Below are 115343 nucleotides of genomic sequence, written 5' to 3' on the forward strand. Positions count from 1 at the left end.
GGCCCGCATCCTGCGCCATGTGGTGGACAAGCACGCCGAGCTCTATGCGAGGCATGCGGGCACCGTGGCCATGGAGTTGCACCGCACCCAGGCGTACGACCGTTGGCTGCGCGCCGAGCTCGATGCCAAAGCGGAGGAGGCGGCGCGGTCGGCGGAGCGGGCCCACGCCGGAACGGCGGAGGCCCGGGCCGCACTGGACCAGATGCGCGCCGAGCTGCTGGACGTCCACCGTGCGCTGGCCGAAGCGAAGGAGGCCGGGCAGCAGCTGCGCGAGGAGGCCGAGCGCGACGCCGCGCGCCTCGCCGAACTGGAGGCCGACAAGGACATCCTGGCCGCCGAGGCCCATCGCCTGGTGGGCGAGGTGGACAAGGCCATGCAGGCGCTGTCCGCCCAGCGCGAGCACGGCCGGGCCCTGCAGGCGCTCATCGGCCAGTACGAGGCGCGCATCAAGGCCATCGAGGGCAGCCGGCTGTGGCGCATGCGCCTGGCCTACCACAAGATGCGCGCGCTGCTGCGCACCTCCAGCGACACCTCGGGCCGGGGCTTCAAGTGGCTGCGGCGCGGCATCTTCCTCGTCTCGGGCAAGGGTCGCCGCATCCTGCGGAAATTCCTGGCCAAGGTGTTCCGCGCGCTCTACCTGCTCACCGAGGAACGCCCTGTGCGCATCCTGGTGGGCGAGGAACAGCAGCAGCTCTTCGCCGTGCAGGGCGACCCCTACCACCAGTGGATGGCCCGCCACTTCGCGCGGCCCAGCGACCTGCGCGACCAGGCCGAGCTCATCGAGGGCTTCGCGCACCGGCCCCTCATCAGCGTGGTGATGCCGGTGTACGACCCGCCGGTGCACCTGCTCGATGCCGCCATCCGTTCGGTGGTGGACCAGGTATATCCGCACTGGGAGCTCTGCATCGCCGACGACCGCAGCCCCAACGCCGAGGTGCGCCGCTGCCTGGAGCGCTGGATGAAGGAGGACGACCGCATCCGCGTCGTGTTCCGCAAGGAGAACGGCCACATCGCCCGCGCGAGCAACAGCGCCCTGGAGCTGGCGCAGGGCACCTTCACGGCGTTGATGGACCACGACGACCTGCTGGCGCCCGACGCCCTGTTCCATGTGGTGAAGCGCCTGCAGCGGGCACCCGACCTGGACCTCCTCTACACGGACGAGGACAAGATCGACGAGCAGGGCCGGCACAGCGAGGCCCACTTCAAGCCGCAGTGGTGCCCGGACCACCTGCTCTCGCGCAACTACTTCGGCCACCTGGTGGTGCTGCGCACGGCCCTGCTGCGCGAGGTGGGCGGGTTCCGGCCCGGCTTCGAGGGCAGCCAGGACTACGACCTGCTCCTGCGCGTCACCGAACGCACCGACCGCATCGCCCACATCCCGCGGGTGCTCTACCACTGGCGGATCCATGCCGGCAGCGCGGCGCGCAGCGAGGAGGTGAAGCCCTACGCCTACGACGCCGCCAAGCGCGCCCTCACCGAAGCGCTCGACCGCCGCGGCGAACCGGCCGAGGTGGGCTTCCTGGAGGGCTTCCGCGGCTACGGCATCCGCTTCACCGCACCGCTGAAGGGGAAGGTGAGCGTGCTGATCCCCACCAAGGACAAGGCCGAGGTGCTGGGCACCTGCCTGCGCTCCCTCTTCGCGCTCACCGAACATCCCGATCTGGAGGTCATCGTCATCAGCAACAACAGCCGCGAGGGCGCGCTCTTCGAGCTGCTGGACGACATGGCCGCGCGCGAGCCCGAGCGCTTCCGCTGGTATCGCCACGACGTGCCGTTCAACTTCAGCGGGCTCATGAACTTCGGCGCGTCCAAGGCCACGGGCGACCACCTCTGCTACCTCAACAACGACACGGAGGTGATCCACGCGGACTGGCTGCGCACCATGCACAGCTGGAGCCAGCGGCCCTCCACCGGCGCGGTGGGCGTCAAGCTGCTGTACCCCAACGACACCATCCAGCATGCCGGCGTGGTGATCGGCCTGGGCGGAGTGGCCGGCCACACCTTCGTGGGCTACCACAAGGACGGGCCGGGCTACTTCAACTACATCAACACCATCAACAACTACAGCGCGGTGACGGCCGCGTGCATGATGGTGGAGCGGCGCAAGCTCGAGCGCATCGGCGGCTGGGAGGAGGCCTTCAGCGTGGAGTACAACGACGTGGACCTCTGCCTGCGCCTGCGCGAGGCCGGCTACCACAATGTGTACCTGCCGCACGTCTCGCTCTACCACTTCGAGTCGCTCACCCGCGGCCATCCGCACATGACCAAGGAGAGCTACGAACGGCACCTGCGCGAGGTGGCGCTGTTCCAGGAGCGCTGGCGCGGCTACGTGGACGACGACCCCTGCTACAACCCCAACCTGGGCCGCGGCGTGCACGACTGGCAGTTCGCGTTGTGAGCAGGCGAGCGTCAGCGAGCATCTGTGCCATCGGCGTTCATCATTGGACGTTGGCATTCGGCTGGAAGCTCGCGGCTTGAAGTTGGAAGCTGGTGGCCGCAAGCTGGAAGCCGTTGGTCAATAACCGTTCCTCAGATCGATTTGGTTATCGTTTTCCGGGCGAATAGCTTCACCGCATCAAACGACCGGACCATGTGCACACACACCTGTTGTGCGCGGCGTTCGGCGGACCGGATGGGGGGGGGTATTGGAGTTGGAAGTCCGCTGATCCTCGCGCTTCTTTTCGCGATCCCTGAAGGGATGAGCGCCCAAGTCCTCAGTGTACAGCTCGACCCCAGCGACCACAACGGCTTCACGATCTCCTGCTTCGGCGGGAAGGATGGGAGCATCGACCTCACGGTTTCCGGCGGCACACCGCCCTACACCTACGAGTGGAGCACGGGTGCCAATACCCAGGACATCTTCGGTGTGGCCGCAGGGTACTACCGCGTGGCGGTGTACGACAGCGACACGGGCTATGTGGTACGGGAGATCACCCTGAGCGAGCCGGAACTCTTGGTGGGGACAGCCACGGCCTTCGAATACCCGAACGACTTCAACGTGAGCTGCCACTCGTGCTACAACGGCAGCATCGATGCGGGGGCCATCGGTGGTGTGGCGCCGTACAGTTACGAATGGAGGGACGGCTCCACCGTGGAGGATCGCAGCGGACTGGGCGCGCGGGACTACACCGTGGTGGTGCGCGATGCCAACGGCTGCGAAGCGGCCGGCATCACCCTGATCCTGCGCGAACCGCAGCGCAACGACTGGACCATGAACGGGAATGCCGGTACCATCCCTGGGCCGCACTACTTCGGCACCAGCGACAACCAGGATGTGGTGTTCAAGAGCAATGGCATCGAGCGACTGCGCCTATTGGGGACTGGACAAGTGAAACTCAGTGGTCTCGGTGATGGAATACTCAAGTCCTCAGGTGGTGGCTTGGTCGAGGTTTTTCCGTTCTCGGAGTCATTGATGCCCCATGACGTTTATCCCTTTTGGCGAACTGATGGGAACTACTTGGTTACGTCAATAGGGACTCCGGCTTTTTTGGGCACTCGGGATAATTCGTCACTGTGGATCAAGACCAATAATCTGTTAAGAATGATTATTTCCGATGATGGACGCGCCGCACTGGGAGAGGAGATTGATCAACTCCCAATGGCGGGTGCGTTGACGATCAAGACAGGTTGGAATGATTGGTTGACATTACGACGTAGGACAAGCGATCCGAACGATGACGGTTTCTGGCATTTGCACAACCCCGGCCCGGATTTCAGCAGGTTGATTTTCTACTATACTGACCAGCATGGTGACTCACCCGAAGCGAGCAGCTTGACTCTTTGGAATGATGGCAATGTGAGTATTGGCGATAACCAACCTTCATCCTTGGACATGCGGGTGCGTGTGGGCGGCGGATTGCATGCGAGTAAGCTGACAGTTGGAGATGTGGGTGACCCTTCCTCCCTGTTGAATGTTGGCGACGATTTCGCAGTTTTAAGTGATGGGCGCGTGCGGATTGGAGACGACGTTACTACGCCGGACAACGGTTATAGACTCTATGTGCAGGGAGGTCTATTGACCGAAAAGGTGAAGGTTGCGATAAGGTCAACGACGCAATGGAGTGATCACATTTTTAAAGCTGATTATTGTTTACCTGACTTAGATGAGGTAGCCTCGTACATTGAGAAATATGGCCATCTACCTGGTGTACCATCGGCTTCGTCCATGGTGGATAACGGTTTGGACGTTGTACAAACAGACGCAATTCTCCTGGCTAAGATTGAAGAATTGACACTATACATTATTCAACTTGAAAAACGAATAAGCGAACTCGAATAATTTGCACGTCGGGCCTATAAGTTGCAATCCAGCATCTAAAGATGTACCATCACGGCTATTTTTTTAGGTTGGCGAGCATCTGTTGCTTGCATCTCATCCCAACGCGTGGGTTTGCGCAGGCACAAACCGTTACGTGCGGAAATGCGCACACCTTCATGTATAGTCAACTTCCTGATTGTAGCGTGCCTTATATGCAAGTGTTCAGTGACGAATTTGATGGTCTGGAACTTGACTATTCTAAATGGAATGTCAGAACTGGACGCATTAGAAACCACGATGTAGAGATTCAGTGTTATCAAGAAGATCAGGTTGTCGTGAACAACGGGTCTCTTCATATAATACATCAATACGAGCCTAATTCGTGTTACGATAGCGAGGATAACGCGAATGTTCAGTTGGAATTTACTTCTGGTGAGATAGATTCACATTTCAGATACAGCTATGGATACTACGATGCGAAGGTATGGCTACCGACTTTGTATGATGGGGTTTGGCCCGGGTGGTGGATATATGGGCAGGAACCGTGGGTGCCGAATGTACATGTAACTGAAGTGGATATTTTCGAATTTAACGTACCTGTTAATGATTTTGGTGGTACGCAAGGATGCAGCGCATGGTCCATGACAACCCATGTTGGAGATAGAGGGTGTGGATGCCTTAGCGATGAATGGGCTTGCGGCTATAGTGCTGCACTGCCGTCAAGCTGCGCCGATGGATGGTTGACATTCGGATTATTGTGGGATCGGTTCAATATAACTTGGTATTTAAACGGCAGTCCTTATCGGGTAACACCTAGAATTCTCCAATTAAATTCCCAACTCGTTGATTGCGAATCACTTACTCTGAATGCGGCGTACCTCAGAACGGTTGATCATAGATATCCCCTCCATCCAGGCGAAATTATTTTCAATATTGCACTAGGGCGTCTGCAGAATGGAAGCTTCCCATGGGGTCCGAATGAGATGAAAGTCGACTACATTCGTTATTTTAGACCTGTGTCATGCAAGGGGAATAGCATCATTAATGATCACGGTGATTTAGAGTTAACATCCGAGTACAACGTACAACACGGTACATCGTTCGAAACAGTTGGCAATATTACACTTGGCTATGGAGAGCAAATTGAGCTAGTGGCTGAGGATAGGATAACTTTGAATGCCGGTTTCGAAGCCGATGCCTATTCCTGGTGTTTGCTCCGGATTGGCGAAACTTCATGCGGGGGGGCAGGCATGGTTGTGGAATCGCCCACCGACGACGGCGAAAGTGCAACGATGAAGTTAGTACAGGATGACCTAGTGCGAACAATGCCAGTATCCTATGTGATTGAACCAAATCCAGCTACAACGAGCTTCTACATCGACATGATCAATTATAAACCCGTTGAGAGCGCGATTGAAGGGGAACTTGTGTACATAGTATCAGATAATTACGGACGTGAAGTGCAAGCTGGAACCTGGCCTGGGAATGGAATATCTATTGACATTTCCGCCCTGTCGAGTGGTGTCTATCAGGTTCAGTTGATTACACGTGATTCAAAAATTCCGGCAGCCAGTTTGCGGTTAGTTGTTACAAACTTAGGGTACTGAGAACATTTGTAAGCAGTGTAAGCTTCCCCTAAAGTCGGGCCAGCGATAACTGGAGGTCTCAGGGGCATTTGTTGTTAGGGTTGGATGAGCACAGGTGGCCGGTAACCGAGTGCTTTGTGAGGCCGAAGATGGTTGTAGTCGTACATCCACTCGGTGGTGCGCAAGCGCACTTCTTCGAGTGTGCGGAAGACGTAGGCGCCGAGGAGCTCACGGCGTATGCTGCCGTTGAGACGCTCCACGTAAGCGTTCTGGGTGGGCTTGCCGGGCTGGATGTAGGTGAGGGTGATCTTGTGCTCTCGGCACCAGTGGTCAAGCTTGGCACTGATGAACTCCGGCCCGTTGTCCACGCGGATCATGGCCGGCAGTGAGCGTTGTTCCTTCAGGCGTTCAAGCACGCGGATCACACGCAAGGCAGGCAAAGAAGTGTCCACTTCCATGGCCAGCACTTCGCGGTTGTAGTCGTCCAGGACGTTGAGCATGCGGTAGGTGCGGCCATCCCACAAGGTGTCGTGCATGAAGTCGATGCTCCATACCTGGTCGGGGGCCTGTGGCTGGAACAAGGCCTGTTTCACGCGTGCAGGCAGGCGCTTCTTGGTCCGCCGACGGATGTTGAGCCCCATGCCGGTGTACACCCGGTAGACACGTTTGAAGTTCCACACATGACCCATCAGGCGTATGCGGTGATGGCACTGCCACACCCCAATGGCCGGATGCTTGGTCACCAGGTCGTCCAATGCGCCGATCACCATCGTGTCGTCGGGCGGATGCTTGCGGTATTGCGCGGTACTGCGAGCAAGACCCACCATGCGGCACGCTTGCCGCTGGGTGTGTCCATGCTCGGTGATAAGGGCCTGCACGATCTCGCGCTTCTCGTCAGACCCCCACTTCTTTTCCACCACCTGCTTGAGGGAGTCGTGCATCATGCTCAGCTCCGCATACATGCGTTTCAGGCGGCTGTTCTCCTCTTGGAGTTCCTTCACCAGCTTGAGCTGGCTGGCATCCATGCCGCCATACTTCGCCTTCCACTGGTAGAACGTGGCGTTGCTGATGCCGTGTTCCCGACAGATGTCGGCCACCTTGGCACCAGCCTCATGCTGCTTGAGCATCGAGACGATCTGATGCTCGGTGAACTTGGTCTTTCTCATGGCTACGATCGGTTGAAGGTAGCCCCCGACCGGTCAGCCGGTTTTCCCCCAGGCCTTTGAAGGGGCCGGGGAAAACCGCCTGACCTCCACTATCACCTGGCCGAACCTTGGGGAAGCTTACACTAAGGACTAGGGTATTGAAATATCACGTTGTATTGTGTATTCGTCACGGGAAAGAACCGTAGACCAAGGAGCGGATTTTTCGCTTGCCCTGTCGACCAATATGCAGTATTCGGCACCAAGGGCTCGGAGTGAGTCGATTGTGCTCGCGGAATTTAAAGCGACATTACTAATTGTCCAACCACGGCGTGCCGAGAAATACATTGGTGTTGGTATGTTACCACTATTTATTATTACCAATGAATTTGCTGGAATTATTGTTTTGACATCTTGCTCGAGAGATAGCATGTATGCATTTGAAGGAGAGATTCGGAAGTCGTGATACTGGTTCATGATGCCCTCAATAATGACGATTGCCAATAGAAACGGTGCGAGGTATTTGCGTTTCAGTGCTGCCATTCCAGCCCCGGCCACAAGAGTCATTGCTGGGATGAATGGGAGTACATAGTAGGCGTGCATCCAGAACGTGTTCCCCGAGCGGAGCATCACGTACGAAAAAGCGCATGATATAAGACAGAAAGTGCCTATTAGTCCGGTTAACTTTCTACTAATCATGTGATAGAATCCGAACAAAAACACAATGAAGCCACTATAGCGCATGGCGTCGAAATAGAAGTTGTCGAATGTGCGATTTAGATTGCCCATTAGCTCACCTAGTCCTACACGCAGGGGTTTACCCATAAAGAAATGCCAATACCCGTAATCTTTTACTAGTCGGGGAACCCATTCAAAGTACCACCAGAGGGCCGGGGTGCAGGAAATCAAGACTAGAACAAGTAAGAAGAAAATGAATTTTACATTCTTAATAGTTCGATGGAGGAAAATGGGAAGGACTGCAAGCAGGCAACCTGATGTTATTTTGCTGAGAAGACCCAGTGCAATGAAAAGACAGCCGACGATAAGTTGACGGTACTGCCGTGGTCTATCGATATAGAAGTCAATTCGTTCAAGGCCGATGATAACAAGAGATATGGAAAACACATCCGGCATAATTTTTCTGCTATACATGAACCACAGAGAAACGGACAATAAAATAGTCGAATAGTATGCAGTGGTCTTGTTCATACGTCTCTCAATGAGCGAGTGATACGATATTAAACCAAATGTTGAGAAGAATAGAACTATCAATCGACCATACCAATGCGCTGGACCTGCAATAGTAATCATGAACGCTATCAGGAGGTTAAGGAGTGGGAACTCCATTCCTGTGATACCGCTGAGTTCACCTGCGGTGTCCATGCGTGGATGCAACACATCATAGTTGTCCGTAACAAGATTTCTCGCCACCATGGCTACTGTGGCCTGTCGCCAGTGGTGCGATGTTTCAAGCGGTGGGTTAGTGATGCCGTGGAGCCTGAAAATGAAGAGAAGGAACACCCAAACATGGGCGATATTGAATTCTTTCTTCATTGTTTAAATCATGTTATAGCTCCCATTGTCTGACATCATAGCGCGTACTCATCTGCACAGCGTGTTGGTTGCTGATTATGGGTGTAGAACTCGTCGCTTTTGAGAAGAGCGGACTGCGGCCGGATCGGATTCAGGTTTACGAATATGTCGGATTCCTTTCACAGATCCTCCCGCACCTTGTCGTGGCTCAGGTCGGTGATGAAGACCTCCAGCAGTTCCTGCACCACGATGTCGGGCTTCTCGCGGGTGACGATGTCGGGGATGAAGACCGGTGACCACACGTACACGCTGCGGCTGAAGTGCTCGCTGAGGTAGGGGATGAGGTACACGGCGAAGGAGTCGCGGAACATCAGCAGCTTGGGCGCCTCGGGGTCGGGTCCCTGCTTGAACACCGGGCGGTACTTGAAGAAGGCGGAGGCGGGCAGCTCCTCCTCGGCCAGATCGCGCGCCCGGAAGTCCTGCTTGGGTACCATCATGTAGGTGACGCGCGTGAGCTTGTCGTTGATGGCCAGCTGCAGGGCCAGGTCGCCCTGGTCGTTGGTGTCGGCCTCCACGATGTAGTCCTCGGGCAGGCAGGGGGCGCCCACCGCGGGGTGGTCCCGGGCGATGCGGTCCATCAGCGTGCGGTAGCCCACGAAGGCGCCCCAGGGGTTCCAGTGGATGTCGGTGGTGTAGTAGGGGTCGCGCACGGCGCGGGCCTCGCGCAGCGGTGCGCGCATGTCGATGAAGCTGACGCCGGTGCGTTCGCGCAGGGCGGTGATCAGCTGGTCGAGGCCGCTGGTGCGGCCGGGCAGCGGGGCGTACTTGTCCGGCAGCTTGTCCGGGTAGATGGTGCTGGCCATCGGCGCCACGGTGAGGTAGTAGCTGATGCCCTGTTCGGCCAGCCAACGCCGCCGCTTCTCCAGGCGCTCGCAGATCAACTGCAGCTCGTTCTCGCTGAAGATGGGCAGGTTGCGGTACTGGTCCACCACGCCCTTGCGCATCAGGAAGAGGTGGCCGTCCTTGCCGAAGACCACGTTGTCCGGCATGGGCGATGAGCGCAGCACGTAGGTGTGGAAGAGGGCGTTCCAGCGGAAGAGCAGCTTGCGGTAGCCGAAGTGGTCGCCGTAGTACCGGGTGTACTTCGCCGGGAACTGTTGCAGCGAGTGCATGCGGGCCAGCGGCTTCTCGGCCAGGGGCCGCTTCTCGGTGTCCTCCAGATAGGGTTCGATGGGCAGCCAGTCGGCGAGCAGGGGCAGCCAGAGCAGCAGCACGAAGGCGCCGGCCAGCGCGGCCTCCGTGGGGCGGGCGTTGCGGGCCGCGTGGTCCAGGGCGGGTGAGCGCCAGGCGCCCAGCAGGGCGAAGAGGCCGGTGACCAGGCCGATGCACAATGGCAGCGGCCCGTTGCCCGAGCGCTCCTGCAGGTCCTCCACCCGCGAGCGCAGGTCCGTGTCACAGTACAGGAAGGGGTCGTTGCCGCTGAAGACCAGGCGCAGGCCGCGTTCCGTCTTTTCTTTGATGCGCACCTGCTCGTTGGTGCCGAACAGGTCGAAGAGCTCCGCGCTGGTGAAGGTCGTGCGCTCGTCGTTGCAGCGCAGCGTCATGCCGCGGATCAGCAGGCTGTCCTGCATGTTGCCCGGGTCGAAGCGCAGGAAGCCGTATGAGGTGTCGGCCGGCATGCGGAAGCTCACCAGCTGGGGCCGGGGCGACCCGCTGAGCGAGGTGTTCACATAGAAGCCTTCCTTGAAGGCGCCGGGCTTGGCGGCGTGGAACACCTGGAAGTTGTCCCGGTGGGTGGCCACCAGGTCGAACTCCACATGCACCGCGCGGTCCTTGAAGTGGATGCCGTTGGCGAGCCCCATGGCGAGCGTGCCGGCGGCGGCGGCGATGAGCAGGGCGAGCACCTTGCGACGCGCGGGCACTGCGAGCCGTGGTGGTGGTGCGTCGGTCCAATGGATGCGCTCATTGCGCCGGGGCCGGAGCAGCAGCGTGAGCAGCAGGAAGGAGAGCACCCCAGCGACGGCGGCCAGCGCGAAGGGGCGGATCACCGGGCGCACGGGGTCCATGGCCTCGGCGGTGAGGTCGGCGATGTCGCGCGTGGTGCTCAGGTAGGGGTCATCGCCCGTGGCCACCAGGCGGATGGCATCGCGCACCGTGTCCACGCTGAAGGGCTTCAGCTGGTGTGTGGGGGCGAAGAGCTCGGCGATGCGGTCGGGCCCGAGGCGCACGGTGCGGTAGGGGCCGCGCAGCACCACGGCGTGCAGCAGCTGTTCGGTGGCGGCGGTGGCGGGGTCGATGCGCAGGCCCTGCACGCGCGTCACCTCCGGCGGCAGGGTGAAGCGGAGGTGCTGGCGGGCGGCGTCGGCGTGGGCTTCCGCCGTGCGCATGCGGCCGGCGTCGTAGACATAGGTGACATCGTCCCAGAACAGCGTGTAGGTGTCGGCGTAGGTGGTGGTCACCTCCAGGTCCACCCGCAGGCCGGGCTCGGCTGGCTCCACGCGCAGGGCCCACCAGGCGCCGAAGAACGCCAGGCAGGCGCCCAGCAGGGGCAGCCACAAGCGGCGAACGGCGGGGTCCATGGTCAGAAGCGGAAGTAGATGAACGGGCTGAAGGTGGTGCTGGCCACGGCCATGGCCACGCCCACGAAAAGCAGCAACAGGCCGATGGCCTCCACGGCACCGCGCAGACCGCCGGGCAGGTGGGGCTCGGTGCGGCGCAGGCCCGTCAAGCGGCCCACGAGCGCGTGGGCGTTGAGGGCGCCGAGCACGCCGATGGCCAGGGCCGTGAGCGTGGTGTGGTTGATGAAGAGCGCGGGCGGGTTCAGCTCAGCATCGCCGGGGATGGCGCCCACCATGGCCAGGATGGTGTGCCAGGCCTCGGTGAGGTCGGTGATGCGGAAGAAGACCCAGGCCATCAGCACCACCGCCAGGGTGTAGATGTGGCCCACGAGGCGGGGCGCACGTTCGAGCACCCGCCCCAGGCCGGCGCGTTCGATCACCAGGAAGAGGCCGTGCACCAGGCCCCACACCACGAAGTTCCAGCTGGCGCCGTGCCACAGGCCGGTGAGCAGGAAGACGATGAAGAGGTTGAGGTAGGTACGCCCCGTACCCAGGCGGCTGCCGCCCAGCGGGATGTAGAGGTAGTCGCGGAACCAGGTGCTGAGGCTGATGTGCCAGCGCCGCCAGAACTCGCGCACCGAGCGGGCGATGTACGGGCGGTCGAAGTTCTCCAGGAACTCGAAGCCCAGCATGCGGCCCAGGCCGATGGCCATGTCGCTGTAGCCGCTGAAGTCGAAGTAGATCTGCACGGCGTAGGCCACGGTGCCGAGCCAGGCGCTCGCCATCGGCAGTTCATCCGCCGGCACGGCGAAGACCCCGTCGGCGATGCGGGCGCAGTGGTCGGCGATGAGGACCTTCTTGGCCAGCCCCACGATGAAGCGGCGCACCCCGCTGGCGAAGCCGGGCAGGGTGGTGGTGCGGTCGACGATCTGCCGGGCCACGTCCTGGTAGCGCACGATGGGGCCGGCGATGAGCTGGGGGAAGAGGCTGATGTAGAGCGCGAGGGGGCCTGGGCGCTGCTGCACCTCGGCCGTGCCGCGGTACACGTCGATGGCGTAGCTCATCCCTTGGAAGATGAAGAACGAGATGCCGATGGGCAGGTGCACCGGGGCCAGTTCCACCGGGGCCAGGCCGAAGGTGGCCGTCACCGCGTTGAGGCTGTCCACCAGGAAGTTGGCGTACTTGAAGGCGACGAGCGTGGCCAGGTTGAGGGCGACGGCCACGCCCACCCACAGGCGGGGGCGCACACCGCGCTGGATCGCCAGGCCGCACAGATGGTTCACCAGCACGGTGGCCAGCATCAGCAGCACGTAGGCCCCTTCCCCCCAGGCGTAGAACAGCAGGCTGGCCAGCAGCAGCACCGTGTTCTGCCCCCGGCGGCCGAAAAGCCATACCGCCAGCAACGTCAGCGGAAGGAAGAGGAAGAGGAAGACCGGCGAACTGAAGACCATGGCCGCGGGCGGCTAAAGTAGACCGCGTCATCCACCGGTGCCGGTGGAATGTCATGTTAAGGCAATGTAAAGTTGTGGTGAAACGATCCTTACCTTTCGGACGTTCAACCGGTAAACGAACCCGCCATGCGCACCCTTCTGGTCCTCTTCGCCTTCGCAGCGTTCGCGCCGGTGACCGCACAGGAGTTGCTCAAGCAGGAACACCATGCGAATGGCCGGCTGAAGAGCACGCTGTACCGCGAGGGTGGTGCGGTGCACTTCATCACCTACTTCGAGAGCGGGCGCGTGAAGGAGATGGGCGCGTTCCGCGACGGACGTCGCGATGGTGTGTGGCAGCAGTTCGCCGCGAACGGTGTGGTGCTGACGCGGGCGGAGTTCGACCGGGGCGCTCGCACCGGTACCTGGGAGCTTCGCGACCCGTTCAATGGCAACTCGGGCCACCTGCGGTTCAGCGATGGGCGGCTGGTGGACGGGGCGCAGTACGACCCGGAGGGCCGCCTGCTGGCAGCGCGCACCTACTGATCAACAGCACCGAGGCGATCAGCCCCGCTGAAAGACCGCATCGGGGTCGGCGAAGGCCTTGAACTCGATGGCATGGCCGTCGGGATCCTCGATGAAGAGGCTCATCTGTTCGCCCACCTCGCCCTTCATCACGGTGCGGGGTTCGATGAAGAAGGGATGTCCCACCTTCTTGAGCTTGTCGCGGAGCTTCTTCCAGTCGCTCATGGACAGCACGATGCCCCAGTGGTCGCTGGGCACACCGGTGGGCGAGGCCGGGCTCTTCGGGTTGTAGATGCGGGCGGTCTTGATCAGCTTGGGCACCTCCTGGATCGTCAGTTGGTGGCCGAAGAAGTCATAGTCCACCCAGGTCGCTGCGCTGCGGCCTTCCTTGCAGCCGAGGAACTTGCCGTAGAAGGCCTTGATGCGCTTGAGGTCCGTGGTGGCGAAGGCGAGGTGGAAGATGCCTGTCATGGTGGGTGGGGCGAGGGTCGCCCGAAAGTACCGAGGGCCTGCGCGGATGCACAGGCCCTCGGGTGCGGGTTATGAGCAGCGCCCGGTTGGTGGGCCTGCTGCCGCCCGGTCAGTCCTCGTCGTCGTCGGCCCCGTCCTCGTCACCGCCGTCATCCTCGTCCGCATCGTCGTCCTCCCCCTCGTCGGCGTCCTCCTCCTCCCCGGCATCGTCCGCATCGTCCTTCTCCTCGTCGCCGCCCTCCAGGCCCTCGGCTTCAATGTCGTCGGATACGGCGGCGGCGCCGTCGTCCTGGTCGAGGAACTCCTCGATCTCGGCGCGGCTCTCGGGGTTGATCTTGATCAGGTAGATGGCCTCGGCCGTGCGCAGTTCGATCACGCGGAGCGTTTCGCCCTTGGCCGTGCTGATGGCACGGATGTGCGAATTGTCGATGCCGTCGGGATACTGCTCCTGCAGCTTCTCGCGCAGCTCGTCGGTGAGGGTGTTGAAGGAGCGGATCAGGCGTTGCATGGGGTGCTCACATGTCCAGGATGTAGGCGAAGATCAGCGGGGCCACAATAGTAGCATCGCTTTCGATGATGTACTTCGGGGTGTCGATGTCCAGTTTGCCCCAGGTGATCTTCTCGTTGGGCACGGCACCGCTGTAGCTGCCGTAGCTGGTGGTGCTGTCGCTGATCTGGCAGAAGTAGCTCCAGAAGGGCACCTCCTCGCGCTGAAGGTCCTGGTGCAGCATGGGCACCACGCAGATGGGGAAGTCGCCGGCGATGCCGCCGCCGATCTGGAAGAAGCCGATGCCCTCGCGGCCGGCCTCGCGGGTGTACCAGTCGGCCAGCCAGATCATGTACTCGATGCCGCTCTTCATCATCGAGGGCTTGCAGTCCCCGGTGATGCAGTGCCCGGCGAAGATGTTGCCCAGGGTGCTGTCCTCCCAGCCCGGGCAGATGATGGGCAGGTTGCGCTCGGCGGCGGCCACCATCCAGCTGTCCTTCGGGTCGATCTGGTAGTACTGTTTCAGCACGCCGGAATTGATCATGGCGTAGAAGTACTCATGCGGGAACCGGCGGTTGCCGCTCTTGTCGTCGGCGGTCCACAGGTCCAGCACATGCTTCTCGAGGCGTCGGAAGGCTTCGTGCTCGGGGATGCAGGTGTCGGTGACGCGGTTCATGCCGCGGTCCAGCAGGTCGCGCTCCTGCTGGGGGGTGAGGTCGCGGTAGTGGGGGATGCGCTCGTAGTGGTCGTGGGCCACCAGGTTCATCACGTCCTCCTCCAGATTGGCGCCGGTGCAGCTGATGATGTCGACCTGTCCCTGGCGGATCATCTCGGCCAGGATCTTGCCGAGCTCACCGGTGCTCATGGCGCCGGCAAGGGACACGAGCATCTTGCGGCCGGCGGCCTTGTGGGCCTTGTAGCCCTTGGCGGCATCCACGAGGGCGGCGGCGTTGAAGTGCAGGAAGTGCTTCTCCAGGAAGGCGGAGATGGGGCGTGCGCTCATCAGGGGGGTGTTGGGCGGGCTCCGGTGGGTGGGTGTGGAGCGACGGGGCGAAAGATAGAAGCGGAGCGTGGACGGTGCGGATGGCGACCGGCTACTTGCGGACCGGCTCCTCGACGGGCAGATAGCCCAGCAACTGCAGCATGCGTTCGGCGCTCTGCTCGGGGGCGAAGAGGCGGTCGGTGAGCGAACCGTCGGGCGCGCGGTCCAGCAGCACGTGCTTGGGTTTGGGGATCAGGCAGTGCTGGATGCCGCCGAAGCCGCCCAGCGTGTCCTGGTAGGCGCCGGTGTTGAAGAAGCCAATGTACTGGCGGCGGTCCTCGCGGAAGCGCGGCAGGTAGATGGCGTTGATGTGTTGCTCGCTGTTGTAGTAGTCGTCGCTGTCGCAGGTCATGCCGCCCAGGAACACGCGCTCATACTCGTCGGCCCAGTTGTTCACCGGCAGCATGATGAAGCGCTTGCTGATGGCCCAGGTGTCGGGCAGGGTGGTCATGAAGCTGCCGTCGATCATGTTCCAGCGCTCCTTCTCGTTCTGCTTCTTCTGGTGCACGATGCTGAAGAAGGTGGCGCCGCTGTCGCTGACGGTGAAGCTGCCGAACTCGCTGTAGATGTGGGGCTCCTTCACCTTGTTCTCCGCGCAGATGTCCTTGATGCGGCCGGTGATCTCGCCGATCATGTAGTCGAGGTCGAAGCTGAAGTTGAGGCTGTTCTTGATGGGCAGGCCGCCGCCGATGTCGAGCGTGTCCAGGGTGGGGCAGAGCTTCTTGAGGTCGCAGTACACGTTGACGCACTTGCTGAGCTCGTTCCAGTAGTAGGCGGTGTCGGTGATGCCGGTGTTGATGAAGAAGTGCATCAGCTTCAGGCGGAACTTGCGCTGCTTGCTCACGTTCCGCATGTAGAAGGGGATGATGTCCTTGTAGCCGATGCCCAGTCGGCTGGTGTAGAACTCGAACTTGGGGGCCTCCTCGGCGGCGATGCGGATGCCGATGTCGCAGGGGCCGGTGATCACCTCGTCCAGCTGGTAGATCTCGGCCATGTTGTCGATGATGGGCACCACGCGCAGGCCGGCGTTGGCCAGGCGGCCGATGTTGCGGATGTAGCGCTCGTCCTTGAAGCCGTTGCACAGGATGACGGCGTCCTTGGGCATGCGGCCGCGCTCCAGCAGCAGCTCGATCATCTCCAGGTCATAGGCGCTGCTGGTCTCCAGGGTCACGCCCTTGTCCAGCACCTTGTCGATGATGTAGCTGAAGTGGTTGCTCTTGGTGCAGTAGAAGTAGGTGTACTCGCCCTGGTAGTCGTGCTCCTTGAAGGCCTTGGCAAAGCTGTTCCGGGCGAGGTCGATCTTCTCGCCGATCTTGGGCAGGTAGGTCACCCGCACCGGTGTGCCGTACTTCTCCAGCAGCGGCACCAGGTCCACGCCGTTCCAGGTGAGGCGGTCGCCGTCCAGACCGAACTCGTCCTTCGGGAAGTCGAAGGTCTGCTCGATGAGGTCGATGTAGCGGGTCTTCATGCGTGGATGGAGCGGATGGGCGGGTCGGTGTGTGCGAAGGTGGCCGCATCCCCGGGGTGAGGACGGGTGCGGCGGGTGGTGGCCGGAACGGGCGGAAGAGCGTGCGCAAGGACGGCGGAGGAGGGCCGGAGGGGCACGCGCGCGTTCATCAGCGGAAGGCGGTGGCGGGCGTCCCGTGCGGCACAACCGCCGCACCGCCCACGGCGATGAGCAGGGCGGACCACGTCTGGTCGCAGAGGCCGGGGGCGCGCTTGGTCATGGACGGAATGGGGCAAAAGTAGCGGGCGATGGGAGCCTGTGGAACGACAGTTGAAAAAAGCGGTTCACAACCACCGCTTCCTCCGGAACCACGCCAGCATCAGCAGCGCGATCACCGCCATCACGCCCATCACGCCGAAGTAGCCATAGCGCCAGCGCAGCTCGGGCATGTGGTCGAAGTTCATGCCGTAGATGCCCACGATGAAGGTGAGGGGGATGAAGATGGTGCTGATGATGGTGAGCAGCTTGATCACCTGGCCCATGCGCAGGTTCACCCCGGCGTGGTAGGTGGCCTCCAGGCTGGCGAGCATGTCGCGGAAGGTGGCGATGGTCTCGGCGATGTACACCGTGTGGTCCTGCAGGTCGTTGATGTACCGGCGCGTGTTCTTGTCGATCAACGGGCTCTGCAGGGTGTTGAGGCGCCCGGCCAGTTCGCGCGTGGGGGTCACGTACCGGTTCACGGTGATGAGCAGTCCGCGCAGTTCCTGCAGGCTCAGCAGGTCCTCGTTGCCGGGGCGCACGGTCACCTTGCGCTCCAGGCGCTCGATGCGGCGGCCGAGCTCCTCCACCACCAGGAAGTAGTTGTCGACGATCACGTCCAGCAGGGCGTACAGCAGGTAGTCGGCGCCGCTCTTGCGCACGCGGCCGAGCTTGTGGCGGATGCGCTCACGGATGGGGTCGAGCACGTCGCCGGGCCGCTCCTGGAAGCTGATCACATGGCCGCGGCCCAGCACCAGGCTCACCTGCTCCACGTCAATGGACCCGGTGTCCTCGTCCATGGCCAGCATCTTCACCACCACGAACAGGTCGTCCTGGTATTCCTCGAGCTTGGGTCGTTGGTCCGTGTTGAGCACGTCCTCCAGCAGCAGGGGGTGCAGGCCGAAGCGTTCGCCCACCGCGTTCACCATCTGGCCGTCGTGCAGGCTGTCCACATCCACCCAGCACACCATCCCCGGCGGCGGCGGCAGTTGCAGCGCCATCAGGTCGGGCGCCATGGTCTCGGTATAGCTGTCGGCGTCGTAGACGAAGGCGCGGAGCGTACCGCGTTCGGCATCGTCGCCGGACACCTGCACCAGCGATCCCGGCGGCAGGCCCACCTTGCCGGCGCGGCTATGCACCCGCTTCATGCCCTGGTGCCGGGGGCGTGCCGCCCTCGTATTTGTGCACCACCGTGCGGTGCGGGAAGGGGATCTCGATGCCCTCGCGGTCGAAGCGCTCCTTGATCGCCAGGTTGAGGTCATAATGCATCATCCGCGCGGTGAGGGCGTCCTTGGCCCACACGTAGGCGCGCAGCAGCAGCCCCGAATCGCCCAACGCGATGAGCCGCACCTGGACGATGGGTTCGTTCTTGGCCTTCTCCTCGGGGGTGCGCCGGTCCAGGTGGTCCTTGTGGGCCATGCAGACCTCGCGCAGGACCTTCATCGCCTCCCGGGCATCGGTCGCATAGGCGATGCTCACCTCCACGTATTCGCAGATGGCCTGGTCCACCACGGTGCTGTTCACGATGGTCTCATCGCTGATCTTGGAGTTGGGGATGATCACCCGGCGGTTCTCCCCGGTCACGATCACCGTGTGGCGCAGGGTGATGTCCTCCACCACGCCCACATGCCCGGAGACCATCAACGCATCGCCCACACGGAACGGCTTGAAGCTGACGATGAAGACCCCGCTGATGATGTTGCTGAAGGCCCCCTGGGCCGCTAGGCCGATGATGGCCACCAGGATGCCGGCACCGGCGAACAGCGTCACCGCCACATGCCTGAAGCTGGGGATGGTGTAGATGATGGCGGCGGTGGCCACCAGGCCCACGATGAAGCGGGTGGCGTTGCGCAGGAAGCGATAGCGGGTGCGGTCCTCGTTGCCCTGGTCGCTGCGCAGATAGCCACGCTTGAGCAGGATGCGGATGATCCGCTCCAGGATGAAGGCCAGGGCCACGATGAGGGCCACCTTGGCGAACAGGAGCAGGTTCAGGCCGAGCTTGTCGAGCAGGCGGTCGAGGGCGGGATCCATGATGACCGCACAAACATAGCGGCACGGCGACCGTCAGTGGCCGGTGAGGTCAACGCGCAGGTCGGTGCCGTCGGCGAGCTCCACGGGCTCGGCCCCGGAACGGAACAGGCGGGCGGGACGGCCCACCAGCCGCATCCGCTCGTCGGTCACATGCAACAGGGAGCCCTCGCGCAGACCGATCACGCGCCGCTGCGGGTTCGCCACCAGGAACTCGGCCAGACGCTGGTCGCGGGTCTCTCCGCCATGCCCTTCGAGGCGTGCGTCGGTGTAGTGCGGATTGATCTGGAAGGGTACCAGGTCGAGCGCGCGGAAGCTGGGCGGCTCGGTGATGGGCATGTCGTTCGTGGTCATGATCGTGGGGCAGGCCACGTTGCTGCCGGCGCTCCAGCCGATGTAGGGCATGCCATCGCGCACCCGGCGCCGGATGGCGCGCAGCAGGTCATGTTTGTACAGCAGCCGCAGCAGCTGGAAGGTGTTGCCGCCGCCCACGGCCACGGCGTCGGCCCCGTCCACCAGGGCTACAGGGTCGTCAGCGCGATGTACGCTTTCCAGCGTGTGGCCCAGTTCGGCGAAGGGCCCGGCCACCGCATCGGCATAGGCGTCGAAGGTGAAGGTGACCGCGGCATAGGGCACGAAGGCGATGCGCGCGGGAGCGGGCAGGAAGGCGGCCAGGTGCGGGCGGGGCCATTGCAGAAAGGGTTCACCGGGAAGCGTGGAGTTGCTCAGCAACAGGAGTCGCATGGGTCAGTCGGGGATCATGGTGCCGGTGAGGGTGAGGAGGATCTCCGGGGGTTCGCCGTCGGTGACCACCTGGATGCGCCGCATCATCGAACCTTCCGGGGCCCTGCCGTTGAAGGTGACGTCGAGCGCGGTGCTGCCGCCCGGGGCGATCACGTTCGAGCCTGGTGTGGCAGTGGTGCAGCCGCAATCCGACCCGATGTCGAGCACACGCAGGGGCCGGGCACCGCGGTTGTGCAGGTGGAACCGGACCTTCTGCTCCTCGCCGATGGTGATCCGGCCCAAGTCCACCAGCGTGCGGTCCACCTGCACGGTGACACCTTCCTGGGGGACCTCGAGCACTTGCTCGATCTCGATGCGCCGCTCACGCGCGGCCTCCACGCTGTAGACGGACCGTTCCACATCGCCGAGGGCGTCGCTCACCCCGCTGGCGGCCTTCTCCTCGCCGAAGGGCGCCGGGGTGATGGTGAGCGATCCGCCGTTCGGGGCCGTGCCGTCGAGGTAGGGGATGAGGAAGCCGCCATCGATGGTGCGCAGGTGGTTCACCACGCTCTGGATGCGGCGCAGCGAGAGGTTCGCGTTGTAATCGCTCTTGGCCAGCGGGCTGGCGAAGCCGCGCACCACGAGCTCGATGCGCTGCCCCTGTTCCATGGCTTCGCGCAGCACCACCGCGGCGGCGTTCAGGTCGTCGAGGCCCTGGCGCACCTCCTCGATGAAGAAGCGCTCGAAGTCCGCCATCGCCGCAGGGTCGCGCAGCTCCGCGCGGTACTTCGGCAATAGCGCCTCGTAGTCGGTGAAGGTGGACGGATAGCTGCGATCCGTCGTCCGCTTCCAGCTGCGTGGGTCGGGTTCGTCGTTGTGGAAAAAGAGGCGGACAGGCAGCTTGCTGCGCAGGTCGGCCAGGCGCTGCTGCGCGGTGCGGATGGTGTCCGGCGCGGGTGGTGCCGGCTCCTGGGCCACCAGCGGTTCGGGAAGGCGCACCCGGTAGATGTCACTGCAGCAGGTCTCGCCCTTTTTCGCCAGTGAGCCCGCGCGATTGCTGGTGAGGTAGCCGATGCCCGTGCGTCCGTCCATCACCGGGTACAGGTCGTTCGCCGGGCTGTTCATCGGCACGCCCGCATGCACGGGTCCACTGAACACATCGTCCTTGAAGGCGCTGGTGAAGATGTCGTAGCCGCCGAGCCCGGGCAGGTGGTCGGAACTGAAGTACAGCGTGCCGCTGGCGGCGTCGAAATGCGGACAGGCCTCATTGCCCATCGTGTTCACCGCGCCCGGCAAGGGATACGGGTCGGCGACCGAGGTTCCGTTCAGGCGTGCCCACCAGAGGTCCGTTCCACCGGCACCACCGGACCGGTCGCTCGTAAGGAAGATCCGCTCCACGCCATCCACCAGGGCCACCATGGGCTGCGTGTGGTGGCCGTCGCCCAGGCCCTCCAGCGGGCGCACCAGGCCGGTGGCGAGGTCCTGCACGGCGATGCCGCACGTGCCGTCGATGCATCGGGTGAAGTAGAAGCTCCGGCCGTCCAGGCTCCAGGTCCCGTTCGCGCGGTCCTCGCCCGGCACACTGTCCGGATAGTGGATGGGACGGCCCCAGGCCTTGCCGGCGGGAACGCTGCGGTACACCGCGACATGGTAGGCGGTGGTGTCCACCACCGTATTGTCGTCGGCCAGCTCACCGCGGAGCGAGCTCAGGACCAGGGCCCCTGTGCTGTCGGGCCGTGCGGCGAACTCGCTGGCGAAGCTGTTGAGCGGCTCAGGGAGGTGCTCCACGACGATGGTGGGAGTGGCGCGCGCAAGGCTGTCGGCCAGGGCGCAGCCGCGGATGGCGTTGGCCGCCCGTTCCGCTGTGCGCGAGCCCTTGTCCTTCTCCTTCTGGAGCACCTTGCGCCAGGTGGCCAGAGCGGCCGTGTGGTCCCCGGCGCACAGCTGCATCTCGCCCAGCCACCGCAGGGCCTCAGGGTACTGCCGGCCCATGTCCTTCCGATGCACACGATCATACAGGGCGGCGGCCTCGGGGTATTGGTCGCTCAGGCGGCAGGCCTCGGCCTGTTTCCATTGCAGGACCATCCGGCCGGGTTCGCGCTTCAGCGCCTCGCCGTAGAAGCGTGAGGCTCCGTAATGGTCGCCACGGGCAAAGGCCGCATCGCCCCAGCCGATCCATTGCGCGAGCCCCTGACCATGGAGGATGGAGGGCAGCAGGAGGATCAGGAGGAGCGTGGGGCGCATCATCATAGCTGGTGCGGACAGGCTTTGAAGCGGGCCGGTACGGACGGCCGACGGCGGAACACACGGGTCACGGTCACCTCGAAGCCACCGCGGTTCCGGCTGGCGGGCACCAGATCGCTGGTGTTGATGTCGTAGCTGAGCCCCGCCGTCCAGTCGTCGTATTCCAATCCGGCGTAGATGGTCCCGGCATCGGCCGCGCGATAACTGCCGCCGATCCGCACGGCGCGCAGCGTGCCGAAGCGGTCGATCAGGATGTAGCGCAGCATCGCACCGAGCAGCAGTTCCCTGAATTTCCCCTGGGCCATGTACTGCACGGTGGGCAGCAGGTCGAAGGCGGTGCTCAACGGCAGCTGGCCGGTGAGGTGGAAGGTGGTGCGCAGGTCCAGTGGTTCGGGCGGGCTGCCCAGGAAGCCGATGCGCGGGCGGGTGAGGTTGAACAGGCCCAGGCCCGCCTGGAGCAGCTGGCGCGGGGCCGGACGGAAGCGGTAGGCCACGCCGGCATGCAGATCGGGATGCACGAGCGAGGCGCGTTGGAAGTCCTCGTTCGTCGCCAGGCTGGGATCGTGGTAGAAGCCGTTGTACTGGGCGTCGAAGCTCAGCTGGTCGTCGTTCAGGCTCAGCGCGGTGAAACCCAGCTGCAACCCGGCTGTGATGGCATGTGGACCATGGCCCGGAGCCAGTGTCCAACTGGGACCCACCCCCAGCTGGAAGGTGTTGAGCCGCGAGTCGCCCGCGTTGTCGTTGAAGAGCCAGAGCCCCACACCGAGGCCCTGCCTGCCAAAGGCGTTGGCCGCATCGTAGCCCACGCCGAAGGTGCGGTAGGGACGGGTGACGGCGCGCCATTGCTGACGGAAGATGGCGTGCACGCGATGGTCGCCGTCGAAGGAGCCGATCAGGCCCGGGCTGGTGGCCAGCGGAGTGTGGAAGAACTGGGTGAAGTGGATGTCCTGGGCACGCACCCCGAAAGCCATACCGATCGACAGGGCGGCGAGGAGCGGAAGGCGGGCGCGGTGCATCGGATCAGCGGATCACCGTGACATTGCCCTTCTTGAACAGCTCCTGCTCATCGGCGCAGCGCACGCGCAGGTGGTACACGAACACCGCCGGGTCCACCGCCTTGCCGTTGTAGGTCCCATCCCAGCCGATGGCCTGGTCGGTGGTCTCGAAGACCTTCTCGCCCCAGCGGTCGAAGACCTTGAACTCGAGGTCGGTGATGAAGCGGCCACGCACGAAGAGCACGTCGTTGTTGCCATCGCCGTTCGGGGTGAAGGCGTTCGGGACGAAGATGTCCGGTTCGTCGCAGTTCAGCTCATACACCGTCACCAGCACGGAGTCCTCCTTGGTGCAGATGCCATCGCTCACCGTCACCACGAACCAGGTGCTGGTGCCCACCACCGCCGTGGGGTTGGCGATGGCCGGATCGCTCACGGTGGTGGGCGTCCAGCTGTACGTGACCCCGGATCCGGGAGTGGCGTTGAGCTGCACCTGGGTGCCGGCGACCACGATGGGCTGGTCCACCGTGGCGTTCACGTCCGCGGCGTTCACCGGGCTCACCTGCACGGTCGTGGTGCCGTTCCACGAACAACCGCTGGGCGCGTTCACGGTGACACCGAAGACGGTGGTCTCCTGAGGTGCCACCGTGGCGATGGGGGTGCCCTGTCCGGCGAGGATCTCAGCAGCAGGGCTCCACACGATGGTCGATCCGGGATCCGCGCCGGAGACCACGAGCTGCGCCTGTTCATCCGCGCAGATCAACTGGTCCGGGGAGACCGCGATGGTCGCGAGGGATACGGTCACGGTCACGCTGTCCGTCACCTGGCAGCCGCCGGCGTCGGCCCGGACGAAATACGTGCCTCCGGTGGCGGGCTCGACCAGGGCCGTGCTGTCGGCGGGTGTGTCGTTCAGCATGTCGGTGAACTGGTCGTTCGTGCTCCACTGCCAGTCGGCGGCGGTGCCATTACTGGTGGCCGTCAGCACGAAAGAGGCCACAGGTCCACAGAGCGTGGTGTCGGGCATGGCGAACACGGTCGGGGCCGCCTCCACCACCACCACGGTGAAGCTGGTCTGGTCCTCGCCGTTGCAACTGGTCGGGTCGAAGGCCGTCAACGTCACGATGTAAGTGCCCGGACCGGGATAGGCATGCGTGGGTTGTACCTGTGTGGAGCTGTCGCCGTCGCCGAACTCCCAGAGGTAGGTGACCCCGTTGCTGAAGTTCGCGAAGTCCACCGGCGTGTTCGCGCAGACCGTGTCGGGGGCGTTGGCGGCGGCCACGACCAACGGTGCATCGAAGTCGAACTTGAACACCCCATTGTTGCAGTTGGGGCTGTTGTTCGTCGGGCTCCAGGCCCCGGGGTTCGGCTCGATCGGGAAGTCCGAATTGCCGCCGCATCCGGCGCACACGCTTTGGTACACGCGTCCGCGACGGTCGAACCGGCTCGTTCCACCATCCACATGCTCGCTGCTCGTTCCTCCGCCGAAATAGGTGGCGTAGGTCAACGCGCTCATGTCCACCTCGAACACGGCGAGGTAGAAATCGTTGCCGGTGGTGGTGCCCTGGTAGGCATCGGGGGTCACCGGCAGTCCCGTGGTGGTCATGGGCGGTCCGATGCCGATGTTGCTGCCCCATCCGCTCACATAGAGCTTGTCGCAGTAGTCCACCAGAAAGGCGGTGGGGCTGATGGACGGGGTGCCGTTGGCCAGTCCGAAGCGGGAGCCAAGAAGCCAGCTTTGCAGGTCGGGGCTCAGCTTGGCGATGAACTGGCCGCTGTTCGGCACGTTGTACGGCGCGTTCAGGATGAGCAACGCTCCGGGCGCCTGGGTCTGCCCGAAGAGGAACACGTTCTCCTGATCGTCCAGGTCGGCGAAGTAGGCCTGGTCGTAGGCGGGTGAACCATAGTACGTGCAGGCTTGCAGCGCCGAGCCGTCGGCGGACAGCCGCGCGGCAAAGCCATCGGCAAGGCCACCTTGGTAGCTGCCCTGGAAGGCGTTCGGGGTCACAGGCATGTCGGTGCTGTTGGTGCCGCCGCAGACCAGCAGGTCCCCGTTGGCGAACAGTTCACCACCGAAGGCGGCATCCGCATTGCTTCCGCCCAGGAAGGTGCTCCACACCAGGGAGCCGAGGTCGGGCGTCAGCTTGGTGACCACGCCGTCGTGCGTTCCGGCGCCGTAGAGGGGCTGTGCAGCGTTCGGTGTCACCGGATAGTCGGCGGACTGCGTGCAGCTCATCACGATCACGCGGCCGGCATCATCAAGCAGGATCTCGCCGCGCATCTCATCGGCGTAGTTGAACTTCAGGGCCGTGGAGCTGTTGTGGCCATCATTCTGGGTGCCGCCGAGGAAGGTGGAGGCGAGGAGCTGGCTGCCATCCGCGCTCAACCGGGCCACCACCATGTCGCTCCCGCTCGGATAGCTCACCCCGATCCCCTGAGGGGTGTACGGCGTGCCGCCGGCGAAGCCAGGCTGGACGGCGCCGCTCGTCACCGGATGGTCCGGAGATCCGGTGGTGCCGAGGATGAAGATCTCGTCGTTGGCGTTCACGATCATGCTGTGCGGCAGGTCATCGCCCTGTCCACCCAGCATGGTGCTCCACACCAGGAAGGTGCCCGAGGTGTCGTACTTGGTGATCGCCATGTCCGTGCCCACGATCGTGCCCTGCCCGTCGCCGCCGTTCCATGTGGTCTGGTAGGCGCCGGTGGTGGTGGGGTAGCCGCTGCCGAAGCTGGAGCTGCCGCTGTAGAGGAACCCCAGGTCGTCGAAGGTGGCCGTGTAGCCGAAGTTGTCCGTCGTGGCGCCCGAGTAGGTGCTGAACTCCAGCGTGGGGTCGATGACCAGCTCGTGCCGGGGATCGTACGGTCCCAGGTCATAGGCGATGTGGCCGTTCTTCAGCCGGTATCCGCAGTTCACCGGGACCTGCCGTCCATCGATCATCTGGTAGGCCAGCGGGATGCGCTCCACCACAGGGCCCAGCGAGGTTCCGATCACCAGCTGGCCGTCCTGCAGGCTCACGTGTTCCGCACCTTCATAGCGAAGGACCAGGGATGCGGGGTCGGCTCCCGGGGCCACGTGCAGGTCGTACTTCAGACCGTTGGCGGTGCTGGTGAGCCGCAGCGCGATCCCCGGAGCGATGGCGTTCCATTCCACGGTGGTGAAGGCACGGGCGTTGCGCCCCCAGCGCGCGGGGTCGTTGCCCAGGAAGAAGTGGTGAAGGCCGGGCTGCTGCCCATGCCCGATCGTCCGTGTGGTGGACCGGGCGTCGACGAAGTGCAGGCGGATGGCGTGGTGCGGGATCACGGGACGGCGGTCGGTCACCGGTGCCCCTCCTTCGTGGGCGTGGGCCGCATGCACCTCGCGCGCGTCGAACCGGTCGATGAGCAGGGCGTTGCCTTCGCACCACACCGTGGCCCCGGGCACATCCGCCTTGAAACGGACGGCCTCGGGCCACTGGTCCTTGTTCTCCACGAACCGGATCCGTTCCTGCGGACGCGCCTGGTGAGCCGCGAGGGCGAGCACGCTGAGCGCCAGTGCCCTGGTGCAGGGGAAAGGTGGAGGCATCGAGCGAAAGTAGCGATAGCAGGACGTGTCCTGCCTTCGCGATGTTGCTCGGAAGCCTATTTGCTGATGCGGGCCTGGTCCTCCTGGGGAACGTTCAGGCGGAACTCCACCCGTCGGTTCCTGGCCCTGCCGGACTCGCTGGCGTTGGAGGTGATGGGCCTGGCCTCGCCATGGCCCAAGGGCACGAGGCGTTCGGCGGCGATGCCCTGCCGGGTGAAGTGCTCCACAAGCGCCTGGGCGCGCTTGTCGCTCAGCTCACGGTTGTAGGCATCGCGGCCGCGGTCATCCGTGTGGGCCTCGATCACCAGGGTCACGCGCGGGTGCTTGTTCAACAGCTCGGTGATCTGGGCGAGCGAGGGTTCGAAGGCCTTGTCGAAGCTGGCCGAGTTGGTGGCGAAGTAGACGGTGGAGGCCCGCACCACGGTGTTGTTCAGGTCCTCCGCGGCCACAAGCCCCAGCATGCTCAGGTCCACCACCTTGTCCACGTTCAACGCCATCACTTCGGCGTCCAGGAAGGTGAGCTGCTTCACCTTCTGGTAGAGGTCGTAGACCTCGGCCAGCGTCTTGGCCTCACCCACCGAGTAGGTGTACACCCCACGGGCCGGGTCGAAGCGTTCGATCACCGGATAGTGCTTGCGGATCTCGGCGAACATCGGGTCGTCCAGGGAACGGCGGTCCTTGCTGGCGAACAGCTCCACGGAGAACCGCACGTCCTCGCCCTCCTTCACGGCCAGTTGGAACTGGTCGAAGGGCAGGGCCTGGTAGGCGAACTCGTGCGTCACACCCTTGGCGTCCTGGTAGCTGGCCAGCACGGGCGCGTCCTCGGAATCCACGAAGCGCTGGATCATGGTGATGGGCTTGGTGACGCAGCGGCTCATCAGACGGCCGGTGACGCGCTCGGTGCCCAGGATGTCGAGCTGTACGAGCTGTTCTCCGGCGCTGCCGAAGCGGTGCTGGGTCACGGCGCCCGAGGCCTCCTTGCCGTCGGGGAAGCGCCAGCGCACGTCCTCGATCACCCATTCGGGCAGGTAGGTGTGGGTGGCATCGAGCCGCACCGGCCTGTCGGTCCGTGCGGAATCGAGCGCGGTGACAAGCGGCTGGTGCACCTCGTCGATGATCAGTTGGTGCTTGGCGACCGTGAAGAACACGGTGTTCGTCGTGGTGTCCACCAGGTCCCGCTGAACGATGTAGATCCCCGGACGGGCATAGCAGTGCTCGGCCACATCGCCCATGATCCGCGTGCCGTCGCCCATGTCCCACGCATATCGCAGCGGCAATCCTTGCACGGCCGGGTCGATGGGTTCACTGAACTGATAGCAGAAGTTGTTCGCCTCCTGCGGCCGGCAGTCCGCGAAGCGGGGCACCGTGCGCATGAAGAGGAAGATCTCGTCGGTACCGTTGCGGTCGCTGCTGAACGCTCCGGATACGTCCGTGGCGAAGCTGGTGTAGCCCAGGTCATTGGCCGGCGAGTTCACCGGTTCGGGCAGGGCGACAGGAGGCGCCCAGCCCTTGCCATCGGGTTCCGCCGAAAGGATGTCCAATCGGCCCAGTCCGCCTTCGCGATCGCTGCTGAAGTAGAGCCTTCCGCTGGCATGCAGGAACGGGAAGACCTCATTGGCCGGACCATTGATGGCGCTCCCAAGGTTCATCGGCAGGCTCCACGACCCATCCTCGCGCACGCTCTCATAAAGGTCCATGCCGCCCATGCCTCCCGGCAGGTCGGCCGCGAAGATCAATCGCTGACCATCGGCGCTGAGGCTGGGATGCATGATCCGGTGTTCCGCATTGTTGAACGGGAACGCCTCGGGGGTCGACCACCCCTCAGCTTCAGCACGCGCGAAGAACAGACCGATGCCCCCGCGGGCGCGCTTGAGGTCCTTCAGACCGGACGGGCTGTCCAGGTTGCGGGTGAAACAGATGAGGGCACCGTCCGCCGTGAAGGTCGCCGGACCATCGTTCAGCAGGGTGTTGAGCGCAGGCCCCATGGATACGGCATGGCGGGCATCGGCGGGCGAGTAGGGGACGGAGAAGAGGTCGGCGAGCGGCTTCTCACTTTCGGCCTGCTGGATGCGGACGGCCTGGTCGCCCTCGCGCAGGGTGCAGAACACAAGGGTGCTGTCGCGCAGGGTCGGAGCGTAGTCCTCCCCTTGTGGCCGGATCTGTGCAGGGCGCACCTCATAGGTCCATTGGGCGGCCACGGATGCGGCGCACACCAAGGCGGGGAAGAGTGCGTGGGAACGGCCCATTAGAAATAGCGCGGGTCTTTTACGCGGATCCTGTATCCAAGTTCGTAGAGCAGCATCAGCTCATGCGTGCCGCTGTGATGCGGCGTGATGGCCGACAGCCCCAGATCGTAGCTGTACCCGATCCGCCACTGCTGCGTGGGCAGCACCTCGAACATGCCGACCAGGGCGTCCTGGGTGCGGTAGGAAAGCCCGGCGGTGAAGCGCTCCTTGAAGAACACGTTCATGTTGAGGTCGGCCTGCACGTTGGAACCGGTCTGGTAGCGGATAAGGGTGCTCGGCTTCAGCTTGAGGTCGTCGGAGATCTTCCATACGTAGCCACCGGTGATCATGGGCTGCAGTTGCCGCAGGTCGGCAGAGGCCACCCACCGCGCGTTCGCGGCGTCGAAGCGCCGGCCCAGGAGGAAGGGGATCGAAGCGCCCATGAAGAAGGTCTTCTTGTAGAAGAACACCCCGCCACTGAAGGTGGGTCGGAACGAGCCCCGGGTGTCCGAGGCGTACACCGCGTCCTGCTGATCCTGCAAGGCCACCTCCGTCCAACGGGCCTGGGCGAAGATGGCACCGGCCCCCAGGCCGAAGGACAGCCTTCCCTTGCGGAACTTGATGCGGTAGGAGTAGTTTGTGGTGATCCCCGTTTCGCGGCTGACGCCGATGCGGTCCGAATAGAGCACCGCACCCAGGCCGAGCTTGCGACCCTTCAACGGGGAGTGGACACTGAGCACCTGCGTCACGGGCGCTCCCTCCATGCCCACCCATTGGTGGCGGTAGGTCAGGTTGGCGGCCAAGGCGTCCCGGCTTCCTGCATAGGCCGGGTTGATCAACAAGCCGTTGAACAGGTATTGGCTGGTGAGCGGCGTGTGCTGGGCGTGGGCGGAGAGGCCCAGGGCGAGGCACAGCAACGGGATGGAATGGCGCATGCTCCTCACCGCTTGATGATCAAGTAGCCGTTGTACGTGCGTTCCTCATCCAGGTTCAGGACGAAGAAGTACGTGTCGTCGATGAGCGGGACACCGTTGCTCCCGAGGCCGTCCCAACCATTGTCATATCCGCGCTGCACGAACACCGGGCGGCCCCAGCGGTCGAACACCTTGAGCTCGCTGGCCGGGAAGGCTTCGATACCGGTGACCTCGAAGCGATCGTTCACACCATCCCCGTTCGGTGAGAAGCCATGGGGTACGAACACATCCAGCACCCTCACCTGCACGGTGTCGCTGGCCGTGGCACATCCCGAAAGAGAGGCGGTGAGCACGAAGGTGTTCGTACCCAAGGCCAGGCCCAGGACATCCGTCACCGGTTGTTCGGGTGTGGCCAGGTGCCCATCGCCGGAGATACGGGTCCAGAGCACTTGGGCACCGGGTTCGGTCTGGCCGGTGAGGGTGGTATTGGTCGTCACGGCCAGTTCCTGGTCCTCGCCCGCGTCCACGAAAAGGCTTGCCCCAGGTTCATGGAAGACCACCGTGACGGAGTCCACTGCGATACAGGGTGCCTGGCCCACGGTCCAGAGGAAGGTGTAGCTACCGGCGCTGACGACGGCCACATCCGTGTTCGGGCTGGTGGGGTCGTCGAACAGGCAACCAGCAGGGCCGCTCCAGCTGCCGCCCGCTTGAAGCACCAAGGCCTGAAGCTGCACCATGGTGCCGCAGATCGTGGTGTCAGGTCCGGCATCGGCCAGCGGACCGGACGTCACAAGGATCAACTGCTCCAGGTCCGCGGTGCAGGTGCCATTGGCCACCGTATAGATGACCGGGTAGGAACCCGGGCCCACGCTTGGATCGAAGGTCGTCCCCGTCACTGCGGTCCCGTTCCAGGCCCCACCCGGTGTTCCAAGGACGAGGGTGCCGAGGTCAAGGGGGCCTTGTTGCGCGCAAATGCTTCCAGGCAGGATCCAAAGCGGATCGGGCATGGTGTCAATGATCAGGGTATCGATGCTCACCGCCGGGCAGGTGCCTGCGATGGTGTGGGTGATGAAGTGCATCCCCGGTGCGCTCGCACTGATGTCGATCGTGCCATCGGAGGGATCGATCATCAGACCCGGGCTGCCCAGGTAGGATCCGGAAGGATCCGCTGCCCAAGGCGTCACCGAGCCGCTGGTCTCGCAATAGGCGGATTGCGCATAGTCGAAAGACGCATCCACGATCACGGGATCACCGATGCATGCGCAGTTGGCATCCCACGCATCGTTCGTGGTGCAGGCATCTCCATCGTCACACGCGGTTCCGGGCAGCGCGCTGCCTCCGGGCACGCCCAGGCAGTCGTTGGGCAGCGGGGTGCCAATGCAGGTGCAGTTGCCATCCCACGTGTCGTTGACCGAGGTCGCATCCCCGTCGTCACACGCGGTGCCCGGCAGGGCGCTGCCACCCGGCACGCCGAGGCAGTCGATCGGCTGGCCGGCGCAGGTGCAGTTCGCATCCCACATGTCGTTGCCGGTGTTGGCGTTGCCGTCGTCGCAGGCGGTGCCCGGCAGTGCGCTGCCACCCGGCACACCCAGGCAATCGATCGGCTGACCGGCGCAGGTGCAGTTCGCATCCCACGTGTCGTTGCCGGTGTTGGCGTTGCCGTCGTCGCAGGCGGTACCCGGCAGCGCGGAACCACCCGGCACACCCAGGCAGTCGATCGGCTGGCCGGCGCAGGTGCAGTTCGCATCCCAGGTGTCGTTGCCCGTGTTGGCGTTGCCGTCGTCGCAGGCCGTGCCCGGAAGAGCGGCGCCACCCGGCACACCAAGGCAGTCGATCGGCTGACCGGCGCAGGTGCAGTTCGTATCCCAGGTGTCGTTGCCGGTGTTGGCGTTGCCATCGTCGCAAGCGGTACCTGGCAGGGCGCTGCCACCCGGCGCACCGAGGCAGTCGATCGGCTGGCCAGCGCAGTTGCAGTTCGCATCCCAGGTGTCGTTGCCGGTGTTGGCGTTGCCATCGTCGCAAGCGGTACCTGGCAGGGCGCTGCCACCCGGCGCACCGAGGCAGTCGATCGGCTGGCCAGCGCAGTTGCAGTTCGCATCCCAGGTGTCGTTGCCGGTGTTGGCGTTGCCATCGTCGCAAGCGGTACCTGGCAGGGCGCTGCCACCCGGCACACCGAGGCAGTCGATCGGCTGGCCAGCGCAGTTGCAGTTCGCATCCCACGTGTCGTTGCCGGTGTTGGCGTTGCCGTCGTCGCAGGTGGTACCCGGCAGGGCTGTGCCGTTCAGCATCCCTGCGCAGTCTACTACGAGGCCTACACAAATACAATTGGCATCCCACACCTCCGAATCGGTCATGACGTTGCCGTCATCGCAAGCGGTGCCCGGCAGCACTGAACCACCCGGCACACCCAGGCAGTCGATCGGCTGACCGGCGCAGGTGCAGTTCGCATCCCAGGTATCGTTGCCAGTGTTGGCGTTGCCGTCATCGCAGGCCGTGCCCGGAAGAGCGCTGCCGCCCGGGGTGCCTTCGCAGTCGATCAGCTGACCCACGCACACGCAGTTGGCATCCCATCGGTCGTTGCCGGTGGTGGCGAGTCCGTCATCGCAGGGAGTACCCGGCTGGGCAGGGCCACCCGGCGTGCCTTCGCAGTCATTGGGCAGGGTGCCGCTGCAGGTGCAGTTCGCATCCCAGGTGTCGTTGCCCGTGTTGGCGTTGCCGTCGTCGCAGGCCGTGCCCGGAAGAGCGGCGCCACCCGGCACGCCCAGGCAGTCGATCGGCTGACCGGCGCATGTGCAGTTCGCGTCCCAGGTGTCGTTGCCGGTATTGGCGTTGCCGTCGTCGCAGGCGGCGCCCGGCAGCGCTGAACCACCCGGCACACCCAGGCAGTCGATCGGCTGGCCGGCACAGGTGCAGTTCGCATCCCAGGTGTCGTTGCCGGTGTTGGCGTTGCCGTCATCGCAGGCCGTGCCCGGCAGTGCGCTGCCACCCGGGGTGCCTTCGCAGTCGATCAGCTGGCCCACACACGTGCAGTTCGCATCCCAAGTGTCGTTGCCGGTGGTGGCGAGTCCGTCATCGCAGTGCGTACCCGGAAGAGCGCTGCCGCCCGGGGTGCCTTCGCAGTCGATCAGCAGGCCCACGCAGGTGCAGTTCGTATCCCAAGTGTCGTTGCCGGTGTTGGCGAGGCCGTCATCGCAGACGGTGCCCGGCAGGGCGCTGCCGCCCGGGGTGCCCTCGCAGTCGATCAGCTGACCCACGCACACGCAGTTAGCATCCCAAGTGTCGTTGCCGGTGTTGGCGTTGCCGTCATCGCAGGCCGTGCCCGGCAGTGCGCTGCCACCCGGGGTGCCTTCGCAGTCGATCAGCTGGCCCACACACGTGCAGTTCGCATCCCAAGTGTCGTTGCCGGTGGTGGCGAGTCCGTCATCGCAGTGCGTACCCGGAAGAGCGCTGCCGCCCGGGGTGCCTTCGCAGTCGATCAGCAGGCCCACGCAGGTGCAGTTCGTATCCCAAGTGTCGTTGCCGGTGTTGGCGAGGCCATCATCGCACGCGGTGCCCGGCAGGGCGCTGCCGCCCGGGGTGCCCTCGCAGTCGATCAGCTGACCCACGCACACGCAGTTAGCATCCCAAGTGTCGTTGCCGGTGGTGGCGAGTCCGTCATCGCAGGGCGTACCCGGCTGGGCAGGGCCACCCGGCGTGCCTTCGCAGTCATTGGGCAGTGTGCCGCTGCAGGTGCAGTTGGCATCCCAGGTGTCGTTGCCGGTGTTGGCGTTGCCGTCGTCGCAGGCGGCGCCCGGCAGCGCTGAACCACCCGGCACACCCAGGCAGTCGATCGGCTGGCCGGCACAGGTGCAGTTCGCATCCCAGGTGTCGTTGCCGGTGTTGGCGTTGCCGTCATCGCAGGCCGTGCCCGGAAGAGCGCTGCCACCCGGCACACCCAGGCAGTCGATCGGCTGACCGGCGCAGGTGCAGTTCGCATCCCAGGTGTCGTTGCCGGTGTTGGCGTTGCCATCGTCGCAAGGCGTGCCGGGCAATGAAGTGCCATTCGGTATACCCAGACAGTCCAGGCATGTGCTGTTGGGGGTGATGCCGGTCGTACCACCCGCGCAGACACCGCACGCATCGACGGCGGCGGTACCGTTGGGCACACCGGCGCAGTCGGCGCAGGAACTGTTGGGCGTGATGCCGGTCGTACCACCCGCGCAGACGCCGCACGCATCGACGGCGGCAGTGCCGTTGGGTACACCGGCGCAGTCGGCGCAGGAGCTGTTGGGTGTGATGCCGGTCGTACCACCCGCGCAGACGCCGCACGCATCGACGGCGGCGGTGCCGTTGGGTACACCGGCGCAGTCGGCGCAGGAGCTGTTGGGCGTGATACCGGTCGTACCACCCGCGCAGACGCCGCACGCATCGACGGCGGCGGTGCCGTTGGACACACCCGCGCAGTCGGCGCAGGAGCTGTTGGGCGTAATGCCGGTCGTACCACCCGCGCAGACACCGCAGGCATCGACGGCGGCGGTACCGTTGGGTACACCGGCGCAGTCGGCGCAGGAGCTGTTGGGCGTGATGCCGGTCGTACCACCCGCGCAGACACCGCAGGCATCGACGGCGGCAGTGCCGTTGGGGACACCGGCGCAGTCGGCGCAGGAGCTGTTGGGGGTGATGCCGGTCGTACCACCCGCGCAGACACCGCACGCATCGACGGCGGCGGTACCGTTGGGCACACCGGCGCAGTCGGCGCAGGAACTGTTGGGCGTGATGCCGGTCGTACCACCCGCGCAGACACCGCAGGCATCGACGGCGGCAGTGCCGTTGGGGACACCGGCGCAGTCGGCGCAGGAGCTGTTGGGGGTGATGCCGGTCGTACCACCCGCGCAGATACCGCAGGCATCGACGGCGGCAGTGCCGTTGGGCACACCGGCGCAGTCGGCGCAGGAACTGTTGGGCGTGATGCCGGTCGTACCACCCGCGCAGACGCCGCACGCATCGACGGCGGCAGTGCCGTTGGGTACACCGGCGCAGTCGGCGCAGGAGCTGTTGGGTGTGATGCCGGTCGTACCACCCGCGCAGACGCCGCACGCATCGACGGCGGCGGTGCCGTTGGGTACACCGGCGCAGTCGGCGCAGGAGCTGTTGGGCGTGATACCGGTCGTACCACCCGCGCAGACACCGCAGGCATCGACGGCGGCAGTGCCGTTGGGGACACCGGCGCAGTCGGCGCAGGAGCTGTTGGGGGTGATGCCGGTCGTACCACCCGCGCAGACACCGCAGGCATCGACGGCGGCGGTGCCGTTGGGGACACCGGCGCAGTCGGCGCAGGAGCTGTTGGGGGTGATGCCGGTCGTACCACCCGCGCAGACACCGCAGGCATCGACGGCGGCGGTGCCGTTGGGTACACCGGCGCAGTCGGCGCAGGAGCTGTTGGGCGTGATACCGGTCGTACCACCCGCGCAGACGCCGCACGCATCGACGGCGGCGGTGCCGTTGGGCACACCCGCGCAGTCGGCGCAGGAGCTGTTGGGCGTAATGCCGGTCGTACCACCCGCGCAGACACCGCAGGTATCGACGGCGGCAGTGCCGTTGGGGACACCGGCGCAGTCGGCGCAGGAGCTGTTGGGGGTGATGCCGGTCGTACCACCCGCGCAGACGCCGCACGCATCGACGGCGGCGGTGCCGTTGGGTACACCGGCGCAGTCGGCGCAGGAGCTGTTGGGCGTGATACCGGTCGTACCACCCGCGCAGACACCGCAGGCATCGACGGCGGCAGTGCCGTTGGGGACACCGGCGCAGTCGGCGCAGGAGCTGTTGGGGGTGATGCCGGTCGTACCACCCGCGCAGATACCGCAGGCATCGACGGCGGCAGTGCCGTTGGGGACACCGGCGCAGTCGGCGCAGGAGCTGTTGGGGGTGATGCCGGTCGTACCACCCGCGCAGACACCGCAGGCATCGACGGCGGCAGTGCCGTTGGGTACACCGGCGCAGTCGGCGCAGGAGCTGTTGGGGGTGATGCCGGTCGTACCACCCGCGCAGACACCGCAGGCATCGACGGCGGCAGTGCCGTTGGGGACACCGGCGCAGTCGGCGCAGGAGCTGTTGGGGGTGATGCCGGTCGTACCACCCGCGCAGACGCCGCACGCATCGACGGCGGCGGTGCCGTTGGGCACACCGGCGCAGTCGGCGCAGGAGCTGTTGGGGGTGATGCCGGTCGTACCACCCGCGCAGACACCGCAGGCATCGACGGCGGCGGTGCCGTTGGGGACACCGGCGCAGTCGGCGCAGGAGCTGTTGGGGGTGATGCCGGTCGTACCACCCGCGCAGATACCGCAGGCATCGACGGCGGCAGTGCCGTTGGGGACACCGGCGCAGTCGGCGCAGGAGCTGTTGGGGGTGATGCCGGTCGTACCACCCGCGCAGACACCGCACGCATCGATGGCGGCGGTACCGTTGGGCACACCGGCGCAGTCGAGCGGTTCGCCCATGCACTGACAAGTACCGTTCACCGCATCGTTCACCGTGTTCGGATCACCGTCATCACAGGTCGACCCGGGTTCATCCTGGCCACATCCACAGACACCGGGTGCGATCTTGTCAGGGTCATTGGGACAGCCATCGTTGTTGTTCACGACGTATCCTGCGGGCTGAGCGCACGCTTGAATGACCGTCATGGGGTCGCCGGCACCGTCGCTATCCTGATCGGCATGGTAGGTGGCGGCAGTGGTCTCCAGAACCTGCACCACCGCACTATGAGCAGCGCAACCAGGGCCGCCCGGCACGGTATACACATAGCCGCCGGATCCGTTCACGAGCGGATCATAGATCCCGCTGTGAGCCGCATTGGCCGGGTCCTTCCATGTGCCACCTCCGGCAGGGTTGCCGTTCAACGAGGTGGTCAGGTCCGTCTGGGGATCGGTGCTGCAGAGCGTGAGCGAGCCGTTCGTGCCCGCCCATGGCGCCTCGGAGATGGTCACGGTGGCGGTCGTGGTGGATCCCGAGCAGGTGCCGGCGGCCGGCAGGGTGTAGGTGACGGTATAGTTCGTTCCGCTGCTTGTGCAGGCCGTGGCGCCAGGAGTGATCTGCCCGGTGGTGGTGTTCAACGCAAGCCCGGGAGGGTCGGCGGAGAACGTACCGCCAGTGGTGCCGGTCAGGATCACGGGCTGCACGCCATGATCTGTGCAGAAGGGCCCTGCATAGTCGATCGACGCGGTAGGCGCGGCCTCCACGTTCACTGTGAACCAATCATGGGAGGTGCATCCTCCGGCGAAGACATAACCCAGGGTGTGCAGGCCGGGTGTGGCGACCGCCGGGTTGAACGCGCCGGTGACCGGGTCGATGGTACCGGCCTGGTTCGCATCGCTGAACACCCCGCCGGGCGGAGAGGCCACGGTCGGAAGGATGGGCGCGGAGCTTTGGCACACGGTGGTGACCGCGTATGCGATGTCCACCACGGTGGGCTGCACGTTGATCTGGAAGGTGCACTCGGCGGTGTTGATGCCGTCGGTGGCCTCGTAGGTCACCGTGGACGTGCCGATCGGAAAGACGCTACCCGGCGGAAGCCCGGTCGTCCGTGTGATCGATGCACCCGGGCAGTCATCGGTCGCGGTGGGCTCGGTCCAGGACACGACAGCTCCACAAGCACCGGGAGCGGCCGTGATGGACAGGGTGGTCGGACAACCCACGATCGACGGCGGGGTGACGTCCGCAAGGTGGATGGTATGGTTGTTCCAGATCCCATTGCCGTGGACATCCTCCACCCACATGGTCATCAGTACGACCGTGTCACCGGTGATCACCGTTCCTGCCGGTGGGTCCATGGTGATGGTCCATCCACTGCAATCCGTGACGATGAGCGAGTCGCGTAGGTCGGGGAACGTGGTTTGGCATCCGGCCCCGAGCGGGTACACGATGCCATCGAACAGCGGGCAATGGACGCTGGGCGCGGATAGGTCGATGACCTCAAGGGTCCATGTGCAGGTGTCCTGGTTGCCCCCGTCGTCGCGATGCACCTCCATCACGTGGTGCGTGCCGATCTGGAACGCGTGGCTCACCTGGCCGGTCACCTCCTGCCAGCTGGTGTTCCCGGCTTCAAGGATGAACGCCCGATGGTCGCTCTCGGTGTCCGGATCGCAATCATCATGACTCTCCAGCGTGGGGAAGGTGTAGAGGTGTTCGCAGCTGAGCGGGTCGGAGGTGACCGTGATGGTCCCGGGCCCCGGACAGTTGTCGAACACGGGTGCGATGGTGTCGATCGTCACCACCAGCATGGCGCATGTGCTGGTGTTCCCCGAGGAGTCGGTGGCCGTGAGATGGATGATGTCACCGGCGACCACATGGTTCCCCTGGGGAATGTCCTGGTCGATGGTCAGCGTGCTGGTGCAGTTGTCGCCCAGCGTGATGGTCAGGCCTGTGACATCGGGCAGGACCGCCTTGCACGAGATGCCGGCGGGCAGGTCGATCGTGGCCGGGCAGGTGATCACAGGCGCGATCGTATCGACCACGGTGATGGTCCAATCGCAAAGGGTGTAGTTGCCGTTGCCGTCGAAGATGGTGTCGGTGAACTGATGCGATCCGACAGGAAGGTCGATGATGCTGCCGACGGCGAGGCTCAGGTCAAGATCGGCCTGCACCGGTATGCCGTTCACGACCACGGGGCCACCACCGGCGATGGAGATCTGCACCGGGCCACCAACGAGCGGTCCCCAGCAGTTGTCCGTGCTCGCGATCAAAGGCAAGGTGTACGGCACGGTGCACGCGCCGGATGTCACGTGGAGGGTATCGCTCGACGGGCAGGCGGCCACAGGAGGGGTGGTGTCTTCCATGACCAACGTGGCCGTGGAACTGACGGCCGTTCCGCAAGCACCACCGTCGACCACCACCCTCAGGTGCACCGTGCCGGTGAGACCGGACCAGGCCTGGGTTGTCGTTGTGTTGCTGACCGGGAACCAGGTGGTCCCATTGGTGCTGCGCTCCCAACGGAGGACATTGCCCGTGTGCCCAGAGAGCGTGAGCGTGCCCGTCGACCCTGGGCAGTAAGTGCCACCGCCGGTGATCGAACCACCCACCGGTTCGGGAATCACAGTGATCGCATTGCTGCTGCTGGTGGTGCAAGGGGGTGTGCCGACCGTGTAGGTGATCGTTACCGGGCCGGAAAGGCCGGTTGGATCGAAGGTGCTGCCGGAAACTCCGGTGCCGGACCACGTGCCACCCAGGTCGTTCCCGTATTCATAGTAGATGCCATCCACCTCGAAGGAGGGGCTTCCAGCCGCACGCGTGATCCGGATGTATCGCGCGGGTGTGGTGAGCACGATGGAGGTGTACACATCCGTGTTGGAGGAAGTGATGAACGAACCCTGCGCGATGGTCGGCGGATCGGCCGAGCCTACCAACGTGGTTGCTGTTGCTCCGCTGCCGTTCGCATTCCAGAGCAAGCTGATGATACCCCCGACCGGGACCGTGACCCCGAGGTCCACCGTCACGAAGCCGCCGGTGGTGTTGAACAGAGCGTAGTTGCCCAGGATACCGCCGAGAATGCTCACCGGGCTGAAGACATTGTTCGAGCCTACCACCGATGCGGCATTGCCCGTCTGGTAGGGCGTCACCAAGGTGCTCAGGTCGAGCGATGCCGCATTGGAGCACATGGTGGCCGGTGCATTCCAGAATGAGATATCCACGCCGGCCAGAGCAGGGAACGAACCCTTTACCAAGAAACCGTTCAAGCTATTGTTGAAGCTGTTGAGCGAAAGCGCAGCGCAGGAAATATTCTGTTTGTAGGCACCGGCAAGGATGAAGTTGCCTTGGCTATCGGCGGTGATGGCGGTGGCTGATGCATCATTGGAGCTGATCAGGTCTTCGAGGCTGGCGCCGGAGCCCGTAGGGCGGAAACTGGCCACGAAGGGCTGGACCTTTCCGCTGGTCGAGGTGATCGAGCGGGTGCCCATCGTAAGGTCATCCTTGAACCTGCCGACCACATGGATCACACCGTTCTGGCCAACGGCCAGATCGGTTCCGCCCGTGGTGTGGTGGCTCCCCGTGGAGGTGCCTTTGTTCACCCAGAGGAATTGACCAGTGGCCCTTTCGATGCGGGCGAGGTAGAAGAAGTCATGGGTCGTGGAGCTCACCGATCCCACACCGGGGAAGGTGGCCGGTCCATGCGTCATACCCGTGAGGTAGAGCGCACCGCAACCGAGTGCCAATCCCGAAGGTGCTTGCTCCAGTGCATCGCTCAATTCGCTCACCGTGGTGGTCCAGGCATGTGCGCCCGCTGTGGTGAAAGCGGTCACCCGCTGGTCCCACTCGTCCATCGCCGAAGCGCTACCGAGCAGAAGACCGGTCGGACCGTACCAGTGGAGATCGTTGTTCTTGGTCCTGGAGGCGACGTACACCGCGTTATCATCGACCACCACGCCGTTGGCCAGTTCATCCTCTCCACTGCCGCCGGAGATCAGCGATTGCCCAACACCGAGCAGGCTGTACCGGGCCAGCAAAAGATTGTGCTTGTTGTTCGGCAGGCTCGCTGGAACACTCCCGAAAGGAGTGGTGATGCTGCCCTTGGCCGTCCCGAACACGTAGGCGCCGCTGCCGGTAACGGCGATCCCCGCTGGACGTTCGTCATTCGATCCCCCGAATTTCGTGCACCATCGAAGGAGGCCTGTGGAGGTGTAGGAGGCGATGAACCAATCCTCACCACCGGTGCTGGTCAGTAATCCTGCACCCAGAACAGAAAGCCCTTGCAGATCGATCGTGTTCTTGAACCACCCTGTGATGTAGATGTTACCAGCAGCATCCAGCGCCACACCTGTGGCCTGGCTCTCTCCGGTCCCACCGGGTGTGAAGCCCCATACCACGGCCCCGGCCGCACTGTACTTCACCAGGAAGGCATCCTGGTTCCCCAGAACGTTGCCCAACGTAGCGGAGATAACGCCGTTGCTCTTTGTGTAGCCAACCGCATAGACCGCACCGGTGGCATTGTCGGTCACCAGATCGGTCACTTCCTCATCGTCGGTGCCGTTGATCCCTTGTGCCCATGCCCAGGTATAGGATTGGGAAAAGACCTGCTGGCTTGAACCAAGACCAAGTGCCAGGCACACAGGCAGCATTCTGCACTTGAGGGGAGCGCGCATAGGTAGGTCGTTGATCTGTGCACAAGGGCGGTCCAAGCCCATGCAGGGTCGAGCGCTTCAACGGGCAAATGGGCCGTGGGTTACCACGAACGGACCGTCCCGGGGCCGGTCGCTGCAGGGAAAGGGCTCAGGCCAAAGGCCCGGGGCTCAAGGCAGTTGTGCGTTCCTGACCGCCGTGGGGACAGAGCCTCCCACGGTCTGCAGGATCCGGTCCCGGTCGTTGTTCGGTCCGGTGTACTTCACCACCCCGTCCAGGGTGACGTCCGTGCCCAAATAGCCGGGGGTGGTGGCGGTGGGCACCGTACCGCCGATGGCCACCAGGACCGGATCCCGGTCATTCGCGCCACCAGCGTACTTCACCTGGCCGTTGCCGTTGGAGTCACCGGCCCACTGGACCATCACGCCGCTGATGTTGCGCTGTGCGTTCGTACCGTAGGTGGCCGTGGTCGGTAGGTCGAAACGGACCACCGCAGGGGTGCCGGGCTGCAGGGTCACCGGCAGGCCGGTCATCACCGGGAGGTGGTTGCGATGACGGAGGACGATGTGGTATTCGGCCGTCGGTACATAGAGATGAACAGGGGAGCTGCCGTCCAGGTCCACCACATCCCCGTCCCGTTGCAGGAGACAACTGCGGGTGGCCACCACGGTGGTGGGGCTGGTGGACGATCGTACCTCCAGGAAGACCCAGTCCACGATGGCATCGTTGCCGGTGACGCTGAGCACCCCGGGAACGATCGTCTCACCTCCGCCCTGGGCCTGATGCACGAACCCCAAAGCGGTGTACGGCTCCACCACGGGCACCAGGCCGGCGGCACGCGCGCCATCGGCCATGATGTTCGGAAGGGGGCCGTACGGCCCGCCGAGGAAGGCCTTCACCGCAAGGCGCACCGTGGTTCCGGCGCACACGCAGGCGTTGTCCACCACGTCGTTCGCCGTGTACGGGTCGCCGTCATCGCAGGGAGCGCCCGGGAATTTGGTGGCATCGCCATCATCGCAGTCGGTGCCATCGGCCACCGCTCCGGGCGGAGCGTCACAGGCCAGGACCAGCGTCCCCGCATCTCCACGGCCATCACCATCGGCATCCGCATACCAGGGCGTGGTGGAGCAGGCACGATGGACGTTCAGGGATCGGCCGGGTGCACCCTGGGCCTGGGTGAAGCCCCCTGCGACCAGAAGCAGATCATCCGCAGCGACCAGGCCCAGCACCGGGCCGGAGCTCAACGCGGGGTCGAACGGGGTAAGATCCCCGGTGGCGGGGTCCAAGGCCGCCGCACCGCTCCGGCCTTGGCCGCCCACCTGGGCGAACGGCCCGGCGATGAAGACCTGGCTCCCCTGCACCACGATCGAAGTGATCGTGCTGTCGGCCCCTGCGGCATCGAAAAGCGTGTCCACCGCTCCGGTCCCGGCGTGCGCGCGCACCAAGTGCGTCACGGCGGCACCGTTGTATGAAGTGAAGTGCCCGCCGACATAGATCAGGCTGTCGATGCGGTGCAGGGCGTGGCAGGTGCCTGTGGCGTCGAGGTCGAACACGCTGCCGGAGGCAGCTCCGGATGTGCGGTCGATCGAGGCCACGCCCCTCCTGCTTCCGCCGCCGACCGTGTTGAACGAACCGCCGATGTGCACCTCCTGGCCGCTTACGCTGATCGCGTGCACCGGACCATCGGGGGCGGGGTCCCAGGGCTGCGCCAGGTCCGAGGTCGTGTTCAGCAGCACCAAGCCATTCCGGGGTGCGCCGCCGACCTGGGTGAACGCGCCAGCCGCGAAAAGGTCGTTGCCATCGGCCACCAGCACATCCACGGCGCCATCGGCAACGGGGTTCCAGGGGTCAAGGCTCAGTGCGACAGCGTCGAATGACAACAGCCGCTGCCGCGGAGCGGTGAACGCCCCGCTCGCGAACCAACGGCCGGCGCTGAACGCAAGGGCATGGACGTCCCCGTTGATCCCGAGCGCGGGCTGTTGCACGGTGCTACTGCTGGTGCCCAGATCGAGCAGGGCCACGTTATTCACCGTGCGACCTCCGCAGCTGGTGAAGCTCCCTCCAACGAAGAGGCCGGCCGCCGTGGCCGTCAGCTTAACAGGCGATCCGCTGCACCGGATGTCCAGGGTATCCAACGCCCAGGTACTGGTGCTGTAGGCCGCAAGGCTCCAGCGCGGCTGTCCTGCAGCGCTCAGGAAGTTCCCGCAGACGAACAGCCGCGAGCCATCGACGGAGAGGGCGAGGTCCAGCACACCACCGGACGGAGGGGATGGCTGTTGCGAAAGCAGCGCCCCGGTGACGCGGTCCACGGTGGCCAGGTTGGCCTGGGGCTGGCCTTGAACAGTGGTGAACGCACCACCCAGGTGGATCCGGTCCGGACCGATGGCGAGCCCGGATACACTTTCGGACGATCCGGTCACTTGAGGGTCCCAGGACAACAGGTCGCCTGCGGCGGAAACGGCAGCGCAGCTGTTCCGTGGAACTCCGTTGACGGATGTGAATTGGCCGACCATGAACAGGGTATCGGTCGAAGCCCAAAGGCCGGAGACCGCCGCCGAAGCCAGCGGAGCCCAACCCAGCATCGTACCCGATGGGATGCCGATCGCCATCAGACCGGACCTGGTATGCAGGGTGCCTTGCACAGTGACCGCCCCGATGCTCCCGGCCACGAACAGCGTGTCTCCGACCAGGCACAGGCTGCGGTAGGTGTTACCCGGAGCATTCGTGGCACCCTGCCAGAAGGGGTCGAGCGCGCCGGAGGTCGCGTCGACGGCCGCGAGACGTGATCGGGTGATGCCGTTCACCTGGCCGAAGCCACCGGCGATGTACACCTTGCCGGCATGAAGCAGGATCGCGAACACCGGGGTGTTCGTGGTCGGTGCCCATGGTCCTACCGAGCCGTCGGCCAGGATGTGGGCGAGGTTCGACCGCATTTCATCGCCCACCTGGGTGAACGACCCGCCGAGGAACCAACCACCCGCCCCATCGCTCACGGCCGCGTGGACAATGCCATTGATCCGTGGCCGGTCATGCCGCACCGTGCCTGCGGCCAGATCGATCTCCGCGCCGTAGGGGTTGTTCGGGCCCACATAGGTGAACGCGCCGCCCAGGGCCACCGTGCCGGAAGCGGTGTCCACTGCCACCGAGCGCACGGTGCCGTTGGTGATCCACCACTCGGGCCGGGGTTCCGTGAATTGCGCCTGAACGGCGTTGGACATCGCCAGACCCGCGAGGAAAGGGACGAAGGTTCTCATGGCCGTGACCGTTGGGATGGTCAAGGTAGAGGATCCCGGGCGGACCCCGGGCCGGTGCATCCTACCTTGCCGGCCTTGCTCCATCCATCATGCATCGATCGTTCAAGACGGCGCTTCTCTTCCTGTTCACCCCCGTGGTGGTCCTGGCCCACGAGGGCATGTGGTTGCCCACCGTGCTGGGCAGCATCCAGGACAGGATGCAGGCCGAAGGGTTGAAACTCACCGCCGAGGATATCTACAGCGTCAACAACGGCAGCTTGAAGGATGCCATCGTGTTGTTCGGCGGGGGCTGTACGGCGGAGGTGATCTCGGCCGAGGGATTGATCCTGACGAACCACCATTGTGGCTTTGGCGCCATTCAGGAGCACAGCACCCTGGAGAAGGACTATCTGAAGGACGGGTTCTGGGCCATGGATCGCGCGCAGGAGCTGCTGAACCCGGGCCTGGCGGCCACCTTCATCATCCGGATGGAGGATGTGACCGACCGCATGCTGGAGGCGGTGCCGCCCGGATCCGATGAACCGACGCGGCAGAAGGCCTTGACCGCCAGGGGACAGGAACTCGCCCGTGAGGCCATGGCCGGCAGCCACCATCAGGCGGTGGTCCGGGCGTTCAACTATGGACTGCAGTACATCCTCATCGTCAGCGAGGTCTTCCGCGATGTGCGCCTAGTGGGGGCTCCACCGGGTTCCATCGGCAACTTCGGCGGTGACACGGACAACTGGATGTGGCCCCGGCACACGGGCGATTTCAGTGTGTTCCGCATCTACGCGGACGCCGATGGCCGCCCGGCCGAACCGTCGCCATCGAACGTGCCGTTCCGTCCGCGACACGTCCTCCCCATCAGCATGGATGGCGTCAGGGAAGGTGATTTCGCGATGATCTTCGGCTTCCCCGGCAACACCCAGCGCTACCTGCACAGCCGGGCGGTGGAGTACATCACCGGCACGGGCGATCCGTTGCGCATCCGCATGCGGCGCGCCAGCCTGGCGGTGATCGACGAGGCGATGCTCGCCAGCGACCGCACCCGCATCCAGTACGCGGACAAGCAGAAGGGCATCAGCAATGCCTACAAGAAGTGGATCGGCGAGCTGCGCGGCCTCAATGAGCTGCGCACGGTGGATCGCAAGCGGGAGCTGGAGGTGGAGTACCGCGCGCGTGCCCGGGCCGCAGGCCGCACCGATCTGCTGGCCGTGCTCGATTCCCTGGAGGCCACATATGCCGGCTTTCCGGCCGTGGCAAAGGCGCGTGACCTGCATGTGGAGTTCTTCCTCGTGGGTGCCGAGCTCTTCCGGTTCGCCCTCGGTTTCCAGCAGCTGGCCAGCCCCGAAGGTCGAGCCGCGTTGGAGAAGGAGGGCAAGTTGCAGCGCGAGCTCGACCGGCTGCGCGCGGCCGCGAAGGCGTTCCACAAGGACTACGATGCGGCCGTGGACAAGCGTGTGCTCCTCGCGCAGTATCCCATCTATCGCGAACACCTGGATCCCCTGCTCGGACCGGACCTCAGCGCTCTGGACAAACAGTTCAAGGACGGTCGGGCCTGGGCGGACCAGGTGTATTCGACCTCGGTGTTCGCTGATGCCGGTGCGTTGGACGCGGCCCTCGCCGGTTACTCCACCAAGGTGATGCGGCGCCTGGCAAAGGATCCGGCCCTGACCTTCGCCAGAACACTGACAGAAGCATACACCAGCAAGGTGAAGCCGCGCTCAGAGGTCTTGAACCAGCGGGTGCAGGTGCACATGCGCACTTACGTGGACGGGCTCATGACGCTGTTCCCGGAGCGGGGCCACTGGCCGGATGCCAACAGCACCCTGCGCCTCAGCTTCGGCAAGGTGGAAGGGAGCCGCCCGCGGGATGGCATGACCTACGAACCCTTTACCGACCTCGACGGGGTGATGGAGAAGTACCGCCCTGGGGATGCGGAGTTCGAGGTGCCGAGCCGCCTGCGCGACCTCCATGCCACACGCGATTTCGGACCGTATGCCAACGCGGATGGAACCATGCCCGTGTGCTTCACGTCCAGCCTTCACACCACAGGGGGGAACAGTGGCAGCCCGGTCCTCAACGGCCGGGGTGAGCTCATCGGCATCAACTTCGACCGCAGCTGGGAGAGCACCATGAGCGACATCCAGTTCGATCCCGCCAAGTGCCGTAACATCAGCGCCGACATCCGATATGTGCTTTTCGTGATCGACAAGGTGTGCGGCGCGGGCCATCTGGTGAAGGAAATGACGCTGGTGCGCCAGCCCGCCACGCCCGGCTTTCTCATCGAACTCCCGATCCACCGCTGAGGGATGGATGCCCGGTGGGTCGAGAAGGAGGGCGGGCTGGAACGGGACTTCCGGTTCCCGGACTTCAACGCGGCGTTCGGGTTCATGACCCGCGTGGCGATGGAGGCCGAGCGACTGGGTCATCACCCCACCTGGACCAACACCTGGAACCGGGTGTGGGTGCGCCTGACCACGCACGATGCAGGCCAGGTCGTGACCGTGAAGGACAGGGAACTTGCCGCGGCGATCGACCGCATCGCCGGGGCCATGGGCGCGCGATGAGGGCTCGTGGAACGAACAAGCCCGGCCATCGGCCGGGCTTGTTCGTTCCACGGTGCAAGCGAGGTCAGCCGACCTTCTGCACGTTGGCCGAGATGCGCAGCGTGGTCTGCTTGGGCTCGGTGTTGGCCGTCACGGTGACGGTCTTGTTCTGCTGGTTCTCCTGCTTGCCGGGCTTGTAGACCACCTCGATCTCACCCTTGCCACCCGGAGGGATGGGCTCCTTGGGGTAGTTCGGCACGGTGCATCCGCAGCTGCCCTGGGCGTTCTCGATCAGCAGGGGCTCCTTGCCCGTGTTGGTGAAGGAGAAGACGTACTTGTTCTCGGAATCCTGTTTGATGGAGCCGAAGTCGTGCTCCATGCTGGCGAAGCTGATGGAGGTCTTCGGCCGGTTGTCGATGGCCGTCTGTGCCTGCTGGGCCAGGGGGTCGAAGGTCTTGGCATCCGAGATGGTGCTCGGGGGCGTGGCGGGCTTGGTGGCCGCAACGGTGCTGGTGGTGCTGGCTTCGCTGCTGGCGGCGCCGCTGGTTCCGGTGCCGCTGGCTGCCATGTAGATCAGCGTGCCAGCGATGAGGGCCAGCAGGGCGATCTTGACGGTCTCTTTCATCGCTCGAAGTGTTTGGTTGGTCTTGGTCGGGCCGCGAAAATAGGGTGGCCGAGGCCCGGCGTATCCCCCTTAACGATCCATTAACAGCCCGTCATTGCTGGCGTGCCATGCCCAGCCGCTCATAGGTGTCGCCTTGAAGGGCTTCCAACGCCTTGCGGAAACTGCTGTCCACCGGATTGTCGGCGTTGATGACCTGCCAGTAGGCCGACGTGTCCCACAGGTCGCGGGCCAGCAGGGCCTTCAGGCGCAGGGCGATGAGGGGGCGCGACCGCGCCAGTCCTTCAGGGTCCGGATCCACCCCGTCGGCTTTCGCCGCGGCCTCGAGCTCGCGGAGCACGGCATCGTCCACGTGATAGTGCGCGATGAACGCCCCCACATTGGAATGGGCCCGCAGCAGCCGGTCGCGTTCGCGGTCGACCAGGCCCAGGGCGAAGGTGTTCAGGGTGCCCTTGCGCACGAGCAGGCCGAAATAGTCCGAGCTCAGGCTGGTGTCGATGGCCACGAAGATGTCCGGCATGATGCCGCCGCCGCCGAACACGACCCGCTTGTTCATGGTGAAGTAACGGGCGGTATCGGCCAGGGCGATGCTGTCGGCGTGCATCAGCTCGCCTTTCGCGAGCCGCTCCGCACGTTCCTTCCGGTAGGCCTCCACGCCGTCCTCATAGGGCTTCTGAATGCACCGTCCGCTGGGGGTGTGATAGCGGCTCACGGTGAGCCGCACGGCCGAGCCGTCCGGCAGCATCACCGGGCGTTGCACCAGGCCCTTGCCGAAGCTGCGGCGGCCGACCACCAGTCCACGGTCCCAGTCCTGTACCGCGCCGCTCACGATCTCGCTCGCGCTGGCGCTGCCCTCGTCCACCAGCACCACCAACCGCCCTTTCTCGAACCGACCCTCCGCCGTGGCGAAGGTGTTCTCACGCGGGGTGTTCCGCCCTTCGGTGTACACGATCAACCTGCGGTCCGCCAGGAACTCGTCGGCCATCTCGATGGCCGAGCGCAGGTAGCCGCCGCCGTTGCCCTGCAGGTCGAGCACCAGGTCCTGCATGCCCTTGCCCCGCAGTTCGTCCAGCTTGTCCCGCAGTTCCTTCGTGGTGGTGGCGCTGAACCGGCTCACCTTGATGTACCCGATTGTGGGCGTGGCCATGTAGGAGGCCTCCACGCTATAGATCGGGATCTTGTCCCGGGTGATGGTGAACTCAAGAGGGTCAACTTCCCCCCGCCGGGCGATGGAGACGGCCACCTTGGTGCCTTTGCGGCCCCGGAGCCGCTTCATCACGTCCGGGTTCTTGATGCCGATGCCGGCCACCACCTCGCCATCGATGCGCACGATGCGGTCTCCGGCACGGATGCCCAGTCGCTCGCTGGGGCCACCGGCGATGGCATCCACCACATAGATGGTGTCGCGGACGATGTTGAACTGGATGCCGACCCCCTCGAAATTGCCTTTCAGGGGCTCGTTCACCTCCTCCAGTTCCTCCTTGGGGATGTAGATGGAATGCGGGTCGAGCTCCTCGAGCATGCCGACGATCGCCTCCTCCACGAGCTTCTCCTGGTCCACGCTGTCCACGTACATGCGGTCGATGTGGTAGAGCAGCGCCTCCAGCTTGCTGGCCGGTGATGGCTTCGCGGTCTGGCAATAGGTCAACTGGCCCCCCCACGGAACGGCGGCCAGGAGGAGGGCAAGGGTGCGGAGCGGAAGGGAAGGGGACATTGGCGATGGAACGCGGTTAACGGGCGTGAGGTTGCCTGGGCGGATCAACGGATCGGGGTCTTGATGCCCATGAAGCGATAGGTGCTGCCCTGAAGGAGCCTGCCTTTGTGCCATTTCTCCACGCGCACCAGGCGGCCGTCCTCGTAGTAGCGCCACTTGCCATGCTGCACACCGTCCTTGTACTGGCCCACGATGCCTTGGTCACGGAAGGCCCAGGTCCCTTCGCGGACGCCCATTCGGTACTGACCCTTGAGCACCACGCGACCCTGTTCGTCGTATTCGGTCCAGTCGCCATGGAGCGAACCCCAGCCATAGACCGCGAAAATGAGCGGCCGTCCGTCCGGGTAGAACGCGCGGTACACGCCGCTGGGTTTGCCGCGGCGGTAGCTCAGGGTGGTGGCCACGCGGGTGGTGTCGAAGGCGTAGTGACTGGTGCGCACGAAGGCCTCGGCGTCCTGCATCGGGCCATGCACGAGGGGGAACGCATAGATGCTGTCTCCGGATGGCACGAAGAGCGTGTCCGGCTGGGCGCGAAGGACCACGGCGCAGACGAGCAAAGGGACGATCGTGATCAGGCGGCTCATGGGTCGGGCCCCGGGTAGGCCACCCGGAAGTGGACCGTGGTGGAGCGGCCCTCCGTATCGGACAAAGTTAGGCGATGCGGACCCGGATCAAGGTCCAGGGCCGGTCGGTGAACGGTGCGTGTGGTGGCCCGGTACCTTCCGTCCACATGCCAGTGGATCACGGCGCCGGCCTCGCGGTGGGCGGCTTCGGCGACGACCCTTCCGCGCCTTCCGTCCAGTTCCCGGGCAAGGAGCACCACCGAACCCGGCTCCGGATAGATCAGCTGCATCAGGTCCTCCAGATCCGGAGCGGCAGTGCCCGGCAACGGGGGCGGAAGCCTGAGGTACAGCGGGTCCGTGGGGGCGTAGTACGCTTCCATCGCCGGTGGAAGCACGAACCAGGGCACGGGCGTACCTCCGTCCTGCCCCGAGGCCCGGTGTGCGCGATCGGCGGTGCACCAGACCATGCGGTGGTAGGGGCATGGCGGGGTGGCCAGCCCGGTTCGAGGGATGGGCACGGTATCCACGTCCGGACAGGCGGCCTGGGCGCGATGCCCGCTGCGGCGGCATAGCGGCCATGGCACCAGCAGGTCATGCGGAGGGGAGGGTGGAGGCCCGGGCTCCATCAACCCGAACAGCTCGAATAGGACCGGTGCGGCCATGAGCCCCCCGGTCAGCCCCGGCCGTCCCTCGCCATCGGCATTGCCGCACCAGACCCCGATCGCATGCTGTTCGGTGACCCCGATGGCCCAGGCATCGCGGTGGCCGTAGCTGGTACCGGTCTTCCATGCGATGCGCCGGGCCCCGGCGAAGTGCTGCCAACCGGCTTCCTCGGTCGGTCGGGCCGCGCGGGTCAGTGCTTCCAGGGCGAAGTGCGCTCCGGAGGCCGTGATGGGCGACGGCCCGGTCCGCGCAGGCTCACCTGCGATCACGATCGGATCGCGGACCACCTGCCCGGGGTCGGTGGCCGATCGCCCATGATGCGCCCGAACACGGGCCAGGCCGGCGTACGCACCGGTGATCTCCAGCAGCGTGGTCTCGCCTCCGCCCAGGATCAGGCTGAGCCCGTAGTGGTCGGCCGAGCGTTCCAAGGACCTGATCCCCATCGCCCGGAACAGCCGCAGCGAGCGGTCGATGCCATGCTGGCGCAGGGCGCGCACCGCCGGTACGTTCAATGATCGGGCCAGTGCGGTGGAAGCGGGGACGGCGCCCTGGTACCGGCCGTCGTAGTTGCCGGGGGCGAAGCCGTCGTAATGCACGGGAAGGTCGGCCACGAGCATGTCAGGCAGCAGCTCGCCAACATCGAGCTGCGCGGCATACAGGAACGGCTTGAGGAGGCTGCCGGTACTGCGCCGCGCGCGCACCAGGTCCACCTGTCCATTGTGCAGGCCACCGGCCGATCTCAGGTTGCCCACGTAGGCCAGGACCTCACCGGTGGTGATGTCCATGATCACCGCAGCGGCGTTCATGACACGGTCGGAGCGCAGGCGTTGGGCGTGGCGGTCCAACACGCCGGCAGCGCGCTCTTGAAGAGCCCCGTCGACAGTGCAGCGGATGGTCCCCGCATGCGACGAGCCGAGGGTGGCGAGCAGATGGGGGGCACGATCCGGAAGGGCCATGGGCTTGGACGGCAGGGGTTCCTCCCGGGCGAGCGACCATTCCAGTTCGGTCAGCCGTCCATCGGCCAGCAGCCTGTCCAGCAGGCGATCGCGTTTGGCACGCAGGGCCTCCCGGTGGCGGCCGGGGTGCATCAGGGAGGGGGCGTTGGGGAGCACGGCCAGCGTGGCCGCCTCGGCCCAGCTCAAGGCATGGGGGGAATGTCCGAAGAAACGCCAGCTGGCGGCCTCCAGGCCCACCACATTGCCGCCGAACGGCGCGTGCGCCGCATGCATGCGCAGGATCTCGGCTTTGCTGAAGCGCAGCTCAAGCCCCACGGCAAGGGCCATGTCCAGCACTTTGTTCACCAGCGTCCGCTCTCCACCGCGGGCCAGCCGTGCCACCTGCATGGTGATGGTGCTTCCCCCGCTCAGCACCCGTCCGGCGCGCACGTTCTGCCACACCGCCCGCACCAGGGCGACGGGGTTGATCCCGGGATGCCGGTGGAAGTACCGGTCCTCGAACCGCAGCAGGCAGGTCTCGAAGCGCGGGTCGAGGGGGGCGCTGCCCTCGTCCAGCCGCCACTGCCCATCCGCGGCCACCCGGGCGCCGAGCAGCCGGCCATCCCGGTCCAGAAGGGCCACCGATCGGGGCTTGGTGAAGAGGGGCCGGCCGGCCCATGCCCAGCAGGCCAGCAGCACCACGGCCAGCACCGCAAGGCCCCGGGTCGCCAGGGGGCGAACGCGCTTGGACAACCAAATGTGCGGGGGGGGCGTCATGCAGGGTGGAACTCGTCGGCTCCGAAGATCCGTCGGAGTTCCATGGGAACCTTATCTTCGACCGCCTTAACGAACCACGATGCACCGTAAACTGCTGGCACTGGCTGCCTTGGCCACCCTCTCCTGGCATGATGCGAAAGCCACCCACGTGTCGGGTGGTGAGATCATCTATGAATGTCTTGGGAACGGGGAGTATGCGTTCACCATGATCATCTACCGGGACTGCGCAGGGACCACCCTGAGCCAGTCGTATGACATCACGCTGCAGAGCCCGTGCGGCAACCAGCAGGTGACGGTCACCCAGCAGAGCTTCTCCGAGGTGAGCCAGTTGTGTCCGAACGAGCTCCAGAACAGTACATGCAACAATGGGACCCTCCCGGGTTTGGAGGAGTATATCTACACGGGCATCGCCACGGTGCCTCCCTGTGATTTCTGGACGGCGTCGTGGTCCTTGTGCTGCCGCAACGATGCCATCGAGAACCTGCAGCAACCAGGCACTGTGGAGGGCTACATCGAGACCACCTTCAATAATGCGGACTATCCATGCGAGGACTCCCCGGTGTTCACGAGCGCGCCGATCCCGTACGTATGCCTCAACCAGCCGGTGCTCTACAGCTACGGGGTGTACGATCCGGACGGCGACAGCCTGAGCTATGCCCTGCATCCCGCGCTTGACGCGGGTGGAACGCTCATCGGCTACGTGTTCCCATACACCGCCAATGAGCCGATCACGGGTATGACCCTCGATCCGGTGACCGGCCTGCTCACCTTCACCCCGAACGCCATCGGCAACTTCGTGGTGGTGGTGGAGGTGACGCAGTACGATGAGGACGGCAACGTGATCGGCACGGTGATGCGCGACATGCAGTTCGTGGTGATCCCCTGCACCAACCAGGCGCCGGATCCGGCCTACTGCATCTCGAACTTCTCCGGTACGGCGGTGCAGGTGAGCTGCACGGAGATCGAGTTGTGCGAGTCCGACAATTTCTGCTTCGACGTCGTGATCGGCGACCCCGACCTGGGGGACACCCTGGTGGTGGAGAGCAACGTGCAACAGAACCTCCCGGGTTCCACCATTTCCTGGACGGGCACCAACCCGGTGACGATCACCGTGTGCTGGACGGCCCAACCGGGTAACAACGGGTTCTATCCGTTCACCATCACCGTGGAGGACCAGAACTGCCCGATCAGTGCGTTCCAGACCTATGTGTTCAACACGAACGTGCTCCAGCGTACCTCGGTCGGCCCCGACCAGACCATCTGCGGGCCGCAGGTCGCGAACATCGAGGCGGAAGGGGGCGCCAACTTCGTGTGGTCCATCCTGCCGGGTGGCGACCCCATCACCCCGCAGAACTTCATCTGCCTCGACCCGCCCTTCTGCTCACAGGTGATCGCCGATCCCAACAGCACCACCACGTATGTGGTCGTGAGCGACCTGGCGGGCTCCTGCATCAACTCCGACACGATCACGGTGGCCGTGGTGAGCGACTTCTCCTTCTCCCTCACCCAGAGCGACGACACGCTTTGCCTGGGCGAGACCGCACAGATCAACGTCATCACCAATCCGGCGCTGCCGGGCTACACCTTTGAGTGGACGCCGTCGCTCGGTCTTTCCGCGGACGACATCGCGAACCCGATCGCCGGGTACAGCCAGCCGGGCACGTATGACTACGCAGTGGAGGTCACCAGCCCGGACGGATGCACCAAGCGGGATTCGAGCCTGACGCTCGTCGTCCTGCCGGGATTCGTGCCTGACTTCACCGTCTCGGTGGCTGACGATTCCTTCTGCGAGGGCCAGGGCACCACGTTCACCGTGGAGATCGACAACTCCCCCCCGATCTACTGCGGACAGAACTTCGCGGGCTGCACCTCGGGCATCGTGGCCGATTTCGAGCTGGGCACGGATGTGATCCAGGGAACGACCACCTCGTACCCCGCGCCGTTCGGCAACTGGTACAACAGCGCCAAGCACCAGGTCCTCATCCGCGCCGGCGAGCTCCAGGCCCTGGGCTTCACGGGCGGGACGATCAACGAACTGTCCATGAACATAGCGGCGGTCAACGGCCTGTCCCTGTACCCGGGCTGGCAGATCCACATGGGCTGCACCACGCTCGATTCGCTGAACATCGACCAGGGCTTTGTCACCGGCCTGTTCCCGGTCTTCGGGCCCACCGACGTGCCCATCACCCTGGGTTGGAACAACTTCGTGCTGAACCCGGGCTTCAACTGGGACGGTGTCTCCAACGTGATCGTCGAGTTCTGCTTCAGCAACTACCCGAACGGGTTCACCCAGAACTCGCCCACCTTCGCCACCAACACGGGCTACACCTCGGTGATCTACCACTTCACCGATGGCGCCAACCTGTGCGACACCATCCCGCCGGCCTTCTTCAACCAGGGTGAGAGCGCCGACCGTCCGAACATGCGCTTCCGGGTGTGTGCGGGTGTCAACGAGGATCTGCTCACCTACAGCTGGTCGCCCACGGTGGGTCTGTCGGACCCGAACAGCGGGGTGACCAACGTGGTGCCGGTGACCTCTCCGGCCAGCTATACGGTGACGGTGGGTGATCCCGGCCTGGGCTGCTTCGGCACCGCCACGGTGACGACCACCTGGGATCCCCCGGCGGACGTGAGCTTCAACCCGTTGCCCAACGAGGGTGTCGCACCGCTGGACGTCTTCTTCGACAACACCTCTTCCGGAAACGTGGTCTCCTTCAACTGGAACTTCGGCGACACCACCGGGACCTCCACGGAGTTCGAGCCGACCTACACCTTCAACGAACCGGGCGTCTATATCATCACGTTGAACGGCGTGAGCGACCAGGGCTGCACCGGCTTCTACCAGGATACGGTGATCGTGCTGCCGGATCCCATCGTCATCATCCCGAACGTCTTCAGCCCGAACGGGGATGGCAACAACGACGCCTTCGAATACGCCGACCTGCGCGGGTGGAAGAGCGTGGAGATGACCATTTACGACCGCTGGGGCACCAAGGTGTATGCCGTGCCGCAGACCACGACCAACAAGGTGATCTGGAAGCCAAGCTCCAACATCTCGGAGGGTACGTACTACTGGGTCTTCGTGGGGGTCGGGAACGATGGTTCCGAAGTGAAGGAACAGGGTCACGTCACCTTGTTGAGGTGATCGGCCCGATGAACGGATCGCGAGGGGCCCGACCATGGGCCCCTCGTCTTTTCCACGCCATGGGTCACCGGCCTGCCTATTTTCGTTCTGCATGACAAGCGCTGGCAGCACAGGCTGGGTATGGGCCATGGTCGCGTTCTTCGGCGGTGCCGGGCTGTCGGCGCAGCATGACCCGGGTGACGGACCGGGCCGCACGGTGTTCGCAGCGCCGTTCGTGGAGGCGGAGGCCCTGGCCCTGGATGAAGCGGGTCGTGCCCTTGGCCTGCCACCGGCCTACGGCATGGTGCTTCCCGTGCAGGCCGCGGATGACGCCACCTCATCCCCAAGAGGCGTGAGGCGCATCCAGGTCTGTTCGGAGGGTGCCCTGGCTGTGGAACCGTTCCTGGTGGACGTGCGGCTCGGGCGGGAGGAGCGGCTCGTCCTGCGCGACGCGAACACCTTGGAACCGATCGTCAGCATCACACGGGAGGAGGTGCCGGCCAGTGGCCGTGTGGCGCTGCCCCGTGCCTTCGGCCCCTGTTGCATCATCGAAGTGGTGGGTGGGCGGCATGCGGCCGTGGAAGGCACGTTCACGGTGGCGGAAGTGGGGCACACCTTTCGGGAAGAGTCCTGGCACAAGGCCGATCCGTGCGAGGTGGATGTGAACTGCCCCGAGGGGCAGCCCTACGCCGATCAGCGCGATGCGGTGGTCCGGGTGGGCGTGAGGGCCAACGGGGCGCTCATCTGGTGCTCGGGCACCCTCATGAACAACACCGCGCAGGACTGCCGCCCCTTCATCCTCACCGCCCTGCATTGCGGTCTGAACTCCACCGCGTCCGATCTGCAGGACTACAAGTTCTACTTCGGGTATCAGCGCACGGGCTGTGGCAGCGGACCGGCCGACCAGACGAAGTACATCACCGGATGCCACCGACGCGCGGACAGCAACGATGGCGGGTTGAACGGGTCGGACTTCCTGCTCCTGGAAGCGTACACCAGCGTCCCGTCGAGCTTCGATCCCTATTGGGCGGGTTGGGATGCTTCGAGTGCACCGAGCAACAGCGGGGTCACCATCCACCATCCCACGGGCAGTGAGAAGAAGGTGAGCACCTACGCGATGAACCTGCTCACTTCGCAGTGGATCGCCGGCGGACCTTACAGCCACTGGTTCGTGAAATGGACGGCCACGGCCAACGGGCATGGGGTCACCGAGCCCGGGTCGTCCGGGGCCCCGCTGCTCGATGCGAACGGTCGGGTGATCGGCACCCTGAGCGGAGGGACCAGCTGCTGTGTGATGGATGGCTGCGGACTGCCCGGTTCGGGCCCGGACCAGCCGGACTACTACGGGAAGATGAGCTTTCACTGGACCCAGAACCCCAACACGGCCACGCAGAAGTTGAAGGCCTGGCTCGATCCGATCGACCTGGGTGTGCTTGCCCTGGACGGGTCAAGGTCGCCTTGCGCGATCGGCCTGGAGGAACGCCCGCTGCCGGGGCTGCGCGTTCATCCTGTGCCGGCGCGGGATCGGTTGGTGGTGGCGTGGGACGGGCCTGAGGCGGCGGTCGATCTGGTGATCTGGTCGGTGGCCGGTCAGCCGGTGCGCCGCATGCAGGGCCGCAATGGGACCCCGCTGGAGGTGGGGGACCTGCCCGCCGGCAGCTATGTCATCACCGTGACCGACGCTTCCGGCCGGCGTGCCGCACACCCGGTGATCTTGCTCGGGGCACCATGAGAAAAGGCGCCCGCAGGCGCCTTTCCGATCGGGGCCTGATGGGCCCGTTCATTTCAATTCCTGCACGGTCCGACCGCTCGCACGGTACTTGGCGTCCATCTCGGCCCTGGCCTTGCGGGCATCCGCTTCATTGGTGTGGCGGACCACCTGCCAGCGCTGGGTCGGCACCGAGGCGGGCAGCTTGCCGAAGCGCGCCAGTACGGCATCGTTGGAGAGCTCCGCGTCCACCGCGATCACCTCGGAAAGAAGGATGCCACCACCCTTCTCCTCACCGACGACGAAGGCCGAGGTGATGGGTTGCTGGGCCTGGGCGGCGACGGCGACGATGGCGCAGGTGGCGGCGAAGACAAGGCGGCGAAGGGTCATGGGCCTGGGTTTGTTCCTGCAATGTTACGCATCAAAGGGCACCTCACCGCCCCGCTTGTGGTTCGGCCCAGGGGACGATCACCTGCACCGGCCCACCCTGTGTCCGGGCATGGATCCGCGCATCGTACATCGCCTCCACCTGGGCACCGGGGAAGTGGTATCGCCCCGCATAGGCCGCGGTCGCGCGCAGATGGAACACGGCCTTCTGGCCACGCGCGAGATCGAAGTAGGTCATCACCCGGTCGTCCCGCACGTCCTGGTGGGTGTAGGGGCTGTCCGTGTGGATCCGCTCAAGGCCCTCCATGCGGGCGTTGCGCACCTCCCATCCGGAAGGGAAGATCTGGGTGAGCGCCAGGTTGCTGTACACCGGCTCGGTGCCCACATGGGTCACCTCCACCTTCAACAGCACATCGGTGCCCTGCGTGAGCTGCGCCGGGTCGAGCGTGCCTCCATCCGATCCGGTGAAGGTGGTCCTGATGGCGAGGCCGTTCGATGACGCGTGCTCCACACCCTGCGCTGGTGTACCGAGCCGTGTGATGCGTGTGAAGACCATGCCGGTGCCCTTGTTGACCACCTGCACGCTGTGCGGCCGGTCCGGCGCTTCCAGCGTCATCCGCCATGCGGAGCGATCGCTGCGCACCGCCGTGGGCTTCCGATCGATGGTGACGACAAGGTCGAGCCCGGTGTTCCGCCCGTGGGCGGCCGTATAGCGGCTCACGGCCATCAGGGCGAAGGCGGTGCTCTGGGTGCTGAGCCACTCCTCGCTGCCGAGGCGCTCGGCGATGCGCATGATCACCGGACCGGCCTCGGGAAGCCGCGCACTTCGCAACAGGGACATGGCGATCAAGGCCTCGTCGCGGACCGCGCTGCCGTAGGTGCCGCTGAGTTCAGCATAATCCGCGATCCCCACCGATGCGCCCGTGGTCAAGGCGCTCGCGGCATCCGTCCGGCCCAATTCGGCATAGGCGGCGGCCAGGGTCCACCGCGCCATGGGTTCAAGGGCGGGCAGCGAGCGCAGGCGGTTCATCGCGGCCGGTTCGGCAGCGCCCGCCAGCGCCAGGGCGAACAGGCGATAGGCCTGCACGAACGCGGAACGGCCATCGACCGCAGGTGACCACGAGCGTGCCGCGTTGCGCTGCGCCCCGATCCACGCCGTGCGCATGGCCGCGGGCACCGCATGGCCCGTTCGGGCCGCTTCCAACAGGAAATGCCCCGCATAGATGCTGCTCCAGTCGTCCGTGTGGGTGCCGCCCGGCCAATAGCTGAAGCGGCCGTCGCCACGCTGGAACGAAGCGAGTTTGCGGATTGCGGCGCCCACGTCGGCATCCACCTGTTCCTTCAGCGCCGGCGACAGGTCGATCAGCCCGTCGAGGTACAGCTGGGGGAAGGCCTTGGATACGGTCTGCTCAAGGCATCCATGAGGGTAGCCCAGCAGTTCGCGAAGGCGTCGCTCCAGACCCAGCGGCGGCATGCTGGTGACCTCGACGACGGCGGTGTTCGTGCCAGCGGTACCGATGGGATCAACGGACAGGTCCAGCTGCCCACCCGGGCTTACCACACCATCCTCCGAGCGCGTGATCGGCAGCATCGGTGAGCGCACGCCGATGTCGATGCGCGTGGAGGCCCGCTCGGTGCCGGCCCGGGCCGTCACGTTCACCTGCGCCGCGCCCGTGCGCTCCTGTGCCCGCAGGCGGAATCGGATCACCTGCTCGCCGGTCCGCTCGAACCGGACCACGCGCTCGAGGGCACCTTCTCCGGTGACGGCGCCCGACAGGTCGACCTTGACGGAGACCTCCCGCATCGCTTTGTCCATGGCGAACACGGTGACGGGAAGATCCACCGATTCGTCCGGCCCGAGGACCCGGGGCAGGGTGGCCAGCACCATCAGCGGCTGTCGCACAGGCACCGTGCGTTCGGCGTTCCCATAGGCGCCATCGGGGTGGCTGGCGACCACCATCACGCGCAGGCTGCCCACGTAGTTGTCGACGGTGAACCGATGGGTGCCGCGCTGTCCGGGGGCCAGGGACAAGGGGCCGGCATGAAGCACCACATGTTTGAAACGGCCGATGCGGGAGGGGTCGACCGGACCACCGCCATCGCTGCCCCCGACGGCCAGCACGCGGCCGGCCTCCACGCCGAACGCGCCGATCACCTGATCGTACAGGTCGAAGCTGTGCACGCCGAGCGCTTCACGCGCGTACAGGCTCGCCCATGGGTCGGGTGTGCGGAAGCGTGTGAGGTCGAGCAGGCCCTCGTCCACCGCGTACAGCATGTAGTGCATGGCGCGCCCGCTCTTCTCCACCACGCTGATCGTGAACTCACGCCCGGGCTTGATCTCCGCCGGCGCCTCGATCAGCGGCTCCAGCCGGGTCGACGGATCCTCGACCAGGATGGGGATCACGCCGTAGAGGCGGATGGGCAGGTCGTTGTCCACCTCCGCGTGCGGTTGCAGGAGCGTGACGTGCGCGTGGATGTTCGGCATCATGGCGGCCGTGGCCTTGAAGCGGTGGGTGGTGCCGCCTTCGGTCAGCGCGATGCGCGTGATCTCGACCACCCGGTGCCCGTTCTCCAGGCTCACGATCGCGGTTCCGTTGCGCGTGGAGGGGATCGTGAGCTCCACTTCATCGCCCGGAGCGTACCGGTCGCGGGTGGTGCTGATGGCCAGTCGTGTGGCCGCCGGGTCCTTGCCGCGACCGGCGGGAACGGCCGTTCCCTCGGCGCTGACGTGAAGGCTGACCACGGCCACGTGGCCGCTTGCCGGATCCTCCGCGCGGACCAGATACCGGCCGGAAGCGGTGGCTTCCATGCGCACATCCACCGAGCCCCGGCCTTGTGCGTCGGTGACCACATCGTGGGTGGACACCAGGCGCAGGCCTTCTCCGGTGCGGCCGCTCGTGGGACCGTCCATGGCCCCATGCCACCAGCGCTCTTCGTCCACCTTCAGCACCTGCACCTTCAGGGGGGGGCCCGGTACGGGCCGACCTGAGCCGTCCACGCTCACCAGGTCGAAGCGGTGCGGGCGGCCGGCGGTGTACGCGCCCCAGGCCCCGTCAGGCGCGGGTGGACGAAGGCCCACATAGGTGCGATAGGGGTGGAGCACCACCTCCTGCTGGTCCATGCTGGCATCACCGCCGGGGTCGCTCACGCGGCTGATCACCGTGAGGCGCAGGGCCGAAGGCGCTCCGGCCGATGGCTTGAGGTCGAAGGGGAAGAGCGCGAGCCCGCGTGCATCGGTGCGCCCCTCGAACACGACGACCTCGCCGTCGTTGAGCGCATGGCCGAGATCGTCGAACACGAATCCATCGAGCCCTGCCGGTCCGAATGCGCCTGGGGCGAGGCCCACGGAGACCACCACCGGTGAATGGACCGCCGGAGCGCCGTGCAACCAGGCGGCCTCGAGCCGGGTGATCCGTGGAAGCTGGTCGGCCAGCAGAGGGCCGGAGCCGAGGTCCAGTGCGATGCGCATCCGGTTGGGCTTCACCGTCTCGATGCGGAGCGATCGATGAAAGGTGGCATCGCCCACCGTCACCCTTCCCAGCCACAGGCCGGTGGGCGCATCCGGCGATGTGGCGCAGGGGAATCCGTATTGATCGCCCACCGCCTGTCGTCGCACGCTGCGCTGCACGACCCGGCCGTTCGGGTCCAGCAGTTCGAACACCACCGGATGGTCCCTGGGCAGCACGTCGTCGCGGTCGTGGAGGATGAAGGCCAGGTGGAGCGAGTCCCCGGGCCGCCACACACCGCGGTCGCCGAAGAGGTATCCCTTCAGCCCCTGGGGAAGCGCCTCACCGCCCACATCGAACGCGCTGAGGTCAAGTGCGGAGCCATCGTCCACACGCAGATAGCCGCGCTGGTCCTTGGACCGGGCCACCACCAGGAAGGGCGTATGGGCCGGCGTCTCCAGATCGGCAAAGCCCTGGCCGTCGGTGGTCAGCCGACCCAGCGTGCGGAGCTGCAGGTCCAGCACATCCACCTCAGCGCCGGTGACGGCGGAACCGGTGCGCAGATCGCTCACCACGACCCGGAGCCGGCCGTTCGCATCGCGCTTGGCCAGCAGACCGAGGTCGCTGGAGAGCACATTGCGGCTCACTTTCCTGCGACCGCCGTAGTAGCTGGATGAGCAGGGGTTGTCGCGTTCACGATGGTCATAGTCATCGGGATACCAGGGGTCGTCATCGTAGTAGTAGGCGCCTGCGCGATCGAAGAAGCTGTCGTCCAGCGTCGGTTGCTCCGTACGGCCGGTCATCCAGGTTCCGGGGGAAGGCGGTGCACCTGTGCCGCAGGGAAAGACGGATTGGTCCTGGCGGAAGCCGAGCTCCACCCGGTGGATGGCCCCGGGTTCCGGGGAGACGAGCTTGTCGAGGTCGAGGAAGTAGCGGTTCCACTGACCCGGATCGGAGCCGTCCGTGCTTGTGAGGGGGACATCCTGCTCGGCCACCAGACGCCCCACGCGGGCCAGCTCGTCGCCACCGGCCAGGTCGTTCACCTGGAGGAACTGCGGGATGTTGTCGGCGTGCACCCGGATGACCCGCACCGTCACCGCCCGGAGGTTCACCGCCTCGAAGGGGAGCTTGCGGCCCCCGGTGGTCGGCAGCACCACGCCATCGTCCGTGAAGCGCACGGCCGGACCTGGTTCAGGGAAGCGCACACGGGTCGTCACATCCCGGTCGAGCGCGGTGCCCGATGCGGTGCGGAGGCCTGCGGCCGCATATACGACCTGCTCGCCATGTTGCGGTCCGTCGGGATGCAGCACCAGGGTGTTGCCCTCGACGGCGATCCGCATCGGCGGTTCGCCGGTGATGCCGGCCAGGCCGGTCAGGTCCTGCGCGGCGTCCGGCGGTTCGGAGAACAGCAGCCTCACCTGCTGTTCCCCGTCGAGCAGTGCGCGGGCGCTGAGCAGGGTGAAGCGTCCCGCCTCCGGAAGGTCGAGGCTTGTCCGGCCCTCGTCGCCGCTCCCGATCGCGGCCCCGTCCCAGATCAGCTCCACGGTGGTGGCGGAGGTGCCTTGGCGCACACTGTCGGCCACCAGGTCATGGCGGCGGCCGTCAGGTCCACTGCTGACCCGCACCGGTACATCCCGCCCGTCCTGCCGGACTCTGAAGCATGCGGCGAGCTGATCGGCCCGGGCCTGATCGGCGGTGGTCACCAGCCAGGTGATGCTCTGCAGGCCGCCTCCCTCGCCATCCAGCGGAGCCACGTCCGCCAGGTCAACGGCCAGGTGCTGTTCCAGCGTGTGGAACCCGAATCGGAAGGAGGACAGGTGCTCGGGCACCTTGACGATGGCCCCGAGCCGGAAAGTCACCGCATGGTCGGTGCCCGGCCGCAGCGCGTTGTCAGGCACGAAGGCCAGGGTGCGGGCATCGTGCCAGCGCACGGAGCCCTCCACCTCGGGATCGAGGTCGAAGAGCGAGGCGATCGTGCCTGCGCTTGTGTCGGTAAGGGTAAGCCCCTCCGCCAGACGCACCAGCACGGGCGAAGCCGCCGAGACCGGTCCGGCGGTGAAGGCCGTGATGTATGGCGCGAAGGCGGGGTCGGGGCGGGGGAGCGGGGGGCGGCTGCACGCAGTGAGCAGGATCGCGGCCGCCAAGGCCGCGGACCAGGACCGTGAACGGAGCATCAGGCTGGGGGATGTGCGGCATAAGGTAACCGCCATCGCATCAACGGCAAGGCGCCGGAAGGAATTGCTGGATCACGGCTCCGCCATCAGGCGGTCAGCCTCGTCGGCGCTGATGATGCGGTCGCCCATGGCGCCCACGGTGAACGCGTCGGTGAGCCCTTTCGCCTTCAGCTGCTCCTTGGCGGCCTCGGCCTCGGCACGGGTGCGGAACACGCCGTGGAAGTAACGGACAGCGTCCACGCTGGGCACGGGTGTCACGTTGCCGATCTCGATGTACTTGTCCATGATGTCCATGGGGACGTTGCCGGCGAAGGTGCCCACCTGCACCCGGTAGCGGACCAGGTTCTTGTCGATGCCGCCCACGGGTGTGCTGCGGAGGTCCTCAGGTCCTGTGAGGCGTGCGCCGGCCTCCTTGAGGCTCACCCGCTTGCCGTTCTTGAAGGCCACCAGGAAGGCGCCCTTGAAGCCTTTCAGCAGCATGTCCACCTTGTGCTTGGCGGCCGGGTTCACATCGGTGAAGCTGCCCGTGTAGTAGCGGGTGAGGCCATCCTCGCCTTCGATCACCACCAGGTCGGGGATGCCGGTGAAGATGTTCTTCGCGAGCTTGTTGCGGAAGGCGCCCAGCTGGACGCGCACCACCACATCCTCCGAGGCGGCGGGACCATCGGTGCCATCGAGGCCGGCACCGGCCTTGCGCACCTCCTCGTCGATGTCGATCAGCCGTCCGTCCTCCTCGGCCATCACGCGGCCATCGATGCCTTTGCCGCCCAACGCCAGCTGCCGCCGCAGCGCCTCGGGCAGGGCGTCGTAGTTGCCCACCACGTAGAAGGTGGTGTCGCCCCTTTCCAGGGTACGCACATCCGGGATGCTCAGGATCTTCTGGATCAGGTCCTCGGGGATGCCCTCCATGTGCTCCCCGACCTTCACCACATAGGCGCGGCGTTTCGCCGCGGTACCGGTGCGGCCGCGCGGACCAAAGGACTCCGCACGCGAGCGCACCATGTTCACGTTCGCCGAATCCTTGTAGTTCAGCCAGGCCTTCAGCAGCGCGTCATCGGTCAGGGTCACTCCATCGGCGTCCACCGCAGCGACCGGGGCGGTGTTCAACTCCAGGTCGAGATGGTCGGGCACGCCATCCCCGTCGCCGTCCAGCGGGCAACCGTTGGCATCCACAGGCACGCCGGCGGGGGTGCCCGGGCACTGGTCGTTCCAATCGGTGACGCCGTCGCCGTCCTCGTCATCGGCCAGGGCCAGCAGGTCCATCTCTTCGGTCGAGAGCGTGGGGCCTTCGCTGTCGCGTGGCTTCCGCGAGCCGATGCCGTAGCTCAGGCAGAACGAGCTGAACAGGAACCGGTCCATCCGTGCGTCACCCTGGCGCTCCTCCCGGCTGTCCTGCGTGACACCGTCGATCAGGTCGGTGGAGGTGAAGTGCATGGTGGTGCCGATGCGGAGGTCGAACCGTCCGCCCAGATGCATGCGCGCGCCGATGCCCACCGGGACCGCCCAGGTGAGCTCGGGGTATTTGCCGAAGCCGTCGAGGTCGAGCTCGCGGATGTCGCTTTCATAACTGTAGTCGCGTTGCAGCTGCACGGCATCGCCGGCCTGTGGGTCGCTCTCCGCCAAGTCCCGGATGGTGCCATCGCTCCAGTAGTGGTACATCCGTCCCTGCGCATCGAAGCGGTCCGTCTTGCTGAGGAACTCCACGGCCTCAATGCCGATCGAGAGGTAGGGCTCCACCCTTCGGCCCGGGTTCAGCAGGTGGTGGAAGTTGTAGGTGAACTGGAATCCGCCTGTGGTGACGCGCGACTCGAAGTTGAGGTTGCGGGTGAGGCTGCGCTCATTGGCGCCCATGCGACCGTGCAGAGCGTAGAGCCCCACATCGAGCCACGGGGTCAGTGGCGTGCCGACCCGCAGTTCATAACCCACACGGGTCAGCAGCGGGCTGTATCCCTTGTGACCGTTCCCGATGTCGCCCACGAAGGCGAACATGCCCACGCCCAGGCCGAAGGTGGGGCGCACGCCGTGGCGGCTGCTGTCCGCCTCCTGTGCGGCCGCGCTCCCGGAAGTCACACCCAGCAGGCCGGCCAGCGCCATCGCGAAGGTCGTGCGCGCGACGGGCCGGTGGCGGTGGCGGGGCAGCATGCGGGGAAAGTTAGCTTTCCCGGACTATTGGACCCAGGTCTGGTTGGAGAGCATCAGCGCCTCCTGCACGGTGATGCGTTCGCCGTTGTTGTAGGCCGTGACGAAGGGGCCGGGCAGATCGTGGCCGGCGGCCACCAAGGAGACACGCTTGTCCCGCGCCTCGCGGTACTGGCTGTAGGTGCCCGTGGTGTATTTGATCCATCCTTCGTGGCGTTCGATGCTGAACGGCTCGTTGAACCGGTGGCGGTCGACGAAGTACGCACGTCCCACTTCGCGGTGCGCCGCGGTGATCTGCACCTTGTAGGCGATCCCTTTCTCGGGTGCGGGGATGCCTTTGGACACTGTCGTTCCGGTGGCGGTCGGTTGGCTGCCCGCACCGGAAGGGGGGGGCGTCTCCTGCGCGGTCTCGGTCTTCCCTTCCTTGGCGGGCAGATTGAGACCGGGGTCCTGCGCATCGGTGGCGTTCATGCGGGCCTGGTCCTGCTGCAGGGCACTGAAGGCCATGTCGCCGATGGTGAAGGTGGAGGCACCGACGGCCACGCGCTGCGTCTCGTCGTTCAGCAGGTAACCGAACTCGCCGGAGACCGTGTAGTCCCCATCGGGCTGGCCGTTCGCACGCAGCTTGTACGCCACTTTGAGCTCCTGGTCGGCGGGCAGGTTGAGCCAGACGAACTTGGCGATGCGGTCCTGCGTGGTGAAGATGGCCTGTGCGCTGCCCTTCTCCATCGCGGTGAATCCCGCGGGGAGGTTCTCCTGCAGCTTGCCGAAGCCGCGGATGTCACCCTTCTTGATCATCACTTCCACGAGGAGTTCGCTGGCAGAGACGAGGGTCACCTTTCGTTCCACGGTGACACCGCCCGGCCCCTGGCCAGGGGTCGAGGGCATTGCGACGGGTTCCTCGGCCGGCACGGGTGCCGCGCCGGCAGCGGTGACAACGTCGTTGGAGGCGTCCATCGGCTGGGTGACGGGTGCTTCGGCGGGTGCTGCTGCGGCGGCGACGGCGGGGTCGCCCATGACGGTGACGGTGGATGTGGCGAGGTCGTAGGTGCGCCGCTCATTGTCGAGGATGTAGCTGAAGCGGCCGTTGATCGGCATCTGGCCGCTGGCCGTGGCGGATGCGACCAGGTTGTAGGAGACCTTGAAGGTCGGTTGCGTGGGCAGCGACATCCAGATGAACTTGGCCTTCTGGTCGCTGAAGGTGAAGGATGCGCCTTTCGTTTCGATGGCGGTGCAGGTGAATCCCTCGGGGAGATCGATCTGCAGCTTGGCGAAGCCGCTGAGGTCGCCTTTCTCCACCGTCACGGTCACCTTGGTCTCGCTGCCCGGCATCACCGTCGGGGGCGCATCCTGCGTGATCTTGATATCGGCGAGCAGGAAGAGCTCGATGAGGAGGACGCCGATGAGGTCGACGAGGATGAGCAGTTGGGCCATGGATCCGGAACGGTTTGCACGGCCCTTCGGTGGGCCTGAGCAAAACTACCCGGAGGCCTTGCGGCGCGAGGAGGTGGAGGCGGGTCCGTTGCGAACAGCGCCATGTTGAGAAGGGGCGCGGCCGCTAGAAGTTCGGCTTCAGCATGTACTTGCTGTAGAAGGCATCGATCGCATCCACGGCCTCCTGGGCCGTGTCCACCAGCGTGATCAGGTCGAGGTCGGTGGGGTTGATGTAGGCGTGGCGGTCGCCCATGGTGTGCTTCACCCAATCGAGCAGACCTTTCCAATAGGAGCGCCCGACCAGGATGATGGGGAAGCGGCCGATCTTCTGGGTCTGGATCAGGGTGAGGGCCTCGAAGAGCTCGTCCAGGGTGCCGAAGCCACCGGGCAGCACGATGAAACCCTGGGAGTACTTCGTGAACATGACCTTGCGCACGAAGAAGTAGTCGAAATGCAGGCTCTTCTCCTTGTCGATGTACGGGTTGGGGGCCTGCTCGAAGGGCAGCTCGATGTTGAGCCCCACGCTGGTGCCACCGCCGCGCTGGGCGCCCTTGTTGGCCGCCTCCATGATGCCTGGTCCGCCGCCGGTGATCACGCCGTAGCCGTAGCCGGTGAGCAGGAAGGCGATCTCCTCGGCGAGCAGGTATTCGGCGCGCTCGGGTGCGGTGCGGGCGCTGCCGAAGATGCTCACGCAGGGCCTGATGCGCTGCATGGCCTCGAAGCCCTCGACGAACTCGCTCATGATCTTGAAGATGGCCCAGCTGTCGTTGGCCTTCACCTCGCTCCAGCCCTTCCGCTTGAAGGCCTTGCGGATGCGGCGTTCGCTTTCGTCCTGTGCGTGCTGTACCGGCGCGGCCGGCTTGGGTGTGCGTTTCATCGCAGTTCGTTGCTGAGGTATCGGGCGGTATGGCCGCGACCCATGCGTACGACCTCCTCGGGTGTTCCGCGGGCCACGATGCGTCCGCCGCCATCGCCGCCCTCGGGGCCCATGTCGATCACATGGTCGGCCACCTTGATGATGTCCATGTTGTGTTCCACGACGAGCACCGTGTTCCCCTGGTCGACCAGCCGGTCGAGCACGGCGATCAGCTGCCGTACGTCCTCGAAGTGGAGGCCGGTGGTGGGCTCGTCGAGGATGTAGAGCGTGCTGCCGGTGCCGCGTCGCCCGAGCTCGCTGGCGAGCTTGATGCGTTGCGCCTCGCCACCGCTGAGGGTGGTGCTGCTCTGTCCGAGGGTCACGTATCCAAGGCCCACATCGATGAGGGTGCGCAGCTTCACGGCCAGTTGGGGAAGGTCGGCGAAGTGCTCCAGGGCCTCCTCCACGCTCATGTCCAGCACGTCCGCGATGCTTCGGCCCTTGAAGCGCACTTCGAGCGTTTCGCGGTCGTATCGCTTGCCGCGGCAGGTCTCGCAGGGCACGTCCACATCGGGCAGAAAGTTCATGGCGATGGTGCGCACGCCGGCGCCCTTGCAGGTCTCGCAGCGCCCGCCGGCGGTGTTGAATGAGAAGCGTCCGGCCTTGTAGCCGCGCACTTTGGCGCCCGGCAGTTGGGCGTACAGTTGGCGGATGGCGTCGAACAGCCCGGTGTAGGTGGCGGGATTGCTGCGGGGGGTGCGTCCGATCGGGCTCTGGTCCACCTCGATCACCTTGTCCAGGTGCGCCAGCCCGTCCACCTTGCGGTGGGGCAATGGCCGTGTATCGGCGCGGTGGAAGTGGCGGGCCAGGATCGGGTAGAGCGTGTCGCCGATGAGGGTGCTTTTCCCGCTGCCGCTCACACCGGTGACGCAGATGAACATGCCGAGGGGCAGCACGAGGTCCACATCCTTGAGGTTGTGGCCGGTGGCGCCGAGCACCGAGAGCCGTTGACCGTTGCCGGTGCGGCGCTGGCGCGGCACGGGGATGTTGAGCTCGTCGCGCAGATAGCGGCCCGTGAGGCTGTCCGCATTGCGCACCTCCGCGGGCGTCCCCTGGGCCACGATGCGGCCGCCGTGCTCGCCAGCCCCCGGACCAATGTCGATCAGGTGGTCCGCCTGCACCATCATCTCCTTGTCGTGCTCCACCACGATGACGCTGTTGCCGCCATCGCGCAGGTGGCGAAGGCTGGCGATGAGCCGGTGGTCGTCGCGCTGGTGCAGGCCGATGCTGGGCTCGTCAAGGATGTAGAGGACCCCGGTGAGCTGGCTGCCGATCTGGGTGGCCAGCCTGATGCGCTGGGCCTCGCCACCGCTCAGGGTGCGGGCGCTGCGGTCCAGTGTGAGATACTCGAGGCCCACGTCGATGAGGAAGCGGGTGCGGGCGGTGATCTCCTTCACCACATCGCGTGCGATCAAGGCCTGCCGTCCCTCGAGGCGGTCCAGAAGCCCTTCGGTATGGGCATGCAGCCGGTCCAGCGGCATCGAGGCGAGCTCGTGGATGTTGAGCCCGTCGAGCCGGAAGTGCAGCGCGGTGCGCTTCAGGCGAGTGCCCTTGCATTCGGGGCAGGCCACCATATGCGTGAACTGCTCGGCCCATTTCTGCGCCTGCGTGCCGCCTTCCTTGGCCTGCTCAAGGATGAAGGGGATGATGCCCTCGAACTGCACGGTGCGGTCGCTCAGTCCCACCTGGCTGCTCACACGGAGGGGCTCGTCCAGGCCGTTGAGCAGTGCGGCCACCACCGGGTCGCCCATCTCCTCCACGGGTGTGTCCAGATCGTGACCGAAGCCGGCCAGCACGGCCTCCACCTGACGGAAGATCCAGGAGTTCTTGAAGCTGCCCAGGGGCAGCACGGCCCCGCGGCGGATGCTCTTGCTGCGGTCCGGGATGATCTTGCCGATGGCCACATCGGTCACCTGGCCCAGCCCGCTGCACCGTGGACACGCGCCGTAGGGACTGTTGAAGCTGAACAGGTTCGGCTCAGGCTCCTCGTAGGCGATGCCGCTCGTGGGGCACATGAGGTGGCGGCTCAGGTAGCGGGGCTGCGTGCCGTCCGGCGGCAGGGCCATCAGGTTGCCCTTGCCGAGCTTCAGCGCCAGGTCGCAGGCATCGGCCAGCCGTTTGCGGCCGGGGCCGGACCGGCCTTCGGCAGGCACCTTCAACCGGTCGATCACCACCTCGATGTCGTGCACCTTGTAGCGGTCCAGGCGGGGGCGGGTGGTGAGGTCGATCACCTTGCCGTCCACGCGGGCCCGGAGGAAGCCCTGCCGCAGGAACTGCTCGAAGAGCTCCTTGTAGTGCCCTTTGCGGCCGCGTACGACAGGGGCGAGCACGAGCAGTTCACCGCCGGCGTGCTCCTCCATCAGCAGGTCCACGATGCGGGCATCGGTGTAGCGCACCATGCGTTCCCCCGTGACGTAGGAGTAGGCGTCCGCGGCCCGGGCGTAGAGCAGGCGCAACAGGTCGTAGATCTCCGTCACCGTGCCCACGGTGCTGCGCGGGTTGCGGCTGATGGTCTTCTGTTCGATGGCGATCACCGGGCTGAGCCCGGTGATGAGGTCCACATCGGGGCGCTTGATGCCGCCGAGGAACTGCCGCGCATAGGCGTTGAAGGTCTCGATGTAGCGGCGCTGCCCTTCGGCGTGCAGGGTGTCGAAGGCGAGGCTGCTTTTGCCGCTTCCGCTGAGGCCTGTGATCACCACGAGCTGGTCGCGGGGGATCACCACGTCGATGTTCTTCAGGTTGTGCACACGGGCGCCCAGCACCTCGATGGCGGCATCGCCGGTCGGTGGTGCGGTGGCGCTGGCGGTGTCCGCAGCTTCACTCGTCCTGGGCACCTTCCGCGGCATCGAAATCGGCGGCAGGCAGCAGCAGCTCGTAGCGCCGGCCCGCGGGGTTGGACAGGCGGGTCTCCCGCAGCCAGGGGTTCAACAGCTTGAGCACCTTGTAGGAGGTGCCCTGCTCGGCCGCGAAGGCGGCCAGGTCGCTCACGGTCCCGTCCACCACGTGGGTGCGGACCTTGTAAGGCGCGTAAAGGTCCTTGGCGCGGATATGGAACCCATAGCGGCCCGGGTCGGCCATGATCTCCTTCATCGCGAGGGCCCGGAACACATATCGGGAGGTCTCCTCGGGCAGGAGCAGGTCGTAGTAGTCCCTGGCGTTCTGCCGGCCGATCTGCTTGTCGAGCCCTCCGATGCCCAGGTTGTACGAGGCCATGGCCATGGCCCAGGAACCGTAGCGCGCGTAGGCCTCCTTCAGGTACCGGGCCGCGGCCCGTGTGCTCTTCACCACATTGTAGCGCTCATCCACCTCGCTGCTCACCTCCAGGCCGTAGCGCGGGGCGGTGTCCTTCATGAACTGCCAGAAGCCTGCCGCGCCCATGGGGCTCACCGCGTTGGTGAAGCCGCTCTCGATGAGGGAGATGTACTTGAGGTCCTCCGGCACGCCCTCCTCGCGAAGCACCTGTTCGATGAGGGGGAACCACCGCGCGGCCCGCTTGTGCGCGAGGATGGAGTTGCTCTGCCAGTAGGTGTTCACCAGCAGTTCACGGTCCAGCCGTTCCCTCACATCGAGCTTCTCCAGCGGAACACGCTCGCCACACAGCTCCACGGTGTTCGGCAGGGTGAGGGAGAAGATCTTGTAGCTGGCGTTGAAGTGGCGCTGGTGGTCCAGGTCGTTGTGCTCCTCGATCACCGCGTAGGTGAACAGGTTGGCGACCAGCACACCGGCCAGCAGGAGGGTGCCCGCCCCGGCGATGCGCAGGGCGTGGATGAGCGGGGTGCGTGGTTCAGGGGCCATGGCCGGATCGGGCTGGACGAGGGCGTCGCGTGGGCAGGTAGAGCAGCAGGAAGACGACGACGGCGTACAGAACGAAGATCGCCGTGTGAAGGTTCCCCCAGGCGCCCACGAAGCGCAGTGCCGCAAAGTTAAGGAACACGCTGAGGGCCCCCAGCGCGCCGAAGGTGAGGGCCACCTGGCCGTCGCTCAGGCCCAGGTAGCTCAGGTGATGGGTGGTGTGGTCGCGGCCGCCGACGAAGGGGCTTCGTCCTTTTCCGATCCGGTTGATGGTCACGGTGGTGGTGTCCACGATGGGCAGCAGGAACACCACGAGGGTCATGACCGCCTGGCGCCAGTGCTCATCCGCGCCGCTCACCGGGGAGGGGGCGTTCCAGAAACAGCGGATCCCGACGAAGGCGAGGTACACGCCCAGGAACTGGCTGCCGGTATCGCCCATGAACATCCTGCTGGGGTTCCAGTTGTAGAACAGAAAGCCGGCCAGCGCTGCGATGGTGCCCACCAGCAGCACCATGTGCACGCCCTCCACGGGGCCCAGCATCAGGTGCACCACCAGGCCGTTGAGCAGGATGAAGATGGAGACCACCGTGGTGATGGCGTCCATGTTGTCCAGCATGTTGATGGAGTTCATGATGCCGACGACCCATACGACGGTGAGCAGCATGTCGGCCCAGGCTGTTCCGAAGAAGTGGATGCTGTTGCCCGAGGCGACGAGCAGTGCGCCGCAGCCCACCTGGGCGAGGAACTTCAGGACGGGGCGTGTGTTGTAGGCATCATCGGCCAGGCCGAGGAGGAAGCCGAGCGAGGTGGCCGCGATGAGGCCCAGCAGGCCGGGCTGCCAGAGCGGTGCCAGGGCCGGGAAGAACACGCCGTTCACCGAGAACGCGCCGAGGAAGACGATGAAGAAGGCGATGCCCCCGAAGGCGGGCTTGTGGGTGGCGCTCCAGCGCACCAGGTCCGTGTTGTGCTCACGCGAGCCCAGCGTGCGGGCGAAGCGCATGAAGAGCGAGTTGATCAGCAGCGAGAAGAGGACCGCGGCGAAGAAGAGGCCGGAGTAGATGAGGAAGAGCTGTGCCGGGGTGTACATGGCCGGGGCTAGGCAAGCGTGGCCAGCAGGTCCTTCAGGGGAAGGCCCGCCTGGTCCTTGGCGTTCACGATCGGTGCGGTCACGCCCCACTCGATCCCCAGGGCGGGATCGTTCCAGAGCAGCGTGCGTTCGGCCGCCGGGTCCCAATAGCGCGAGCATTTGTACTGGAACAGGGTGTTGTCCTCCAGCACCGCTAGACCGTGGGCGAACCCTTCGGGGATGAACAGCATCACCGGCGCGCTGTCGTCGAGCCGGATGCTGAAGTGCCGGCCAAGGGTCGGGCTGTCGGCGCGCAGGTCCACGCACACGTCGAGCACGGCGCCGCGTGCCACGCGCACCAGCTTGGCCTGGGCCGACGGGCCCGCCTGCAGGTGCAGTCCGCGCACCACGTTCCTGCGCGATACGGATTCATTGTCCTGCACGAAGCGCAGGTCCAGGCCGGTGGTGGCGGCGAAGGTCCGCTCGTTGAAGCTCTCCAGGAAGTGACCCCGGTCGTCGCGGTGCACGGCGGGCCGCAGGACCAGAAGACCGTGAAGAGGGGTGGTCTCGATCCGCATCAGCCCCTGCCGGTGAGTTTGTCCAGGAACCCTGTACGCCGCCCCCCCTTGCCACCCTTGCGGTCCCCACGGTCCTCGTAGTAGCCGTACCCGGTGCCGTAGCCATGCCCGTAGCCATAGCCGTAGCCGTAGCCGTAACCGTAGTTGTAGCCGTATTTGTTGCGGTCGATGTCCACGCCGTTGAGGATGGTGGTGATGCGGGTGATCCGGTTCTCGTTGATCAGGCGGTCCACGTTGTGGATGAAGGCCTTCTTGCTGTAGTCCGAGCGGAAGATGTAGATGGGATAGTCGGCGCGCTGGATCATGGCGATGCCGTCGGTGACGAGGCCCACGGGCGGATTGTCGATGAGGATCACATCATAGCTCTTCTTGAGCTCCTCGATGATGAGGCTCATGCGTTCGCTGATCACCAGTTCGGACGGGTTCGGCGGGATGGGGCCGGCGGTGATGAAGTAGAGGTTCTGAAGGGCGCTCTGCTGGATGCAGTTCTCCAGGGTGTCCTTGTTGATGAGCAGGGTGCTCATGCCGCGCACGTTGTCCACGCCGAAACCCAGGTGGATCTTGGGTTTCCGCATGTCGAGGTCCAGCACGATGACGCGCTTTCCACTGAACGCGATGATGCCGGCCAGGTTGATCGCCACGAAGGTCTTCCCCTCGCCGCTGATGGTGCTGGTGATGGCGATGAGCTTGGGCCCCGGGCTGTTGTCCACGAACTGCATGTTCGTGCGCACGGTGCGGAAGCTCTCGGCGATCAGGCTCTTGGGGTTCTTGTCGACGAGCAGCTGGCTGATGGGGATCTCCTTCTTGTACTTGGGGATCATGCCCAGGATGCCGATGGACGCGCTGGAGGTCTTGGCGATGTCGTTCAGGGAGGTGATGTTGTCGTGGAGCACATAGCGCACCAGCACGATGAGGAAGCTGATCACCATGCCGGTGAGCAGGTAGGAGAAGATGACCAGGTTCCGGTTGGGCGCCATCGGCACCGCAGGGATCACCGGTCGCTCCAGGACCTTGTTGTCCGGCACGAAACCGGCACGGCTGATCCGGTACTCGATGTCCTTCTCCAGCAGCAGGGTGTAGTACTTCTCGTTGATCTGGAACAGGCGGTCGATGCGGGCGAACTCGAGCTCCTTCTCGGGAAGGGTGAGGAAGCGCGCCTCGTGCTGCAGGATGATGTCCTGGTACTCCTTCACCTTGTCGGTGAGCCGTGCGCGCAGGCTGCGGATGCTGTTCACCACGAGGCCCTTCTGCACCTGGATGCGATGCTCCACATCGCGCACGGCCTGGTTGCTGGGCGTGGCCTCCAGAAAGAGCTCCTCGCGTTCCAGGAGGAGCTTCTGCAGCGATTCGATCATGGTCGTGAGCGAACGCTCGTACGTGGTGCCGACCAGGAGGGGCATCAGGTTGTACACATCGATGTCGCCCAGGGCCTTGTCGGTGGACTGTTCGATGGCGGCCAGAAGGTCCATCTCCACCTGCACCTCCACGATCCGGTCCTCGTATTCCCTCACACGGTTCAGATAGATCGGCGTCAGTTCGCTCATGTCGGACACCTTGTTCTCCATCTTGAAGGCCTGCATGCGGTACTCGGATTCGCGGAGCTTGTCGAACACGGTGTCCTTCTGCGATTCGATGAACCGGAGGATGCTCTCGGCGCTCTCGCGCATCCGTTCCACGTCGTAGCCGATGTAGGTCTCGGCCATGGCCTCGGCGAGGTCGCGCGCCAGCACGGGGTTGTTGTCGCGGCAGTCGATGGCCACCGTGCGGGCGTCGTTGTCCAGGATGCGGGCGTCGATCTGCTTGGAGTACTGGGCCACCAGGCTTGCCGGGCTGTTGATCCGGAAATAGGTGGACCCATCGGCCTCCATGCGCTCCTTCATCGCCACATCGTCGAGCCACACGCTGCAGCGGAAGTGCGGGGTGGTGACGCGCTCGCTGAGGTCGAAGGTGAGGGTGAGCGGCTGGCCAGCCACGGCATAGGTGAAGGTCGCCTTGCCTTCGGTGTCCAGGTCGATGAAGATGGGCAGGTCGCGCACCCGGGGGTCGAGCACCTCGACGTCCTCGATGCGGAAGAAGGTGCCGGTGTAGAGCTCGTTGGTGAGGATCTGGCCCTTGTAGAAATAACTGACCTCCAGGGGAAGCTTCCGCAGCACCTTGTCGATGAAGAACTTGGACCGGAGCAGCTCCACGTCGGCCAGCAGGTTCTTGTCCTCCACGAACTGGTTCATCTCCAGCACCAGCTGGGCATTGTTGCTCTCGCGGATCTGGAGGATCGCGCCGCTCTTGAAGGTGGGGGCGGTGTAGCGGAGGTAGAGGTAGGCCGCGGCGCCCGACAGGATGATGCAGAGCAGGATCCAGATCGAGGATCGCTTGATGATGTACAGGAACAGCCCGAGGTCGAACTCGTTGCTGAAGTTCGTGATCCGCTCCCGATAGCTGTCGAGGGTGATGTTCCGCTGGCTGACGTCCTCGTTCAGCATGCCGCCGCTATTGGAAGCCCCGGATGATCCCGATCACCAGCACCACGCTGGTGAGCAGGGTGATGATGGGGGTGATGTCGGCGAGCACCTCGCGCACAAGCTCCGGGTTCGGCTCCACGTACACCACATCATCGGAGAACATCACCATGTCGGCGTACTTCAGGCCTTCGATGTCGGTCAGGTCGAACTGGAAGACCTGCCTGCTGCCGGCGCCATCGCGACGGAACACCTTCACCTTGTGGGCGTTGCCGCGTTTGGCCACCCCTCGGGCGCTGGCCAGCACCTCCAGCAGGGTGGTGTTCGCGTTCTCCAGGGGCACCACCACCGCATCTCCGCCGCCGCCGGGGAAGACCACCACGCGCCGGTTGGTCACGCTCAACTGCACGAAGGGCCGGTTGTAGAACTCCATGTAGCGCTCCTCGAGCCAGGTCTCCGCTTCGCGCAGCGTTTTCCCGGCCAGGATCACGCGACCGAGGAGGGGCAGCTTCACCTTGCCATCGGGCTCCACCAGGTAGTTGAACTGCAGGCGCTGCAGGTTCCGCGCATTGTCCGCCCCCGTGCCTATCGACACCATGTCGATCATCTTGAAGCCGTCGTTGGCGAACAGACGGAACTGCAGGTAGTCGTTGGGCTGGATCTTGAAGGCCAGGTCCACCGTGTCGGGAACGGAATCGAACTGATAGCCGAGGGGTGTCCTGAACATGATGTCCCGGTTGATGGTGCAACCGCCGCCCATCACCACCACCATCGCCACCACCGCCAAGGGCGCAAGACGTGCCGTTCGCATCCCGCAAAAGTAGCGTTCTCGCCCCACGGTCAGTTCAACAGGGCATCGTAGAGACGGGCCGTATCCTCGACGAGCCGCGTGTAGTGGTACCGCTGTCGGACGAAGTCCCATCCCTGCTCGCCCATGCGGCCGCGCAGGACATCGTCCTCCACGACGCGCAGGATGGCCTCGGTCATCGTCGCCAGGTCGCCGGAGGGGCTGAGCAGGGCCGACCGGTCGGGCAGGACGACGTTCTCCACGCCACCCACGCGGGTGGTCACCACGGGTCGGTCGGAGGCCTGCGCCTCGATGAGGCTCACCGGGGTGCCCTCGTTGAGCGACGTGAGGACCACCAGGTCGACGCCGGCGTACACGATGTCCACCTCCTTGATCCAGGAGGTGAAGGTGACGGTGGCCGAAGGCACCATCGCCCCCTGTCCGGCGCCGTACCCGAAGCCGTGGCCGTTGAAGATGGGACCCACGGCATGGCTCAGACCGAGCTCACGGACCCGGGCTTCCAAGCGGTCGCGCTCCTCGCCATCGCCCACGATGAAGGCGCGGACGCGTTTGTGGGTGCGCCGGGCCACGGCGGCCATGGCCTCCAGGAAGAGGTCGTGGTTCTTGATGGGCACGAGCCGGCCCACGATGGCGATGGCGATCTCGTCGTCGGCCACGCCGTACACGCTGCGGAAGAAGGCCCGTTTGCGCGCGCGGTCCTCCCTGAACCGGCTCAGGTCGAAGCCCAGGGGAATGACGCTCACCTTGTCGTCGGGGCAGATGCGGTGCTCGTCCACCAGTTCATGCTTCTGCTTCTCGCTGATGGCGATGATCCGGCTGGAACGGCGGGCGAGGAAGCGCTCGATGTTCTTGTAGAGCGCGGTGCGCACCGGGCCGAAGTAGCTGTGGAAGACATGGCCATGGAAGGTGTGCACGATGGCCTTCACCCCCAGGTCCGCTGCGGCCATGCGGCCCACGGCGCCGGCCTTGGCGGCATGGGTGTGCACGATGTCGGGCTTGAACTCGCGGATGAGCTGTTTGATCCGCCGGTAGGCCCCCCGGTCGCGCCACGGGGCCACCTCGCGTTGGAGCTCCGGCAGCACCATGGCCTCCACCCCCAGGGAGCGGAGGATGTGATGGCTGCCTTCCTCGGTGGCCTCCTGGCTGCCTCCCACGAGCAGGGTCTCATAATCCCCCGGCAGGTAGCGCGTGAGATAGGCGGCGTTGTGCGTGGGGCCCCCGAGGTTGAAGCGGTTGATGATCCGGAGGATGCGGGGCATGGGCCGTCGTCAAAGGTAACCGGGGGCGCGGTCAGGGATCAGGCCATGTGCCGACGCCACCACGTGAGATAGACGATGAGGGCATGCACGGTTGCCTGAGAACTTCCGGGCGAAGGGCCGTGGAACCGGTCGAGCACCCGCTCCACCGCGCCGGGTTCCAGGCCTGCGGAGCGCAGCAGCTCCGCATCCCGGCAGGCCTCCACGCGCTCCGACAGCGGGCCTTTCAACAGGGGGGTGAGCGGCACTTCGAATCCGCGCTTGGCCCTGGCCAGTGTGCCCCGCGGCAGCAGATCGCCGAAGGCCTCCCGGAGCAGGTGCTTGCCGGAGCCCTTGCGGAATTTGGCGCCGGCCGGCAGGGCAAAGGCCAGTTCCACCACCCGCCGGTCCAGGAACGGGGTGCGCACCTCGAGGGCGTGGGCCATGCTGGTGATGTCCACCTTGCGCAGCATGTCGTCCGGCAGCACCGTGTGAAGGTCGGCCCACAACAGGCCGTTGAGGTCGCGGTGCGTGGCCAGGGGGGCTGTGATGGCCGCCCGGCGGAGCGCGAAGGCGGCCTCGTCCGCTACCGGGTGGAGCAGCGCCGCGGCGTCGAGCTCCTCATCCCATGCGGCCAGCAGCAGGTACCGCTCATCCGCGCTCAACGCCGCGCTCCGGGCGAAGCGGTCGAGCTGGCGCACCTTGTCGGCGATCGGGTGGTTGCGCGAGCGGGGCAGGACCTTCCACAAGGGCGCTCCCAGCAGGGCCAGGCGCTCCATGGCTCCGGGCGTGCGCACCCGCAGTTCGGCCTGGTGCTTCCGGTAGCCGCCGAACACCTCGTCCGCACCATCGCCGCTCAGCGCCACGGTCACCTGCTGCCGGGTGCGGGCGTTCAGCACGTAGCTGGGCAGGGCGCTCTGGTCCGCGAAGGGCTCGTCCAGCGCGGCCAGAAGACCGTCATAGCTGGCGGCCAGGTCGTCGTGCCCCAGCGTGAAGGTGGTGTGGTCGGTGCCCAGGTGGCGCGCCACGGCCTCGGCGTACGGGGTCTCGTCGTAGTAGGCTTCCGTGTACCCGATGCTGAAGGTGCGCAGGTCGGGTTTGTGCTGTTTGGCCAGCGCGCTCACGATGCTGCTGTCCAGCCCGCCGCTGAGGAAGGTGCCCACGGGCACATCGCTCACCAACCGGATCCGCACGGCATCATCCAGGAGCTCGCGCAACCGCCGCGCAGGGTCTCCGGGCACGGGGGTGCCCGCCGCGGCGGACTCCGCATTGTACCAACGCTCCACGCGGACGCCTTGCGCATCCGCTGTCAGGGCATGGCCCGGCCGCAGCTTGTGCACGCCCTCCAGGATGGTGTGCGGCGCGGGGATGTAGTAATGGGTGAAGTAGGTGCGCAGCGACACCCGGTCCAGGCGTCGCGGAGCACCCAGGGCGAGGACGGCGCCCAATTCGCTCCCGAACAGGAGCGTATCGCCATGATGGCACCAGAGCAGGGGCTTCACGCCGAAACGGTCGCGGGCCAGGAAGAGCGAGCCCTCCTGCGCATCATGGATGGCCAGGGCGAAGAAGCCGTTGAGGTCGTGCAGGAAGGCCGGACCCTTCAGGACGAACAGGCGTAGGGCCACCTCGGTGTCGGTGCGGCTCTTGAAGCGATGGCCCTGGGCCTTCAGCGAGGCGCGGAGCTCGTTGAAGTTGAACACCTCGCCGTTGAAGACGATGGTGTACCGGCCGCCTGTGTCCGTGAAGGGCTGGTGCCCTGCGGCCGAGGTGTCGATGATGCTGAGCCGGCGATGACCGAGCATGGCGCGACCGGCGCGATGCACCCCCTCATCATCCGGGCCGCGGTGCGCGATGCACGCCAGGGCGGCCCGGATGCGGTCATCGGCCGGGGCCGCCCCGTGGCCGAGGTGGTAGGTACCGGCGATGCCGCACATGGCGCAAAGGTGCGTGGCGGAATGGAAAAGGCCGGGGCATCCCCGGCCTTTTTCAGTGCTGTGCGCTCGGCTACAGGTGGATCACCTCGCCGTAGGCCGCGGCGGCCGCCTCCATGATGGCCTCGCTCATCGTGGGGTGCGGGTGCACCGTCCTGATGATCTCGTGGCCGGTGGTCTCCAGCTTGCGGATGCTCACGCACTCGGCGATCATCTCGGTGACGTTGGCGCCGATCATGTGCGCGCCCAGCAGCTCGCCGTACTTGGCGTCGAAGATGAGCTTCACGAAGCCGTCCTTGTGGCCGCCGGCGCTGGCCTTGCCGCTGGCGGTGAAGGGGAACTTGCCCACCTTGATGGCCAGGCCCTTGTCCTTGCACTGCTTCTCGGTCATGCCCACGCTGGCCACCTCGGGGCTGCAGTAGGTGCAGCCGGGGATGTTGCCGTAGTCGAGCGCTTCGGGATGGTGCCCGGCGATCTTCTCCACGCAGATGATGCCCTCCGCGCTGGCCACGTGCGCCAGGGCCTGGCCGGGGGTCACGTCGCCGATGGCGTAGTAGCCGGGGATGTTGGTCTGGTAGTATTCGTTCACCGTGATGCGGCCCTTGTCGGTGGCGATGCCCACCTCTTCCAGCCCGATGCCCTCGATGTTGGGGGCGATGCCCACGGCGCTGAGCACGATGTCGCACTCCACCTTCTGCTCGCCCTTCGGGGTCTTGATGGTCACCACGCAGCCCTTGCCCTTGGTGTCCACGGCGGTGACCTCACTGCCGGTGAGCACCTCCATGCCCTGCTTCTTGAAGCTCTTCTCCAGCTGCTTGCTCACCTCCTCATCCTCCACGGGCACCACGTTGGGCATGAACTCCACCAGGGTCACCTTGGTGCCGATGGCGTTGTAGAAGTAGGCGAATTCGCTGCCGATGGCGCCGCTGCCCACCACCACCATGCTCTTGGGCTGCTCGGCGAGCACCATGGCCTCGCGGTAGCCGATGATCTTCTTGCCGTCCTGCGGCAGGTTGGGCAGCACGCGGCTGCGGGCGCCGGTGGCGATGAGGATGTGCTTGGCCTCGAGCACCTGCTTCTTCCCGTCGGCGCCGGTGACCTCGAGCTTCTTCCCGGGCAGGAGCCTGCCGGTGCCCATGATGACGTCGATCTTGTTCTTCTTCATCAGGAACTGCACGCCGTTGCTCATGCCTTTCGCAACGTCCCTGCTCCGCGCGACGATGGCCTTCATGTCGGGCGAGCCGGCCCCGACGGTGATGCCGTAGTCCTTGGCGTGGTTGATGTACTCGAACACCTGGGCGCTCTTCAGCAGGGCCTTGGTGGGGATGCAGCCCCAGTTGAGGCAGATGCCGCCGAGGGCCTCGCGTTCCACCACGGCGGTCTTGAGGCCCAGCTGGCTGGCACGGATGGCGGCCACGTAGCCACCGGGGCCACTGCCGAGCACGATCACATCATAGCTCATGAGGAGAAAGGGTAGCGGGTTGAGGGCGCGAAGGTAGCAGGCCGGGGGAGTTGCGGGCCCGCGCAGGTGCACCGCCCCCCGGCTGTCGCATGGTCGCGCGGAGCGGGCCTCCTGCACGCGCGCCTGATCACCGATCGATGGGCGGCGGAGGACCGTGACGGGCGGTGTCGACGATGTTCGCGGTGCGCCTATTTCTATGACATGTGCAAGCGAGGTTGATAAGGTCTGCCTGAGTGGATCACGGCCCAGAGGTGGTGGATGATCTTGCCGGCCACGTTGTTGAGCACGACGATGGGTCGTTTGCCTTGAGCGATCTTGCGGTGATAGTAGTCCTGTAGGTCCCCGGGCACACGGACGGCGGCCAAGGCGGCCAGTTTCAAGAGGCTTTTGAGCCTGTGGTTGGCGAAGGAGGACGTGGCGGTCTTTCCACGCACACTGGACCCAGAGGTGCGTTCGAAGGGTGCAACACCGGCATAACAGACCAGTTGCCTGGGTGAGTCGAAGCGGGTGAAGCCTTCGGTGTGGGCGATCAGGCTCGCTGGCCAGCACCGGACCGATGCCCGATACGGTCTGTGCCAGCTTGTTCCTGCCCTGCAAGGCGCTGTCCTTGCGGAGGAACACCGCGATGGCCCGGTCCAGCTTGGTGATCGACAGCTCCAGGGCCTTGAGCTGTCGCTGGAGCTCGGCTTTCACCAGGTCCTTGGTGTTCCCGGTGAGGTAGAGCACGTTGTCCTTCAACTGCGCGGTGTTCTTGCCCCGCTCCTTCACCAAGCGCTCGCGAAGTGCCAACAGCGCCTTGAGCTCGGCGAACTCCACGTGGCTCTGGCCGACCAAACGGGCCTTGTCCCTGAACCGGTGCGCGTATTGTGCGATGCGCCGTGCATCCACTTTGTCGCTCTTGCCCCGCTGCATGCCGATGCTCAAGCGGATATCCGTGGCGTGGGCCAGCCAAGTGGGGTGGCCCAGGTCCAGCAGGGTCTTCACCACCCCATGGCTGTAGTGCCCGGTAGGCTCCAGACACACCAGGGCGGTGGTGTCGCAGTGCCCCTGCCTGGCCCACTTGCGCAGTAGCGACCGCAGTCCAACACAGCTGTTCTTCACCCGCTCCTCCTGCACCAGCTTGCCTTGTTCGTCCTGCAAGACCACATCCAAGGTCGCCTTGCTTACATCGATACCGATCGTTCTCATGGTACTTTTGGTTCGTTCCACCTCTGAAGGGGCTGAGCAGGTGTCCGTTGCTTCAGAACTCTAACAGGCCGCGAGCCTCAATTTCTATCCGAGCCGTGGACACCGGGGTACGAGAGGTCCCAATAGGCGCACAGGACCAGATCCTGAACCTTGGCCCGGTTCACCTCCCGTACCGCTCGGCTTCCTTCAGTTGGTTCATCCGCTAAGTTCAGCGTGCAAGCCTAGAGTACCTTGGCCCGACACCAAAGACACCTTGACCATGAGCGACATCCACACGGGCGCTGCGGCGCCGGCACGCCCCACCTTGCTCACCGTGATCTGCATCCTGAGCTTCCTGGCCGGTGCTTGGGGCTTGGTCAGCGGAGTACGGAACGCGTTCACGGATGCCCCCCAGGCCGCAGTGGCTGAGATGCAGGGCGAGATGGAGAAGGCCATGGCCGAGATGGGGGATCAGCAGGTGCCCATGGTCGAGGAGATGATGGAATCGGCCATGTCCATGGCCGAGAAAGCGGCGGAGCACGCCAAGCCCCTGGGCTATGGTGAGATCGCCTTCTCCCTGCTCAGCCTTTTCGGCGTCTGGAACATGTGGAACTTGAAGCGGTCAGGGTTCTGGATCTACCTGGTGGCCTCCATCGGCGGTGTTGTGATGCCGCTGGTCTATCTGGGCGGGGGGATCGCGACCATCCTCGGACTGGGCTTTGGCGGGCTCATCACCGCGGTGTTCATCGTGCTATATGCGGTCAACTTGAAGCACATGCATTAGCCTCGGCGTGGCGGAACGGTGAGGCCGAAGCCGGCCCTACATTCGCCTCCATGGCCTCCACCTTCCTGCCGGACGATTCCGGTTCCACCCAGCGCCCGGACCTGCTCACGGGCCTCGGCATCCTGAGCTTCATCAACTGTGGGCTCTTCCTGCTCATCTACGGGCTTGGACTGCTCTTCACCCTCGGCCTGCGCGCGGTGCCCGAGGACGAGTTCATGGCGCAGATGAACGAGCAGATGGCCGGCATGAGCGACATGATGGGCGAGGAAGGCGCCGCGGCCTTCGAGGAGCTCGTGCCCTTGTTCTACCATGGCGGCGCCTTGTTGATGGGTCTGCTCCTGCTGCGCACCATCGCGCGCTTCATCGGGGTGATCAACATGTGGCGCGGCCGACGGCAGGGCTTCACCCTGTACGCCGCGGCCCAGGTGGTGGGCATCTTCATCCCGCACGTGGTGCTTCCCTGGAAGTACCTCGGTCTGTTCGGGCCCTTCCTGGCCCTGGCGTTCGTGGCCCTGTACGGCAGCCAGTTGAAGCGCTTCAGCTGAAGGGGCGTGAGGGGCGCGGCACCGTTCCTGGTCCTTCTTGGATCGACGCTCACCGGTTGCTTCTCCGTGCGCAGCACCGACCGCTTCAGCTACGCCAAGGTCGATGCGGCCACCTTCGCCCAGGCGCTGGCGGACAGCACGGACCATGTGCTGATCGATGTGCGCACACCCGGCGAGCATGCCAGGGGGCATCTGCCGGGCGCCATCAACCGCAGCTACCTGTCGTTGCGCTACGGCCGGCTGGTCCGCGACCTGGACCGGTCGACGCTCGTGCTGCTCTATTGCCACACCTGTCACCGCAGCCCGCTCGCGGCCCGGCGGATGAAACGCATGGGCTTCCGCCGCGTCGTTGACCTGCAGGGTGGCTTCCGCCAGTGGCCGGGCCCCACCACCACCGCGCCGTGATGCGCACCACACCGTTCGCCATCGGGATCGGGCTGGTCCTTGGACCATCGGCGATGGGCCAACCGGTGCGGTCCACCCCGACCACACCGTTCACCCTGGGTGTGGTGGAGTCCATCCACAGCACCGTCCTCGGCGAGGACCGCGTGCTCAACTTCGCGCTGCCGCAGGGCTACCACCCCGACAGCGCCGCGCAGTACCCGGTGATCTACGTGCTCGATGGCGGCGCTGATGAGGACTTCATCCACCTCGCCGGTGCCGCGCAATTCGCGTCGTTCCCGTGGGTCGAATGGCTGAGGCCGAGCATCGTGGTGGGCATCGCCAACGTGGACCGACGCCGCGACCTCACGTGTCCGACCACCATCGCCAAGGACAAGGACGACTTTCCCACGGCGGGCGGCAGCGCGGCCTTCATGGATTTCATCGCCAGGGAGGTGATCCCCTTAGTGGAGGCCAACTACCGTACCTCCCCGGAGCGCACCCTCATCGGCCAAAGTCTCGGCGGGCTCTTCGCCACCGAAGTCCTGTTGCGCCGCCCATGGCTCTTTCAGCACTACATCATCGTGAGCCCCAGCCTGTGGTGGGACCACGGTTCGGTGCTCCGGATCCCGGCGGATGCGTTGAGCGCGCCCGACATCGGGGTGGCCTCGGTGTACATCGCGGTGGGCAGGGAGGGCAGGGAGATGGAAGCGCCCGCACAGCAACTGGCCGGGATGGCGCGCAAGGCGCACGTGCCGAACGTGACCTACGAGCGCATCGCGGACCTGGACCACGCCACCCTCCTGCACGAGGCGGTGCTGAACGCGTGGCGGTGGAGAATGGAGGCGCGCAGGGTTCAATCCCGGTAGGCCACGCCGCTGATCTCCACGTTCACGCCGCGCGGAAGGCCCTTCACGGCCACGGCCTCGCGGGCGGGCGGTGTGTCGGTGAAGTAGGTGCCGTACACCTCGTTCACGGCGGTGTAGTGGGCCATGTCGCTCAGGAAGATGGTCACCTTCACCAGGTGATCGTAGCCGAGGCCTGCGGCGCGCAGCAGGTTGCCCACGTTCTCCATCACCTTGCGGGTCTCCGTGGCGATGTCGGCGGTGTGCAGGTTCCCTTGCTCGTCCAAGGCGATCTGCCCGCTGAGGTAGAGCGTGGGTCCGGCCTGGATGGCGGGCGTGTAGGGGGCAAGGGGCTTGGCGGCGTTGGGCGGGTGGATGGCGGACTTCATGGAATGCGTAGCGCGTTGGGAGTGTGCGTTTCGTGTTGGAAAAGGGTTGCGCGTTGCGTGTTGGGGCTTACGCGTGGACCTTCGCCAAAGGTGCTCCTGCCCCGTTGAACACGCAACACGCAACGCGCAACACACAACACGCCAGCACGCAGCTGACCGAGGTTGCCCGCCCAACGCACTACCGCCGGAGGGGTAACTTCGCGGCCCCCGCCTGTGCCCAAGGATTCGGCGGCTGAACCATGTCCGACACACGCCCCCTCATCCTGGTCACCAACGACGACGGCATCTTCGCGCCGGGCATCCGCGCCCTGGTGGAGGAGGTCCGCGCGTTCGGTCGGGTGATGGTGGTGGCGCCGGACAAGCCGCAGAGCGCCATGGGGCATGCGATCACCATCCACAGCTTCCTGCGGCTGAACAAGGTGGCCTACCTGGACGACCTGGACGCCTGGAGCTGCAGCGGCACTCCGGTGGACTGTGTGAAGCTGGCGATCTACAAGCTGCTGGAGGGACGCAAGCCCGACCTGCTGGTCAGCGGCATCAACCATGGGGCGAACATCAGCATCAACGTGCTGTACAGTGGCACGATGAGCGCGGCGGTGGAGGGTGCGATGGAAGGCATCCCGAGCATCGGGTTCAGCCTGATGGACCACAGCATGGAGGCCGATTTCGGGCCGGTGCGGCCGGTGGTGCGCAGCGTGGTGGGCAATGTCCTGCGCCATGGCATGGCGACGGGGGCCTGCCTCAACGTCAACGTGCCACGCACCCGCGGCGAGGCGCTCAAGGGCATGCGCGTGTGCCGGCAGGCGCGGGCCAATTGGGAGGATGAGTTCGAGACGCGGCTCGACCCCGGGAAGCGGGAGTACTACTGGCTGAAGGGTGAGTTCAAGAGCGAGGACCATGGGCACGACACGGACGTGTGGGCCGTGAGCAACGGATACGTGAGCATCGTCCCCACGCAGTTCGACATGACCGCCCACCACGCGATCGCGGAGCTGAACACCTGGGACCATGGCCTGGAGTGACCGTACGGTCGGACTGGTGAGCGGTCTGCTGGCACCGGCCGTCGGCTTCCTGGCCTATGGCCTCATCTATGTCAACGTGATCCGTCCGCACAACGACCTGGGCTGGTTCGTGCACGACCTGTTCCTGGGCACGCGGCGGTATCAGGCCCCGGTGCTGAGCCTGTCCCTGCTGGCGGACGTGCCGCTGTTCTTCTGGTTCGACCGGACGGGGCGGGTGGAGGCCATGCGTGGCGTGCTGATGGCCCTCTTCATCCACGGTGCCGTGATCGTCGCCCTTTGGATATGAAGCGGCGGGTCTATCTCATCGCCGGCGAGGCCAGCGGCGACCTGCATGCGGCGAACCTGGTGAAGGCCCTTCGCCGGGAGCATCCGGACGTGGACCTTCGTGGCTGGGGCGGCGATCGCATGGCCGCGGCCGGGGTGGAGGTGGTGAAGCACATCCGCGACCTGGCCTTCATGGGCTTCGCCGAGGTGCTGCTGAACCTGGGCACCATCCTGGGCAACATCGCGGCGTGCAAGGCGGACATCGCGGCCTGGCGGCCTGACGCCATCGTGCTGGTGGACTATCCGGGCTTCAACCTGCGCATCGCCACCTACGCCCGGTCGCTCGGCATCCCGGTCTTCTATTACATCAGCCCGCAGGTGTGGGCCTGGAAGGCCGGTCGGGTGAAGCGGATCCGCCGCGACGTCACCGAGCTGTGCGTCATCCTGCCCTTCGAGGAGCAGTGGTATGCCGAGCGTGGCATGGCGGTCACCTTCGTCGGGCATCCGCTATTGGACGCCATCGCCGAGGAGACCGGCCACGCGCCGGCGCCGTTGCCCGGTGCGGATGGGCGGCCGGTGATCGCGCTCCTCCCAGGCAGCCGTCGGCAGGAGGTGGAGCGCATGCTGCCGGTGATGCTGGAGGCCTCGGCCGGTTTCACCGACCATCAATGCGTGGTGGCCGCGGCTCCGGCGTTGGACGATGCGGTGTACGCACCCCTCCTCCGGGGCCGCTCGGCGCTCGTGGTCCGCGATCGCACCTATGGCCTGCTGCGCCAGGCCAGGGCGGCGCTCGTCACCAGCGGCACGGCCACGCTGGAGACCGCGCTCTTCGGGGTGCCCGAGGTGGTGTGTTACGGTGGCAGTGCGGTCAACGTATGGCTCGCCCGGCGCCTGGTGGACGTCCGGTTCATCTCCCTGGTGAACCTCATCATGGGCCGGGAGGTGGTGCGGGAGATGATCCAGCAGGACCTGACGCCCCGGGCCCTGCGGGCGGAACTGGACCGGCTGTTGCACGATGTGCCCTACAGGAGCGCGATGGAGGCCGACCTCGCCCAGCTGCGCGAGCGCTTGGGCGGCCCCGGGGCGAGCGCGAAAGCGGCGTCGCGGCTGTGGAAAATTCTGGAGCCGCGCTCCTGATGGCCCTCGTGGCCCCCGGTACTTTCGCCTCCATGCGCCTTCTTCTCACTGCCTGGGCCCTGGCTGCGGCCGGCTGGGCGGCAGCCCAGTTCCAGGAGGTGCAGGTGGCCGTGCTGCATGGGAAGGGCGTCACCAGCGCCACGTTGATGGGCATCCGCGGCGCCATGGCCGTGCTTGCCGATGGCCGGCAGGTGGGTGAGCTCGCGCCCAATGATGGACTGCGCGTGGCCTTGGAGGATGGGCGCCTGGTGGGCCGCTCCCTCAGCGCGACCTGGACCGCCCGCGACCGCATCACCCTGCGCGCGCCCTCCGGTGGCGGGGTGCGGCTGCGGGCCGTGGTGCCCAAGGTCCCCGAGCGCGTCTACAGCGGGTCCATCGACATCCGCCGTTCCGGCGCCGAGCTGCGCTTCGTGAACGAGGTGAAGCTGGAGGACTACGTGGCCGGTGTGGTCGAGAGCGAGGCGGGTGCACAGCAGGCGCCCGAGTACTACAAGCTGCAGGCCGTGGGCTGCAGGACCTACGCCCTGGCGAACGCGCGCAAACACGCGCCGGAGGGCTTCGAGCTCTGCGACCAAGTGCACTGCCAGGTGTACAAGGGAAGGGCCACGCATGCGCCCATCACGGAGGCCGCACTCGCCACGCGGGGCATGGTGGTGGTGGACGCCGACATCAGGCTGATCCATGCCACCTTCCACAGCAACTGCGGGGGTGAGACGCTCAACGCGGAGGACATCTGGAGCAGGTCCGAACCGTATCTGCAGGCCACCACGGACAGCTTCTGCATCGCACAACCCCATGCCACGTGGACCACGACCATCCCCAAGGCGGACTGGCTCAGCTACATGGAACGCAAGCATGGGCTTCGGATCGCCGACGAGGCCGTGCGGGCGGAGCTGCTCGCGCACGAGCCCCAGTGCAGGGGGCTCTACCTCAACACCACCAAGCCCCTGGTTCCCCTGAAGCAAGTGCGCGAGGACTGGAAGTTGCGCAGCACCTACTTCACCGTCCGTACCACCGGCGACCAGGTGGTGCTGGACGGCCGCGGCTTCGGCCACGGGGTCGGGCTCTGCCAGGAGGGTGCGATGGAAATGGCCCGGCGGGGCATCCCCTTCCTGGACATCCTTCATCACTACTACCGCGATGTGCACCTGGTCGACCTCAGCAGCCTGGAGTTCTTCCGGGACGAAGGGGAGTAAGGCCGGGCGGTCGTTGGTCGAAGGAAGTTGACCGCATTCGATGAACGACCTAGTTTTGTCGATGAACACCAATTCCAACCGCATGGAGAAGTTACTTACGCTTCTTGTACCCGCTTTTCTCCTCGCCACCCCGGCGGGCGCCCAGGTGTCCATCGGCCTCAGCGAGATGCCGGCCGCCGGCGACGAACTGCGGTTGACCCAGGCCAACCTGAACCTGTTCATCAACTACGCGCAGACCGGACCCGGATTCACCTGGAACTACGCGAACCTGCAGGCGGTGGACGAGGACACCACCTCCTACCAGACGGTGTCCTCCACCAACATCGTGTACGCCTTGGTGTATGCGGACATCTTCTTCAATCCGAACCGGGCCAACCACGCCACGGCCGGGGTGGACATCCCGTTCTACCAGCTGCTGCCCATCGCCGATCCCTACACCTTCCTGTATCGCAGCAACACGGAGTACCGGAAAGTGGGCTTCGGCGCGGAGCTCGCAGGCATCCCCGTGCCCATCACCTTCAGCCAGCAGGATGTGATCTACGAACTGCCGCTGAACTACGGCGATGCGAGCGTCTCCAACTCGGCGTGGAACGTGAGCCTGCCGACCCTGGCCTACTATGGCTATCAACAGACCCGCAGCAACGAGGTGGACGGCTGGGGCACGATCACCACACCGGCCGGCAGCTTCGATGCCTTGCGCGTGAAGACCACCCTGGCCGGTCGCGATACCATCAACGTCGATACCCTCGGCATAGGTTTCGCCATCGAGCGTCCGTTGATCCGCGAGTACAAGTGGCTCACGCCGGGCCTGCGCGTTCCGGTGCTGCAGGTGAACACCACCGAGATCTTCGGCCTCGAGGTCGTTTCCGCCATCTACTTCTATGACGAGCCGCGCAGCATCACCGTGGAGCAGCCGCTGGCCGCGAGCATCTGCCCGGGCGCTTCCCTGGACATCACGTACAGCGAGACCGGCGTGTTCAACACCGGAGGGCTCTTCGTGGATCCCAACGACTTCATCGTGCAGTTGAGCGATGCCAACGGTGACTTCACCAATCCGGTTGACATCGGGCAGGTGACGGCCGCCACGGCAGGGACCATTGCCGTGACGATCCCGGCGAACACCCCACCGGGCACGGGCTATCGCATCCGCATCGTGTCCACCAGCCCGGCGTATACGGGTGCGGACAATGGCTTCGACATCACGATCGACAACACCCCCCCTGTGGCGGTCGTCACGGCGAACGGTCCCACCACCTTCTGCGCCGGTGGCAGCGTGACGCTGGACGGCACCTCCGGAGGTGGGCTGCTCTACCAGTGGCAGCTGGATGGATCGGACATCCCCGGCGCCACGTCGCCGACCCTGGTGGCCGATGCGACCGGTTCCTACACGGTGATCGTGTCCAACGCCTGCGGGGTGGACGATTCGGACCCGCTGCCGGTGACCGTTGAAGCGCTGCCGCTGGCCCCGTCGGTGGTGGCGAACGGTCCCACGAGCTTCTGCGACGGCGGTTCGGTGACCCTGGTGGCCGACCTGATGATGGGCGTCACCTACACCTGGAGCGTCGATGGGGTGGTGATCCCCAATGCGGACACGGAACAGTTCGAGGCGACCGCTACCGGCAGCTATACCGTCTCCGTAACGAGCCTGCAGGGCTGCAGCAGCAATTCGGCGGACACCGTCGTGGTGGCTGTGAGCCCGGCGCCCGTGGCCCCTGCCATCCTGGCATCGGACACCACGGTGTTCTGCGATGGTGGCTCGGTGATCCTGGTGGCCGACCTGATCCCGGGCGTCACCTACACATGGAGCGTGGATGGGACGGTGGTCCCCAATGCGGACACCGAGCAGCTTGTGGTCGCCACCGCCGGCAGCTACACGGTGACGGTGACGGATGGGCTGGGATGCGGCAGTGCATCGGCCGACACCATCGCGGTCACAGTGAACGCGACGCCTGCCGAGCCCGTGATCACCCAGGTGGTGGACACGCTCTTCGCCTCGGGCAGTGGTGTCTTCCAATGGTCGGTGGATGGTCAGCCGATCGCGGGTGCGACCGATGCCTGGTACGTGCCCACCGCGAGCGGGGCCTACACCGTGACCATCACCGACGGCAACGGGTGCACCAGCACGTCGCAGCCCTACGCGTACATCTTCACCGCCGTGGCGATCATGCGGAATGCCGAACTGCGTGCCTGGCCCAACCCCACCGAGGGAACGCTTTGGTTGGACGGCGCGGCCGGTGAGCGGTATAGCGTGATGGACGCCAGCGGACGCGTGATGGTCCAGGGTCTGGCCACCGGACGACCGGCGGCGATCGAGCTTGGCGGCCTGGCCCCGGGGATGTATGAACTGCGCCTCGAACGGGGTGCGGCGCTCCGGATCGTGCGTCAATAGGACGTGGCCTTGAACGGCGGGTACGCCCCCGGCCGAGAGGTCGGGGGCGTGCTGCTTCCAGCGTGTTGCACGATCGTTGGTTGACGATCGACCGTCGGGTGGCGCGATCCCGGCACACGGTTTTCTTTCCTTGGTGCGTTCCACCATCACGCATGAAGTCCATCCGCCTGCTCGTTGCCAGGGTGCTGGTCCTTCTTCCCGGCGTCGGCGTCTCACAGCCGGTCGACTTCGACCTTGCCCTGGCCCGGGACCTGAGCGCCTTGTGCGCCACACACACCTTCCGCGATCTCTATGGTTCGGACGCGGCCATCATGCCCGAGGGCTACACACTGATCCATACGTCCACCCCCCGTGGCATGGACAACCTGTTCCAGGTGTTCAGGAAGGGCGCGATGGGCGTCATCGAGGTGCGCGGCTCCACGGCCGACCCCTTGAGCTGGATGGAGAACATCCACGCCGCGATGCTTCCGGCGAGAGGCACGGTGGAGATCGACGGACGCCCGTTCGAGTACCACTTCGCGGACGACACGGCGGCCGCCGTCCATGCCGGATACACCCTGGGCGTGGCCTTCATCGCCGACGAGGTGGTGGAGCAGCTCCGTTCGCTGGACCGGCAGGGGGTGCACGACATCGTGATCACCGGCCACAGCCAGGGGGGCGCTCTCGCGCATCTGCTGCGCGCGCATCTGGAGCATCTGCCCACCGGCCGGGTCCCCGCACGACTGCGGTTCAGGACGTACGCGTTCGCGAACCCCATGGTGGGCAACGCCGCCTTCGCGAAAGGGTACGGCGAAGCGTTCTGCAGCACGGGCACCAGCTTCAGCATCATCAATCCGGAGGATCCGGTGCCCGGAATGCCGCTGGCGTACCACGACCATCGCATCTTTTCATCCGGCACACTGAACGGCATGGTCTCGGGCCAGGACGGGTACGATGTGCGCAGCGTGGCGCGCAGTGCGCTCTTCCGGATGTTCCGCGGCACCCTTACCGATCTGGCGCAGTACACCTCGACGTCGGTGGAGAAGCGGATCGCAAAGCCGGTGGGCGAGGTGCGCCTGCCTCCCTACCGTGAAGAGATGAACTATGCTCCGATGCCCGAACGGGTGCTGTTGGAACCCTTTCCGTACCCGTTGATCCTGCGCGACAGCACGATCCTGGAGAACGACTCCATCATGCGGGCCAACCCGCGCGACGGGGACGGGGTGTTCCACAACAAGGCGCTCTATCGCAAGGCCCCGGGATTCTTCCAGCACAAGCCGTACAACTACTTCGTGGCCATCCTGCGCCGGTGGTTCCCCGATCGGTATGCGGCACTTCGTGTGAAGGTGCTGCCTGAGAACCTTTAGTCGGCCCTGCCGGTGCGGATCACGCGGTACCGGAGCATCACCGCCGAACGCACTGTCCGTTCACCGGAGGTGCGGGCGTCGCGCATCGAGGCGGGAGCGCTCCATTCCAGGTCCTTCTCCGAGGGCGAGGGCGCCAGCCCGTCCAGGTCGAACGCCAGCCAGGTGTGGTCCTCCACGCCCAGGCTCAGGATGCGGCGTGCCGAGCGTGAGTTGAGGTCGGCCACGAAGACCGCTGCCAGATGACCATCCTCCTCGGTGAATCGATCGCGGTCGATCCGCGCGTAGTGATTGTCCTTGTCGCCCGCATAGAGGCTCATGCGCAGCTGATCCGGCTCGCGCGTGCGGGGCCCCACGAGGGCGGGCGGCAGGCGCACTTCCACCTCCAACGCAAGCGCTTCGCCGTGCAGCAGGGGAGGGCGGGGAACGGAAAGCAGCCCGAGCCCGGCAAAGGTGAACAAGGCCCCCTGGGCGAGGACCAGCCCCAGTCCGGCCGCCTTCCAAAAGCCCGACCAGGCCACGACGCCGGCCAGGTTGGTCCCGAGCAGGCCGGCCAGAAAGCCGCCCACGAAACCTGCCGGGATGAAGATGAACGCGATGGCATAGCCGCGCTTGCCCTCGAAGTCGCTCACCCCCATCCGCTTCGTCACGTGATCGGCCACGGGTGCGGTGACCACGGCGGTAAGGATGCCGTTCAGCAGGGCCACAAGGAGAGCGACCTTCCAGGACATGTGTTCGGGGTGCGTGAAGATGCACCATCTTCGGCGAACGAACGCCATGCGATGAGAAGCGCCAGGATGAGCATCACCGAGCAGGGCCGCTCCGGGGATGTGGTCTATGAGGAAGAGGGTCGCAGCATCAAGGGCTGGTGGGAGTTCGCTGGCGGTGATGCGATCGCGATCGTGAACATGGGTGCCGCTTCGGAATGGGTGCACGGCCACCCCTGGGCCGTGGATCGACGCGCGGAGATCCTGCGCTTCGTGGGCCAGGAGGTGGTCCGGCAGAAGGCCGGTGGATGCCGGGCGGAGGTCGATGAAGCGGGAGGATGGATCACCATCGTGCGCTGACCCGGGAGCATGGACCCCCGTTCGGACCCTCGAAGCGGCGACAGCGCCTGGTTCCATCGGTACCGGGCCTTTCGCCTGAAATTCGCGCTCGTGGTGGGTGCTGCGGCGCTCATCCTGGGCGCCATGGTCTGGTCCGGAAAGAAACTGCTGTCGGTGGCGCCCACCAGCAGCGTGCCGTTCGGGGAATGCGTGCGGACCGGGTCGCATATCGCCACGCTGCTCCGGACCACCGATCCGCATCTGCCGGAGATCACGGGCCGGGGCGGCCACACCACCACGAGCATCAGCATCCTGCTCATCCCGTTGAGCGGAGGCGGGCCGAAGAAGATCCTGGTCGCCGAAGGGCTGCGTTCCGAACAGTTCGCCCTGGCGAGGATCCTGGGCGGTGATGGCAGCACGCTGTGGTTCGATGTGAACGGCGTGGGTGGTGTGGACCTGCGACGAATGGAACTGCTGGACCCGGCGGAGGTGCATGAGGACCGGGTTCCGCTGGGTTCAAGGCCTCTCGCGATCAGCCCGGACACCTACCTGTCCGCCGGCCTCATCGTCGCACCGGGCACATGGTTCGGGCTGCATTCCGAGGAGGAGGTGCGGGTGGGCTTTGCGCCCGGCAAGTTCGTGCGGCGCGTGGTGCCGCAGGAGAGCCGGAAGCTGATGCGTCGCTTCCATCGCGGTACGCTGGACGAGCCGGTGAACGACAGGTACCATCGGATCCTGTCGATCGGACCCATGAGCGCACCCGAGTACCTCAACGCGGCCTTCCTCCGCATGGACGATGCCTCCGAGCCCGTGCGCCTCAGCGATCCGGAAGGGGTGCTCATGATCCACACCTCTGAGCCTGGCATGAACGGCACCGCGGTGGTCTCACGGGTGGACCTCAACGGCACGGTGCGCTGGACCGTGGATACTGCGATCGACCGCTTCAAGCTCACGCAGATCCTGCCAGGTCAGGATGCCTTCGCCTTCGTGGGGACCCGCCTTCCGGTCCCGGGTCGGGTGAGCGAACCCTTGCTGGTGATCGTGGACCTTGCGGACGGACGTGTCGTGACCCATTCCCTCTGGCGATAGACGGTCGCACGCGCCGATCACTGCAGCCGGCCGGTCAGCTCCTCGATGGCGTCCATGAGCTTCTCGCTGGCGCGGATCGTATCGCTCAAGAGCTCAGGTCGGGGTGTGAGCGTGTTCTCGCGCAGGCTGTCCACGGCGTGGACCAGGGACACGCATCGGTCGTCGGCCGCGATGCCACGCTCCATCAACCCTTCGATCTCCGCGATCAGCGCATGGTCGATGCGCCCGTGGCGCAGCTCCGTCCCGAGCATCTGCACGGTCCGGCGCAGCGTGCGGAGCGCGCGGATCAGTTCCAGGTCGGTCATGGGCCGAAGATCGGCTGCTGGAGGGTACGCTGACATCGCGTTCCCGTTCCGTCGCCCGCTTTGACCGCTCCGGGCGGATCCCGTACCCGCCCTTCGCCTGAAGTGACGGATGTCACGTGTGACCGTTGATCCCGGTCGAAGCTTTGGCCCATCGATCAGCCTTGCACCATGAGCATCAAGAACCTTCTCCTTTGCATCATCCTCGCCCATGCGTCAGGTCTCCCGGCCCAGGTCAGCGTGGATTGGAACATTAGCGAGACCGGGTATGCGATCGCCTTGGATCAGCAGAACAACCTTTACACGGTGTTCTCCACCCAGGGGGCCGGCACGGACATCCTCCTGACGAAGCGTGCTTCAACAGGTGCACTGGCCTGGAGCACGTTCTTCGATCAGACGAGCACCACGTTGCACGATCGCGCGACCTGGGTGGCCACGGACCCTCAGGGGAACGCGTTGGTGAGCGGCACGGTATACGGCGGTTCCTCTCAGAATCCGGTGCCGGCGAACAGCCTGCTCATGAAGTTCAGCCCTGCCGGTCAGTTGCTGTGGCGTCAGGAATACGGGAGCCTCTTCGATGGATCCTACACGCGCAAGTGCGTCGTCGACAAGGCGGGCTTCACCTATGTGCTCGGACTTGGGCAGAGCGGCACCGGGCTCGTTTCCACGGTCAGGAAGTTCTCCCCGTCGGGGGCCACGGTCTGGGCCTGGTATGATGTAGGGATCGGCGGCCCTCAGAACATCAAGTTCACGCCGGATAGTGCCTTGGTGATCGCACATCGCGGTTCGACCACGGATGGCTATACGAAGTTGGACCGCATGAGCGGCACCACGATCTGGAACTATTCCGCGAGCAGCACCACCATCGGCGATCTTGCCGGTGACGCTGCGGGGAACAGCTATCTGGTCCATACCGTACCGCAGGACCAGAGCAGCGCTGTCCTGCGCAAGGTCTCGCCCTCAGGAGCGCTTATCTGGCAGAACACGTATTCCATCACCGCCTACCGGGTGGAAGTGGGGGCGGATCAGGCCCCCGTGCTGAGCGGCTTTCCGGCCGGAGGTGGGGTGGGCGCCGCCTTCCTGAAGGTCTCCCCGGCCGGTACCCAGCTGTGGGTGAACAACGATGCCGATGGACCCAACAACGGTTTCCTGCTCCATGCCCAGATGATGATGGACCCTTACGACAACGCCTACCTCTGTGCGGGCACCCTTTTCGCCATGGGCATCTGCAAGGTGAACAGCGACGGTACCACGGGATGGTACGTCACCACACCGAGCAGCTATGCGAACGGCTTTGCGTTGGGCAACGACCACGCTGTGTACGTCACTGGCGGTGGCACCGCCCGTCTGGCCCAACCGGTCCCGGGCGTGCTCGTGGCACCGCGGGTGCTGCTCGACGGACCTTACGAGATCGGCACCGGCCTGATGAGCGACGGAGCGCGCGCGGCCGGGATGCTCCCGCTGGCGGATCCCTACCCGGCGATGGGCTACGTGCACACGGGGCCTCCATCGCCCTCCACCAACGCATCCGTCCTCTCTGTCACCGGACCGAACGCCATAGTGGACCATGTGCTGGTTGAACTGCGCGACGATGCGGACAACACGCAGGTGCTGGCCTCGCGCACCGCGTTGCTGCAGCGGGATGGCGATGTGGTGGACATGGACGGGGTGAGCCCGGTGGGGTTCGCGGCACCGGCCGGTGACTACTCCCTGGCCATGCGTCATCGCAACCACCTGGGGTGCATGACCGCGGCCCCGATCGCGCTCAATGGGACCTCCACCACGGTGGACCTCAGCCAGGCCGGCACGGCCGCCTACGGCACGAACGCGCGGCGGTCGGTGGGACCGGTGATGACGCTGTGGTGCGGTGATGCCACGTTCAACGGTCAGGTGAAGTACGCGGGAGCCGGTAATGACCGCGATGCCATTCTGATCCGCATCGGCGGTCTGGTGCCGACCAACACGGTGCAGGGCTACTTTGCCGAGGATGTGAACTTGGATGGCACCGTGAAGTACGCCGGAACGGACAACGACAGGGACCGCGTGCTGCAGACGATCGGCGGGGTGGTCCCGACGGCGGTCAGGACGGCACAGTTGCCTTGAACGGATCAGCGCCTTAGCGCGCCATATGCGGGTTGTGTCGTCCGTTGAGAATGGCCCTCCAAGGTCGACCGCACACACCGTTCGTCCCTTTCTGAGGTCAGGATGCAACCCGACCATGGCGATGGTCCGTCACGAACGCATTGAACCCCGACCCCATGCGCCACACGACCCTGCTTGCCACCGCCCTGTTAACCGCTACCCTCGCCACCGCACAGATCCCGAACGGGGGCTTCGAGACCTGGACCAACAACGTGAACTACATGGAGCCCGCGAACTGGTGGACGACCAACGCGGTCACGCACCTGTTGGCCGGCACGGCGAGCTGTGTGCCGGGATCACCCGGTGCGGTGGGCACCCATCACATCGCCATCACCTCCATGACCGCAGGGACCATCGTGGAGGTGGGTCGGGCCACCTGCGGCAACGAGATCACCGGCTATCCCGGTTTCCCGTACGCCGCCCGACCGGCCACGTTCGAAGGACAGGTGCAATACGCACCACAGGGTGGCGATGCCGCCATGGTGCATGCCGCCCTTTGGGGATGGAACAGCCAGATGACCGCGCGTGAGGTCATCGCCGTGGCCACCTTCAACATCACCTCCGCCATTCCGTCCTGGCAGCCCTTCAGCATCCCCTTCACGTACCTCAGCACCAACACTCCGGACACCGCACGCGTGTTCATCGAGGCGAGCATGAACACCCCGGTGGACGGCACGACGATCCTGGTGGATGACCTGCACTTCGATGGAGCGGTGGGCATGATGGAGGCGGAACCCGTGGCCGGGTTCAGTGTGCAGCCGAACCCGGTGGACGAGCGTGCGTGGGTGACCGCCACCGAGCCGCTGACGCAGGTGACCGTGCTGGATGCCAATGGTCGTGTGGTGCTTGATCACGCGGTGGGCGGACTCGGGGTCTCGCTCGATGCCGCGGCTTGGGTGCCCGGCCTGTATGCCGTCCGCGTCGCCACGCGCGATGGTCGGTGGGCGGTGCGGCGGCTGGTGAAGCAGTGAGCCCGCCGCGCGGGTGGAGCGGAGATGATCGCAGCGCGCGGCGATCGGATACCTTTCACCGTGCGCATCACGCTTCTTCCGCTCGCCCTGTCATGGGCCGTTCATCTCGTTGCCCAACCTGGTGGTCCGTCGCCGATCGGTTTCGCGGACACGCTGCTCTTCAACGACAGCCTTCGGTACGGCGCTTTCGGCTACGAAGGTCCTGCGCCGCTCTTTGTGCAGGCCTGGTTCCCGCTGGAGGGCACCCTTGCGGAACCCGTTGGCAGGCTCGATCCCGACCACCTGCGTTTCCGAGATCTGCGCAGGCCCCGGCTGCCGTCCTCGCTTCAGCCCGTGTACCAGCAGTTGCTGCTGCGCATGGACAGCGCCTTCATCGAATACGGCCTGCGTTATCCCTTCGATGGCGATGAGCCCATCAACTACGCGCCCTTCTCGGAGCAACAGGTGAAGGACAGCCTGCTCGCCCTGGGCACGCAGGCCTTCCGCGCAGAACTGCCCTTGACCGCGTCGCGTCCGGTGATCGTGTACCACCACGGCTCGCAGGGCCTCAGCGACGAGAACGTGTGGATGGCCGAGCACTTTGCGGAGCACGGGTACATCTTCCTTTCCTGCAACTTCCACTGGCCATTGGAGGGCCGTTCGTATGGTTACCCGTTGGTGTGGGAGCCGGACCGCAGCAGCATCCGCACCATGCTCCGCTTTGCACGAACCCTCGCCAACGGTCACAAGGTCTTCTACATCGGTCATAGCTGGGGCGCGCAGGAAGGATGGTGCACGCTGCACGAGCCGGGTCTCGCCGATGCGTTCATCAGCCTGGAGACCACCATGGAGTGGAAGACCGACAGCGCCGAGGTGCGTGACAAGTGGCCGCAGGTGCTCGAAGCGCTCACCACCCACAGCTACCCGATGCCCATCCTGATGGTGGCGGACACCGAAGGCGAGCCGCCCTTCCCGATGTTCCGTGGTGTGCAGGGTGATGTCCGCTACCTCGATCCGAAGGAACCCTTCGGGCATGAGAGCTACACCAGTGCCTACCTGATGCGCCTCGCGGAAGAAGGTCGCTTCGCGCTGCCCGATCGTGAGGCGATGCAGCGCCAGTTCGAACTGCACGTCGCGTTGCTGGATGAGCTGTTGACCTTTTTACGGGAGCTGGCGGGAATGCCGGTCCCTGCCCGGCCCCACCCGCAACGGGATCCCTTTCACAGGAGTCCATGAGGATGGCCCGGTGGCGGGCCTTAGCTGACCGCCGAAGGATGTGCGGGGCGCACCAGCAGGATGGCCCCTTCCAGTTTGACGCCATCGAGCTTGTCGATGGCCTTGTTCGCGGAGCGCTTGTCCTTCATCTCCACGAAGCCGAATCCACGGGGCTCTCCCGTGATGCGGTCGGTGACGACCTTGGTGCGCTCCACTTCGCCGAAATGGCCGAAGAGCAATTCAAGATGGAGTTCGGTGATGGCATGGTTCAGCCTGCCCACGTAAATGGTCATACGCAAGGGTTTTTCGGTGAGTAAGAAGTGAACCGCGCTGACCGGAACGGCCGGACCCGAAGGCCCCAAGAGCACGAATAGCGCTATCGATCGCAAGATACGACAACGAGCATGTTTCCCGACGATCGATCCGTTCCTTCGCATCATGAAACTGCTCCGATCCGTGCGAGAGGTCGCTCTGTTGATGCTGTTCGCGCTCGTTGCGGAAGTGGCCGGCGCCCAGCAGCTACCGAACTATGCCTTGTTCGACGGGAAAGGGAGGAAGGTCTCCCACGCGGGTTTCCTTCGCGCACTTGGAGATGCGGATGTGGTGCTCTTCGGCGAGCTGCACAACAACCCCATCGCCCACTGGCTGCAACTGGAAGTGGCGAAGCATTTGGCCGACCGTGGGCCGCTGGTGTTCGGTGCCGAGATGATCGAAGCCGATGACCAGGCCGCGCTTGACCGCTACCTGAAGGGCGAGATCGAACAGGTCGCGTTCGATACGCTCGCCTGGTTATGGCCCAACCACGGGACCGACTACGCGCCGTTGGTCGACCTGGCGAAGGAGCGCGGCCTGCCCTTCATCGCCACCAATGTGCCGCGCCGGTATGCCCGTGCCGTGAGCAGGGGGGGCTTCGAGGCACTGGACACGGTGCCGATGGATCAGCGTTCCTTTTACGCCCCGATGCCCATCGCGTTCGATCCGGCCCTGCCGCAGTACGTGAAGATGCTCACCATGATGGGCGATCATGGCACACCGGACATGGTGAAGGCCCAGGCCCTGAAGGATGCGACCATGGCCCACTTCATCCTGAAGCACCTGCCCGCCAGCGGCCACTTCCTGCACCTCAACGGCAGCTACCACTCCGACTTCCGCGAGGGTATCTGCTGGTACCTCCTTGGTGCGCGACCCGGGCTGAAGGTGGTCACTGTCGCCACCATCACGGCCGCACAACTAAGGAAGCTGCCCGCCGAGCACTTCGGCCAGGCGGACATCGTTCTCGTGGTGGATGCCGATCTGCCGGGATCGTACTGAGGTGGACGGATGTTCCGGCGCGGCCAGCGTGTGGCGTACCTTTCGGATCATGATCCCCCGGCCATCCACGAGCCTGACCATCGCGCCATGGACGCTGCTGCTGGTGGCCGTCACGCTGCCTGGGCTCCCCGCTTCCGCCCAGCTGCCCGACGGGAGCACCGCACCCGACTTCACGCTAACGGACATCAACGGCACCACGCACCACCTATACGACCACCTGGATGCGGGCCGGACGGTCCTCCTGGAGGTCTTCGCCGCGCATTGCCCCACCTGCTGGGCCTACCACCAGACGCACCGGCTGAAGAACATGCACGAGCAATACGGACCGGGTGGAACGGATGAGCTGATGGTGCTGGCGCTGGAGTACGACCAGTGGAACGGTATGAACGAGCTGATGGGCATCGGCGATCCCTGGGTGACCGCGGGGGATTGGGTCACCGGCACACCATACCCGATCTTCAATGTGGAGGATCCCGACCGCGGCGTGTTCACCGACTATGCCGTCACGTTCTACCCGGTGATCTACAAGATCTGCCCGGACGGCCTCACGGAACGCGTCTTCACCTCGCAGACGGAGATACAGCTTCACCAATTGGTGCAGGACTGCCAGGCCAGTACCTCCATCCCGGACGAGGCCGATCCCGGCGCCATCTGGTTCGATCCGGTGGGCCGGCGACTGGTCATCGAGCGTTCCGGGAACGTGCGAGGGGTGGAGGTCCTCGACCTGCAGGGCCGGACCCTTCAGCGCATCGAGCAGCCCATCGGGGGCAGCACCTCGGTAAGCCCACTGCCGCCCGGTGTGTACCTGTTCCGGTTGTGGACGGAGGACGGTGCGGTGGTGAGGCGGTTCGCCACGGAGTAGGACCGACGTCCCAGGGTCAGCTGCCTGTCAAGAGCTTGGTCCGGAACATGGCGGGGCCCGACCGCGGCCGCCCTACCGCACCTGGAGCACCTGGCCTTCCTCCACCCAGGCCAGCGACCGCACGCCGAGCTCACCGCCGGGCAGGGTGGACACCACTTCCAATGCGCCGATGTACACGCGTCCATAGGAGGTCGTTCGGTACACCAGATGACCTGCGGACGCATATGGCGTTGCGGACCAGGTCGGCGGCACGTTCTCCACGCTGTGCGGGTGTCGAAGCAGCTCGATGAACACCGGCCCCTTTTCCGCTGACGACCACCGCAGGATGCCGCTCTTCAGTCCATCGGCGAGGCGCTCGGGCGTCAAGGCCGCCCCTTCGTCAAGGGTGAAGGGTCCCCATGTCCCCCAGCGCGCGTTGGTCATCAGGAGCGCCGTTCCACCCCGAGGCGAGATCCCGCGCACGAAGTAGCCCGGTTCCCCGATGCCAAGCCCATGTTCTTCCCCGGCGCGGATGAGCACGTCGATGACGCCGTCGTCATTCAGGTCCACCACTTCATCGGGTGGAAGTCCGGTCGGCACCTGCACCTGCGGCCCGCTCTCCTCATGCCCAAAGTCGAACTCGCCCTTCATCTTCGGTACCGGTGGCGGCGGATCGCCCTCCCTGCCGAAGCCGTTCGGGACACGGACGGCTTCATGTGTCTTCACCACCACGGGTCCATACGGATAGGGCAGCTCGAAGCTGAACGCGGCGATGCTCGTTCCCCGCTCGTTCGCACTGCGCAGCACCATCGTCCGCCCATCGTGATGGTCGCCTGTGCCGTACCAACCGTCCTGGTCCCTGGTGATCGCAGGACCGAAGGGACGCTCCAGCAACCAGAACTCGATGGCTTGGTCGGGATCGGTCCAGCTCAGTTGCTTGAAGTGGATGCGGGCCGCGAGCTCGGTCGTATCGAGCCGTGCAGCGCTGTCCACCGTGAACCAGCGCTGGGTGCTGGGGGTGCTCCAGAGCAGCACGGATGTGCCGCTCAACGTCCGCACACCGACCTTGTATTGTCCGAGGTATCCGGGTTGTTGTGGATCCGAGACGTGAATGGTGCGGCTCGTGATCAGCAGGTCCGCGATCCCATCGCCGGTCACGTCCACGTATTCGTCCGGGGGAGGACCAGGGATGGGGGCAACATCTTGACCGGAGGCATGGAGGCCCAGGGCCAGAGCGGCCAGCGTGCAGCAGCAGGGGAGGGTCGCGTTCCGCATGGGGTTGTGTGGCTCCTTGCCCGGTCCGGTCCATCCGGGAATGGGAGCACGGATAAAGGTGCGCATCCGTACACCGAAGGTGAAGATCGGTTCGGGACCGGGACGAGCAGCACCGCCGTCGTGCGCATGACCACCCCCGCCCCGTTCACGCCATGATGAAGCGCGCGGTGTATATGCATTGAACAAGCCCTTCGAGTCGCTCGCCCGCGCACAGCGCGATGGGAGGGACGTCAGCCTGGAGTGGTCTTCGGCGCGCATGGGAGTGGTCGGTAGTGTCCATCCGCAGCGTGACGCAGGTGCTGGACCACCCGATCGCACTGGCGAGCGCCGCACAGGCCACCTTTGGGAGTTTCGTTCGTCAAGGTCACGGTCGGGTCCTTCCAACGGCCCGGGAAACTCCATGTCACGCATCCCGAGGTCCTTGACACTCTGGCTTCTCCTGGCCCTGGCCACACCGCTCGATGCGCAGTTCGTCATTCCGGACTGGCGCTTCCGCGACCGGCTTCTGGAGGTGGTGCCCAACGCGGTCAATGGTGACACGCTGCTGGTCAACCACCCCGATGTGCTTGCGCTCACCAGCCTAACCGTGGGGAGCAACTGCGTGAACTGCGTACCTCCGAACCCGACCGACATCGATGGGATCCAGCACTTCGTGAACCTCGAGTTCCTGAGCATCAGCTTTTGTGAGATCAGCACCTGTCCGCCGCTGCCGAACAAGATCAGGACGCTGTTGATGGACTACATCCCCTATCTGTTCAGCGTGTCCTCCTGGCCTGATTCCGCCAGGCACATCAGCGCCAAGCACGATTATTACTGGGACGGTCCTTCCAACCTGCAGCCCATACCGGCCCTGCCGCCCTACCTGGAGTACCTCGATCTGTATGCCCACCTCCTGGACAGCCTTCCCCCCATACCGCCCACCCTTGTGGAGCTGCGCATGGACCGCAACGACCTCACCCAGTACCCGGCCCTGCCCAACACGCTCCGCCATCTGAACCTTCGCGCCAACGAGATCCCTTACATCCCCGCGTTCCCGGACAGCCTGCGTTACCTGGACGTGGGTGGCCTCAATCCCCTTACCGCACTGCCCCCGCTGCCCTCCCGGTTGGAGCAGTTCCATTGTGCGGTGATGTACCAGCTCACGGAGATCCCTGAGCTGCCGCCCACCCTCCAGGTGATCAACACGTCCAACACGCCCATCACCTGCTACCCGTACGTGCCGCCTACGGTCACCAGCTGGGACCTGCTCGCCGGAACCCTGTGCATCCCCAACCGCCCGCCCTTCCTCACCTCGGGCAACGCCATGACCAAGCCGGTCTGCAGCATCATCACGACCTCGTGCGACTATTTCTCGTCCGCCACCGGAACCCTGTTCCACGATGACAACGGCAACGGGCTCCTGGATCCGGGTGAGCCGCCCTTCTCGACCGGGTACGTCCTCGCATCCCCCGGCGGCAACCTCGCCGGGCCGGGCTCGGACGGACACTACTTCATGCCGCTTGACAGTGGCACGCACACCCTCTCGGCCGTGGCCCCGCCGTGGTACATGAGCACCACACCCGACCAGCAGGTGCAGATCACCGCGCCGTTCCAGATCGACAGCCTGCGCCACTTCGGGTTCCAGCCCGCACCCGGCGTGGTGGACCTCTGGACGGACCTCTTCGGCATCAACGCGCCACCACGGCCCGGCTTCGCGCACAGGCTCCGCCTCATCGTGCGCAACAACGGCACCCAGATCACCTCAGGCACGGCCATGCTCCAGTTCGATCCTGCGGACACCTGGGTCAGCTCCTCCCCCTTGCCGGCCACGCAGGCCGGCAACACCGCCACATGGACCGTCCCCCCCCTGCTGCCGGGGGAGGAGCTGGTGCTGACGGTGGAGCTTCTGACCTCTGCCAACACCCCCTTGGGCTCGCTGCTGGCGCATCAGTTCTCCGTGACCGCGGACGACCCGGAGCAGCTCCTGGATGATAACAGCGCGGACCTTCTGCAGGCCGTGATGGGCAGCTACGATCCCAACGACAAGCAGGTGGTCCCTGAGTTCATGGGACCCGATCAGGTGCAGCAGGGCGAGCTGCTCACCTATACCATCCGGTTCCAGAACACGGGCACCTTCCTGGCCGAACGGGTGGTCATTACGGACACGCTGTCCACCGACCTGCTCTGGAGCTCCCTTCAGGTCATCGATGCCAGCCATCCCTTCAGCTGGTTCATGGATGAAGGGGTGCTCCATTTCGTGTTCGACGGTATCCTGCTTCCTGACAGCACCAGTAATGAGCCCGAAAGCCATGGGCACGTCCGCTTCCGCATGGCCCCCCGGCCCACGCTGCAGGTGGGGGCCCAGGTGATCAACGTGGCCAACATCCATTTCGACTTCAATGCGCCGGTGATCACCGCGCCCAGTGTGTTCACCGTCACCACCACCACCACTGCGCCGGAGGCGACCATGACCCCGGCCCTGCAGCTGATGCCGAACCCGGCGCGGACCGACCTTCTGGTGCGTGCGGACATGGACCTCTCGGGCAGCACCGTGCGCCTCCTTACCCCGGACGGGCGGGTGCTGCGAAGCCTTCGTGTGGCGGAGCGCGTGCCGCGCGTGGATGTGCACGCCCTGGCGGCGGGCACCTACCTGCTGGAGCTCATGTCACCGCTGGGAGATCGCTTCGTGGAGCGCTTCCACAAGGAGTGAGGGCAGCGGCCGGTTGCCGGCTCAGCTCAACGGTGCGTGGCTGTTCAGCACCATGAATGGCGTGTCGGTACCTGAGCGGACCGGTGGTGGAAGAGACGCCGGCCTGCAAGGGTCCCGACGAAGCACAGGCACATCGGCCCGAAGGACACCACCATCCTCACGCCCACAGGCCATGGCCGCTGCGCCCGGTGCTCACTCCCGGATGAAGCGGACCGTTCGGACCTGATCACCCTCCTCCACACGGACCACGTACGCGCCGGGCGGCAGACCGGACACGTCAACCGTGCCTTGTGCCGCGATCGGGACCATGCGCATCGCCTCTCCCATCGTGGAGAAGATCGTGACCATGCGCGGTCGGGTCCGCATGCCTGTCAGGGTCAGCAGGTCCGCACACGGGATGGGAAAGGCGCCCAGCGCATGGGCTTCGTCTTCGTGTACAGAGGAGATCACGGAGTCCACCGAGGCCTCGATATAGATGTTGTCAAAGGAGGCGTAGCTCGAACGGATCAGGGTCATCCGCAGGGCCACCATCCCGTCCGTACTGCCGGACACATCCAGGCTGCCTTCCGCATGCGCCCAATTGAACACGAAGCTGTCGGCGTCCGGGCCGGTGCCTGTGAGGGTGTCCGCATCGAGCACCGTGCCGCTGCTGAGGACGAAGATGCCCCCCGGCGCATCGAGCAGTTCCAGGAGGAACACGGCCGTGTCCATGGGGAATGGCCCGCCGCAGGTGGTGTTGATCGCGGAGAGGTCCATGGCCACGTTCACGAACGGCAGTCCCTCCGTATCGATCAGCAGGCCCAGTTTGTCGCCAAAGCCGGTGTTCAGCATGCCGATGGAATAGTCGCCCCCGATGCCGCTCGGGTCGTCGTACACATCCGCCGGACCCGTGATCAGGATGGTCTCCACCGTGTTGGTGTTCTCGAACTGACCGGAGGATGTTCCCGATCCCGTGCCGGCCCACAGGTCGTTCACGGGGTCCACGCCGAAGTCCAGCTGGCACCACGTGGCGATCGACGGCGTGTCCAGTGGCGTAAGGAACTGATTGCTGTACACGACCACGTTCTGGGCGCGGGTGTTCGTTGCGGCCATACCGAGACCACACAGGAGCAGAAGGGAAATGTTGCGACGTTCCATTTGGGAGGGGATCTGCCGCAAAGGAGAAGGTTCGCGGGGAGCCGGACAATAGAACGTTGGTTAGCATGGACCGGAGCACCGCTTCCACCGGGATGTGCCATGGATGCGCCGGCGCGAGGCGCTTGAACATGCGTCCATTTCCCCGGTGGTCCGATCCCACCGACTACATTCGGGCGACCGATCCAACCCGGACCCCATGACCGCCCTCCTTGTGCTCCTCGGCCTCGCGGCCCTCATCGCCCTCTACACCATCGGCATCTACAACAGGCTGGTGAAGGGGAAGAACCTGGTGGCCGAAGGCTGGAGCGGCATCGACGTGCAACTGAAGAAGCGCTACGACCTGATCCCGAACCTGGTGGAGACGGTGAAGGGCTATGCCGCGCACGAGAAGGAGACCTTCGAGAACGTGACCCGCGCGCGCACTTCCGCGCAGCAGGCCACCACCGTGGAGGCGCACCAGGCCGCAGAGAAGCAGTTGAACGGCGCGCTGATGAACCTGCTCGCCGTGGCCGAACGTTACCCCGACCTGAAGGCGAACACCAACTTCCTGGAGCTGCAGAGCGCCCTCGCCCAGATCGAAGGCGATCTCGAGAAGTCGCGCCGCTATTACAACGGCACCGTGCGCGAGCAGAACACGCTGATCGAGAGCTTCCCCAGCAACCTTGTCGCGAACGGGTTCGGCTTCGCGAAGTCTTCCTTCTTCGAGCTGGAGAACGCGGCGGAGAAGCAGAACCCCCAAGTGAAGTTCTCGTGATCCCGCTTCCCATCCTGGTGGGTCGTTCAGCGAGCTGGACACGCATGGACAGCACCGATCGACCTGCACAACGGGTCAGCCGGGTACCAAGCTGGCCGATGCAGCGTGCGGTGGGTGTCCACGATCCGCGCGGCCGCGTCCGCCTCGGTGGCTGGTGCTGCGGGCCTGTGCGAGGCGGACAGCGGCTTGGATCGTGGGCGCCTTTTGGCTCCACCTTTTGGCGAAGCAAAAGGTGGAAGGCGATCTTGGTTCTCTTGGCCTCCGCGTGGCTCAGCGCACAGCTCCACGCCCAGACCGAGAAGATCAATGCCTGGCACACGGACCTCACCGTGGCGGCCGACGGGCGGATCACGGTCTCCGAGCAGATCAACGTGCACGTGGAGGGCATCGAGTTCAAGCGCGGCATCGTGCGGCGGCTGCCCCTGCGCTTCACGGACCATAACGGGCGGACCCGCCGGGTGCAGTACGACCTCCAGGCCGTGCTGGTGTTCGGCGCCACAAGTCCCTACCACACCGCCACCGAGGGCGACGACTTCGTGGTGTACGTGGGTTCCGAGGGCAACCTGCTCGAACCCGGCGACTACCCCTACACGCTGACCTACACCACCAAGGGCCAGCTCGGTTTCTTCCCCGAGCACGACGAGATCTACTGGAACGTGAACGGCAATGGCTGGGCCTTCGAAGTGGACAGCATCTCGGCGCTCATCCATCTGCCCGCAGCGGCCCAGGTGAAGCAGACCGCCTGTTACACGGGGGTGATGGGCAGTACGGAGAACGCATGCACGGACTCCATCATCGATGCGCGCACGGTGCACTTCACCGGTCGTGCGATGGGCTACTACGAAGGCCTCACCGTGGCCGTGGGCTTCCAGAAAGGCGTGGTGGCCGAGCCGCCGCCGCCCACATTCTGGGAGCTGTATGCCGTGCCGCTGGTGGGCGGCGGCATCACACTGCTGTTATTCGTCTACTACGTCTTCACGTGGGTCCGCTTCGGGCGCGATCCGGACGCCCCCACGGTGATCCCGCTCTTCGAGCCGCCCGATGGTCTTTCGCCCGCCTCGGTGGCCATGGTGATGAAGGGGAGCGTGGACAACGAACACATCACCCCGGCCATGATCTCCCTGGGGGTGAAGGGCCACCTCCGCATCGAGGAGAAGAAGGAGAAGGTGCTCGGCCTCTTCACCACGCGCACCTACACCATCGTGAAGCTGAAAGGCGGCTCCGGCCTTCCCAGGGAGGAGCAGTCGCTCCTGAACAGCATGTTCGGCTCCGGCCGCGATCGCTTTGAGATCGATGGATCCTACGACCCCGGCGTGCAGAGCATGGCCAGTTCGTTCCGTTCCACCCTGCGGAACCAGTGGCACGGCCTCCTGAGCGCCGGCAACAACCTCCGCTTCTGGTGGATCCCCATCCTCACGGTGATCGTCTGCGGCATCGGACTGCTGGTGCTGTACGCCGATTCCTGGGGCGACAACGATGGGCTGTACATCGTGGCCTTCCTGGTGGCCAACCTCGTCCTCTTCCTGCTGTACCAGTACCTCATCCGCAAGCCGAGCGTGGAGAAGCTGGCGCTGCGCGCCAGGCTGCGCGGCTTCAAGATGTACCTGAGCGCCGCCGAGGAGAAGCAGCTGCAGCACTTCAACCCGCCGGCCATGACGCCCGAGGTCTTTGAGAAGTACCTGCCCTACGCCATCGCCTTCGGGGTGGAGGAGGTGTGGGGCGAACGCTTCCAGTCCATGATCGACAAGGCACTGGTGGAGCCCAACTACCGGCCCGGTTGGTACAGTGGGTCCATCATGAACTACGGATCGTTCTCGCACAGCATGTCCTCCTCGTTCAGCAGGAGCGTCAGTTCCTCCAGTACACCGCCCAGCAAGAGCGGCGGATCGGGCGGGGGCGGCTCGTCCGGCGGGGGTGGGGGAGGAGGCGGGGGGGGCGGTTGGTAGCGGGCTCCCGATCAAGGCACCACCACCCTGCCCCCGTGCACCGCACCATCGGAGGCAGCCACGCGCCACGTGTAGAGCGCGGGCGCCAGGTGCGGCAGGCTGAGGTCCTGCACGGCCGCGCCAGTGAGCGGTCGTTGATCGATCACACGGCCCGTGGCATCCAACACCAGCAGAGGTCCGCGCACCGCCAGGGGGTTCTCCACGCGCAAGCCGTGCTCCGTCGTGTACAGGCGCAGGCGATCGGGCGTCCGCACCGGGGGGGTCGTTGTCGTGATGTCCGTGGTCAGCCGCCCGACAAAGAGGTCGTACCCTTGCGTGGCCGGCATGCTGATGCCGCCCCACGGGGCGGCGGCCCCGTAGTAGCCGGCCAGGTACAGCTCGTGGTTCGCGCCATAGCCTACGGACAGCGCCTGGTCGGCCGAGCTGCTGCCGAACCCCATGGCCGCGATGGCCTGCCCGGTGGTGTCGAAGGCCGCCACGTACATGTCGTTGAACTGCGGAACAGGCAGGGTGACGCCACCAATCACCGCGGCTGCATTGCCGTAGGTACCGGTGAGGGCGAACTGGTCGCCCAGCGGGTCCAGGGCCATGCCGTAGACCTCCATGTAGGCGCTGATGCCCTGTCCTTCCACCCATAGCCACTGCCCCGCACCGCTCACACGGGCCACGAACACGTCGTTGGAACCGCCCGCCGTCACCTGATGCTGGCCGAAGGTGGCCGTGTTGCGGAAGGTGCCCGCCACGAACACATCGCCATTGGCCGTGGCGCACGCGCCGAAGCCCTTGTCCCAATGGCTCCCTCCACCCTGGATCGCCCAGGTCCACGTGCCGGCGGCCGAGAGGCGTGCCACGAACACGTCGTAGTACGCGTTGCCCACCGTGAGCGATTGCCCGCCGAAGGTGGTGGTGCCGTGGAACCGGCCGGTCAGCACCAGGTCACCGCCGGGCAGCACGTCCATGGCGTAGGCGTCCACGCTGCTGCCGCTGCTGGCGGCCGTGGCCGACCAGCCCTGCACGCCCGCCCCCGTGAAGCGGTACACCGCCATGTCCGCGCCCCACTTGCAGCCCAGGAGGATGTTGTCGTTCGCGTCCACCCGTACCAGCCAGCCCTCGGTGCTCACCGGATCGTTCACTGCGGCCACCCAGGTCCACTGCCCGGTGGGCGAGATGCCCGCGACGAAGGCCTGCAGGCCGAACGGCTGTCCCGTCACCTGGAAGATGCCGAACTGTGCGGTGGAGCCTCCATGGGCGATGGTGCCGCTCACCACCAGTTCTCCGGTGCTGCGCATGGCGGCCGCATGGATGGCCAGGTTCCCGGCGTGGTGCGCCTCGGCCGTCCAAAGCACGCTGCCGTCCGCGGGGTCGAGCCGCTGCACGAAGATGTCGTTGCCCCCGCTGCTCGTCAGGGTCACGCCGTTGGACGTGATGCTGCCGGCATAGGTGCCCAGCAGGTGCACCTCGCCCGCGGGGCTCGTGTACACCAGCCCATGGTCATTGCCTGCGCCGCCCGCGCCCCAGGCCCAGTCCCAGTCGTAGGTCTGCGCGTGCAGCGCCACGGCGACCAGCGGGAGAACAAGGGCAAGGGCTGCGCGCATCGGGTTCGGGTTTGCGGGAAGACGGGGAACGCGCAAAAGGGTTGTGCGGACCGTTGACCGGCGCTTCGCCCGGGGCGTTCCTTGGATCGGTCGCCGCTTCCTGCCGGACCGTTCACTCGGCCGCCCGCCCGCTTGCTCGGACACGGGCGTTCCCTCCGGCGACCCGCACTACCTTTCGGTACCCATACCCCCGCCATGAAGCACCTGGCCGCCCGCATCCTGCTCGGTACCACCACCGTCTCCGCCTCCCTCACCGGCCACGCCCAGTGGCAACCGGTGGGTGCCGTAGGGAACACCTATGCCATCGTCGCGCACCAGGGCGCCCTTTTCGCGGGCAACCTCGGCGGGCCGATCCGTCGGTCCACCGATCACGGGGATACCTGGACCGATGTCAACACCGGCATCACGGAAGCGAGCAACTGGTGGCTTTCCTCGGCGCAGGGCGCGCTCTTCTGCGGCACCCAGTTCGGTCCCGCGTTCCGCAGCACGGATGACGGGGCCTCCTGGCAGGACATCGGCCTCTCCGGCGCGCGCGGCTTCGCGGTGCACAACGACACCCTCTATGCCTGTCAGTGGTACGGCGGTCAGGTGGACCACTCCGCTGATGGGGGCCTCACGTGGCAGGACACGGAACCGATCAGCGGATCGGGCGGGTTCTGGCCGTTGATCAGCGCTGGCGGCCACCTGTTCGCGGGCGGGCAGAGCGGCGGCGTCCACCGCATCTCCCACAGCGCGGAGCCGTGGACCGCGAGCAACAACGGGCTCACCAGCACGGAGGTGTACGCCTTCGAACGCATGGGCGATGTGCTCTTCGCGGGCACGGGGAATGGTGGCGGGGTGTTCCGGTCGGACGACCTCGGCGCCACCTGGACCGCCAGCGGCATGAGCGGCTCCATCACCTACGCCCTGCACGCGGTGGGCGGCCTGCTCTTCGCAGGCACCTCCGGCGGCGGCGTCCACCTCAGCACGGACAGCGGGGCCACCTGGACCCCGTACACCAACGGCCTCACCAACCTGCAGGTGGTGCGCCTCACCAGCGATGGCGTGTACCTCTATGCCGGTACGCTGGGCGGTGGCGTGTTCCGCGATGGCCTCACCCTCGGGCAGGCCGAGGTGGAGCCGACCAATGCGGCCGAGGTCACGGTCTTTCCCGTTCCGGCGGGGGACCGGGCCCACGTGCGCTGGGACGGCCACTCCATCGTGCGCTACGAACTGTGCACCACGGTCGGTGCCCTTGCACAGCGCGGAAGCCCGGCGGCCGGGGACATCCCCTTGGACGCGGTGGCACCGGGCGCGTACGTGTTGAAGGTGGAGGACGCCAACGGGCACAGGCGCACCGTGCGCCTGGTGCGGGAGTAAAGGGGCGATCGCGATCCCGCGGAACCCGACCGGATGGTCGGCCACCCGGCTGCTGCTGCTGCCCGACCAGTGGCCGGCCCATGGATGCGGACTTAATCCGATCTTGATCCGCCCAACGCGCCATCCGCACATCGGCCGCAGGGCTCCGCCGAAACAGCGAACATGGATCCCACCACCTCCCAGAAGGTCATCGGCACCGTCAGCGCCGGTCTCGCGGCCCTCCTTTTCCTGCTGCGGCTTCAGCCGTTCCTGTGGGAATGGACGGGCAGGCAGACGAACGACGACCAATGGGCCACACCCGCGCTGTACATCCTGGCCCCCATCTGGGGGCTCATGCTGGTCGCACTGCTCTGCATGACGGCTGCCGGCGGCTTCGACTGGATCCGGCTGGGACGCGGCAAGCTCTACCTGCTCGCCGGGGCGGCGGCCTTCGCGCTGGCGGTCGCCTCCTACGTGTTCATCGCCTTGTACCTGCGGCCCGGCTTCACGCCGCGCGGCCTCTACAGCCCGTTCCTCCACCTCATCCTGTTCTCCACCGTGCTGCTGGTGGTGGTGAGCTTGAACCAGAAGCATGTGCCGGGGCTGTCCGTTCAGTGGTTGCTGCGCCCATGGACCTGGTTCACCGCGTTCAGCCTGGTGGGCAGCCTGATCTTTTCCGGCCGCTGGATCGCCACCAACAGCGGTCGCGGTCTGGCCGACGTCGCCACGCGGATCATCGTCCTGTTGCCAGCGACCAAGGAAGAGCTCGCGGAGATCGGACGGCTCGATCCCAAGAACGATTTCCAGAAGCTGGTCGCACGGGCGAGCCTTGTGGAGAAACCGGCCGTGTGCGAGGCTGCCACAGCGCGCCTGCGTTCAGATCCGGCGTTCGTGCAGCGCATGGCGGCCATGCTGGATTCCGGCTACGCGGAACCTGCGCTCGCCTTCGTGCGCGATGCGGCGCTGACCCCCGACGAAAAAGCACGCTTCGCCCGACCCGCGCTGAACGCCCTGGGGCGTTGGGTCAACAGTACATCCCCGCCCAACTACACCACCTCGGAGAACCTGAAGCGGACGCGGCGCTTCGGCGATGAGCTGTTCCGCGTGCTCCCCGGGAAGTTCGCCGGCACCGGCGTCGACTTCGCCGAACTGCAGGGGTGGTACACGGAGAAGATGGAACTGGAGTAGTGGATCCCCGCGCGGACCGACGATGATCCCCGAGCCTTTCCGCCAGCCCATCGCGGCGTTCCCCGCGCCCTTGCGCCAGCTCATTGAAGCCGAGCTGCAGGCCGGCAACAGCATCGTGGCCATCGAGAACGGCTTTCCCGCTGCGCCCTGCGGGGCCTCGGTGAAGCTGGCGAGTGCGGTCGCACCCGAACGCCGCCGATCGATCGGCGAGGTGAGCTTCTACGCGCGCAACAATTCCTCGTACGCGGGCGAGTTCACCACGGCGCAGCGGCACTTCTTCGTGTTGGAACCGCCGCTGCCGCCCGAGCCGGAGCCCGACATGGACGCCATCCGCAAAGCGCACGAGCCGAAGCCGGATGCCTTGTCCAAGCGCGCTCCGCGCGAAGCCCGTTCAGCTCCGGCGGTCGTCCGCGCGATGAGCGGTGATCGCGGTGCGGCGGAGCCCGCGCAGCCCGCCCCCCTTCCGGAAGGCGCGCTGACCTCCACGGAGACCGCCACCAGCGCGGCGCGCCTGCTGCACTTCCGCGACCCGCGTCCGCCGCACGAGGTCCAGTTCGCGCTGGAGCGTGACCTGATGACCCTGTTCGCCGCTTCCATGCAGCATGACCGGCTCACCCTGACGGCGAGCGCCAACGTCGTCGGGGCGCGGTATCATTTCGAGCTGCGCTTTCTGGCGGCGCTGCCGCACGCCCATTGTTATTCCCTCCGTGCGGAGACCTCCTGGGCCGATGCCGCGGCCACGCACCACGCCTATTACCGCCACACGGCCGGCACCTGGTTCGCCCACTGGACGCGCGGCTTCTCGCCCGCCGAGCCGCCCACAGCTGAAGAAGGGACATCCGAACGGTACCAACGGATCTGCGCTGCCGCGTTGAACGCCGAGGCGCACCTCGACTCCGTGCAGGCGGTGCAACGGACCATCGTGGCGGCCATGAAGCAGGGCGCGCGCTTCTCCACCTCGCACAAGGAAGGGGGCACGAACATCACCTGGAACGGCGGGCATTTCGTACGGTCTGACCACGGCGATCACCCGGATCACGTCATCTACGCGAGCGAGGCGCACTTCCTGGACGCGCTGCGGAAGTTCTACGACTGGGAGACCTCGCAGAACGTGTACCCCGAAAAAGTGGCGGACCTGGTGGCGTGGAGGTTGATGCTGCGGTTGATGCGGAGGTAGGGGGATCTGATGCTTGAGGCATCGAGCAACAAAGGCCCCCCCCAATACGCGCGCTCGCTCCCCCCAAATGCCCGCGCTCGCCTGTGGCGAGTGTGGTATCGAATGGACCGATCACGGTACGCGCGCAATGAGCGCTTGCTGGAGCGTCTTACATTTGACAGTAAGCACAGTACCATGAGCCGCGTTGAGGTCAAGCAGGCAATGATCGCCAAAGAGGTCCTGAACACCACGGACGAGGACCTGTTGGATGAGTTGAGATCGGTACTTGACCGGCCCCGCGGTGACTGGTGGGCCAAGCTGCCCGCCAAGGTGCGCCGCGATGTGGAGGAGAGTCTGGCCCAGGCCGATCGCGGCGAGACCGTGAGCCACGCGGAAGCCATGAAGCAGGTGCAGGCATGGCGAAAGCGGTAGGCGGCAAGCCCAAGACCGTACGGTGGACGCCCAAGGCCATCGCCACCTACATCGATGTGCTCAAGTACCTGCGCAAGGAATGGACGGCGCGAGGAGCAGCGCTTCGTGGATGAGGTGGAGGATACCATCCGGTACATCGTGCTGTTCCCGAAGGGCTTCCGAAGCGCGGGCCATGCCCGGTTGCGCGAAGCACCGATCAAACCCTACAACATCCTGCTCTACCGGGTCGATCCCAAGGTCATCGTCATCATCGGACTTTTCGATATGCGCCGGCACCCGAAGTACCTCCGGGCGATGAAGCGGGGATGGAAGGAGGCGTGATCGCGCTTCCGTCGCATCTCATACGTGTCTTGAAGTTCTGGGCCGGCGTCACCTACACCGCATGCTCCTCCTTTCTCTCACCGATCGGCCAGGCTCACCAGCCCCCCTCACTCCCACGGCCCCCCGCGCGGCACATGCACCAGGCGGTCGCCTTCCAGGGTGAACAGCCCGCCGCTGAAGCCCATCCAGTAGCGGCCGCGGCGGTCCTGTAGCATCGCCTGCAACCCGAAGATCCCGTTCAGGTCCGGCCGGTCGGTGGTGTTGAACAGTGTGAAGCGGCCGTTGCTGTAGCGGTACACGCCGTGCTTGTACGCGCTGCTCCACAGCGCACCGTCGCGGTCCACGTACAGGGTATAGAGGTCGTTGTGGTGCAGCCCGGGCACCTCGGGGAAGGTGGTGAAGGTGCCGTCCTGCTCCAGCACGCAGAGGCCACCGTCGCCGGTCTCCCGGGGTTGGAAGGCCTGGATGCACGCGAACCAGATGCGGCCCTCGTGATCCTCCACGATCGACCAAGGCGTGTTGCTGCACAGCCCGTCCTGCTTGGTGTAGCGCGTGAACGGATCGCCCGTGCCGCGGGCGGCCACCTCCGGGTCCCAGCAGATGGCCCCATGCCCATCGGTGCTGAACCAGAGCCGGCCATGAGTGTCCTCCATCTGGAACACGAGCTTGCGCGGATCGATGCTGTACGCGGCCGGTGGCAGCTCCGGCAGGGGCACGGCGAACTCCACCGGCGTGCGCGCGTCCGTGTACCGGATCACCTTGCCCTGGGTGCTCACCCACACGTGGCCGCTCCGGTCGGTGCGGACGTTGGCTCCGCTCCTGTGCAGCACCTGCGGCGGGCCCGGGCGGGCGGGGTCGTAAAGGAACACCCCGTCGTGGCCCGCGAACCACAGCATCCCATCGGGTGCTTCCACCATGCCGTGCCCGCCGTT

General features: G+C 65.5%; 76 protein-coding genes and 1 pseudogene (2 of these 77 running past the window's edge). 33 read left to right on the forward strand and 44 right to left on the reverse strand.

Going from position 1 to position 115343, the window contains the following annotated elements; all coding sequences use genetic code 11:
• From IPM49_17440 to IPM49_17450, 3 genes are all read left to right on the forward strand, one after another.
• Positions 1–2398: the 3' portion of a glycosyltransferase gene (locus IPM49_17440; GenBank protein ID MBK9276305.1), read on the forward strand. 665 nt of this gene lie to the left of the window's left edge; only the last 2398 of its 3063 coding nucleotides appear in the window; its start codon lies off the left edge, out of view; its stop codon occupies positions 2396–2398.
• A 300-nt stretch (positions 2399–2698) separates the two neighbouring features.
• Positions 2699–4279 carry a SprB repeat-containing protein gene (locus IPM49_17445; protein ID MBK9276306.1) on the forward strand — a complete coding sequence of 527 codons (1581 nt, stop codon included), beginning with the start codon at positions 2699–2701 and terminating at the stop codon, positions 4277–4279.
• Positions 4280–4434: 155 nt separating this feature from the next.
• Complete coding sequence (locus IPM49_17450) at positions 4435–5865, forward strand: family 16 glycosylhydrolase (protein ID MBK9276307.1); 1431 nt, start codon at positions 4435–4437, stop codon at positions 5863–5865.
• Between the two features lie 74 nt (positions 5866–5939).
• Here the strand turns inward: IPM49_17450 and IPM49_17455 are convergent, their stop codons facing one another.
• The 4 genes from IPM49_17455 to IPM49_17470 form a co-directional block, all read right to left on the reverse strand.
• The gene (locus tag IPM49_17455; protein MBK9276308.1) at positions 5940–7010 is read right to left on the reverse strand and encodes an IS3 family transposase; all 1071 of its coding nucleotides are present in this window, start codon (positions 7008–7010) and stop codon (positions 5940–5942) included.
• A gap of 129 nt (positions 7011–7139) precedes the next feature.
• Positions 7140–8540, reverse strand: a complete 1401-nt coding sequence (locus IPM49_17460) for a glycosyltransferase family 39 protein (GenBank protein ID MBK9276309.1) — start codon at positions 8538–8540, stop codon at positions 7140–7142.
• A gap of 158 nt (positions 8541–8698) precedes the next feature.
• Positions 8699–11098 (reverse strand): hypothetical protein, encoded by a 2400-nt coding sequence (locus IPM49_17465; GenBank protein ID MBK9276310.1) that lies wholly within the window; start codon positions 11096–11098, stop codon positions 8699–8701.
• Positions 11099–11100: 2 nt separating this feature from the next.
• On the reverse strand, positions 11101–12528 hold the full coding sequence (locus tag IPM49_17470; protein MBK9276311.1) for an MBOAT family protein: 1428 nt from the start codon (positions 12526–12528) through the stop codon (positions 11101–11103).
• 126 nt (positions 12529–12654) lie between these two features.
• Between IPM49_17470 and IPM49_17475 the strand changes: the two genes are divergently transcribed.
• On the forward strand, positions 12655–13050 hold the full coding sequence (locus IPM49_17475) for a hypothetical protein (protein MBK9276312.1): 396 nt from the start codon (positions 12655–12657) through the stop codon (positions 13048–13050).
• 18 nt (positions 13051–13068) lie between these two features.
• Here the strand turns inward: IPM49_17475 and IPM49_17480 are convergent, their stop codons facing one another.
• From IPM49_17480 to IPM49_17545, 14 genes are all read right to left on the reverse strand, one after another.
• On the reverse strand, positions 13069–13500 hold the full coding sequence (locus IPM49_17480; GenBank protein MBK9276313.1) for a VOC family protein: 432 nt from the start codon (positions 13498–13500) through the stop codon (positions 13069–13071).
• Between the two features lie 109 nt (positions 13501–13609).
• Complete coding sequence (locus IPM49_17485; protein MBK9276314.1) at positions 13610–14008, reverse strand: DNA primase; 399 nt, start codon at positions 14006–14008, stop codon at positions 13610–13612.
• A 7-nt stretch (positions 14009–14015) separates the two neighbouring features.
• Entirely contained in the window at positions 14016–14990 is a 975-nt protein-coding gene (locus tag IPM49_17490; GenBank protein ID MBK9276315.1) for a deoxyhypusine synthase family protein, read from the reverse strand.
• 91 nt (positions 14991–15081) lie between these two features.
• Positions 15082–16497, reverse strand: a complete 1416-nt coding sequence (locus IPM49_17495; protein ID MBK9276316.1) for an arginine decarboxylase — start codon at positions 16495–16497, stop codon at positions 15082–15084.
• A 323-nt stretch (positions 16498–16820) separates the two neighbouring features.
• Positions 16821–17882 (reverse strand): magnesium/cobalt transporter CorA, encoded by a 1062-nt coding sequence (corA, locus tag IPM49_17500; protein MBK9276317.1) that lies wholly within the window; start codon positions 17880–17882, stop codon positions 16821–16823.
• Positions 17866–18765 (reverse strand): mechanosensitive ion channel family protein, encoded by a 900-nt coding sequence (locus tag IPM49_17505; GenBank protein MBK9276318.1) that lies wholly within the window; start codon positions 18763–18765, stop codon positions 17866–17868. Before IPM49_17505 ends, corA begins: the two co-directional genes overlap by 17 nt.
• A gap of 33 nt (positions 18766–18798) precedes the next feature.
• The gene (gene pepE / locus IPM49_17510; GenBank protein MBK9276319.1) at positions 18799–19506 is read right to left on the reverse strand and encodes a dipeptidase PepE; all 708 of its coding nucleotides are present in this window, start codon (positions 19504–19506) and stop codon (positions 18799–18801) included.
• Between the two features lie 3 nt (positions 19507–19509).
• A complete protein-coding gene (locus IPM49_17515) occupies positions 19510–21729 on the reverse strand; it encodes a DUF1573 domain-containing protein (protein MBK9276320.1) in 2220 nt (739 codons plus the stop codon).
• A 2-nt stretch (positions 21730–21731) separates the two neighbouring features.
• Positions 21732–22745 carry a PorP/SprF family type IX secretion system membrane protein gene (locus IPM49_17520; GenBank protein MBK9276321.1) on the reverse strand — a complete coding sequence of 338 codons (1014 nt, stop codon included), beginning with the start codon at positions 22743–22745 and terminating at the stop codon, positions 21732–21734.
• Positions 22746–22749: 4 nt separating this feature from the next.
• On the reverse strand, positions 22750–26280 hold the full coding sequence (locus IPM49_17525; protein ID MBK9276322.1) for a gliding motility-associated C-terminal domain-containing protein: 3531 nt from the start codon (positions 26278–26280) through the stop codon (positions 22750–22752).
• A gap of 56 nt (positions 26281–26336) precedes the next feature.
• A complete protein-coding gene (locus IPM49_17530) occupies positions 26337–28526 on the reverse strand; it encodes an OmpA family protein (GenBank protein MBK9276323.1) in 2190 nt (729 codons plus the stop codon).
• Positions 28526–29440 carry a type IX secretion system membrane protein PorP/SprF gene (locus IPM49_17535; protein MBK9276324.1) on the reverse strand — a complete coding sequence of 305 codons (915 nt, stop codon included), beginning with the start codon at positions 29438–29440 and terminating at the stop codon, positions 28526–28528. Before IPM49_17535 ends, IPM49_17530 begins: the two co-directional genes overlap by 1 nt.
• A 5-nt stretch (positions 29441–29445) precedes the next feature.
• Positions 29446–40509: an HYR domain-containing protein gene (locus IPM49_17540; GenBank protein ID MBK9276325.1), complete on the reverse strand. Its 11064-nt coding sequence runs from the start codon at positions 40507–40509 to the stop codon at positions 29446–29448.
• 171 nt (positions 40510–40680) lie between these two features.
• Positions 40681–43764 (reverse strand): hypothetical protein, encoded by a 3084-nt coding sequence (locus IPM49_17545; GenBank protein MBK9276326.1) that lies wholly within the window; start codon positions 43762–43764, stop codon positions 40681–40683.
• Between the two features lie 89 nt (positions 43765–43853).
• Between IPM49_17545 and IPM49_17550 the strand changes: the two genes are divergently transcribed.
• A complete protein-coding gene (locus IPM49_17550) occupies positions 43854–46052 on the forward strand; it encodes a S46 family peptidase (GenBank protein MBK9276327.1) in 2199 nt (732 codons plus the stop codon).
• Positions 46053–46055: 3 nt separating this feature from the next.
• Positions 46056–46313 carry a 4a-hydroxytetrahydrobiopterin dehydratase gene (locus tag IPM49_17555; GenBank protein ID MBK9276328.1) on the forward strand — a complete coding sequence of 86 codons (258 nt, stop codon included), beginning with the start codon at positions 46056–46058 and terminating at the stop codon, positions 46311–46313.
• 64 nt (positions 46314–46377) lie between these two features.
• Here IPM49_17555 and IPM49_17560 read toward each other — a convergent pair whose 3' ends face one another.
• From IPM49_17560 to pbpC, 4 genes are all read right to left on the reverse strand, one after another.
• Positions 46378–46860 (reverse strand): DUF1573 domain-containing protein, encoded by a 483-nt coding sequence (locus IPM49_17560; protein MBK9276329.1) that lies wholly within the window; start codon positions 46858–46860, stop codon positions 46378–46380.
• 148 nt (positions 46861–47008) lie between these two features.
• Positions 47009–48628, reverse strand: a complete 1620-nt coding sequence (locus IPM49_17565; GenBank protein ID MBK9276330.1) for a PDZ domain-containing protein — start codon at positions 48626–48628, stop codon at positions 47009–47011.
• Between the two features lie 44 nt (positions 48629–48672).
• On the reverse strand, positions 48673–49212 hold the full coding sequence (locus tag IPM49_17570; GenBank protein MBK9276331.1) for a hypothetical protein: 540 nt from the start codon (positions 49210–49212) through the stop codon (positions 48673–48675).
• Complete coding sequence (gene pbpC / locus IPM49_17575) at positions 49209–51542, reverse strand: penicillin-binding protein 1C (protein MBK9276332.1); 2334 nt, start codon at positions 51540–51542, stop codon at positions 49209–49211. Before pbpC ends, IPM49_17570 begins: the two co-directional genes overlap by 4 nt.
• Before the next feature lie 103 nt (positions 51543–51645).
• Between pbpC and IPM49_17580 the strand changes: the two genes are divergently transcribed.
• Positions 51646–54711: a gliding motility-associated C-terminal domain-containing protein gene (locus IPM49_17580; GenBank protein ID MBK9276333.1), complete on the forward strand. Its 3066-nt coding sequence runs from the start codon at positions 51646–51648 to the stop codon at positions 54709–54711.
• Between the two features lie 91 nt (positions 54712–54802).
• On the forward strand, positions 54803–56422 hold the full coding sequence (locus IPM49_17585; protein ID MBK9276334.1) for a T9SS type A sorting domain-containing protein: 1620 nt from the start codon (positions 54803–54805) through the stop codon (positions 56420–56422).
• 48 nt (positions 56423–56470) lie between these two features.
• Here IPM49_17585 and IPM49_17590 read toward each other — a convergent pair whose 3' ends face one another.
• The 14 genes and pseudogenes from IPM49_17590 to lpdA all read right to left on the reverse strand — a co-directional run bounded on the left by IPM49_17590 (position 56471) and on the right by lpdA (position 81410).
• Positions 56471–56788: a hypothetical protein gene (locus IPM49_17590; GenBank protein MBK9276335.1), complete on the reverse strand. Its 318-nt coding sequence runs from the start codon at positions 56786–56788 to the stop codon at positions 56471–56473.
• 43 nt (positions 56789–56831) lie between these two features.
• Entirely contained in the window at positions 56832–62405 is a 5574-nt protein-coding gene (locus IPM49_17595) for a hypothetical protein (GenBank protein MBK9276336.1), read from the reverse strand.
• Between the two features lie 1113 nt (positions 62406–63518).
• Positions 63519–63644 (reverse strand): annotated as a pseudogene (locus IPM49_17600) (OmpA family protein).
• A gap of 927 nt (positions 63645–64571) precedes the next feature.
• Positions 64572–65978 (reverse strand): hypothetical protein, encoded by a 1407-nt coding sequence (locus IPM49_17605; protein MBK9276337.1) that lies wholly within the window; start codon positions 65976–65978, stop codon positions 64572–64574.
• Between the two features lie 124 nt (positions 65979–66102).
• Positions 66103–66855, reverse strand: a complete 753-nt coding sequence (locus IPM49_17610; GenBank protein MBK9276338.1) for a TIGR00730 family Rossman fold protein — start codon at positions 66853–66855, stop codon at positions 66103–66105.
• Entirely contained in the window at positions 66852–69740 is a 2889-nt protein-coding gene (gene uvrA / locus IPM49_17615) for an excinuclease ABC subunit UvrA (protein ID MBK9276339.1), read from the reverse strand. The genes IPM49_17610 and uvrA overlap by 4 nt, the downstream gene beginning before the upstream one ends.
• The gene (locus tag IPM49_17620; GenBank protein MBK9276340.1) at positions 69712–70689 is read right to left on the reverse strand and encodes a lytic transglycosylase domain-containing protein; all 978 of its coding nucleotides are present in this window, start codon (positions 70687–70689) and stop codon (positions 69712–69714) included. Before IPM49_17620 ends, uvrA begins: the two co-directional genes overlap by 29 nt.
• Positions 70679–71773 carry an undecaprenyl/decaprenyl-phosphate alpha-N-acetylglucosaminyl 1-phosphate transferase gene (locus IPM49_17625; GenBank protein MBK9276341.1) on the reverse strand — a complete coding sequence of 365 codons (1095 nt, stop codon included), beginning with the start codon at positions 71771–71773 and terminating at the stop codon, positions 70679–70681. Before IPM49_17625 ends, IPM49_17620 begins: the two co-directional genes overlap by 11 nt.
• Before the next feature lie 8 nt (positions 71774–71781).
• The gene (gene rfbC, locus IPM49_17630; protein ID MBK9276342.1) at positions 71782–72330 is read right to left on the reverse strand and encodes a dTDP-4-dehydrorhamnose 3,5-epimerase; all 549 of its coding nucleotides are present in this window, start codon (positions 72328–72330) and stop codon (positions 71782–71784) included.
• Positions 72330–74810, reverse strand: coding sequence for a polysaccharide biosynthesis tyrosine autokinase (locus IPM49_17635; protein ID MBK9276343.1), 2481 nt, complete (start codon positions 74808–74810; stop codon positions 72330–72332). The genes rfbC and IPM49_17635 overlap by 1 nt, the downstream gene beginning before the upstream one ends.
• A gap of 7 nt (positions 74811–74817) precedes the next feature.
• A complete protein-coding gene (locus tag IPM49_17640) occupies positions 74818–75597 on the reverse strand; it encodes a polysaccharide biosynthesis/export family protein (GenBank protein MBK9276344.1) in 780 nt (259 codons plus the stop codon).
• A gap of 29 nt (positions 75598–75626) precedes the next feature.
• Positions 75627–76853, reverse strand: a complete 1227-nt coding sequence (locus IPM49_17645) for a glycosyltransferase (protein ID MBK9276345.1) — start codon at positions 76851–76853, stop codon at positions 75627–75629.
• Between the two features lie 38 nt (positions 76854–76891).
• Positions 76892–78763 carry an asparagine synthase (glutamine-hydrolyzing) gene (gene asnB / locus IPM49_17650; protein MBK9276346.1) on the reverse strand — a complete coding sequence of 624 codons (1872 nt, stop codon included), beginning with the start codon at positions 78761–78763 and terminating at the stop codon, positions 76892–76894.
• A 70-nt stretch (positions 78764–78833) separates the two neighbouring features.
• Complete coding sequence (gene lpdA / locus IPM49_17655; protein MBK9276347.1) at positions 78834–81410, reverse strand: dihydrolipoyl dehydrogenase; 2577 nt, start codon at positions 81408–81410, stop codon at positions 78834–78836.
• Positions 81411–81669: 259 nt separating this feature from the next.
• Between lpdA and IPM49_17660 the strand changes: the two genes are divergently transcribed.
• From IPM49_17660 to IPM49_17675, 4 genes are all read left to right on the forward strand, one after another.
• On the forward strand, positions 81670–82173 hold the full coding sequence (locus IPM49_17660) for a hypothetical protein (protein ID MBK9276348.1): 504 nt from the start codon (positions 81670–81672) through the stop codon (positions 82171–82173).
• Positions 82174–82223: 50 nt separating this feature from the next.
• On the forward strand, positions 82224–82718 hold the full coding sequence (locus IPM49_17665) for a hypothetical protein (GenBank protein MBK9276349.1): 495 nt from the start codon (positions 82224–82226) through the stop codon (positions 82716–82718).
• A gap of 66 nt (positions 82719–82784) precedes the next feature.
• On the forward strand, positions 82785–83123 hold the full coding sequence (locus IPM49_17670) for a rhodanese-like domain-containing protein (protein ID MBK9276350.1): 339 nt from the start codon (positions 82785–82787) through the stop codon (positions 83121–83123).
• Positions 83124–83176: 53 nt separating this feature from the next.
• Complete coding sequence (locus IPM49_17675; GenBank protein MBK9276351.1) at positions 83177–83968, forward strand: alpha/beta hydrolase; 792 nt, start codon at positions 83177–83179, stop codon at positions 83966–83968.
• Here the strand turns inward: IPM49_17675 and IPM49_17680 are convergent.
• Positions 83956–84333: a RidA family protein gene (locus IPM49_17680; GenBank protein ID MBK9276352.1), complete on the reverse strand. Its 378-nt coding sequence runs from the start codon at positions 84331–84333 to the stop codon at positions 83956–83958. The genes IPM49_17675 and IPM49_17680 overlap by 13 nt on opposite strands.
• Before the next feature lie 239 nt (positions 84334–84572).
• On the opposite strand from IPM49_17680, the gene surE reads away from it, so the two are divergent.
• From surE to IPM49_17710, 6 genes are all read left to right on the forward strand, one after another.
• The gene (surE, locus tag IPM49_17685; protein ID MBK9276353.1) at positions 84573–85355 is read left to right on the forward strand and encodes a 5'/3'-nucleotidase SurE; all 783 of its coding nucleotides are present in this window, start codon (positions 84573–84575) and stop codon (positions 85353–85355) included.
• Positions 85342–85641, forward strand: a complete 300-nt coding sequence (locus IPM49_17690; protein ID MBK9276354.1) for a hypothetical protein — start codon at positions 85342–85344, stop codon at positions 85639–85641. The genes surE and IPM49_17690 overlap by 14 nt, the downstream gene beginning before the upstream one ends.
• Positions 85638–86756, forward strand: a complete 1119-nt coding sequence (lpxB, locus tag IPM49_17695) for a lipid-A-disaccharide synthase (protein ID MBK9276355.1) — start codon at positions 85638–85640, stop codon at positions 86754–86756. Before IPM49_17690 ends, lpxB begins: the two co-directional genes overlap by 4 nt.
• Positions 86757–86788: 32 nt before the next feature.
• The gene (locus tag IPM49_17700; GenBank protein MBK9276356.1) at positions 86789–87952 is read left to right on the forward strand and encodes a SpoIID/LytB domain-containing protein; all 1164 of its coding nucleotides are present in this window, start codon (positions 86789–86791) and stop codon (positions 87950–87952) included.
• 61 nt (positions 87953–88013) lie between these two features.
• Complete coding sequence (locus tag IPM49_17705) at positions 88014–90341, forward strand: hypothetical protein (protein ID MBK9276357.1); 2328 nt, start codon at positions 88014–88016, stop codon at positions 90339–90341.
• 152 nt (positions 90342–90493) lie between these two features.
• Positions 90494–91687 carry a hypothetical protein gene (locus tag IPM49_17710; protein ID MBK9276358.1) on the forward strand — a complete coding sequence of 398 codons (1194 nt, stop codon included), beginning with the start codon at positions 90494–90496 and terminating at the stop codon, positions 91685–91687.
• Here IPM49_17710 and IPM49_17715 read toward each other — a convergent pair.
• A complete protein-coding gene (locus IPM49_17715; GenBank protein MBK9276359.1) occupies positions 91684–92415 on the reverse strand; it encodes a hypothetical protein in 732 nt (243 codons plus the stop codon). The two genes, IPM49_17710 and IPM49_17715, sit on opposite strands and share 4 nt — an antisense overlap.
• A gap of 51 nt (positions 92416–92466) precedes the next feature.
• Between IPM49_17715 and IPM49_17720 the strand changes: the two genes are divergently transcribed.
• Both IPM49_17720 and IPM49_17725 read left to right on the forward strand, forming a co-directional pair.
• Positions 92467–92751 (forward strand): hypothetical protein, encoded by a 285-nt coding sequence (locus IPM49_17720; protein MBK9276360.1) that lies wholly within the window; start codon positions 92467–92469, stop codon positions 92749–92751.
• Between the two features lie 9 nt (positions 92752–92760).
• A complete protein-coding gene (locus IPM49_17725) occupies positions 92761–93819 on the forward strand; it encodes a hypothetical protein (protein ID MBK9276361.1) in 1059 nt (352 codons plus the stop codon).
• 17 nt (positions 93820–93836) lie between these two features.
• Here IPM49_17725 and IPM49_17730 read toward each other — a convergent pair whose 3' ends face one another.
• Positions 93837–94124: a hypothetical protein gene (locus tag IPM49_17730; protein MBK9276362.1), complete on the reverse strand. Its 288-nt coding sequence runs from the start codon at positions 94122–94124 to the stop codon at positions 93837–93839.
• A gap of 168 nt (positions 94125–94292) precedes the next feature.
• Here IPM49_17730 and IPM49_17735 point away from each other — a divergent pair, with 168 nt between their 5' ends.
• From IPM49_17735 to IPM49_17745, 3 genes are all read left to right on the forward strand, one after another.
• Positions 94293–96224, forward strand: coding sequence for a hypothetical protein (locus IPM49_17735; protein ID MBK9276363.1), 1932 nt, complete (start codon positions 94293–94295; stop codon positions 96222–96224).
• A gap of 155 nt (positions 96225–96379) precedes the next feature.
• Entirely contained in the window at positions 96380–97234 is an 855-nt protein-coding gene (locus IPM49_17740) for a T9SS type A sorting domain-containing protein (GenBank protein ID MBK9276364.1), read from the forward strand.
• A gap of 60 nt (positions 97235–97294) precedes the next feature.
• Complete coding sequence (locus IPM49_17745) at positions 97295–98449, forward strand: hypothetical protein (GenBank protein ID MBK9276365.1); 1155 nt, start codon at positions 97295–97297, stop codon at positions 98447–98449.
• Positions 98450–98469: 20 nt separating this feature from the next.
• Here IPM49_17745 and IPM49_17750 read toward each other — a convergent pair whose 3' ends face one another.
• On the reverse strand, positions 98470–98727 hold the full coding sequence (locus IPM49_17750) for an RNA-binding protein (GenBank protein ID MBK9276366.1): 258 nt from the start codon (positions 98725–98727) through the stop codon (positions 98470–98472).
• Positions 98728–98905: 178 nt separating this feature from the next.
• Between IPM49_17750 and IPM49_17755 the strand changes: the two genes are divergently transcribed.
• Both IPM49_17755 and IPM49_17760 read left to right on the forward strand, forming a co-directional pair.
• Positions 98906–99739: a ChaN family lipoprotein gene (locus IPM49_17755; protein ID MBK9276367.1), complete on the forward strand. Its 834-nt coding sequence runs from the start codon at positions 98906–98908 to the stop codon at positions 99737–99739.
• Between the two features lie 49 nt (positions 99740–99788).
• Positions 99789–100601 carry a redoxin family protein gene (locus IPM49_17760; GenBank protein MBK9276368.1) on the forward strand — a complete coding sequence of 271 codons (813 nt, stop codon included), beginning with the start codon at positions 99789–99791 and terminating at the stop codon, positions 100599–100601.
• A 72-nt stretch (positions 100602–100673) separates the two neighbouring features.
• Here the strand turns inward: IPM49_17760 and IPM49_17765 are convergent, their stop codons facing one another.
• On the reverse strand, positions 100674–101855 hold the full coding sequence (locus tag IPM49_17765) for a hypothetical protein (protein ID MBK9276369.1): 1182 nt from the start codon (positions 101853–101855) through the stop codon (positions 100674–100676).
• Positions 101856–102276: 421 nt separating this feature from the next.
• On the opposite strand from IPM49_17765, the gene IPM49_17770 reads away from it, so the two are divergent.
• Positions 102277–104544 carry a hypothetical protein gene (locus IPM49_17770; GenBank protein MBK9276370.1) on the forward strand — a complete coding sequence of 756 codons (2268 nt, stop codon included), beginning with the start codon at positions 102277–102279 and terminating at the stop codon, positions 104542–104544.
• Between the two features lie 192 nt (positions 104545–104736).
• Here IPM49_17770 and IPM49_17775 read toward each other — a convergent pair whose 3' ends face one another.
• Complete coding sequence (locus tag IPM49_17775; GenBank protein MBK9276371.1) at positions 104737–105636, reverse strand: T9SS type A sorting domain-containing protein; 900 nt, start codon at positions 105634–105636, stop codon at positions 104737–104739.
• 241 nt (positions 105637–105877) lie between these two features.
• Between IPM49_17775 and IPM49_17780 the strand changes: the two genes are divergently transcribed.
• Together IPM49_17780 and IPM49_17785 are read left to right on the forward strand one after the other, a co-directional pair.
• Complete coding sequence (locus IPM49_17780) at positions 105878–106435, forward strand: LemA family protein (protein ID MBK9276372.1); 558 nt, start codon at positions 105878–105880, stop codon at positions 106433–106435.
• Between the two features lie 254 nt (positions 106436–106689).
• Entirely contained in the window at positions 106690–108381 is a 1692-nt protein-coding gene (locus IPM49_17785; protein ID MBK9276373.1) for a DUF2207 domain-containing protein, read from the forward strand.
• Between the two features lie 11 nt (positions 108382–108392).
• Here IPM49_17785 and IPM49_17790 read toward each other — a convergent pair whose 3' ends face one another.
• Positions 108393–109976: a hypothetical protein gene (locus IPM49_17790; protein ID MBK9276374.1), complete on the reverse strand. Its 1584-nt coding sequence runs from the start codon at positions 109974–109976 to the stop codon at positions 108393–108395.
• Positions 109977–110171: 195 nt separating this feature from the next.
• Here IPM49_17790 and IPM49_17795 point away from each other — a divergent pair, with 195 nt between their 5' ends.
• The 5 genes from IPM49_17795 (at position 110172) to IPM49_17815 (ending at position 114411) form a co-directional block, all read left to right on the forward strand.
• Positions 110172–111335, forward strand: a complete 1164-nt coding sequence (locus IPM49_17795; protein ID MBK9276375.1) for an exo-alpha-sialidase — start codon at positions 110172–110174, stop codon at positions 111333–111335.
• Between the two features lie 162 nt (positions 111336–111497).
• A complete protein-coding gene (locus tag IPM49_17800) occupies positions 111498–112502 on the forward strand; it encodes a hypothetical protein (GenBank protein MBK9276376.1) in 1005 nt (334 codons plus the stop codon).
• A gap of 22 nt (positions 112503–112524) precedes the next feature.
• Positions 112525–113679: a hypothetical protein gene (locus IPM49_17805; protein MBK9276377.1), complete on the forward strand. Its 1155-nt coding sequence runs from the start codon at positions 112525–112527 to the stop codon at positions 113677–113679.
• A gap of 174 nt (positions 113680–113853) precedes the next feature.
• Complete coding sequence (locus tag IPM49_17810) at positions 113854–114090, forward strand: hypothetical protein (GenBank protein ID MBK9276378.1); 237 nt, start codon at positions 113854–113856, stop codon at positions 114088–114090.
• A 54-nt stretch (positions 114091–114144) separates the two neighbouring features.
• Positions 114145–114411: a hypothetical protein gene (locus tag IPM49_17815; protein MBK9276379.1), complete on the forward strand. Its 267-nt coding sequence runs from the start codon at positions 114145–114147 to the stop codon at positions 114409–114411.
• A gap of 107 nt (positions 114412–114518) precedes the next feature.
• Here the strand turns inward: IPM49_17815 and IPM49_17820 are convergent, their stop codons facing one another.
• On the reverse strand, positions 114519–115343 hold the 3' portion of the coding sequence (locus tag IPM49_17820; protein MBK9276380.1) for a hypothetical protein. 258 nt of this gene lie beyond the right edge of the window; the window shows 825 of its 1083 coding nt (coding positions 259–1083); the start codon falls outside the window, past its right edge; the stop codon is at positions 114519–114521.

Source organism: Flavobacteriales bacterium (genome assembly GCA_016715895.1).
Taxonomy (GTDB): domain Bacteria; phylum Bacteroidota; class Bacteroidia; order Flavobacteriales_F; family PHOS-HE28; genus PHOS-HE28.

Coding starts and splice junctions, on each gene's coding strand:
- IPM49_17795 (MBK9276375.1), top strand. CDS start 110,172: ATGAAGCACCTGGCCGCCCGCATCCTGCTCGGTACCACCACCGTCTCC.
- IPM49_17505 (MBK9276318.1), bottom strand. CDS start 18,765: ATGGATCCCGCCCTCGACCGCCTGCTCGACAAGCTCGGCCTGAACCTG.
- IPM49_17570 (MBK9276331.1), bottom strand. CDS start 49,212: ATGAGCCGCCTGATCACGATCGTCCCTTTGCTCGTCTGCGCCGTGGTC.
- IPM49_17730 (MBK9276362.1), bottom strand. CDS start 94,124: ATGACCGACCTGGAACTGATCCGCGCGCTCCGCACGCTGCGCCGGACC.
- IPM49_17665 (MBK9276349.1), top strand. CDS start 82,224: ATGGCCTCCACCTTCCTGCCGGACGATTCCGGTTCCACCCAGCGCCCG.
- IPM49_17815 (MBK9276379.1), top strand. CDS start 114,145: ATGTGCTCAAGTACCTGCGCAAGGAATGGACGGCGCGAGGAGCAGCGC.
- IPM49_17720 (MBK9276360.1), top strand. CDS start 92,467: ATGAGAAGCGCCAGGATGAGCATCACCGAGCAGGGCCGCTCCGGGGAT.
- IPM49_17780 (MBK9276372.1), top strand. CDS start 105,878: ATGACCGCCCTCCTTGTGCTCCTCGGCCTCGCGGCCCTCATCGCCCTC.
- IPM49_17660 (MBK9276348.1), top strand. CDS start 81,670: ATGAGCGACATCCACACGGGCGCTGCGGCGCCGGCACGCCCCACCTTG.
- IPM49_17530 (MBK9276323.1), bottom strand. CDS start 28,526: ATGGGCCGTTCCCACGCACTCTTCCCCGCCTTGGTGTGCGCCGCATCC.
- IPM49_17545 (MBK9276326.1), bottom strand. CDS start 43,764: ATGAGAACCTTCGTCCCTTTCCTCGCGGGTCTGGCGATGTCCAACGCC.
- IPM49_17805 (MBK9276377.1), top strand. CDS start 112,525: ATGATCCCCGAGCCTTTCCGCCAGCCCATCGCGGCGTTCCCCGCGCCC.
- IPM49_17460 (MBK9276309.1), bottom strand. CDS start 8,540: ATGAAGAAAGAATTCAATATCGCCCATGTTTGGGTGTTCCTTCTCTTC.
- corA (MBK9276317.1), bottom strand. CDS start 17,882: ATGAAGCGGGTGCATAGCCGCGCCGGCAAGGTGGGCCTGCCGCCGGGA.
- IPM49_17485 (MBK9276314.1), bottom strand. CDS start 14,008: ATGCAACGCCTGATCCGCTCCTTCAACACCCTCACCGACGAGCTGCGC.
- IPM49_17725 (MBK9276361.1), top strand. CDS start 92,761: ATGGACCCCCGTTCGGACCCTCGAAGCGGCGACAGCGCCTGGTTCCAT.
- IPM49_17470 (MBK9276311.1), bottom strand. CDS start 12,528: ATGGTCTTCAGTTCGCCGGTCTTCCTCTTCCTCTTCCTTCCGCTGACG.
- IPM49_17645 (MBK9276345.1), bottom strand. CDS start 76,853: ATGCCCCGCATCCTCCGGATCATCAACCGCTTCAACCTCGGGGGCCCC.
- IPM49_17700 (MBK9276356.1), top strand. CDS start 86,789: ATGCGCCTTCTTCTCACTGCCTGGGCCCTGGCTGCGGCCGGCTGGGCG.
- IPM49_17800 (MBK9276376.1), top strand. CDS start 111,498: ATGGATCCCACCACCTCCCAGAAGGTCATCGGCACCGTCAGCGCCGGT.
- IPM49_17735 (MBK9276363.1), top strand. CDS start 94,293: ATGAGCATCAAGAACCTTCTCCTTTGCATCATCCTCGCCCATGCGTCA.
- IPM49_17715 (MBK9276359.1), bottom strand. CDS start 92,415: ATGTCCTGGAAGGTCGCTCTCCTTGTGGCCCTGCTGAACGGCATCCTT.
- IPM49_17490 (MBK9276315.1), bottom strand. CDS start 14,990: ATGAGCGCACGCCCCATCTCCGCCTTCCTGGAGAAGCACTTCCTGCAC.
- lpxB (MBK9276355.1), top strand. CDS start 85,638: ATGAAGCGGCGGGTCTATCTCATCGCCGGCGAGGCCAGCGGCGACCTG.
- IPM49_17455 (MBK9276308.1), bottom strand. CDS start 7,010: ATGAGAAAGACCAAGTTCACCGAGCATCAGATCGTCTCGATGCTCAAG.
- IPM49_17495 (MBK9276316.1), bottom strand. CDS start 16,497: ATGAAGACCCGCTACATCGACCTCATCGAGCAGACCTTCGACTTCCCG.
- IPM49_17585 (MBK9276334.1), top strand. CDS start 54,803: ATGACAAGCGCTGGCAGCACAGGCTGGGTATGGGCCATGGTCGCGTTC.
- IPM49_17475 (MBK9276312.1), top strand. CDS start 12,655: ATGCGCACCCTTCTGGTCCTCTTCGCCTTCGCAGCGTTCGCGCCGGTG.
- IPM49_17565 (MBK9276330.1), bottom strand. CDS start 48,628: ATGTCCCCTTCCCTTCCGCTCCGCACCCTTGCCCTCCTCCTGGCCGCC.
- IPM49_17760 (MBK9276368.1), top strand. CDS start 99,789: ATGATCCCCCGGCCATCCACGAGCCTGACCATCGCGCCATGGACGCTG.
- IPM49_17595 (MBK9276336.1), bottom strand. CDS start 62,405: ATGCTCCGTTCACGGTCCTGGTCCGCGGCCTTGGCGGCCGCGATCCTG.
- IPM49_17520 (MBK9276321.1), bottom strand. CDS start 22,745: ATGCACCGCGCCCGCCTTCCGCTCCTCGCCGCCCTGTCGATCGGTATG.
- IPM49_17765 (MBK9276369.1), bottom strand. CDS start 101,855: ATGCGGAACGCGACCCTCCCCTGCTGCTGCACGCTGGCCGCTCTGGCC.
- pepE (MBK9276319.1), bottom strand. CDS start 19,506: ATGCGACTCCTGTTGCTGAGCAACTCCACGCTTCCCGGTGAACCCTTT.
- IPM49_17590 (MBK9276335.1), bottom strand. CDS start 56,788: ATGACCCTTCGCCGCCTTGTCTTCGCCGCCACCTGCGCCATCGTCGCC.
- IPM49_17775 (MBK9276371.1), bottom strand. CDS start 105,636: ATGGCCGCAACGAACACCCGCGCCCAGAACGTGGTCGTGTACAGCAAT.
- lpdA (MBK9276347.1), bottom strand. CDS start 81,410: ATGAGAACGATCGGTATCGATGTAAGCAAGGCGACCTTGGATGTGGTC.
- IPM49_17675 (MBK9276351.1), top strand. CDS start 83,177: ATGGGCCAACCGGTGCGGTCCACCCCGACCACACCGTTCACCCTGGGT.
- IPM49_17640 (MBK9276344.1), bottom strand. CDS start 75,597: ATGCGAACGGCACGTCTTGCGCCCTTGGCGGTGGTGGCGATGGTGGTG.
- IPM49_17790 (MBK9276374.1), bottom strand. CDS start 109,976: ATGCGCGCAGCCCTTGCCCTTGTTCTCCCGCTGGTCGCCGTGGCGCTG.
- IPM49_17635 (MBK9276343.1), bottom strand. CDS start 74,810: ATGCTGAACGAGGACGTCAGCCAGCGGAACATCACCCTCGACAGCTAT.
- IPM49_17710 (MBK9276358.1), top strand. CDS start 90,494: ATGAAGTCCATCCGCCTGCTCGTTGCCAGGGTGCTGGTCCTTCTTCCC.
- IPM49_17480 (MBK9276313.1), bottom strand. CDS start 13,500: ATGACAGGCATCTTCCACCTCGCCTTCGCCACCACGGACCTCAAGCGC.
- IPM49_17690 (MBK9276354.1), top strand. CDS start 85,342: ATGGCCTGGAGTGACCGTACGGTCGGACTGGTGAGCGGTCTGCTGGCA.
- IPM49_17515 (MBK9276320.1), bottom strand. CDS start 21,729: ATGCGCCCCACGCTCCTCCTGATCCTCCTGCTGCCCTCCATCCTCCAT.
- IPM49_17610 (MBK9276338.1), bottom strand. CDS start 66,855: ATGAAACGCACACCCAAGCCGGCCGCGCCGGTACAGCACGCACAGGAC.
- IPM49_17465 (MBK9276310.1), bottom strand. CDS start 11,098: ATGGACCCCGCCGTTCGCCGCTTGTGGCTGCCCCTGCTGGGCGCCTGC.
- IPM49_17625 (MBK9276341.1), bottom strand. CDS start 71,773: ATGTACACCCCGGCACAGCTCTTCCTCATCTACTCCGGCCTCTTCTTC.
- IPM49_17535 (MBK9276324.1), bottom strand. CDS start 29,440: ATGCGCCATTCCATCCCGTTGCTGTGCCTCGCCCTGGGCCTCTCCGCC.
- surE (MBK9276353.1), top strand. CDS start 84,573: ATGTCCGACACACGCCCCCTCATCCTGGTCACCAACGACGACGGCATC.
- IPM49_17525 (MBK9276322.1), bottom strand. CDS start 26,280: ATGCCTCCACCTTTCCCCTGCACCAGGGCACTGGCGCTCAGCGTGCTC.
- uvrA (MBK9276339.1), bottom strand. CDS start 69,740: ATGCCGCGGAAGGTGCCCAGGACGAGTGAAGCTGCGGACACCGCCAGC.
- IPM49_17810 (MBK9276378.1), top strand. CDS start 113,854: ATGAGCCGCGTTGAGGTCAAGCAGGCAATGATCGCCAAAGAGGTCCTG.
- IPM49_17540 (MBK9276325.1), bottom strand. CDS start 40,509: ATGCTGCCTGTGTGCCTGGCACTTGGTCTTGGTTCAAGCCAGCAGGTC.
- IPM49_17555 (MBK9276328.1), top strand. CDS start 46,056: ATGGATGCCCGGTGGGTCGAGAAGGAGGGCGGGCTGGAACGGGACTTC.
- IPM49_17580 (MBK9276333.1), top strand. CDS start 51,646: ATGCACCGTAAACTGCTGGCACTGGCTGCCTTGGCCACCCTCTCCTGG.
- IPM49_17605 (MBK9276337.1), bottom strand. CDS start 65,978: ATGGCCCAACTGCTCATCCTCGTCGACCTCATCGGCGTCCTCCTCATC.
- IPM49_17705 (MBK9276357.1), top strand. CDS start 88,014: ATGAACACCAATTCCAACCGCATGGAGAAGTTACTTACGCTTCTTGTA.
- IPM49_17620 (MBK9276340.1), bottom strand. CDS start 70,689: ATGGCCCCTGAACCACGCACCCCGCTCATCCACGCCCTGCGCATCGCC.
- asnB (MBK9276346.1), bottom strand. CDS start 78,763: ATGTGCGGCATCGCCGGTACCTACCACCTCGGCCACGGGGCGGCCCCG.
- IPM49_17740 (MBK9276364.1), top strand. CDS start 96,380: ATGCGCCACACGACCCTGCTTGCCACCGCCCTGTTAACCGCTACCCTC.
- IPM49_17445 (MBK9276306.1), top strand. CDS start 2,699: ATGAGCGCCCAAGTCCTCAGTGTACAGCTCGACCCCAGCGACCACAAC.
- IPM49_17450 (MBK9276307.1), top strand. CDS start 4,435: ATGTATAGTCAACTTCCTGATTGTAGCGTGCCTTATATGCAAGTGTTC.
- IPM49_17560 (MBK9276329.1), bottom strand. CDS start 46,860: ATGGCAGCCAGCGGCACCGGAACCAGCGGCGCCGCCAGCAGCGAAGCC.
- IPM49_17755 (MBK9276367.1), top strand. CDS start 98,906: ATGCTGTTCGCGCTCGTTGCGGAAGTGGCCGGCGCCCAGCAGCTACCG.
- IPM49_17680 (MBK9276352.1), bottom strand. CDS start 84,333: ATGAAGTCCGCCATCCACCCGCCCAACGCCGCCAAGCCCCTTGCCCCC.
- rfbC (MBK9276342.1), bottom strand. CDS start 72,330: ATGCGGATCGAGACCACCCCTCTTCACGGTCTTCTGGTCCTGCGGCCC.
- IPM49_17550 (MBK9276327.1), top strand. CDS start 43,854: ATGCATCGATCGTTCAAGACGGCGCTTCTCTTCCTGTTCACCCCCGTG.